Annotated in this window: 110 protein-coding genes, 2 tRNA genes and 1 pseudogene (1 of these 113 running past the window's edge); 53 read left to right on the top strand and 60 right to left on the bottom strand. The window is 63.6% G+C overall.

What is annotated here, in order from left to right; translation table 11 throughout:
- From MF606_RS00560 to dnaN, 5 genes are all read right to left on the bottom strand, one after another.
- Positions 1 to 97 carry the start of an LLM class flavin-dependent oxidoreductase gene (locus tag MF606_RS00560; RefSeq protein ID WP_240231484.1) on the bottom strand. 926 nt of this gene lie to the left of the window's left edge, so only the first 97 of its 1,023 coding nucleotides appear in the window; it begins with the start codon at positions 95 to 97; the stop codon falls past the left edge of the window.
- 191 nt (positions 98 to 288) lie between these two features.
- Positions 289 to 504, bottom strand: coding sequence for an arginase family protein (locus MF606_RS21690; RefSeq protein ID WP_240231483.1), 216 nt, complete (start codon positions 502 to 504; stop codon positions 289 to 291).
- A 208-nt stretch (positions 505 to 712) separates the two neighbouring features.
- On the bottom strand, positions 713 to 3,166 hold the full coding sequence (gene gyrB, locus MF606_RS00550; RefSeq protein ID WP_240231482.1) for a DNA topoisomerase (ATP-hydrolyzing) subunit B: 2,454 nt from the start codon (positions 3,164 to 3,166) through the stop codon (positions 713 to 715).
- A 263-nt stretch (positions 3,167 to 3,429) separates the two neighbouring features.
- On the bottom strand, positions 3,430 to 4,542 hold the full coding sequence (gene recF, locus MF606_RS00545; protein WP_240231481.1) for a DNA replication/repair protein RecF: 1,113 nt from the start codon (positions 4,540 to 4,542) through the stop codon (positions 3,430 to 3,432).
- Between the two features lie 149 nt (positions 4,543 to 4,691).
- The gene (gene dnaN, locus MF606_RS00540) at positions 4,692 to 5,813 is read right to left on the bottom strand and encodes a DNA polymerase III subunit beta (RefSeq protein ID WP_240231480.1); all 1,122 of its coding nucleotides are present in this window, start codon (positions 5,811 to 5,813) and stop codon (positions 4,692 to 4,694) included.
- A 242-nt stretch (positions 5,814 to 6,055) separates the two neighbouring features.
- On the opposite strand from dnaN, the gene MF606_RS00535 reads away from it, so the two are divergent.
- A complete protein-coding gene (locus MF606_RS00535) occupies positions 6,056 to 6,982 on the top strand; it encodes an ABC transporter substrate-binding protein (RefSeq protein WP_240231479.1) in 927 nt (308 codons plus the stop codon).
- A gap of 78 nt (positions 6,983 to 7,060) precedes the next feature.
- Here MF606_RS00535 and dnaA read toward each other — a convergent pair whose 3' ends face one another.
- The 3 genes from dnaA to mutM form a co-directional block, all read right to left on the bottom strand.
- On the bottom strand, positions 7,061 to 8,512 hold the full coding sequence (gene dnaA, locus MF606_RS00530; RefSeq protein WP_240231478.1) for a chromosomal replication initiator protein DnaA: 1,452 nt from the start codon (positions 8,510 to 8,512) through the stop codon (positions 7,061 to 7,063).
- Between the two features lie 906 nt (positions 8,513 to 9,418).
- Positions 9,419 to 9,685, bottom strand: a complete 267-nt coding sequence (gene rpsT, locus MF606_RS00525; protein WP_240231477.1) for a 30S ribosomal protein S20 — start codon at positions 9,683 to 9,685, stop codon at positions 9,419 to 9,421.
- Positions 9,686 to 9,990: 305 nt separating this feature from the next.
- Positions 9,991 to 10,878 carry a bifunctional DNA-formamidopyrimidine glycosylase/DNA-(apurinic or apyrimidinic site) lyase gene (mutM, locus tag MF606_RS00520; RefSeq protein WP_240231476.1) on the bottom strand — a complete coding sequence of 296 codons (888 nt, stop codon included), beginning with the start codon at positions 10,876 to 10,878 and terminating at the stop codon, positions 9,991 to 9,993.
- A gap of 99 nt (positions 10,879 to 10,977) precedes the next feature.
- Here mutM and ubiE point away from each other — a divergent pair, with 99 nt between their 5' ends.
- From ubiE to moeB, 6 genes are all read left to right on the top strand, one after another.
- Positions 10,978 to 11,742 carry a bifunctional demethylmenaquinone methyltransferase/2-methoxy-6-polyprenyl-1,4-benzoquinol methylase UbiE gene (gene ubiE, locus MF606_RS00515; protein ID WP_240231475.1) on the top strand — a complete coding sequence of 255 codons (765 nt, stop codon included), beginning with the start codon at positions 10,978 to 10,980 and terminating at the stop codon, positions 11,740 to 11,742.
- 151 nt (positions 11,743 to 11,893) lie between these two features.
- On the top strand, positions 11,894 to 13,453 hold the full coding sequence (gene ubiB / locus MF606_RS00510; RefSeq protein ID WP_240231474.1) for a 2-polyprenylphenol 6-hydroxylase: 1,560 nt from the start codon (positions 11,894 to 11,896) through the stop codon (positions 13,451 to 13,453).
- Positions 13,454 to 13,513: 60 nt separating this feature from the next.
- Entirely contained in the window at positions 13,514 to 14,122 is a 609-nt protein-coding gene (locus MF606_RS00505; protein WP_240231473.1) for a hypothetical protein, read from the top strand.
- On the top strand, positions 14,122 to 14,589 hold the full coding sequence (gene dut / locus MF606_RS00500; RefSeq protein ID WP_240231472.1) for a dUTP diphosphatase: 468 nt from the start codon (positions 14,122 to 14,124) through the stop codon (positions 14,587 to 14,589). Before MF606_RS00505 ends, dut begins: the two co-directional genes overlap by 1 nt.
- The gene (locus tag MF606_RS00495) at positions 14,555 to 15,298 is read left to right on the top strand and encodes a DUF2259 domain-containing protein (RefSeq protein ID WP_240231470.1); all 744 of its coding nucleotides are present in this window, start codon (positions 14,555 to 14,557) and stop codon (positions 15,296 to 15,298) included. The genes dut and MF606_RS00495 overlap by 35 nt, the downstream gene beginning before the upstream one ends.
- A complete protein-coding gene (gene moeB, locus MF606_RS00490; RefSeq protein ID WP_275693111.1) occupies positions 15,288 to 16,004 on the top strand; it encodes a molybdopterin-synthase adenylyltransferase MoeB in 717 nt (238 codons plus the stop codon). The genes MF606_RS00495 and moeB overlap by 11 nt, the downstream gene beginning before the upstream one ends.
- Positions 16,005 to 16,163: 159 nt before the next feature.
- Here the strand turns inward: moeB and fabB are convergent, their stop codons facing one another.
- Positions 16,164 to 17,387 (bottom strand): beta-ketoacyl-ACP synthase I, encoded by a 1,224-nt coding sequence (fabB, locus tag MF606_RS00485; protein ID WP_240231469.1) that lies wholly within the window; start codon positions 17,385 to 17,387, stop codon positions 16,164 to 16,166.
- Between the two features lie 86 nt (positions 17,388 to 17,473).
- Positions 17,474 to 17,998, bottom strand: coding sequence for a 3-hydroxyacyl-[acyl-carrier-protein] dehydratase FabA (gene fabA / locus MF606_RS00480; RefSeq protein ID WP_240231468.1), 525 nt, complete (start codon positions 17,996 to 17,998; stop codon positions 17,474 to 17,476).
- Positions 17,999 to 18,182: 184 nt separating this feature from the next.
- On the opposite strand from fabA, the gene irrA reads away from it, so the two are divergent.
- Both irrA and MF606_RS00470 read left to right on the top strand, forming a co-directional pair.
- Complete coding sequence (gene irrA / locus MF606_RS00475) at positions 18,183 to 18,629, top strand: iron response transcriptional regulator IrrA (protein ID WP_275693110.1); 447 nt, start codon at positions 18,183 to 18,185, stop codon at positions 18,627 to 18,629.
- 238 nt (positions 18,630 to 18,867) lie between these two features.
- Positions 18,868 to 19,545, top strand: coding sequence for a class I SAM-dependent methyltransferase (locus MF606_RS00470; protein ID WP_240231467.1), 678 nt, complete (start codon positions 18,868 to 18,870; stop codon positions 19,543 to 19,545).
- Between the two features lie 52 nt (positions 19,546 to 19,597).
- On the opposite strand, the gene MF606_RS00465 is transcribed toward MF606_RS00470, so the two are convergent.
- Positions 19,598 to 20,113 (bottom strand): hypothetical protein, encoded by a 516-nt coding sequence (locus MF606_RS00465; RefSeq protein ID WP_240231466.1) that lies wholly within the window; start codon positions 20,111 to 20,113, stop codon positions 19,598 to 19,600.
- A 102-nt stretch (positions 20,114 to 20,215) separates the two neighbouring features.
- On the opposite strand from MF606_RS00465, the gene MF606_RS00460 reads away from it, so the two are divergent.
- From MF606_RS00460 to MF606_RS00445, 4 genes are read left to right on the top strand one after another with little or no spacing between them, the layout of a single operon-like run.
- Positions 20,216 to 21,052, top strand: a complete 837-nt coding sequence (locus tag MF606_RS00460) for an arylamine N-acetyltransferase family protein (protein ID WP_240231465.1) — start codon at positions 20,216 to 20,218, stop codon at positions 21,050 to 21,052.
- Complete coding sequence (locus tag MF606_RS00455; RefSeq protein WP_240231464.1) at positions 21,053 to 21,652, top strand: YdeI/OmpD-associated family protein; 600 nt, start codon at positions 21,053 to 21,055, stop codon at positions 21,650 to 21,652.
- Positions 21,652 to 22,191, top strand: coding sequence for a DUF1697 domain-containing protein (locus tag MF606_RS00450; RefSeq protein WP_240231463.1), 540 nt, complete (start codon positions 21,652 to 21,654; stop codon positions 22,189 to 22,191). The genes MF606_RS00455 and MF606_RS00450 overlap by 1 nt, the downstream gene beginning before the upstream one ends.
- Positions 22,188 to 23,084, top strand: coding sequence for a ribokinase (locus MF606_RS00445; protein WP_240231462.1), 897 nt, complete (start codon positions 22,188 to 22,190; stop codon positions 23,082 to 23,084). The genes MF606_RS00450 and MF606_RS00445 overlap by 4 nt, the downstream gene beginning before the upstream one ends.
- Positions 23,085 to 23,240: 156 nt before the next feature.
- Here the strand turns inward: MF606_RS00445 and MF606_RS00440 are convergent, their stop codons facing one another.
- A complete protein-coding gene (locus tag MF606_RS00440; RefSeq protein WP_240231461.1) occupies positions 23,241 to 24,128 on the bottom strand; it encodes a LysR family transcriptional regulator in 888 nt (295 codons plus the stop codon).
- 51 nt (positions 24,129 to 24,179) lie between these two features.
- Here MF606_RS00440 and MF606_RS00435 point away from each other — a divergent pair, with 51 nt between their 5' ends.
- Complete coding sequence (locus MF606_RS00435; RefSeq protein ID WP_275693109.1) at positions 24,180 to 24,863, top strand: NADPH-dependent F420 reductase; 684 nt, start codon at positions 24,180 to 24,182, stop codon at positions 24,861 to 24,863.
- Between the two features lie 44 nt (positions 24,864 to 24,907).
- Here MF606_RS00435 and MF606_RS00430 read toward each other — a convergent pair whose 3' ends face one another.
- Together MF606_RS00430 and infC are read right to left on the bottom strand one after the other, a co-directional pair.
- Positions 24,908 to 25,657 (bottom strand): SH3 domain-containing protein, encoded by a 750-nt coding sequence (locus MF606_RS00430; RefSeq protein ID WP_240231459.1) that lies wholly within the window; start codon positions 25,655 to 25,657, stop codon positions 24,908 to 24,910.
- 403 nt (positions 25,658 to 26,060) lie between these two features.
- On the bottom strand, positions 26,061 to 26,597 hold the full coding sequence (gene infC / locus MF606_RS00425) for a translation initiation factor IF-3 (RefSeq protein WP_240233914.1): 537 nt from the start codon (positions 26,595 to 26,597) through the stop codon (positions 26,061 to 26,063).
- A gap of 185 nt (positions 26,598 to 26,782) precedes the next feature.
- Here infC and MF606_RS00420 point away from each other — a divergent pair, with 185 nt between their 5' ends.
- A complete protein-coding gene (locus MF606_RS00420; protein WP_240231458.1) occupies positions 26,783 to 27,556 on the top strand; it encodes an alpha/beta hydrolase in 774 nt (257 codons plus the stop codon).
- Positions 27,557 to 27,772: 216 nt separating this feature from the next.
- Here MF606_RS00420 and MF606_RS00415 read toward each other — a convergent pair whose 3' ends face one another.
- The 5 genes from MF606_RS00415 to MF606_RS00395 form a co-directional block, all read right to left on the bottom strand.
- Entirely contained in the window at positions 27,773 to 28,273 is a 501-nt protein-coding gene (locus tag MF606_RS00415; protein ID WP_240231457.1) for a DUF6886 family protein, read from the bottom strand.
- Positions 28,270 to 28,926, bottom strand: a complete 657-nt coding sequence (locus MF606_RS00410; RefSeq protein WP_240231456.1) for a GNAT family N-acetyltransferase — start codon at positions 28,924 to 28,926, stop codon at positions 28,270 to 28,272. The genes MF606_RS00415 and MF606_RS00410 overlap by 4 nt, the downstream gene beginning before the upstream one ends.
- Positions 28,923 to 29,795 carry an NAD-dependent epimerase/dehydratase family protein gene (locus MF606_RS00405; protein ID WP_240231455.1) on the bottom strand — a complete coding sequence of 291 codons (873 nt, stop codon included), beginning with the start codon at positions 29,793 to 29,795 and terminating at the stop codon, positions 28,923 to 28,925. Before MF606_RS00405 ends, MF606_RS00410 begins: the two co-directional genes overlap by 4 nt.
- Positions 29,792 to 30,931, bottom strand: a complete 1,140-nt coding sequence (queG, locus tag MF606_RS00400) for a tRNA epoxyqueuosine(34) reductase QueG (RefSeq protein ID WP_240231454.1) — start codon at positions 30,929 to 30,931, stop codon at positions 29,792 to 29,794. Before queG ends, MF606_RS00405 begins: the two co-directional genes overlap by 4 nt.
- A gap of 135 nt (positions 30,932 to 31,066) precedes the next feature.
- The gene (locus MF606_RS00395; protein ID WP_240231453.1) at positions 31,067 to 31,744 is read right to left on the bottom strand and encodes a glutathione S-transferase family protein; all 678 of its coding nucleotides are present in this window, start codon (positions 31,742 to 31,744) and stop codon (positions 31,067 to 31,069) included.
- Between the two features lie 114 nt (positions 31,745 to 31,858).
- Between MF606_RS00395 and MF606_RS00390 the strand changes: the two genes are divergently transcribed.
- Positions 31,859 to 32,668, top strand: coding sequence for an undecaprenyl-diphosphate phosphatase (locus tag MF606_RS00390; RefSeq protein ID WP_240231452.1), 810 nt, complete (start codon positions 31,859 to 31,861; stop codon positions 32,666 to 32,668).
- Between the two features lie 4 nt (positions 32,669 to 32,672).
- Here MF606_RS00390 and MF606_RS00385 read toward each other — a convergent pair whose 3' ends face one another.
- Positions 32,673 to 33,296, bottom strand: coding sequence for a LolA family protein (locus MF606_RS00385; protein ID WP_240231451.1), 624 nt, complete (start codon positions 33,294 to 33,296; stop codon positions 32,673 to 32,675).
- 122 nt (positions 33,297 to 33,418) lie between these two features.
- Between MF606_RS00385 and MF606_RS00380 the strand changes: the two genes are divergently transcribed.
- Together MF606_RS00380 and MF606_RS00375 are read left to right on the top strand one after the other, a co-directional pair.
- Complete coding sequence (locus MF606_RS00380) at positions 33,419 to 33,724, top strand: hypothetical protein (protein WP_240231450.1); 306 nt, start codon at positions 33,419 to 33,421, stop codon at positions 33,722 to 33,724.
- Between the two features lie 37 nt (positions 33,725 to 33,761).
- Positions 33,762 to 34,142, top strand: a complete 381-nt coding sequence (locus tag MF606_RS00375; RefSeq protein ID WP_240231449.1) for a RidA family protein — start codon at positions 33,762 to 33,764, stop codon at positions 34,140 to 34,142.
- Here the strand turns inward: MF606_RS00375 and MF606_RS00370 are convergent.
- The 5 genes from MF606_RS00370 to MF606_RS00350 form a co-directional block, all read right to left on the bottom strand.
- Complete coding sequence (locus MF606_RS00370) at positions 34,139 to 34,474, bottom strand: ArsR/SmtB family transcription factor (RefSeq protein WP_240231448.1); 336 nt, start codon at positions 34,472 to 34,474, stop codon at positions 34,139 to 34,141. The two genes, MF606_RS00375 and MF606_RS00370, sit on opposite strands and share 4 nt — an antisense overlap.
- Entirely contained in the window at positions 34,474 to 35,118 is a 645-nt protein-coding gene (locus MF606_RS00365; protein ID WP_240231447.1) for an SRPBCC family protein, read from the bottom strand. Before MF606_RS00365 ends, MF606_RS00370 begins: the two co-directional genes overlap by 1 nt.
- A gap of 248 nt (positions 35,119 to 35,366) precedes the next feature.
- Complete coding sequence (locus MF606_RS00360) at positions 35,367 to 38,111, bottom strand: DNA translocase FtsK (RefSeq protein ID WP_240231446.1); 2,745 nt, start codon at positions 38,109 to 38,111, stop codon at positions 35,367 to 35,369.
- A gap of 577 nt (positions 38,112 to 38,688) precedes the next feature.
- Entirely contained in the window at positions 38,689 to 40,059 is a 1,371-nt protein-coding gene (locus MF606_RS00355) for an ammonium transporter (RefSeq protein WP_240231445.1), read from the bottom strand.
- 21 nt (positions 40,060 to 40,080) lie between these two features.
- The gene (locus MF606_RS00350; RefSeq protein WP_046134535.1) at positions 40,081 to 40,419 is read right to left on the bottom strand and encodes a P-II family nitrogen regulator; all 339 of its coding nucleotides are present in this window, start codon (positions 40,417 to 40,419) and stop codon (positions 40,081 to 40,083) included.
- 264 nt (positions 40,420 to 40,683) lie between these two features.
- On the opposite strand from MF606_RS00350, the gene MF606_RS00345 reads away from it, so the two are divergent.
- The 3 genes from MF606_RS00345 to MF606_RS00335 all read left to right on the top strand — a co-directional run bounded on the left by MF606_RS00345 (position 40,684) and on the right by MF606_RS00335 (position 42,808).
- On the top strand, positions 40,684 to 41,904 hold the full coding sequence (locus tag MF606_RS00345) for an FAD-dependent monooxygenase (RefSeq protein WP_240231444.1): 1,221 nt from the start codon (positions 40,684 to 40,686) through the stop codon (positions 41,902 to 41,904).
- Positions 41,905 to 41,906: 2 nt separating this feature from the next.
- Positions 41,907 to 42,125 carry a KTSC domain-containing protein gene (locus tag MF606_RS00340; protein WP_240231443.1) on the top strand — a complete coding sequence of 73 codons (219 nt, stop codon included), beginning with the start codon at positions 41,907 to 41,909 and terminating at the stop codon, positions 42,123 to 42,125.
- 188 nt (positions 42,126 to 42,313) lie between these two features.
- Positions 42,314 to 42,808, top strand: coding sequence for a GNAT family N-acetyltransferase (locus tag MF606_RS00335; protein ID WP_240231442.1), 495 nt, complete (start codon positions 42,314 to 42,316; stop codon positions 42,806 to 42,808).
- A gap of 1 nt (position 42,809) precedes the next feature.
- Here MF606_RS00335 and MF606_RS00330 read toward each other — a convergent pair whose 3' ends face one another.
- Genes MF606_RS00330 through MF606_RS00320 form a run of 3 tightly spaced genes read right to left on the bottom strand, consistent with a single transcriptional unit; the run spans position 42,810 to position 44,680 of the window.
- Positions 42,810 to 43,055: a Trm112 family protein gene (locus tag MF606_RS00330; RefSeq protein WP_240233913.1), complete on the bottom strand. Its 246-nt coding sequence runs from the start codon at positions 43,053 to 43,055 to the stop codon at positions 42,810 to 42,812.
- Positions 43,055 to 43,717, bottom strand: coding sequence for an LON peptidase substrate-binding domain-containing protein (locus MF606_RS00325; protein WP_240231441.1), 663 nt, complete (start codon positions 43,715 to 43,717; stop codon positions 43,055 to 43,057). The genes MF606_RS00330 and MF606_RS00325 overlap by 1 nt, the downstream gene beginning before the upstream one ends.
- A 12-nt stretch (positions 43,718 to 43,729) precedes the next feature.
- On the bottom strand, positions 43,730 to 44,680 hold the full coding sequence (locus MF606_RS00320; RefSeq protein WP_240231440.1) for a thioredoxin family protein: 951 nt from the start codon (positions 44,678 to 44,680) through the stop codon (positions 43,730 to 43,732).
- A gap of 205 nt (positions 44,681 to 44,885) precedes the next feature.
- Between MF606_RS00320 and MF606_RS00315 the strand changes: the two genes are divergently transcribed.
- Positions 44,886 to 44,960: transfer RNA gene (locus MF606_RS00315), tRNA-Gly, on the top strand.
- A 383-nt stretch (positions 44,961 to 45,343) separates the two neighbouring features.
- Here MF606_RS00315 and MF606_RS00310 read toward each other — a convergent pair.
- Positions 45,344 to 46,144: a hypothetical protein gene (locus MF606_RS00310; RefSeq protein WP_240231439.1), complete on the bottom strand. Its 801-nt coding sequence runs from the start codon at positions 46,142 to 46,144 to the stop codon at positions 45,344 to 45,346.
- On the opposite strand from MF606_RS00310, the gene MF606_RS00305 reads away from it, so the two are divergent.
- A complete protein-coding gene (locus MF606_RS00305) occupies positions 46,109 to 49,363 on the top strand; it encodes an autotransporter outer membrane beta-barrel domain-containing protein (protein ID WP_240231438.1) in 3,255 nt (1,084 codons plus the stop codon). The genes MF606_RS00310 and MF606_RS00305 overlap by 36 nt on opposite strands.
- A 220-nt stretch (positions 49,364 to 49,583) precedes the next feature.
- Here MF606_RS00305 and MF606_RS00300 read toward each other — a convergent pair whose 3' ends face one another.
- The 11 genes from MF606_RS00300 to MF606_RS00250 form a co-directional block, all read right to left on the bottom strand.
- Positions 49,584 to 49,739, bottom strand: a complete 156-nt coding sequence (locus MF606_RS00300; protein WP_240231437.1) for a hypothetical protein — start codon at positions 49,737 to 49,739, stop codon at positions 49,584 to 49,586.
- 245 nt (positions 49,740 to 49,984) lie between these two features.
- Positions 49,985 to 52,642 (bottom strand): DUF4344 domain-containing metallopeptidase, encoded by a 2,658-nt coding sequence (locus tag MF606_RS00295; RefSeq protein WP_240231436.1) that lies wholly within the window; start codon positions 52,640 to 52,642, stop codon positions 49,985 to 49,987.
- Positions 52,643 to 52,804: 162 nt separating this feature from the next.
- A complete protein-coding gene (locus MF606_RS00290) occupies positions 52,805 to 53,905 on the bottom strand; it encodes an FAD-dependent oxidoreductase (RefSeq protein WP_240231435.1) in 1,101 nt (366 codons plus the stop codon).
- Between the two features lie 141 nt (positions 53,906 to 54,046).
- Positions 54,047 to 56,302: an ATP-binding cassette domain-containing protein gene (locus MF606_RS00285; protein WP_240231434.1), complete on the bottom strand. Its 2,256-nt coding sequence runs from the start codon at positions 56,300 to 56,302 to the stop codon at positions 54,047 to 54,049.
- Positions 56,303 to 56,534: 232 nt separating this feature from the next.
- Complete coding sequence (locus MF606_RS00280; RefSeq protein ID WP_240231433.1) at positions 56,535 to 56,966, bottom strand: iron chaperone; 432 nt, start codon at positions 56,964 to 56,966, stop codon at positions 56,535 to 56,537.
- 36 nt (positions 56,967 to 57,002) lie between these two features.
- Positions 57,003 to 57,428: an SRPBCC family protein gene (locus MF606_RS00275; RefSeq protein ID WP_420842230.1), complete on the bottom strand. Its 426-nt coding sequence runs from the start codon at positions 57,426 to 57,428 to the stop codon at positions 57,003 to 57,005.
- Positions 57,425 to 57,670, bottom strand: coding sequence for a hypothetical protein (locus MF606_RS00270; RefSeq protein WP_240231431.1), 246 nt, complete (start codon positions 57,668 to 57,670; stop codon positions 57,425 to 57,427). Before MF606_RS00270 ends, MF606_RS00275 begins: the two co-directional genes overlap by 4 nt.
- Positions 57,667 to 57,990, bottom strand: coding sequence for an ArsR/SmtB family transcription factor (locus MF606_RS00265; RefSeq protein ID WP_240231430.1), 324 nt, complete (start codon positions 57,988 to 57,990; stop codon positions 57,667 to 57,669). The genes MF606_RS00270 and MF606_RS00265 overlap by 4 nt, the downstream gene beginning before the upstream one ends.
- An 86-nt stretch (positions 57,991 to 58,076) precedes the next feature.
- Positions 58,077 to 58,415: a VOC family protein gene (locus MF606_RS00260; protein WP_240231429.1), complete on the bottom strand. Its 339-nt coding sequence runs from the start codon at positions 58,413 to 58,415 to the stop codon at positions 58,077 to 58,079.
- A gap of 10 nt (positions 58,416 to 58,425) precedes the next feature.
- Entirely contained in the window at positions 58,426 to 59,181 is a 756-nt protein-coding gene (locus MF606_RS00255) for an ABC transporter permease (RefSeq protein ID WP_240231428.1), read from the bottom strand.
- Between the two features lie 167 nt (positions 59,182 to 59,348).
- Entirely contained in the window at positions 59,349 to 60,305 is a 957-nt protein-coding gene (locus MF606_RS00250; protein WP_240231427.1) for an ATP-binding cassette domain-containing protein, read from the bottom strand.
- 176 nt (positions 60,306 to 60,481) lie between these two features.
- Between MF606_RS00250 and MF606_RS00245 the strand changes: the two genes are divergently transcribed.
- On the top strand, positions 60,482 to 61,249 hold the full coding sequence (locus MF606_RS00245) for a TetR/AcrR family transcriptional regulator (RefSeq protein WP_240231426.1): 768 nt from the start codon (positions 60,482 to 60,484) through the stop codon (positions 61,247 to 61,249).
- On the opposite strand, the gene MF606_RS00240 is transcribed toward MF606_RS00245, so the two are convergent.
- The 7 genes from MF606_RS00240 to MF606_RS00210 form a co-directional block, all read right to left on the bottom strand.
- Complete coding sequence (locus MF606_RS00240; RefSeq protein ID WP_240231425.1) at positions 61,246 to 62,049, bottom strand: alpha/beta fold hydrolase; 804 nt, start codon at positions 62,047 to 62,049, stop codon at positions 61,246 to 61,248. The two genes, MF606_RS00245 and MF606_RS00240, sit on opposite strands and share 4 nt — an antisense overlap.
- Positions 62,050 to 62,124: 75 nt before the next feature.
- Positions 62,125 to 63,177: an ABC transporter ATP-binding protein gene (locus MF606_RS00235; RefSeq protein ID WP_240231424.1), complete on the bottom strand. Its 1,053-nt coding sequence runs from the start codon at positions 63,175 to 63,177 to the stop codon at positions 62,125 to 62,127.
- Between the two features lie 10 nt (positions 63,178 to 63,187).
- On the bottom strand, positions 63,188 to 64,273 hold the full coding sequence (locus MF606_RS00230; RefSeq protein ID WP_240231423.1) for a Gfo/Idh/MocA family protein: 1,086 nt from the start codon (positions 64,271 to 64,273) through the stop codon (positions 63,188 to 63,190).
- Positions 64,270 to 65,289, bottom strand: coding sequence for a Gfo/Idh/MocA family protein (locus tag MF606_RS00225; RefSeq protein WP_240231422.1), 1,020 nt, complete (start codon positions 65,287 to 65,289; stop codon positions 64,270 to 64,272). Before MF606_RS00225 ends, MF606_RS00230 begins: the two co-directional genes overlap by 4 nt.
- A gap of 19 nt (positions 65,290 to 65,308) precedes the next feature.
- A complete protein-coding gene (locus MF606_RS00220) occupies positions 65,309 to 66,193 on the bottom strand; it encodes a carbohydrate ABC transporter permease (RefSeq protein ID WP_420842229.1) in 885 nt (294 codons plus the stop codon).
- Positions 66,186 to 67,133 carry a carbohydrate ABC transporter permease gene (locus MF606_RS00215; RefSeq protein WP_240231421.1) on the bottom strand — a complete coding sequence of 316 codons (948 nt, stop codon included), beginning with the start codon at positions 67,131 to 67,133 and terminating at the stop codon, positions 66,186 to 66,188. The genes MF606_RS00220 and MF606_RS00215 overlap by 8 nt, the downstream gene beginning before the upstream one ends.
- Positions 67,134 to 67,136: 3 nt before the next feature.
- Positions 67,137 to 68,426: an ABC transporter substrate-binding protein gene (locus MF606_RS00210; RefSeq protein WP_240231420.1), complete on the bottom strand. Its 1,290-nt coding sequence runs from the start codon at positions 68,424 to 68,426 to the stop codon at positions 67,137 to 67,139.
- Between the two features lie 407 nt (positions 68,427 to 68,833).
- Between MF606_RS00210 and MF606_RS00205 the strand changes: the two genes are divergently transcribed.
- Positions 68,834 to 69,754, top strand: coding sequence for a LysR family transcriptional regulator (locus tag MF606_RS00205; RefSeq protein ID WP_240231419.1), 921 nt, complete (start codon positions 68,834 to 68,836; stop codon positions 69,752 to 69,754).
- Positions 69,755 to 69,768: 14 nt separating this feature from the next.
- On the opposite strand, the gene MF606_RS00200 is transcribed toward MF606_RS00205, so the two are convergent.
- Positions 69,769 to 70,431 (bottom strand): TetR/AcrR family transcriptional regulator, encoded by a 663-nt coding sequence (locus MF606_RS00200; RefSeq protein ID WP_240231418.1) that lies wholly within the window; start codon positions 70,429 to 70,431, stop codon positions 69,769 to 69,771.
- A gap of 210 nt (positions 70,432 to 70,641) precedes the next feature.
- Between MF606_RS00200 and MF606_RS00195 the strand changes: the two genes are divergently transcribed.
- The 3 genes from MF606_RS00195 to MF606_RS00185 all read left to right on the top strand — a co-directional run bounded on the left by MF606_RS00195 (position 70,642) and on the right by MF606_RS00185 (position 73,946).
- The gene (locus tag MF606_RS00195) at positions 70,642 to 71,793 is read left to right on the top strand and encodes a Gfo/Idh/MocA family protein (RefSeq protein WP_240231417.1); all 1,152 of its coding nucleotides are present in this window, start codon (positions 70,642 to 70,644) and stop codon (positions 71,791 to 71,793) included.
- Between the two features lie 159 nt (positions 71,794 to 71,952).
- Complete coding sequence (locus MF606_RS00190) at positions 71,953 to 73,125, top strand: dihydrodipicolinate synthase family protein (protein ID WP_240231416.1); 1,173 nt, start codon at positions 71,953 to 71,955, stop codon at positions 73,123 to 73,125.
- A complete protein-coding gene (locus MF606_RS00185; protein ID WP_240231415.1) occupies positions 73,122 to 73,946 on the top strand; it encodes a sugar phosphate isomerase/epimerase family protein in 825 nt (274 codons plus the stop codon). Before MF606_RS00190 ends, MF606_RS00185 begins: the two co-directional genes overlap by 4 nt.
- Before the next feature lie 49 nt (positions 73,947 to 73,995).
- Here MF606_RS00185 and MF606_RS00180 read toward each other — a convergent pair whose 3' ends face one another.
- The 3 genes from MF606_RS00180 to MF606_RS00170 form a co-directional block, all read right to left on the bottom strand.
- A complete protein-coding gene (locus MF606_RS00180; protein WP_240231414.1) occupies positions 73,996 to 74,385 on the bottom strand; it encodes a hypothetical protein in 390 nt (129 codons plus the stop codon).
- 110 nt (positions 74,386 to 74,495) lie between these two features.
- The gene (locus tag MF606_RS00175) at positions 74,496 to 75,689 is read right to left on the bottom strand and encodes a class I SAM-dependent RNA methyltransferase (RefSeq protein WP_240231413.1); all 1,194 of its coding nucleotides are present in this window, start codon (positions 75,687 to 75,689) and stop codon (positions 74,496 to 74,498) included.
- Positions 75,690 to 75,877: 188 nt separating this feature from the next.
- Positions 75,878 to 78,802 (bottom strand): FAD-binding and (Fe-S)-binding domain-containing protein, encoded by a 2,925-nt coding sequence (locus tag MF606_RS00170; protein ID WP_240231412.1) that lies wholly within the window; start codon positions 78,800 to 78,802, stop codon positions 75,878 to 75,880.
- A 99-nt stretch (positions 78,803 to 78,901) separates the two neighbouring features.
- Here MF606_RS00170 and MF606_RS00165 point away from each other — a divergent pair, with 99 nt between their 5' ends.
- Positions 78,902 to 79,303 (top strand): DUF1761 domain-containing protein, encoded by a 402-nt coding sequence (locus tag MF606_RS00165; RefSeq protein WP_240231411.1) that lies wholly within the window; start codon positions 78,902 to 78,904, stop codon positions 79,301 to 79,303.
- On the opposite strand, the gene MF606_RS00160 is transcribed toward MF606_RS00165, so the two are convergent.
- Together MF606_RS00160 and MF606_RS00155 are read right to left on the bottom strand one after the other, a co-directional pair.
- Positions 79,300 to 81,267 carry an NAD(P)-binding protein gene (locus MF606_RS00160; protein ID WP_240231410.1) on the bottom strand — a complete coding sequence of 656 codons (1,968 nt, stop codon included), beginning with the start codon at positions 81,265 to 81,267 and terminating at the stop codon, positions 79,300 to 79,302. The two genes, MF606_RS00165 and MF606_RS00160, sit on opposite strands and share 4 nt — an antisense overlap.
- A 229-nt stretch (positions 81,268 to 81,496) precedes the next feature.
- Positions 81,497 to 82,228, bottom strand: a complete 732-nt coding sequence (locus MF606_RS00155) for a PadR family transcriptional regulator (RefSeq protein ID WP_240231409.1) — start codon at positions 82,226 to 82,228, stop codon at positions 81,497 to 81,499.
- Between the two features lie 158 nt (positions 82,229 to 82,386).
- On the opposite strand from MF606_RS00155, the gene MF606_RS21585 reads away from it, so the two are divergent.
- A complete protein-coding gene (locus tag MF606_RS21585) occupies positions 82,387 to 82,518 on the top strand; it encodes a hypothetical protein (protein ID WP_275693108.1) in 132 nt (43 codons plus the stop codon).
- 26 nt (positions 82,519 to 82,544) lie between these two features.
- Here MF606_RS21585 and MF606_RS00150 read toward each other — a convergent pair whose 3' ends face one another.
- Positions 82,545 to 83,531: a complex I NDUFA9 subunit family protein gene (locus tag MF606_RS00150; protein ID WP_240231408.1), complete on the bottom strand. Its 987-nt coding sequence runs from the start codon at positions 83,529 to 83,531 to the stop codon at positions 82,545 to 82,547.
- Between the two features lie 142 nt (positions 83,532 to 83,673).
- On the opposite strand from MF606_RS00150, the gene MF606_RS00145 reads away from it, so the two are divergent.
- The 9 genes and pseudogenes from MF606_RS00145 (at position 83,674) to MF606_RS00105 (ending at position 90,222) form a co-directional block, all read left to right on the top strand.
- Entirely contained in the window at positions 83,674 to 84,036 is a 363-nt protein-coding gene (locus MF606_RS00145) for a GFA family protein (protein ID WP_240231407.1), read from the top strand.
- 75 nt (positions 84,037 to 84,111) lie between these two features.
- Positions 84,112 to 84,196, top strand: a tRNA-Leu gene (locus tag MF606_RS00140).
- Between the two features lie 321 nt (positions 84,197 to 84,517).
- Positions 84,518 to 85,132, top strand: coding sequence for a ribonuclease D (locus MF606_RS00135; RefSeq protein WP_240231406.1), 615 nt, complete (start codon positions 84,518 to 84,520; stop codon positions 85,130 to 85,132).
- A gap of 14 nt (positions 85,133 to 85,146) precedes the next feature.
- A complete protein-coding gene (locus MF606_RS00130; protein WP_240231405.1) occupies positions 85,147 to 85,800 on the top strand; it encodes a hypothetical protein in 654 nt (217 codons plus the stop codon).
- Positions 85,797 to 86,249 (top strand): lipopolysaccharide transport periplasmic protein LptA, encoded by a 453-nt coding sequence (gene lptA, locus MF606_RS00125; RefSeq protein WP_240231404.1) that lies wholly within the window; start codon positions 85,797 to 85,799, stop codon positions 86,247 to 86,249. Before MF606_RS00130 ends, lptA begins: the two co-directional genes overlap by 4 nt.
- Positions 86,250 to 86,284: 35 nt before the next feature.
- Positions 86,285 to 87,004: pseudogene (gene lptB / locus MF606_RS00120) on the top strand (LPS export ABC transporter ATP-binding protein); the annotation flags it as partial.
- Between the two features lie 299 nt (positions 87,005 to 87,303).
- Entirely contained in the window at positions 87,304 to 88,815 is a 1,512-nt protein-coding gene (gene rpoN, locus MF606_RS00115) for an RNA polymerase factor sigma-54 (RefSeq protein WP_240231402.1), read from the top strand.
- Positions 88,816 to 89,103: 288 nt separating this feature from the next.
- A complete protein-coding gene (gene hpf / locus MF606_RS00110; RefSeq protein WP_338084394.1) occupies positions 89,104 to 89,706 on the top strand; it encodes a ribosome hibernation-promoting factor, HPF/YfiA family in 603 nt (200 codons plus the stop codon).
- 48 nt (positions 89,707 to 89,754) lie between these two features.
- Positions 89,755 to 90,222 carry a PTS sugar transporter subunit IIA gene (locus MF606_RS00105; protein ID WP_240231401.1) on the top strand — a complete coding sequence of 156 codons (468 nt, stop codon included), beginning with the start codon at positions 89,755 to 89,757 and terminating at the stop codon, positions 90,220 to 90,222.
- Between the two features lie 74 nt (positions 90,223 to 90,296).
- On the opposite strand, the gene MF606_RS00100 is transcribed toward MF606_RS00105, so the two are convergent.
- Together MF606_RS00100 and MF606_RS00095 are read right to left on the bottom strand one after the other, a co-directional pair.
- Entirely contained in the window at positions 90,297 to 90,584 is a 288-nt protein-coding gene (locus MF606_RS00100) for a DUF1150 family protein (protein ID WP_240231400.1), read from the bottom strand.
- 15 nt (positions 90,585 to 90,599) lie between these two features.
- Positions 90,600 to 91,019 carry an Hsp20 family protein gene (locus MF606_RS00095; protein ID WP_240231399.1) on the bottom strand — a complete coding sequence of 140 codons (420 nt, stop codon included), beginning with the start codon at positions 91,017 to 91,019 and terminating at the stop codon, positions 90,600 to 90,602.
- Between the two features lie 113 nt (positions 91,020 to 91,132).
- Here MF606_RS00095 and MF606_RS00090 point away from each other — a divergent pair, with 113 nt between their 5' ends.
- A complete protein-coding gene (locus tag MF606_RS00090) occupies positions 91,133 to 91,966 on the top strand; it encodes a glycosyltransferase family 2 protein (RefSeq protein ID WP_240231398.1) in 834 nt (277 codons plus the stop codon).
- A gap of 52 nt (positions 91,967 to 92,018) precedes the next feature.
- Here MF606_RS00090 and MF606_RS00085 read toward each other — a convergent pair whose 3' ends face one another.
- The gene (locus MF606_RS00085) at positions 92,019 to 92,333 is read right to left on the bottom strand and encodes a hypothetical protein (RefSeq protein ID WP_240231397.1); all 315 of its coding nucleotides are present in this window, start codon (positions 92,331 to 92,333) and stop codon (positions 92,019 to 92,021) included.
- A 276-nt stretch (positions 92,334 to 92,609) separates the two neighbouring features.
- On the opposite strand from MF606_RS00085, the gene MF606_RS00080 reads away from it, so the two are divergent.
- Complete coding sequence (locus MF606_RS00080) at positions 92,610 to 93,158, top strand: dihydrofolate reductase family protein (RefSeq protein ID WP_240231396.1); 549 nt, start codon at positions 92,610 to 92,612, stop codon at positions 93,156 to 93,158.
- A 12-nt stretch (positions 93,159 to 93,170) separates the two neighbouring features.
- Here MF606_RS00080 and MF606_RS00075 read toward each other — a convergent pair whose 3' ends face one another.
- Positions 93,171 to 93,713, bottom strand: coding sequence for a TetR/AcrR family transcriptional regulator (locus MF606_RS00075; protein ID WP_240231395.1), 543 nt, complete (start codon positions 93,711 to 93,713; stop codon positions 93,171 to 93,173).
- 89 nt (positions 93,714 to 93,802) lie between these two features.
- On the opposite strand from MF606_RS00075, the gene MF606_RS00070 reads away from it, so the two are divergent.
- The 11 genes from MF606_RS00070 (at position 93,803) to trxA (MF606_RS00020) (ending at position 109,470) form a co-directional block, all read left to right on the top strand.
- Positions 93,803 to 95,308, top strand: coding sequence for an MFS transporter (locus MF606_RS00070; protein WP_240231394.1), 1,506 nt, complete (start codon positions 93,803 to 93,805; stop codon positions 95,306 to 95,308).
- Between the two features lie 137 nt (positions 95,309 to 95,445).
- Complete coding sequence (gene rpmI, locus MF606_RS00065; RefSeq protein WP_035099236.1) at positions 95,446 to 95,646, top strand: 50S ribosomal protein L35; 201 nt, start codon at positions 95,446 to 95,448, stop codon at positions 95,644 to 95,646.
- Between the two features lie 20 nt (positions 95,647 to 95,666).
- Positions 95,667 to 96,068, top strand: a complete 402-nt coding sequence (rplT, locus tag MF606_RS00060; protein ID WP_240231393.1) for a 50S ribosomal protein L20 — start codon at positions 95,667 to 95,669, stop codon at positions 96,066 to 96,068.
- Positions 96,069 to 96,298: 230 nt separating this feature from the next.
- Positions 96,299 to 97,426 (top strand): phenylalanine--tRNA ligase subunit alpha, encoded by a 1,128-nt coding sequence (gene pheS / locus MF606_RS00055; RefSeq protein WP_240231392.1) that lies wholly within the window; start codon positions 96,299 to 96,301, stop codon positions 97,424 to 97,426.
- Between the two features lie 195 nt (positions 97,427 to 97,621).
- Positions 97,622 to 98,662, top strand: a complete 1,041-nt coding sequence (locus MF606_RS21660; RefSeq protein WP_338084393.1) for an ASCH domain-containing protein — start codon at positions 97,622 to 97,624, stop codon at positions 98,660 to 98,662.
- A gap of 12 nt (positions 98,663 to 98,674) precedes the next feature.
- Positions 98,675 to 101,125, top strand: coding sequence for a phenylalanine--tRNA ligase subunit beta (pheT, locus tag MF606_RS00045; protein WP_240231391.1), 2,451 nt, complete (start codon positions 98,675 to 98,677; stop codon positions 101,123 to 101,125).
- 185 nt (positions 101,126 to 101,310) lie between these two features.
- Positions 101,311 to 102,000: a nucleotidyltransferase family protein gene (locus tag MF606_RS00040; protein ID WP_240231390.1), complete on the top strand. Its 690-nt coding sequence runs from the start codon at positions 101,311 to 101,313 to the stop codon at positions 101,998 to 102,000.
- Complete coding sequence (gene addB / locus MF606_RS00035; protein WP_240231389.1) at positions 101,997 to 105,023, top strand: double-strand break repair protein AddB; 3,027 nt, start codon at positions 101,997 to 101,999, stop codon at positions 105,021 to 105,023. Before MF606_RS00040 ends, addB begins: the two co-directional genes overlap by 4 nt.
- A complete protein-coding gene (gene addA / locus MF606_RS00030) occupies positions 105,014 to 108,448 on the top strand; it encodes a double-strand break repair helicase AddA (protein WP_240231388.1) in 3,435 nt (1,144 codons plus the stop codon). Before addB ends, addA begins: the two co-directional genes overlap by 10 nt.
- Positions 108,449 to 108,527: 79 nt before the next feature.
- Positions 108,528 to 108,851, top strand: coding sequence for a thioredoxin (gene trxA / locus MF606_RS00025; protein ID WP_240231387.1), 324 nt, complete (start codon positions 108,528 to 108,530; stop codon positions 108,849 to 108,851).
- Between the two features lie 295 nt (positions 108,852 to 109,146).
- Positions 109,147 to 109,470: a thioredoxin gene (gene trxA / locus MF606_RS00020; RefSeq protein ID WP_240231386.1), complete on the top strand. Its 324-nt coding sequence runs from the start codon at positions 109,147 to 109,149 to the stop codon at positions 109,468 to 109,470.
- Between the two features lie 384 nt (positions 109,471 to 109,854).
- Here trxA (MF606_RS00020) and MF606_RS00015 read toward each other — a convergent pair whose 3' ends face one another.
- The gene (locus MF606_RS00015; RefSeq protein WP_240233910.1) at positions 109,855 to 110,760 is read right to left on the bottom strand and encodes an FRG domain-containing protein; all 906 of its coding nucleotides are present in this window, start codon (positions 110,758 to 110,760) and stop codon (positions 109,855 to 109,857) included.
- 266 nt (positions 110,761 to 111,026) lie between these two features.
- On the opposite strand from MF606_RS00015, the gene MF606_RS00010 reads away from it, so the two are divergent.
- Entirely contained in the window at positions 111,027 to 111,305 is a 279-nt protein-coding gene (locus MF606_RS00010; protein ID WP_338084464.1) for a S24 family peptidase, read from the top strand.
- Positions 111,306 to 111,739: 434 nt separating this feature from the next.
- Here MF606_RS00010 and MF606_RS00005 read toward each other — a convergent pair.
- On the bottom strand, positions 111,740 to 111,974 hold a 235-nt coding region (locus MF606_RS00005; protein ID WP_240231384.1), incomplete at its 5' end, for a hypothetical protein.

Genomic DNA, 111,974 nt, shown 5'->3' with positions numbered 1-111,974 from the left:
GATCGATGGACTGCAGCAAGGCGTCGCCTGCTGTCCGCGTCTGGGACTGCGGCGACGGCGTCCAATGGCCGAAGGACAGAAAACCGATCTTTTTCATATTGCTTACCCGATTGGCAGCGGCGGAAACGCGATGCCTTTACCGCTTAGCTATGCCGAGACCGCGCCGCAACCAATCCCGTTCTGGGCAACGCAGTGTTCAGTTGGGTGAACGTTACCCTACGAGCCAGTCCGCGCGGCAACCAGCGTCTCTGCCAGAAGCCCGGCAAGGCGACGACCGGGCAAACGGGTTTAGTCGGCATTGCCATCGAGAAAAAGCAGGCCATAGCGCCCACGCCGGCGCAATGCCAGCGTCGACCCTAGCAGGATCGTGCAGTCACCGCCCAGCAGAATGGGAAATTCGCCCGCGTCCAACACCGCCTCGGCGACGTTGGCCAGTTGCGGACCGTAGGCTGCTATTTCGCTGACGTTGAGAATGCCGGTCTGCGGATCGCGGCCGGAGGGCACGGACGGGAGGACCGCCCCTGCCAGCGGGCGCCGATCCGCTCAGCCAGGCCATGCTCGAGCAGCCGCCCGCTCAATTGCTCGACGCCGGACCCGGACAGGCCCAACGTCGATGGCGCTTCCACGATCGCGTAGTCCCGCACAGCAATACCTCGGCTTGAGCAGCTCGACGAAATGTGCGGGACCGTGAGTGGTTCCGATAGATGAGCCGCTAGACGTCCAGATTGCTGACGCTCAGCGCGTTTTCCTGGATGAAGTCGCGGCGGGGTTCGACCAGGTCACCCATCAGCGAGGTGAAAATCTGGTCGGCCTCGTCGATCTGGTCGATCTCGACCTTGAGCAGGGTGCGGGCATTGGGGTCGAGCGTGGTTTCCCAGAGCTGGGAAGCGTTCATCTCGCCCAGACCCTTGTAGCGCTGCAGCGACACGCCCTTGCGGCCAGCATCGGTGACGGTCTTGAACAGTGAGGCGGGTCCGAAGATCGGCTGGCTCTCGCCCTTGCGCGTCAGCGTCGGTACGCCGCCATAGATCTCGTCCAAACGTTCGGCCAATTGCCGCAGCTTGCGCGCGTCGGCGCTTTGCAGCAGGGCCTTGTCGATCTGATGGGTCTCGGCCACGCCGCGCACGGTGCGCGAGAAGGCGAGCCCTTCCTCGTCGGTAATGGCGCCGGTCCAGCCGCGTTCTAGCTCGTCGGAAATCCGATCGAGCCGGTTGGCAACGCGGCTCATCACCTCGCCGATACGGGCCGGGTCAGCCATGGCTTCGGGATCGAGACCGCCGACAATAGCAGCCTGTTCGACAAGGCTCCTGTTGTAGCGGGTGTTAAGATTTTCGATGGCGTGGACGATGTCGCGGGCCTGCTGCAGGATGGAGAGCAGGTCGGAGCCGGCATGTTCGACACCGTCGCGGGTCTTGAACACGGCTTCATCGAGACCGGAATCGAGCAGATAATCTTCCAGCGCCCGCTCGTCCTTGAGATACTGCTCGGACTTGCCGCGCATGGCTTTGTAGAGTGGCGGCTGGGCGATGTAGATGTGGCCGCGCTCGATCAGCTCCGGCGTCTGCCGGTAGAAGAAGGTCAGCAGCAGGGTGCGGATGTGGGCGCCGTCCACGTCGGCGTCAGTCATGATGATGATCTTGTGGTAGCGCAGCTTATCGGCGTTGAACTCTTCGCGGCCGATGCCGGTGCCGAGCGCGGTGATCAGCGTGCCGACCTGTTCGGACGAGATCATGCGGTCGAAGCGCGCGCGCTCGACGTTGAGGATCTTGCCACGGAGTGGCAGCACGGCCTGATTGGAGCGGTCGCGGCCCTGCTTGGCGGAGCCACCCGCCGAGTCACCCTCGACGATGAAGATTTCCGACTTGGCGGGATCGCGTTCCTGGCAATCGGCGAGCTTGCCGGGGAGCGAGGAGATTTCGAGGGCACCCTTGCGGCGGGTCAGCTCGCGCGCCTTGCGGGCGGCTTCGCGGGCAGCGGCGGCTTCAGCGACCTTGCCGACGATGATCTTGGCCTCGTTGGGATGCTCTTCGAACCACTGGCCGAGCTTGTCGTTGACGATGTTCTCGACCACAGGGCGAACTTCGGACGAAACCAGCTTGTCCTTGGTCTGTGAACTGAACTTGGGGTCTGGCACCTTGACCGAGAGCACGCAGGTCAGGCCCTCACGCGTATCGTCACCGGTCATGGTGACCTTTTCGCGCTTGGCGATACCCGAGCTTTCGGCATAGCCGACAACCTGGCGCGTCAGCGCGCCGCGCAGGCCCGCAAGGTGCGTGCCGCCATCGCGCTGCGGGATGTTGTTGGTGAAGCAGAGGACGTTTTCGTGGTAGCTGTCATTCCACTGCAGCGCCACTTCGACGGTGATGCCGTCCTTCTCGCTGATCATGGTGATGGGCCGGTCGACCACGGCGGACTTGGACTTGTCGAGATATTGCACGAAAGCCTCGAGACCGCCTTCGTAGAACAGCTCGGTGGTCACTGGCTCGGGGTGTCGCAGGTCGTGGAGCAGAATGCGGACGCCTGAATTGAGGAAAGCCAGCTCGCGCAGGCGATGCTCCAGCGTCTTGAAATCGAACTCCACCATCGTGAAGGTTTCGGCCGAGGGGAAGAAGGTGATCTCCGAGCCGCTCCGACCGTCATAGGTGCCGGGCTGCTTGTCCTCGACATAGGTTCCGGTCTGCTTGAGCGGCGCATCGGAATCGCCATGGGTGAAGCTCATCTCGAACACGCCGCCGTCGCGGCGGATCTTGAGCTTGAGCCACTGGCTGAGCGCGTTCACCACCGAAACGCCCACGCCATGCAGGCCACCGGAAACCTTGTAGGAGTTCTGGTCGAACTTACCGCCGGCATGAAGCTGGGTCATGATGACCTCGGCGGCCGAGATACCCTCTTCCTTGTGAATGCCGGTCGGGATGCCGCGACCATTGTCGATGACCGTCACCGAGCCATCGGCATTGAGCGTCACCGTGACCAGATCGGCATGGCCGGCCAACGCTTCGTCGATGGCGTTATCGACGACTTCATAGACCATATGATGCAGGCCCGAGCCGTCATCCGTATCGCCGATATACATGCCGGGGCGCTTGCGCACGGCATCGAGGCCCTTGAGCACCTTGATGCTGTCGGCGCCGTATTCTTCGGGAAGGGGATTTTCACTATCGGTCATGGGGTCCGAATCAGTCGTTTCAGAGTAAGTTTTGTTCTATCGGAACGGGGGTATAAGCCCAAGCAAAATGGCCGTTTGAAGGGTGTTTGCGGGGGATTGCAGGTCCCTCCGTGCCGGGCGGCGCGCGGTCTTCGCCATCACCCCTCCCACCGTGCTTTTCCCGGACTTGATCCGGGGGTCTCTTGCCAATTGCGCCGGGTTGAGCGTGACCCGCGGATCAAGTCCGCGGGAAGCGATTGTGGGTGGGTTGGATCAATGTGCCTTTAGTCCTTGGACATCCGCCCCTCGCGCACCGTAACGGCCTGCGCCCGCTCGCCCAGCGCCTCAAACAGAAGCCTGTCGGTACCAGTGAGGAAGCATTGCGTACCCAGTCCGTCGAGGGCCGAAAACAGCGCCCGGCGGCGGTCCGGATCGAGATGGGCGGCAATTTCGTCGAGCAGGAGGAAGGGCGTGATTGATGTCCGCAGTTTGACCAGCCGCGCATGGGCGAGGATGAGGCCGATGAGGAGGGCCTTCTGTTCGCCGGTCGAACCCAAGGCAGCCGGCATGCCCTTTTGGGCATAGGTCACTTCGAGATCGACGCGGTGTGGTCCTGATATGGTGCGTCCGGCCGCCCGATCAACCCCGCGCGAGCCCCGCCAGGCCTCGATCAGCGCGGTTTCGAGCGCCGCCGAAGAGTGCGGCTCGGCGCCATGCTCGAAGAGCGGTGTCAACGCCAGATGGGCGGCGGGAAAACTCTCATCGTCGAGGCTCTGCTCGATCAGCGCCTGCAAATGGGTGAGGCTATCGGTGCGTGCGAGATGGATCGAGGCGCCCAGTTCGGCCATTTGCGTCTCGATGGCCGAAAGCCAGGCGGCATCGCCATTGTCCTCGAGCAGTCGATTGCGCTGCCGCATGGCCTTTTCATAGTCGCCGACCGAAGCCGAATGGCTGGGAATGAGCGTGGTCACCAACCGGTCGAGAAAGCGACGGCGATCACCGGCCGGGCCGGAGAAGAGGCCATCCATTGCCGGGGTCAGCCACAATACGCGCAGGTAGTCACTCATGGCCTCGATGGAGCGGGCATTGGCGCCATTGATGCGGACGCGGCGGCCGCCATCGGGCGATGAGCCGGTACCGATATCGGCGGGGCCATCATCAGTCTCGATGGTGGCGGCGACGGCCCAGCCGGTATCGCTGCCATGCGCCTGCAATGTCTCAAAGCTCGCCCCGCGCAGACCACGGCCGGGTGAGAGTACGGAAATGGCTTCGAGCAAATTGGTCTTGCCGGCGCCATTGGGGCCGGTGAGAACGACATGGCGCTGGTCTAGATCAAGCGCCGCAGCCGCATAGTTTCGGAAGGCGGTGAGGCGCAGGCGGGAGAGGTGGCGGGTCATGGTTCAGTGTCCCGCCATTTCGCCAGGCCCACCGCTCGTCACCCTCAGGCTCGACCCGAGGGCGTTGCACTTGCTGACATTGGCCAAGTGAAGAGCCCTCGGGTCAAGCCCGAGGGTGACGATCCAGTTTGGGGTGTGCAAGGCTGCCCTTACACGCGCATCGGCATCAAAACATACAGCGCGCGCGTTTCGCCGTCGTCCTTGACCAGCGTCGGCGAGCCGGCGTCGTTGAACATGAACACGGCGCTGTCGGAGCGGATCTGGCCAATGATGTCGAGCAGATAGCGGGCGTTGAAGCCGATCTCGAAGCCATCGGTATCGAACTCGACCGCCAGCTCTTCGCTGGCCGTGCCGTGATCTGGGTTGGTCACCGACAGTTCCAGAAGGCCATCCTTGGCCTGGAGCTTGACGGCCTTGCCGCCGCGCTCGGAGGCAATGGTGGAGACGCGGTCGACGGCGGTGGCGAAGCTCGCCCGGTCGACATTCATCTGCTTGTCGTTGTTCTTGGGGGTCACCCGATCGTAGTCGGGGAAGGTGCCTTCGATGAGCTTGGAAAGCAGCACGACCGAGCCGACGGTGAAGCGGATCTTGGTGTCGCTCACCTCGACATTCACGTCGCCATCGGCGCCATCGAGCAGCTTCTGCACTTCGCCCACGGTCTTCTTGGGCACGATGATACCGGGCATGCCCTTGGCGCCCGCGGGCGCCTCGATCTCGGCGCGGGCCATGCGATGGCCATCGGTCGCTACAGCACGCAATACCGTGCCGACATTGCTGACATCGACAGTGTGGAAATAAATGCCGTTGAGGTAGTAGCGCGTCTCTTCGTTGGAGATGGCGAACTGGGTGCGCTCGATGAGCTCGCGCAGAGCCGCAGCCGGCATGGAGAATTCGTGGCCGAAGCTGCCCGATTTGAGATCGGGGAAGCTGTCGGGGCTGAGGCAGGCGAGGTTAAAGCGCGAGCGGCCGGAGGTGAGAACCATGTTCTCGCCGCCATCGGTCTCGAGGCGCACTTCGGCGCCGTCGGAGAGTTTTCGGACGATTTCGTAGAGCGTGTGCGCGGGAACCGTTGTGGTGCCTGCGGTCGCCACCATGGCCGGCACGCTCTCGGTGACTTCGATATCGAGATCGGTGGCGCGCAGTTCGACCTTGTCGTCGCTGGCCTTGAACAGCACGTTGGCCAGGATCGGGTAGGTATTCCGCCGCTCCACGACCCGGTGCACATGGCTCAGCGACTTGAGCAGATGATTGCGTTCGAGCGTGACTTTCATTCGGCTACTTCCCTGGCACTACGCGGCTGCATGTCTGCAGCAAAACCCCCGGCAGGCCGGGGGTTGGACATTTACAATTTGTGAACGGATTAGCAAGGGCGGGGCAGAGCTTGCCAACGAGAAATCCCACCATTGCGTCACGGTGTAGCGCCGCCCTATAACTGGACATCCATTATCATCTTAAATAGCCTTCGCTGCGATAACTTTCGCCGGATATGGCGCAGCCGGAAGGACACCACGCGATGACCATGCATTTCACCCGCCGCGAATTCGCCCTGAGCGGCACGGCGCTGCTGACCGCTGTAATGACCGGAGGCGCCCGGGCTCAGGAAGGCGTGCACAGCGTCACCACCTCGCTGGGCACCTATGACATTCCGGCCGATCCCAAGCGGGTGATCGCCATCGACTCGCGCTCCAATCTGGAGCCGGCGGTGGCACTCGGGCTCAACCTGATCGGCTATAGCCATAGCCCGGTACGGCCGTGGGTGCCGCTCGACCCAGCCGTGCCGATGCTGGGTGCGCCGCCCAATATCGAGGAAATCCTGGCGCTGGAGCCGGACCTGATCATCTGCCCGACCACCGATCCGGATTCGGAATGGTGGCCGCTCAACAAGCTCAAGGCGGTCGCGCCTATCCTGCCCACCGACTATCTCGCCACCTGGCAGGACAACCTCGCCAATCTGGCGGCATGGCTGGGCAAGCCGGTGATCGGCGCCGAAACCATCGGGCAATACAATGGGCTGGTCGCCGACATCAAGGCCCGCCATGCCGGAGCCATCGCCGGCAGGAAGGTCGCCGCGGTCCAGCTCGATGCCAGCAAGAACGCCATCCATGTGCGTACGCTCGGCACGTCCTATGGGCAGGTCATGCCGGGCCAGGTGTTGGCCGAAATTGGCGGGCTTGCCGTGCCTGCCGATATCCTGGCCGATAGCGGCGAAGTGGGCATTGAAAGCGCCGGTGAGCTGCTCGGTGATGTCGAGGGCTTCCTGATCCTCGATTTCCAGAACGGCTCGGTCGAAGCCTTTGCCGATAATCCATTGTGGAACCGCCTGCCGGCGGTGAAGGCCGGGCATACCCATGTGCTGCCGGGAAATTCCACCTTCGGCTCGCTCTACACCGCGCTCTACCTCGCCGGTGGCTGGGACGCGCTGTACCAGACGCTGGCCTAGGTCGACCCCGAAAGAGCAAAGCCGCCGAACCCCTGGTCCGGCGGCCTCTGCTGCAAGCATGCTTGCGCTTTGCGGTCGTTATTCTTCGAGCATGCGCTTCAACAGCTCGATCTCCTGCGCCAGTTCCACGTCGTCCTTGATCATCTGCTCGACCTTGCGGACCGAGTGGAGGACGGTGGTGTGATCGCGCCCACCGAAGCGGCGGCCGATTTCGGGGAGCGAACGCGAGGTCAGCGCCTTGGCCAGGAACATGGCGATCTGGCGCGGACGAACGACATCACGCGAGCGGCGCGCCGAGAGCAGTTCGTTGCGCGGCACCTTGTAGTGACGGCTGACGATCTTGAGGATGTCCTCGATACGGACGCGGCGGGCTTCGCGCGAACGGATCAGGTCGCCCAGGGTCTTTTCGGCCAGCGGCACGGTGATGAGTTCACCGGTGAGCTGGTTGGCGGCGACGAGCCGGTTGACGGCGCCGTCGAGGTCGCGGCCATGGCTGATGACGGCGCGGGAAATATAGTCGATGACCGGGGCCGGGAAATGCATGCCGAAGCGGGCGGTCGACTGGTCGGCGCGGCGCTGTACAATGGCGCGGCGCAACTCGAGATCGAAACCGGAAATCGGCACGACGAGACCGCCCGAGAGTCGCGAACGGACGCGCTCATCGAGCATTTCGAGATCACGCGGCGGCGCATCGCCGGCCACCACGACCTGCTTGGCGCCGGTCAGCAGGGTGCCCAGCGTATGGCCGAATTCGGTGGCGGACTTGCCCTGCAGGAATTGCATGTCGTCGATCAGCAGCAGGTCGACCCGGCGCAGCCATTCCTTGAAGCCGAGCGCCGACTGGCGCTGCACGGCGGTGATGAAATGGTACATGAAGTGGTCGGCGGTCAGATAGACGATGTTCTTGGTCGCATCGGCCGACTGCACGGCATGGGCGATGGCATTGAGCAGATGGCTTTTGCCGAGGCCGACGGTGGAATGGATATAGACCGGATTGAAGGTCACGGTGTTGTTGGCGGCGGCGGTCGCGATCTGGCGGGCCACGCCAAGCGCCATCTCATTGGCCGAACCGGCAACAAAGGTATCGAAGGTCATGCGCTGATCGATGGCGCTGCCGCTGAGGGCATCGCCCTTGGTAGCGGTATTGTCGCGGATGAGGCGCGGTGCGGATGGCGCCTGGGGCGCCGCGCTGGCGGCCACGGGCGTTGCGGCGAGAGAGACGGGTTCAGCGGCGGGCTGGGCAAGGCGCGGACGGGCCTGCCCGTTGACACGCAACGTTACCTGAATGCGGGTGACGTTTTCATCGTCCTGGCGAAAAGCCTCGAGCAGGCGCTCGGCATAATTGGACTGTACCCAGGAACAGAGAAAGCGCGTGGGGGCCGACAGGTGCACCACATCATCGACGATCTCTTCGAGCTCGAGGCTGGCGAACCATGACGTAAAGACGTCGACGCCGACCGAGGCCTTGATGCGTGCGCGGACCCGGTTCCAGAGCTCACGCTGGGCTTCGTTGGAATCGGGAGCGCTCATGACAGGTTTTTCGCCTTTGCTGGTCGTGTTGATGGAAGAGGATTGAGCACTGCCCCAATCGTCTCTTCCGGCGGTCGCCTGTCGCATCATTGATTTAGCCCCATTAGGTTGCCGACGGCCCGCATAGTCCGCCGGTATTTGTCTGACGCCATGCCCCGGACTGTGTCGTCCTTTGGCCATGGCTTCGCCCCCGCACCCGACATTGCGGGCACACTGTTCCTGTCCGGTGGTTAGCCCACCAGCGTCTTACTCATCCTTGTCGTGAACCCAGCCTGACCCGGCCGAAACGCTACCTAATAATCGCCGGCCCCGATCGGACCGGCAGGCAATTCTGCTGCCAACACAACCTTCACCAACTTTGAAAACACGCCGGCTTTCTGCCGCGCTCAGATAACAATCAACGCCCCGAAATCGACCCTGCCAGCTCTCCCGGACGCTCTCTGGCGGCGCCTCGTTTCAAGCTGACCAGATTACTTTAGAGGGACGATTTTGGGGCCGCAACCGTGGAATCTGTAAAATGGGGGCTTGACTCCGACGTTGTGTTTTTGGACCCCCACGGCCGGCAAAAATCCCTCAAACCAAGGCTCTGTGACTCAACGCAGATTCCTGTCACGCAAGCTTACGAAGCGGTAAAAAATTTATTCTCGCCGACACCGAAATACGTGCGAGACGTCCGCTCCGTGACATTTGCAAGAATGCGGGACTTTCGATTAAGCCCCTGTGGTTTCTCACGAAATCGTCAACGCCGCCCTTGAGGCTGCACTGTCGTGTCACCGTCACGCCGATGACACAGAACCGCAAAATCAGAAAAACCTTGCCCGTTTGCCGGCAATAAAAATGGGCTCCTTCCGGAGCCCAATTTTCGTCATGTCGCCGGCTGCCGCCAAGGGCGCCTCGGCGAAGCGATCAGGCGCTGAGCGCCTTAACGCGGCTGTTGAGGCGGCTGACCTTGCGAGCGGCCAGATTGGCATGAACGATGCCCTTGGTCGCAGCGCGGTTGATCTCGGGAGCGGCAACCGCCAGGGCTTCCATCGCCAGCTTGTGGTCACCGGCAGTGATAGCCTCTTCAACCTTGCGGATGAAGGTGCGGACGCGCGAGCGGCGCGACTTGTTGACCGCGGTGCGGGCAGCGATCTTGCGGGTAGCCTTCTTGGCTGACGGCGTATTGGCCATAACGGTCCTCTTGGCGTCCAACCGGCCGTCTTGCACGCTCTAGGCGCGACAGGCGTCCGGGATGAAATGAAATCGGCGGCAATCGACAGCCGCCAAGTTGGGCGGTCTATAGGGGAAGCGGGGGCAAGCGTCAACTGGATTCAGGGGGCGAGGCGGCTATGCGCGCCCGCCTATGCATCACCACCGATCGTCACCCTCGGGCTTGACCCGAGGGTCCCGCACTTGCCGTGCGCTGGCTAAGTGGAGTGCCCTCGGGTCAAGCCCGAGGGTGACGATCGAGTTTTGGGTAGACCTCAGCGCACGAACTATGGCGCCTTCTGGCAGACTGGGCAGAAAAACGTTGAGCGGCCCGACTGCACGATGCGCTGTATGGTGCCCGTGCAGAGGGGCGTCGGACAGGGCTCGCCTTCCCGGTCATAGACGGCGAAGCGATGCTGGAAATAGCCCGAGCCGCCTTCGGCATTGCGGAAGTCGCGCAGGGTGGAGCCGCCGACCTCGATGGCTTCGAGCAGCACCTGCCTGACGGCATGGGCCAGGTCTTCCAGCGCCGCCTTGGGCTTGCCCTTTGACGTCACCAGCGTGCCGGCCTGCACATCGGGCAGGATGTGGCTGCGATGCAGTGCCTCGGCGACATAGATATTGCCCAGCCCCGCGACCACGCGCTGATCGAGCAGGGCCGCCTTGATCGGCGCCTTCTTGCCCTTGAAGGCGGCGGCCATTTCATCGGCATTGAAGTCATTGCCCAGCGGCTCGGGACCGAGCTCGTTGAGATATTCGCTCTCGGCCGGATCGTCGAACAAATCGATGAAGCCGAAGCGGCGCGGATCGGCATAGATGAGGTGGCTCTTGCCGTGCTGGGGATGGGAAATATCCCAGACCATGTGGTCATGCTTGGGCTCGGTGCCGGGCTCGTAATAGCGCGGCGGCTTGTCGATGCTGTGCTCGGCGAAGCGCCAGGAGCCGGTCATGCCCAGATGGCTCAGCAGGGTCTTGCCGCTATCGAGTTTGATCAGCAGATACTTGGCGCGGCGGCCGATCGAGACGATCCGTGTTCCTTCGAGCGCCGCCTGCAACCCCTCGGGAAAGGGGAAGCGCAGGTCCTTGCGATTGAGCTGGACGCGCTCGATGCGCGCGCCTTCGAGCCAGGGCTCAAGGCCGCGGCGGACGGTTTCGACTTCGGGCAATTCCGGCATGGAGTTTCCTCTTTACCTGCGCGGCTTTGCGCAATGGCAAAGCCGATATCGCTTCTATATGGTGCGCGCGATTAGCGGAACAGCACAACGAGCCCGGCCATGAGCAACGCGCCAGAAACCACGCATTTCGGTGAGCAGACCGTGGCGATGGACGACAAGCAGGGCCTGGTCAACAAGGTGTTCCGCGGCGTCGCCGACCGCTACGACCTGATGAACGATCTGATGAGCGGCGGCGTCCATCGCATCTGGAAGGATGCCATGGTGGCCGACCTGGCGCCGCCCAAGGGCGGCTCGCGGCCCTGGCGCGTGCTCGACATGGCCGGGGGCACCGGCGACATTGCCGAGCGCATCATCAATGCCTCGGTCGGTTATGCCGAGGTCGTGGTCAGCGACATCAATTCGGACATGCTGCGCGTCGGCGCCGAGCGCGCCAAGAGCTGGCGCTATCCTGCTCAGGCCAGCTTCGTCGAAGCCAATGCCGAAGAGCTGCCCTTCGAAGACAAGAGCTTTGACGCCTATACGATTGCTTTTGGTATCCGCAACGTGCCGCGTATCCAGAAGGCGCTGAACGAGGCCCATCGCGTGCTGAAGCGTGGCGGACGCATCCTGGTGCTGGAATTTTCGCAGGTCGACGTGCCCGGCTTCGACAGTATGTACAAGGCGTTTTCGGACCGGCTGATCCCGCCCATGGGCAGGCTGGTTACCGGCGACGCGCAACCTTACCAGTATCTGGTAGAATCGATCCGCAAGTTCCCCAACCCACCCCTGTTCCAGTCGATGCTGTCCGAAGCCGGCTTCAAGCGGGTCAAGCATACGCCGTTCACCGGCAATATCGCGGCGCTGTTCTCCGGGTGGAAGATTTGATGACACTCTTGCTTACCTCGCCCCTCCGGGGAGAGGTCGACCCGCAGGGTCGGGTGAGGGGTCTATCCTCCGCACCGCGCCCAGAAAAGGCCCCCTCACCCGGTCTTCGCTTTGCGAAGCCCGACCTCTCCCCCGAAGGGAGAGGTGAAGAGTGCTGATTTCCGCCTATTTCCGGCTGATCCGGGCCGGCTATGTGCTGGCGCGCGAGGGGGCTTTGTCGATCATTTCGACCAAGGGCCTGCCCCCGGCCCTGGCGCCATTGCGCTTCGGCATCTGGCTGGGCCGGCTGATCGAGCGGCCAAGTGTGCGCAAGACCGGGCATGTCGAGCGGCTCAACAAGGCGCTTAACCTGTTGGGGCCGACCTATGTGAAATTCGGCCAGACCCTGGCGACGCGGCCTGATGTGGTTGGGCCCGATATCGCCAATGACCTGGCAGGCCTGCAAGACAAGATGGATCCGTTCGATCCGGCGTTGGTGCCCGGGATCCTGCAGGCGGCGCTTGAGGATAAGGCAAACGAGCTGACCGAGCTCAGTCCGCCCATCGCCGCGGCGTCGATCGCCCAAGTGCACCGGGCCCGGCTCAAGCCTGCCAGCGGCCTGCCTCGAACCGTCGCGGTCAAGATCCTGCGGCCCGGCGTGGCGCACCGCTTCATGTCCGATATCGAGAGCTTCTACGCTGCGGCGCGGCTGGCCGATAAGCTGGTCAAATCCACCAAACGCCTGCGGCCGATCGAAGTGGTCGAAACCCTCGACCGCTCGGCCCGGCTGGAGCTCGACCTGCGGCTCGAAGCGGCGGCGATCTCCGAGATGGCCGAGAATATCAAGGACGATACCGGCTTCGTCATCCCCACGGTCTCATGGGATCATGTGGCGCAGAATGTGCTGACCACCTCTTGGGTGGAGGGCATCCCTATCCGCGAGCATGCCGCGCTCGATGCGGCCGGTGTCGATCGCAAGGCGCTCGCGAGCAATCTCTTGCAGAGCTTCCTGCGGCACGCCATTCGCGATGGCTTCTTCCATGCCGACATGCATCCGGGGAACCTCTTTGCCGATCCGCGAACCGGCGACGTCATCGCCGTCGATTTTGGCATTATGGGCCGCATCAACCGCAAGGAACGCCGCTTCCTCGCCGATATCCTCTATGGCTTCATCACCCGCAATTACCGGCTGGTGGCGGAACGCCATTTCGATATCGGCTATGTGCCCAAGGATCAGTCGGTCGACGATTTCGCGCTGGCCATCCGCTCGATCGGCGAGCCGCTGCATGGCCGCACCGCATCGGACATTTCCATGGCCCGGGTGCTCGGCCAGCTCTTCGTCATCACCGACCTGTTCAACATGCAGACCCGCCCCGAACTCGTGTTGCTGCAAAAATCCATGGTGCTGGTGGAAGGCGTGGCGCGCTCGCTCGATCCCCATCTCGATATCTGGACCATTGCCGAGCCCGTCGTGGGTGATTGGCTGCGCAAGGAAGCAGGGCCCCTGGGCCGCATCCAGGACCTGCAGGATCACTTCAAGGTCGCGGCCGAGGCGGCCGGACGGTTGCCTGTCATCATCGCCCAGGCTGAGCTGGCGCTGGCCGATTATCACGCCAACAAGCACCGCCGCCATGACGGGCTGATGCGCGGCGCGATACTGGCGCTGATGGGCATTGCCGGGCTGACGCTCCTGGCGGCGCTGTGGCGGCTGCTGTCGATCACCTCCTGGTAGGTTGGCTTGCCCGGCCCCGGACTTGGCCATAGATTGCCGCCAAACCGGGAGACGACACAGATGACGCTCAAAACCCTCGGCAAGCTCGCCGCCACGCTATTGCTGGGCGGCGCCCTTGCCGGCTGTATCGACGCCAAGGTCGATGTCGCCCTGACGAGCGAGACCACCGCCAAGGCCACCCTGACGCAGGACATGGGCGCGGACTTCTATTCCATGGTCAAGATGAGCGCCGAGCAGGCCGGTGCCGACGCGCCCAAGGACGACGAATTCTGCGCCGAGGGTAAGCTCACCGAAAACGCCGATGGCAGCGCTACCTGCACTATCGTCGAGGAAGGCCCGTTTGCCGGCCTGACCATGGGCAATGACGAGCAGACCATCGTATTCACCCCCGCCGGTGCGGGCCTCGTCCGCGTGGCACTGCCGACGGCCAACATGCAGGAAGAGATCGGCGCCGGCGAAACCATGGACGACGAAACCAAGAAGATGGTGGAAGCCTTCTTCACCGGCCATGGCGTGACGCTGGTGTTTTCGGGCGCCGAAATCGTCGAATCCAACATGAAGATCGCCGCCGACAAGAAATCGGCGGAAGAGACCATCCAATTCCTCGACCTGATCAACGGCACGGCCGATTTGCCGGACGAGTATTATGCCGTGGTACGGGTGCCCTGATGAGCGAGGCAGTTTCGATCGGGCTGCGCTGGCTCGACCATGGCGCCGGCCTGCCGCTGCCGCGGCAGCAGACGGCGGGGGCGGCGGGCATGGATCTGGTCGCGGCCCTGGCGGCTGGCGCCGATATCGTGCTGGCGCCGGGCAAGCGGGCGCTGGTGCCCTGCGGCTTTGCCATGGCGCTGCCCCTGGGCTACGAAGCCCAGGTGCGGCCGCGTTCGGGGCTGGCCGTCAAGTTCGGGGTTACCGTGCTCAATGCGCCGGGCACGATCGATGCGGATTACCGCGGCGAGGTGATGGTGCCGCTGATCAATCTGGGCGAGGACGATTTCGTGGTGCGACGCGGCGACCGCATCGCCCAGATGGTGGTGGCGCCGGTGAGCGCCGCGCAATTCAGGCTGACGGAGATGCTCGATGATACGGAACGCGGCGCCAATGGTTTTGGCTCGACTGGCCGGAGCGTGGGTTAGCCTGCTGTTGCTGGCCACGCCGGCTTGGGCAGGTGACCGGGCCGGCATCGGCTTTATCGGCTATTCGTCGACCGGCCCCTATTTCGCCTATGAGGAATTCGGCATTCAGGATGGCTCGGGCTTCGCCTATGCCAATCTCTTCGTGCTCGACCTGGACAAGGACAGCTGGGTCAAGGGCACGCCGATCCGCAAGGTGATCGAGGACGAGGCCAGCAGTATCGCCGCAGTGCGCGCCGAGGTAAGGGCGGAGGCGCAGCCGATGCTGGACGCGCTGGACTTTGGCGAACCGGTGGACATTGTCGCGCTCAATGGCGATGGCGCGCTCGATACCGACATGCAGAGGCTGCGCTTCGGCCGCCCCGGCTATGGCATGGCCGATCCCGAGCAGGATTACGAGCTGGTGCTGTCGACCGTCGAAGAAGGGATCGACCCGCCCGAATGCGCCACCTGGGGCGAGGACTATGTCAGCGGCTTCGCGCTGAGCCTCACCGTCGACGGCAAGACCGCCGAGGTCTATCGCGACACATCGGTGCCCGAGAGCCGGGGGTGCCCGCAGGGCTATCGGCTCTATGCGGTGGTGACGCCGTTTGAAAGCCTCGTCGCCTTCGCCCCCGACCTGACGCCGGACATGGTGGCCATCGTCTCGGTCTATTCCATGGGCTTCGAGGGTCCGGACCGGCGCTTCATCGCGGTGCCAATTGGCCGCTGATCCGCTATCCCCCGAGGAAACCCGCCGCTATGCGCGCCATCTGGTGCTCAAGGGCATGGGTGGCGGCGGTCAGCAGGCGCTGAAAGCCGCGCGCGTGCTGGTGGTGGGCGCAGGTGGCATCGGCAGCCCGGTCATCGCCTATCTGGCGGGCGCGGGCGTCGGACGGTTGGGGATTGTTGACCATGACGCGGTGTCACTCTCCAACCTGCAGCGCCAGGTGATCCATACCAGCATCGGCATGGGCAAGGCCGAGAGCGCGGAGCGTTTTGTCCATGCGCTCAACCCGCATGTCGCCGTGACGGTTCACGCCGAGCAACTGGATGCCAGCAATGCGGCGACGATCCTCGGCGGCTACGACCTGGTCCTCGATGGCACGGACAATCTTGCGACCCGCCGCGCCACGGCCGCTGCGGCGGAGGCCCTGCGCCTGCCGCTGGTTTCAGGGGCTGTCTCGATGTTCGACGGACAGGTGACGGTCTTCGCAGCCGATGGACCGCGCTTCGGCGATCTTTACCCTGAGGAGGCCGACGACACCGACCTGCCGAGCTGCGAGGCGACCGGCATATTGGGGCCACTGACCGGGGTGATCGGCACGCTGATGGCCATGGAAGCCATCAAGCTGATCACCGGCATCGGCGAGCCACTGATTCGGCGCGTGTTGACCTATGACGGCAAGGGCGCACGGTTTAGTGAGTTTTCGTACTGAGGGTGGTTCACCCCAAACCTACCCCACCCGCCGGCCGTCACCCTGGGGCTTGACCCGAGGGAAATGCACGCGCCGACCGCACAGCAAAGTAAAGAGCCCTCGGGTCAAGCCCGAGGGTGACGAATTGTGGTTGTTGAGCGCTATGAGATAGATGCGACCTCAAGCATCCGGATGCTTGAACACCAGCGCGGCATTGGTGCCGCCAAAGCCGAACGAGTTGGATAGCACCACGCCCAGATCGACGTCGTCGCGGCGCTGGCGGATGATCGGCATGTCCGCGAACACCGGATCGAGATTGTCGATATTGGCGCTGGCGGCGATGAAGCGGTGCTTCATCATCAGGATCGAATAGATCGATTCATGCACGCCGGTGGCGCCCTGGCTGTGGCCGGTCAGTGACTTGGTCGCCGAGATGGGCGGACAGTTCGCATTGCCGAAGACGGCGCGGATGGCCTCGATTTCCTTGAGATCGCCCACGGGGGTCGAGGTGGCGTGCGGATTGATGTAGTCGACCTTGCCGCCGACATTGCGCAGGGCCATCTGCATGCAGCGTGCGGCGCCCTCGCCCGAGGGGGCAACCATGTCGAGACCATCGGAGGTGGCGCCATAGCCGACCAGTTCGGCCCAGATCCTGGCGCCACGCGCCTTGGCGTGTTCCAGTTCTTCGAGCACCAGCACACCGGCGCCGCCGGAGATGACGAAGCCGTCGCGGGCAGCATCGTAGCAGCGGGACGCTTTTTCCGGCGTCTCGTTGAAGTTGGAACTCATGGCGCCCATGGCGTCGAACAGGTTGGACAGCGTCCAGTCGAGGTCTTCGTGACCGCCGGCAAAGACGATATCCTGCTTGCCCAGCATGATCTGTTCCATGCCATTGCCGATGCAATGCTTGGATGTCGCGCAGGCGGCGGTGATGGAATAGTTGACGCCCTTGATGCCGAAGGCGGTGGCCAAGGTTGCCGAAGCGGTCGAGCCCATGGCCTTGGGCACGGCCAGCGGGCCGATGCGCTTGGGGCTGGTATTCTTGCGGGTGGTGTCGGCGGCTTCGACGATGGTGCGGGTGGAGCTGCCGCCCGAGCCCATGACGATGCCGGTCATGGGGTTGGAGATATCGCTTTCCTCAAGCCCGGCATCGGCAATAGCCTGTTGCATGGCGAGGTAGTTCCAGGCGGCGCCGCGGCCCATGAAGCGGGTGACGCGGCGATCAAGCATCTCGAACGGATCGAGGCGTGGATCGCCCTTGACCTGGCTGCGGAAACCCAGCTCGGCATAGTCCTGGGCAAAGACGATGCCGGGCCTCGACTGCCGCAGGCTGTCCGTGACCTCGTCCAGCGAATTGCCGATCGAGGAAATGATACCCATGCCGGTGACGACAACTCGTCTCATCTTGGCCTAGCTCCGTAGTCTTGGTCGGGCGCCCTTGCGTAGGCGTCTCTTATTATCGTGCAGGAATTTGGGTCTTTGCACCCCTATCAGGCGCTTTTGTCCTCTGTTGCCAGGGGAATGAGACCAACCCGCAGATTTTCGGCGATGTAGATGACCTCGCCATCGGCCTTGACCGTGCCTGTGGCAATGCCGAACGGCAAGGGCGAACGCATGTGCCGCTTAATGTCGATGCGGTATTCGAGGAGCTTCTTGTCGACCGTGGCCTGGCCGGTGAACTTGATCTCGCCACCCAGGGCGCGGCCACGGCCCGGCGAGCCCGACCAGCCGAGGAAGAAGCCCGTCATCTGCCACAGGGCATCGAGCCCCAGGCAGCCCGGCATCACCGGATCGCCGATGAAATGGCACTTGAAGAACCAGAGGTCGGGATGGAGGTCGAGTTCGGCCACGACATAGCCTTTGCCATAGGCACCGCCCTCGGCCTCGATGCTGGTGATGCGATCGAACATCAGCATGGGGGGCGCGGGCAGGCGGGCGTCCATCTGGCCCGGCAATTCGCCGCGGCCGTGCGCCAGCAATTCTTCGTACCCAAATGCGTTTTGCCGCTCGGCCATGCCTCACACCCCGCTTAACCCTAGGGTTTGTCTCGTATAGGGGTGCGCCAAGAGGGTCAAGCCGCAGCGCCTTGGCCTTTGGGGCGATGCGCTAACCGTGCGACAGTCCTGCCGCTTGTGTGATTTTTGTGTCATAGCTATAACCAAGCCAGCACGTTCTGGCCCTTTTCGTTTCAAGGACCCAATGACTGATCGTACCCAGACCGCCCGGTCGCTGCCGTCGCACAAGCCCTGCCTCACCGCGGTGCTGCGCATGGCCGGTCTTCGCCCGACCCGTCAACGCGTAGCGCTTGCCGAGCTTTTGTTCGGTGGGCCGCATCGCCATGTCAGCGCCGAGCAGTTGCATGGCGAGGCCAGCGAGGCTCACGTCAACGTGTCGCTCGCCACCATCTACAATACGCTGCACCAGTTCCACGAGGCTGGGCTATTGCGCGAAGTGGCGGTGGATGCCTCGCGCTCGTATTTTGATACCGACACCTCGGACCATCATCACTTTTACGTGGAGGATGAGCAGCGGATGATCGACATCCCCGCCTCCTCGGTCGAATTCGCGGCCCTGCCCGAAGCCCCCAAAGGCATGAAGGTCAGCCATGTCGACGTGGTCATCCGCGTGCGCAAGGCACTGGCCTAAGTCTATCCCTCCCTCTCCGTCCGACGTCATCACCCGGCTTGTCCGGGTGATCCATTTTGGCTGTGTGTGAAGGTAGATTGCCCGAACTAGCCGGGCAATGACGGCAGACTTGGATCGCGAGCAACGGACCTCATGGTGAGCTTGTCGAGGTACGGGCCGCACTGCAGGCCAACCTACACTTGTCTTGCCGTCCTAATTTCATGTAACAATGTAAGTTACATTTAATGGATTGTTCCCGATGAAGCCAAACGCCTTTGGCGACCACGCCTCCAGTTCCTATGCCGAGGGCCCGCCGCGCCAGGTTCCGGGCTTTGCGAGCCTGCACCGCATGATGTCGCTCCTGCTCGCGGAACGCGTGCCTGCCGATGGCCGCGTGCTGGTGCTGGGCGCCGGCGGTGGGCTGGAGCTGAAGGCTCTGGCCGAGGCGCATTCGGGTTGGAGCTTCGATGGCGTGGACCCCTCGGCCGCCATGTTGGAGCTGGCGCGGCAAGCGTCAGAACGGCATGCGAGCCGGGTACAACTCCATCACGGCTATATCGACGTCGCGCCGGAGGGTCCGTTCGACGGCGCCACGAGCATCCTGACCTTCCACTTCATCCCGCGCGAGGAGCGGCTGGAGACGCTGCGGCAGCTACGACGCCGGCTCCTGCCCGGCGCACCGTTCATCCTTGCCCATATCAGCTTTTCCCAGACCGAGCCGGAGCGCTCGCAGTGGATTGCCCGGCATGTCGCCTTTTCGGCCGCCGAGGGCACGAGCGAAGCGCAGTTGGACAGCGCGCGGCAGGCCATCGGGACCCGCCTTTCGATCCTGGCGCCCGAGGAGGAAGAGGCGATGCTGGCCGAAGCTGGCTTCACCGATGTCAGCCTGTTCTATGCGGGGCTCAGCTTCAGGGGGTGGGTGGCTTATGCCGAATGATCAACTCCGCCGCCACACACCACCACCACGCTTGCCCTGTGTGGGCCGAGCCTCAAAGCCTCCCGAACGCCACACCCTTCCAGCCCCAGCCGTTCTGCTGAGCCACTTCAGCCAGCGGGTCTTTGATCTCGCTGGTCTTGAAGCGGTATTTGTAGACCTTGCCGAAGCCAGAGAGGTCTTCCCTAAAGGCATAGGCGGTGCCGAAGCTGATTTCGGTCTTCTGGCCGCGAAACGCTTCGGCGCTCAGCGACAGGCTGGGCACGCCGGCGCGCCATTCGACGGTCCACTCCTGATCCACCGAGCGTACTTCGCCCTTTTGCTCGTCGAGCTTCATCAGCACCTTGAATACCTTGGTCAGGCTCGCCTTGGCGAAGATCTCGTACCAGCGCGCATCGACGATTTTCCATTCGGCGACCAGATCGGCGCCCTCGGGAGCGCCATCGCGGATGACGAAGGGGGCGGTGTCGCGATTGAGCGCCAGCAGGGCCTGCCGCAGTGTGCTTGCTGGTTGCCGCGTCACGCCTGACGGCGCTGATTTGGAGCCGGTAATCCAGTCAAACAAGCCCATGTCCAGTCCCTCCCAAGGACGAAATCTGCTGCGGCCACGGTGACAGGCCTGATCGCATCGACCATATTGCGCCCGTGACTGAAACAGCGGCAAGGGTGGCCAATGGCCCATAAGGTCAATCTCAACGCCTATCTCGAGCGAATCGGCTTTGCCGGATCGATCGCCCCGACCTTGGCGACACTCGAACTCATTCATGCGCTGCACCCGGCAGCCATTGCCTTTGAAAATCTCAACTCCGTCATCGGCCTGCCAACGGCGCTGGACATTGCCAGCATCGAGAAGAAACTGCTGCATGAGCGGCGCGGCGGCTATTGCTACGAGCACAACCTGCTGCTCTCGGCCATGCTGCGCGACCTCGACTTCAATGTCCGCAATCTCGCCGCCCGCGTCGTCTGGTCTGATCCGCCGTCGATCGATGCCGACGCGCATCACATGCTGCTGGCCGTCGATATCAGCGGCACTACCTATATTGCCGATGTCGGCAATGGCGGACTGACGCTGACCACGCCGCTCAAACTACGGGCGGATGTCGAACAGACCACGCCGCACGAGACCTTTCGTCTTACCGGCGGGGATCCGCTGTGGCAGCTTGAAGCCAAGGTGGGCGACGAATGGCGCGCGCTCTACGTCTTCGACCTCACCGAAAAGACCGAGGCTGACTACGAGCCATCCAATACCTATCTGTCGACGCATCCCGACGCCCCGTTCCGCAAGGAGCTAAGGGCGGCGCTGTCACCCTCGGGCAAGCGCCTGGTGCTGCGCAATAATCGGCTGAGCACGCGCGTCGAGGGCCAGCCGACCGAAGTGCGCGAGCTCACCAGCGTCTCCGAGATACGCGAGGTTCTTGCTGGCACGTTCGGCATTCAGGTGCCGCCGGCCGACCAGCTCGACCCGCATCTGGAAGTGATCCTCGCCAATGCCGGCGTGAGCGAGGTCTAGATGCCGCCCGTGCATGTCGACCCGGACAAGGTCCGCGAATTTGTCAGCAAGGACGCGTTCTACGACTGGCTCAAGACCAATCACGCCAGCCAGGACGAGGTCTGGATCCGCATCTTCAAGAAGGCCAGCGGCAAGCCGACGATCACCGCTGTGGAAGCCATCGACGTGGTGCTGTGCTGGGGCTGGATCGATGCCATCCGCAAGAGCTGGGACGACATCTCCTTCGTCCAGCGCTATACCCATCGCGGCAAGAAAAGCCTGTGGAGCCAGATCAACAAGGACAATGTTGCCCGGCTGGTCGAGGAAGGCAAAATGACCGCGCATGGCCTGAGGCATGTCGACATCGCCAAGGCTGACGGCCGCTGGGATGCCTCCTATGGTACGACCATGGATGCGCCCGAGGACTTGCTGGCGGCCATCGAGGCCAACCCTGCCGCGAGCGCGTTCTATCGCACCCTGACGGCGCAGAACCGCTTCGCCCTGATCTTCCGCACCATCAATCTCAAGACCCCGGCAGCGCGCGCCCGCAAGATTGCCGGCTTTGTCGAGATGCTGGAAAAGGGCGAAACCATCTATCCGCAGAGCAAGGGCAAAGCTTGATGGGCGTGTGGATCGCCTTTCTCCGCGGCATCAATCTGGGCAAGCGGCAGGTCAAGATGGCCGAGCTGCGCGAATGCCTCGAAGAAGCCGGCTTCACCGAAATCAAGACGGTGGTCGCCAGCGGCAATGTCCGCCTTGTCGCCGAGGGCGGGGCGGCCGACATCAAGTCGCGGCTGGAAAAGGCGATCGAGGCCCGTTTCGGCTTTGCTGTCGGCGTGGTTCTGCGCTCCGAGGCCGAGCTGACGGCCATGCTCAGGGACCATCCGTTCGACAGCCTCGATCCCAAGGCCGATGTGGCGCGGCACGTGCTCATGCTCGATCAGGCCCTGCCGGCCGGGATTGCGCTTGAGGGTGTGCCGGGCCATACCGAAATCCTGCGTATCGACCCGCGCGAAGTTTATATCGCCGGCTACCGGCAGCCCAATGGGCGCTATACCGAGGCGGTCGAAGAGGTGCTAAAGCCGCTCTATGCCAAACTGGGCAAGGGTGCGCTCGATACGATGCGTAACTGGAACACGATAGAGAAGATGCTCGCATGATCACCGTTTTCGGCTCCACCGGACTCGACCAAATCGGCACCGTTCCGCGCCTGCCGGGGCCGGGTGAAACCGTTCTGGGTGGCGTGTTCGCCACCGCACCGGGGGGCAAGGGCTCCAACCAGGCTCTGGCCGCGCGCCGTGCCGGTTCCGACGTCAAGCATGTCGGCGCGGTGGGCGATGACCTCTTTGCCGCCGAAGCCACCGCATTACTGCGCGCCGGCGGTGTCGACCTCAGCGCGCTCAAGACGGCGCCGGGAGCCACCGCCGTGGCCATGATCTTCGTGGACGCGCACGGCGAAAACTGCATCGCCGTACTGCCTGGCGCCAATGCCACCATCACATCGGCAGATGCCGATGCCGCTCTGGGTAAGCTGCCCAAGGGCAGCATCGTCATGTTGCAGCAGGAAATCACCCAGGCCGCCACCGAGCGGGCGCTCGATATCGCCAAGGCCAATGGGCTGGTGTCGATCCTCAATACCGCGCCCTACCTCGAGAGCACGCCCAGCGTGGCGCACAAGGCGTCGATCCTCGTCGCCAACGAAACCGAGTTCGAGCTGGTCTCGGGCCGTGGCATTGCCGAACTCGACAGCGCCATGGTCGACTGGGCCAAACAGCACAACCAGACCATCATCGTGACGCTGGGCGGCGACGGCGCCAAGGCCGCGACGGCCGATGGCACGCTGCTGCATGTGCCGGCCCTGCCGATCAAGCCGATCGACACTGTCGGTGCCGGCGACACCTTCTGCGGTTATCTGGCCGCCGGGCTCGATGCCGGACTGACGCTGGAAGCGGCGATGAAGCGCGCCGCCGTTGCGGCAAGTCTCGCGTGCCTCAAGCCCGGCGCGCAGCCGGCTATTCCGCTGGCGGCGGAGGTCGCGGCAGCGCTGGCATAGGGGCCAGCGCTCAGGCACCATCTCACCCACAATCGCTTCCCTCGGGCTTGACCCGAGGGCCACTCCGAACGCGTCACAAGCGGCGGGAGACCGGCGGATCAAGTCCGCGGGAGAGCCGGTGGGTGTGGGAGTATCGTGATCGGCGACTGGCCAGACCTAGGCCTTAAACCCCTCGGCCACCGCGTCGATGAATGCCATCACCCGTCGCGGCACCAATTGCCGCGACGGGTGGACCGTATGGATCGGCAGGCTGGGCAGGCTCCAACCCTCAAGTATTCGCACCAGCGCGCCACTGGCGAGATCGTCGGCCACCAGGTCGAGCGGGATGTAGGCAATACCGGCGCCACCGATCGCCGCTGCCCGCAGAGCTTCGCCATTGTCGATCTCGACATTACCGCGCACCTCCACGGTAAAGGGCGTGCCATCGGCCTGCTGGAACGGCCAGCGATTGCGCGGGATGAGATTGAGATTGAGCACGCAGCGGGCGTCACGCAACTGCTCGGGATCAGCGGGCGTGCCGTGGCGCGCCAGATAATCGGGCGAAGCGCAGCAGGCGAATTCATAGGTGCCGACCCGCCGCGCGATCATCGACGAAGCGCGTAACTCGCCGATGCGCACAGCCAGATCGAAGCCCTCGGTCACAAGGTCCACCCGCCGGTCGCTGAGGCTCATCTCGACGATGACGTCGGGATGAGCGGCAGTGAAGCGCGCGATGATGGCCGGTAGGCGCTTGATGCCGACAGTGGTAGGGCCGGTCAGTCTTATGCGGCCGGATAGGCGTGCCGGTTCGGGCCGGGTCAGCTCGTCCAGTTCGCGCGCCGCCTCCAGCAGGGCTTCGGCCCGCAGCAGGAATTGTTCGCCGGTCTCAGTCAGCCGCTGGCTGCGCGTGGTTCGTTCGATCAGTCGTGCGCCGTGGCGATGCTCCAGCGCCTGGATACGGCGGCCAACCATGGCCGGCGACAGGTTCAATTGCCGCGCAGCCCGGGCAAAACTGCCGGCACGCGCCGCCGCTATGAAGGTCTCGAGTTCGGCCAGATCTGCCATTCGATACTTCTATGCAATTAAGACTGCACAATCCACGCAATTTTCTTTGCAATGGGGAGAGTGCATCTTGAGGTCATCGAAACCTCACGCCACGGAGATACTCAAATGACCACCATCGCAATTATCGGCTTGGGCAATATGGGCAAGGGTCTTGCCAAGCGTCTCGCCGGCAAGACCGAGCTGGTGCTGGCCTCGCGCGACACCGCCGCCGCAACCGCCTTCGCCGCGACCCTTCCAGGTAGTGTCAGCGCCCTCGACCAGAATGCCGCCATCGCCAAGGCCGATATCGTCGTCCTCGCGCTGCCCTTCGGCACGACGCTGGAGGCCGCGGCCAACCCAGCGCTGTCCGGCAAGATCGTGCTCGATATCTCCAACCCGGTAAAGGCCGACTTCTCGGGCCTCAGCATCGGCCACACGACGTCGGCGGCCGAGCAGGTGCAGGACGCCGCACCCAATGCCCGCGTGGTCAAGGCCTACAACACCATCTTTGCCGGCCTGTTCGACTTGCCGGCGACCCAGACCGCCGACGTCCCCGTATTCGTCGCCGGCAATGACGAGGCCGCCGTCACGGCCGTGGCCGAGATCGTCAAGCTTTCGGGTTTTGCAGTCGAAAAGACCGGCGGCATCGACGCCGCCCGGCTGCTCGAACCGCTGGGCATGCTCAACATCCGCTTCGGCTACGGCCTCGGCCACGGCACGGCCATCGCCCCGAACTGGACCAAGCTGGCGGCCTGAGGCTGGCCGATCAAAACGGGAAGGCGGGCCAACAGCCCGCTTCCTCACTGGCCGACCGGCTTCAGATAGTCGCGGTGGACCCAGCCGACACCGCCATCGCGGGTCCCAACGGCATACCAGTTCCCAGACATCCGTATCGGGGTGATCGTGGTTCCCTGCACTATCCGCGCCAGGACGCGAGAATTGCCTGCCGGCTGTTCCCGGACATTGAGCGCGCTGGCGGTTACCTGGACGCTCGGCAATGGCGGTGCGGCTTGGGTGACGCTGGCGGGCATGCGCTGAGGCGTGCTGCCGACGAAGTGACAGCCGGCCAGCAGCGCCAGCAGGCCCGACGCGGCGATCCACCCCAGACGATACCTTGGTCTAAAGACCCGGCCAGCCGCGGCGGCGAGCGACGGCAATGCGAGGGGTCTCGGCTGGTATCCCTGGACGTCCAGTGGTGTCCTGACGAGCACCGGGTCGTCGACGGGCCACATCACACCGCCCTGGCGCAGCTTGGCGCGCCAGAGCTTCTTTCGCGCATCGACAGGCTCAAGATGCCGATACTTGCCGCCCGAGAATTTTGGCCAGTCCAGTGCCAGGCCAGCCCTCACCAGCTCCGCCGCCAAGTCGCGCCCATCGGGCAGGAAGCACTCGGCGACAACGCGGTCATATGACATTTCCGGCTTGATACGAGCCGTGGCGACTTGGCCCCTGCACAATTTCACCATCGCCCATTTCGACTGCTGTCCGAAGGGATGGTCCAACTCGGGCGCATCGATGCCGGCCAGACGAATATGCAGCTTGTCGATCACGATCGTATCGCCATCCACCACCCAGCATCGGCCTCGCACGACAATTTCCGTCGGCTGTGGCTGGTTCGCTGGCACGACCGGGAATCGCATCTCGCGGGGAATCGGTCGATCCGGCGTGTGCGGCACTGTCCAGCGCCGCGGTCGCGGCGGGAGGATCACCCATCTCAGTCTACGGAACAGCCCCATGCCTGCCCGCCCCCGGGTCACGGCATCTCAGACGCCGCTGGACGAAACTTGAACCAAAACCGCGTTGGATGAAAGCCTGTCAACGACGCAGACGGGTTGGCATATAAAGCGGGCCTTCAGGGGGAGGCTAGGAGGGCGGTATCCTTGCTTCCTTCCGCCAAACAAAAGGGCAGGCCCACCGGACCTGCCCTTTTCAAATATTCCGTCTCGGCCGCCCTTACTTGGGCGCCAGCACCATGACCATCTGGCGGCCTTCGGAGCGGGGCTGGCTTTCGACCTTGGCCAGAGCCTCGAACTGGTCCTTGACCTTGACCAGCAGCATCATGCCCAGTTCCTGGTGGGCCATTTCGCGACCGCGGAAGCGCATGGTGACCTTAACCCGGTCGCCATCGTCGAGGAAACGCTCGACCGCCTTCATCTTGGTGTCGTAGTCGTGCGTGTCGATATTCGGACGCAGCTGGACTTCCTTGACCTCGATCACCTTCTGCTTCTTGCGGGCCTCGGCAGCTTTTTTCTGCGCGGCATACTTGAAGCGCCCGAGGTCGAGCATCTTGGCGACCGGCGGGACAGCGTTGGGAGAGATCAGGACGAGGTCGAGACCCTGTTCCTGTGCTTCTGCGAGCGCCGCACGGGTGTTGACGATCCCGCGGTTCTCGCCTTCAGCATCGATGAGTTGGACATCGGCGCTGGTGATATCTTCGTTCGAGAGCGGCCCATCTTTCTGGGGCGCAACTGGTCTCATTGGACGGCGAATGGCAAACGATCCTTGCGTTGTTAAGCCAAGTGGTGAAATCGGCCATAAAATCGTGTTACCGGGGCCATAAGTCAACTGGCAAAGTGCCCGAAATTCCGGCCCATTGCGCCTTTGAAACGCCGTGATCGACGCCGCCAGCACCCCGGCTGCCCGTTCGCCTTGCTCCCCGGAGGAAAAAACCACCCATGCCAGCGCCTACCCGCCTCACCATCACCGTCGGCAGCGACAGCGCCGCGCGCGACATCGCCGTCGAGCAGAGGGCCGGTGCCGCGCCGGGTATTTTCTGGCTCGGGGGCTTCCGCTCCGACATGGCCGGCAGCAAGGCCATGGCACTGGATGCCCTCGGCGCGGAACAGGGTTATGCGGTCACGCGCTTCGACTATTCGGGCCATGGCGTTTCGGGGGGCGATTTCGATCTCGGCACCATCAGCCGCTGGCTGGAAGAGGCCGAGGCAGTCTTCGCGCTGACCACGGGGCCGCAGATCATCGTGGGCTCGTCGATGGGCGGATGGATTGCGCTGCTGCTGGCGCGGGCGCTGCTCAGGCGCGGCGAGATGCGCCTCCACGGCATGGTGCTGATCGCGCCCGCGGCAGACATGACGCGCGAGCTGATGCTGCCCGAGTTCACGCCCGAGGAGCACGAATCGCTGCAGAACCTGGGGTATGTCGACCAACCCAGCCAATATTCCGATACGCCCTACCGGATCACCCGGGCGCTGATCGAGGATGGCGAGCGGCACCTGCTGTTTGGCGGCGTCATCGAAACGGGGTGCCCGGTCGTCATCCTGCAGGGCGGCAAGGATCCGGACGTGCCGCAAGCGCAGGCCATCAAGCTCACCACCCACATGCTGCACGATCCGGTGACGCTGACCCTGATCCCCGATGGCGACCATCGTCTGAGCCGCGAGGAGGATCTGGTGCGGTTGCGTGATGCGGTGGTGCGGTTGGCGGAGGGTTAGGGCTACCGACGGCGTTTGTGGGGCACTATGAATCCCACTCACCGGCGCTTCCCTCGGGCTCGACCCGAGGGTCACTCACCGCTTGTGCCGTGTTGCGAGAGACCCGCGGATCAAGTCGGCGGGAAGCGCAGTGGTTGGGTGGATATCAAGAGCAACACGCCTCCCGCCGCGCAGCGACGGGTGCGCCCTCGCCAACCACCGAGCAAGAGGAAGGCGCTACCGTAACGCGGCGTTGCGCATGCGGATCATTGAGAACATCAGGCTCGATGATGCCACCGCGTCGTGCAGGGCCCAGAGCGAGGGCAGCACGCGCAGGGTGACGTTTTCCGCGGCGATGGCGGCGGGCAGGTCGGTGATATCCTCGACACCGAGCGGCGTAACCGGAGTTTCAGCGACCCAATAGCCGGCGCTTTCATCGTGCAGGCGAAAGCCGGCTGACGGCATGGCATAGTCGAAAAGCGTCGTGGTCCGGATGCGCTCCCACCAGGCCTGTTCCACCGCGATCACCGCCCGGTCGGTGCCGAGGAACCGCGCCCGGTCATCCGCCGAACTGGTGGCGGCAGCGCGGAAGCAGACGCGGGGGCAATCGCGCGGCAGCATGTAATTGGCCCGCTTGGCCGCGTCGATGGCCCAGACCACTGGCATGCTGGTGTAGTCCGATGGGCGCGGCGCGAAATAGGCAATGGCCGGATTGTCACTGAGGTGAAACAGCCTCATCGGGTGACGAGCTTGGACTTCTGCTGGCCGTCCGCGTCAAAATTGTCCGGGCTCAGCCAGCGCTCATATTCCGCGCGCATTGCCGGCCATTCACCATCAAGAATCGAGAACCACGCGGTGTCGCGGTTGACGCCCTTCATGATCATGTCCTGCCGGAACACGCCCTCGAACTGGAAGCCGAAACGCAGCGCGGCCGCCTTGGACGGCTCGTTGCGGTCGTTGCACTTCCATTCGAAGCGCCGGTAGCCGAGGTCGTCGAAGGCGTGGCGCGCGAACAGGAACAAAGCTTCGGTCGCCAAAGGCGTCCGTGCCATGGGCAGGCCCCAATAGATGCCGCCGATCTCGATCGAGCCGTGCTCGGGGCGGATGCGCATCCAGCCCTGCTGGCCCACCGCCTTGCCACTGGCCTTGTCGATGACCGCCACGTAGGTCGGATCGGTCTCCCTGCCGGCCTGCTCGATCCGCGCCTCCATCTCAGCCAGGTTCCCCGGCGCCTGGCTGAACAGCCAGCGATAGCGCTCGGCGCCGCCGGGCATGGTGGACACCTCGTAGAGGTCGGCGGCATGCTTTTGGGCAATGGGCTCAAGCCGGACATAGCGGCCCTCGAGCACGATGCGTTCGGGGGCGGACTTGGCCGGTTGCGGAGCGGTCATGATCTTTCGTCCTTGAAGATGGCGGCGAGGCCGTCGCGGTAATTGGGATAGAGCAGCTCGATCCCCAGCGCCTTTTTGATCGCGGCATTGGAGACGCGCTTGTTGTCGGCATAGAAGCTGCGCTGCATCGGCGTCATCTCGGCGACGGCGAAGGCGACTTCGGGCGGCGGCTCGACACCCAGCATGGCCGCCGCATGGGTCACCAGATCCTGTGGCGGCGCCGGCTCGTCGTCGGCCAGGTTGAAGGTGCCGTTGAGCCGGGCAGCGGCGGCAAGGGCGGTGACACGGCCAATGTCCTCGACATGAATGCGGTTGAACACCTGCCCGGGCTTGACGACGCGACGGGCGGTGCCGTCGCGCAGCTTGTCGAAGGTGGAGCGGCCGGGGCCATAGATACCGGCCAGCCGCAGGATGGTCAGCGGCACGCCGCGTTGCGCCGCGTAATCGCGCCAGCCCTGTTCGGCCAGCACGCGGCGATCGCTGCGGTCGTTGCGCGGCACCAGGGGCGCCGATTCATCGATCCAGGCGCCGCCGAAATCCCCGTAGACTCCGACGGTGGAATAATAGCAGAGCCATTGCAGGTCCGGCGCGGCATCCAGATCGGCGCGATGGTGAAGCAGCGCCGGATCGCCATCGCTACCCGGCGCAATGGAAAAGATCACATGACTAGCGGCGCGCAAGTCCGGGCCGAGTGTCGCGCCGGGCGCGGTGCCGCCGAAGACATGCGCATGCAGATTCCTCGTCTGTAACACGGCTGCCTTTTCGGCGGTCCGCGTGGTGCCGCCGATGGTCGCGTAATGACCCGAAGCGAGCATCTGCATCGAGGCCTCGGTGGATGAAAATCCGAGGCCGAAGAAAAACGCGTTCATGAGAGTTCCACGGTCCATTCGCTGGCCACAGAGCTATCGCTTTCCCGCGCCAGATAGGCAAGGCTGAGCGCGCTCGCCCGCTCCGGCGCCAATCGCCGCAGGGCCCAGACGGCAGCACCGCGCACGATGTCGCTGTCGTCATCCAGCCGTTGCTCCACCAAGGGCAACAGCGTCGCATCGCCGGAATTGCCGATGGCGATCAACACGTTCCGCAGGAAGCGGCCGAGGCCGATGCGCTTGACCGGTGAGCCGGCAAACAGGGTTCGGAAGCGCTCGTCGTCCAGTTGCACGAGGTCTGCAAGGACAGGTCGTTCGAGATCGGCGCGAGCGCGGAGCTTGGCCTCGCGGCTGACCGAGGCAAACTTGTTCCACGGGCAAACGGCGAGGCAATCATCGCAGCCATAGATGCGGTTGCCCATCGGCGCCCGAAACTCCAACGGAATCTGGGCCTTATGCTCCACCGTCAGGTAGGCGAGGCAGCGTCGCGAATCGAGCTGGAATGGCGCGGGAAAGGCATTGGTGGGGCAGATATCGAGGCAGCGTGTGCATGAGCCGCAGCTTTCTTCATGCTGGGTATTCCCGGGCAATTCCGCCGAGGTCAGAATAGCGCCCAGAAACAGCCAGCAGCCGAAGTCGCGGCTGACCAGCACGGTATGCTTGCCCTGCCAGCCCAGCCCGGCGGCCTCGGCCAGCGGCTTTTCCATCAGCGGGGCGGTATCGACGAAAACCTTGACCTCGGCGCCGGAGCGCCTTGCCAGCAGACCCGCCAGTTCCTTGAGCTTGCCCTTGATGATCTCGTGATAGTCGCGATTGCGGGCGTAGACCGAGATCGAGCCCAGCGACTTCTCGCCCAGAATGGCAAGGGGATCGGTCTCGGGGCCGTAATTGATGCCGAGCAGAATGACCGACTTGGCCTCGGGCCACATGCCGCGGGGACTGGCGCGGCGCTGAGCGGTCTCGGCCATCCACTCCATGTCGCCATGCCAGCCGGCAGCGATGGCGGCGTTCAGCTTTTCAGGAAGGTCGGGGCGCGCATCGGCGGCGGCTATGCCGAAACTGTCAAAGCCCAGCGCATTGGCGCGGATGCGCAGTTCGGCGACGAGCTTTTCGGCATCGCGAATGTCGTAACTTTCCATGGGACGTTTCCCACCACCGCACGTCACCCTCGGGCTCGACCCGAGGGCACTGTACTTAAAGCAAAGTACAGAAAGTGTAGAGCCCTCGGGTCAAGCCCGAGGGTGACGACTGATGGGAAGCGCGGCGGTGGCCGTCTAAAAATCCAGGTCCGCATAGCCCTTTTGCGGCGGCATGGCGACGACACGATCGTTGAGCAGGGTGCGGAAGGCCGGGCGCGACTTGATGCGGGAATACCAGTCGCGGGTTTCGCCCGCCTTGCCCCAGTCGATATCGCCCAGATAGTCGAGCGTCGACAGATGTGCCGCCAGGGCGAAATCGGCGAGCGTCATGGCGTCGCCGGTCAGCCAGGAGCGGGTGGCGAAGAGCCAGTTGAAATAGAGCATGTGCTCGTTGAGGTTAGCCTTGGCGACGCGCAAGACGGCCGGGTCGGGGGTAGCGCCGCGCTGGTCGCGCTTGACGATCTTTTCCTCGAGCACGTAGCGCGTCACTTCGTCGTTGAGCTTGCCGATGACCCATTCGATCATCCGCCACATCTCGGCACGCGCGCCAGGCTCGGCCGGGATCAGGCCGGTGACGACGCTGGGCGTGTAGAGGTCTTCGATCGTGTGGATATTGGCCAGCAGTCCGACAATGGGTTGGTCGCTGTCACCCAAGAGGATCGGCAATGTGGCGGCGGGGTTGATTTCAAGCAACTCTGCCGTGCGCAGCCAGGGCTTGATCTCCTCCATGTCGAGCGGCACACCGTACTCCGCGCACATGAGCCGGATGAGGCGCGACGACGGATCGAGTGGGTGATGAAGCAGGCTCGGCATCTGGACACTCGTCTCTTTTTGAGGGCCGCCGCGGGAACGCGCCTTGGCGCTGCATGCGAACAGCGCTAGGGCTTGCCGGCATTATGGGCCCATTGGACTGAATTAGGGGATCAAATGAACGCCGATCAAGGTCTTTTTGTGCCGCTGATCCTTGGAATCCTGGAAGGGCTTACCGAATTCCTGCCGGTCAGCTCCACCGGCCACCTGCTTTTGGCGGGTCATTTCTTCGGATTGACCCAGCCGGCGACCTTTGTGGTGCTGATCCAGCTCGGGGCCATCCTGGCCATCGTCACCATCTATTTCGCCAAGCTGGCCATGCTAGTGCGCGATGCGCTGACCGGCAAAGCCTATGCCTGGACGTTCGCGCTCTCGGTAATCCTGGCGTGCCTGCCGGCCGTGGCTGCCGGCGTGTTGCTGCGCGATTTCATCCAGGGGGCGCTGTGGGAATCGCCGATGACGATCTGCATTTCGCTGCTGGTGGGCGGCATCGTGCTGTTGTTCGTCGACCGCATGCCCAAGCGCGAGACCTATGACGATATCTACCAATATCCCTGGCACCTGGCGCTGATCGTCGGGCTGTTCCAGATGCTGAGCCTGATCCCCGGCGTATCGCGCTCGGGTGCGACGGTAGTGGGCGCCATGCTGTTTGGCGCGACCAAGCGCAGCGCCGCCGAGTTCACCTTCTTCGTGGCGCTGCCGATCATGGTCGGGGCGTTCGGCTACGACCTCTACAAGAGCCGCGACCTGATCGACAGCTCGATCGCGCTCAATGTGGCGATCGGCTTCGCCGCTGCTTTCGTGGTCGGTGCGATCGTGGTGCGCTACCTGCTCGACTTCGTCAGCAAGCACGGCTTCGCGCCCTTCGCCTGGTGGCGGATCGCGGTCGGCAGCGCCGGGATCATCGCGCTGCTGGTGATGCGATAGGCTTCTACTGCTCCACGGCCTTGAACGTGGCCGGGATCGAGAAGAAGGCGCGGGGAATTTCCACGCCCTTTTCCACGTCATAGAGCGAGAAGGTCAGCTCGGCACCTGATGGCTCGATCAGGCTCCACTGGGCCAGGTCCTTGGTGTCGGTATCAAAGATCAGCGACACCTGCACGGTGCCGGCCACGGTCTCGTCGATCACCGTGATCGACATGTAGCCATCCGAGCTGGTGACGTCGGTCACATTGGCGTCGAGCAGGTTGATCTGGTCGCCGAGGAACTGGCGCAGCGGAATGGTGTCCTGCGGATAGGCGTAATAGGTCTCGTCGCGGCGGTTGAGCACGTAGAAGCCGCGGCCGACCGAGACGATTTCCTCGCGGCTGGGCGGGGCATAGCGGAATGCCACCTTGTCGGGACGCTCGAGGAAGAAGGTGCCCTCGGTACGGCCGCCATTGGTGTCGATCTGCAGGAACCGGCCAACCATGGTGCGGATGGCCGAGTTGTGGGCGCCGATATCGGCGATGAGCTGCTGCTCCTCGGGGGTCAGGGCGCGGTCGAGCGCCAGGGCCGGAACACTGAGGGCAAAGGCGGCGCTGAGACCGAGCAGCAAGGCATCGCGGCGAATCATGGGTTTGGTTCCCTGGCTGATTGTTCTTGTGAAGCTAACCTAGAAAGCAATTGCGGCAACAGGTGGTTCCGCGCCGCGCCAAGCTGTGGCAAGTCATAGGTCGGAACGTCCCGGAGGATGGCATGCGAGCCCTTGCGATCGGAAGTCTCATCAGCCTCACATTCGCGTTGCCGGCCCTGGCCGCTTTGCCGCCGCAATGGCAGCGGCAGAAGGAATTGCTGGCTATCATCGAGGATAGCGCGGTGACCGACGCTTTTGGCTTCGACGGCATCGAAGCAATCGAGTGGGTGGAGCCCGATCACTATCAGGTCAGGGGTGGCGCCTGCACGCTCGACATCACTATCGAAGACCTGCCCGATAGGCAGGGCGAGGGCTGGGCGGGGCCGAGGCAGTTCAGGATCGTTCTGGGCGAGCCACGCTGCCAATAGCGGCCAGCCAAGCCTCTCTTTAGACCAAGGAAAAACCATGCTGCGCAAATTCAACCCGTCGGGCATGCCGACATCCCCTGCCTATAGCCACGGCGTCGAGATCACTTCGCCGTCGCGCATGCTGTTCGTATCCGGGCAGGTGGGCATGCTGGCCGATGGCAGCGTCGCCGAGGGTGTGGGCGACCAGGTGCGCGCCGCCATTGCCAATCTCGACACCGTGCTGGCCGAATCCGGCATGAGCCGGGCCGATGTCGCCAAATACACCATCTTCCTGGCTGAGGGCGTCTCGATCGACGATTATCGCGCCGCCATGGGCCCCCTGCTGCCGGCGCCCCCACCGGCCAGCAGCCTGTTCTTCGTCAAGGCATTGGCCTCGCCCGCCTTCCTGGTCGAGATCGAGGCCATCGCCGTCCGCTAATCATCCGAGCCGCGGGACTTCTTGCCGCGGGCGACTTCCGTCGCCAGGGCCTCCAGCTTGTGCGGCCAGAAGACGCGGAAACGCTCCAGCCAATCGTCGATATCGCGCAAGGGCGCGGTATCGAGCACGTAGACGCGGCGGGTGCCTTCAGGGCGCACCTGGGCAAAACCGGTATCACGCAGCACCTTGAGGTGCTGGCTGACGCCGGCCTGCGATATGCCGAACTCGGCCGATATTACCGTCACAACCTCGCCCGAGGCATGCTCGCGCTCGGACAGCAGTTCGAGAATGCGGCGGCGGACGGGATCGCCGAGAACGTCGAAAGCGTGCATCAACCCTCCATGGGGGCTTCGCCCGAATAGAAGGCCCGGGTTGCCTCGGCGGCCTTGCGGGCCTGTTGCGGCTGTTCGCCGGCGGCGATGGCGGCGCGACCCCAATCGTCGCTGGCAGCGCGGACGAGGCTCTTGGCCTCGGGGGAGGTTTCCCATCCCCCCAACCCCTCGGCCCGGACATCCTCGGCCGGTCGCTCGAAATGGGCCGAGAGGCCAAGGAAGCTCAAATCCCAGCCCACGCCGACAGCGCCCGGACCAAACTGGTCCCAATGAGGGCTGATATGGGCAATGTGCTCCAGCTCCAGTCGCGTGCCGGAGCCTTCCGGCGTCAGCTTGAGGGTGACCCAGCTCGTAAAGCCGCCGAACTCCCAGGTGAGGGCGACGGACTTTTCAGGCTCGCAGGCAGTGACCGTGCCGCTGGCATTGCCTTCGACGTGATAACGGCCACCGAGTTCGAGATCGCCGGTGACAGGCGCGAACCAGCGCTTCAGCCGCTCCGGCTGGGTCAGGGCATCCCAGAGATCGGCCGCGTCGGTGTCGTAGACGCGGGAGGCGATGACGGCCTTGGCCGGCTGGCCGTCCTTTTCGAGATTGCGGACCTCGCGGGTCATGCCACCCAGATGGGCGACGATATCGAAAGCCATGGGTCTCTCCTTATTTCAGTTTTGACTTATATAAGTGAATACTGAAATAGAGTCGAGTCCCCCTGGCGAGTAAGAGTACCCCCTAGTCGCCTCCCCCTGAAAAGGGGGAGGAATCCCGCCGGCGATAGGACGAGATCGGTCCCTCCCCTTCTGCAAGGGGAGGCCAGGAGGGGATGGACGCGCCGGCCGGCGCAACGAAAAAGCCCCGGCGCCAGGCCGGGGCTTCGTCAATGGGATCGTATACCCGGCTAATACCCGTCGGCGTTGTTGCCGACCAGAATCTCGCGCTTGCCGGCATGGTTGGCCTGGCTGATGACGCCTTCCTTTTCCATCCGCTCGATCAGCGTCGCCGCCTTGTTGTAGCCGACGCCGAGACGGCGCTGCACATAGGAGGTGGAGGCCTTCTTGTCGGACAGCACGATATGGACGGCCTTGTCGTAAAGCTCGTCGCCAGAGCCGCCATTGGAGGTCTCGCCAAAGCTCTCCTCGCCGAAGCTGCCGCCGTCCTCGTCTTCCTCGGTTATGGAATCGAGGTAGTCGGGCGCGCCCTGGCTCTTGAGGTGGTTGACCACGGCCTCGACTTCGCTGTCGGCCACGAAGGGGCCGTGCAGGCGCTTGGTGCGGCCGCCGGAAGCCATATAGAGCATGTCACCATTGCCCAGCAGCTGCTCGGCGCCCTGCTCGCCCAAAATGGTGCGCGAATCGATCTTGGACGTGACCATGAACGAGATACGCGTGGGGAAGTTGGCCTTGATCGTGCCGGTGATGACGTCGACGGACGGGCGCTGCGTGGCGGTGATGATGTGGATGCCGGCAGCGCGAGCCATCTGCGCCAGGCGCTGGATGGCGCCTTCGATGTCCTTGCCGGCCACCATCATCAGGTCGGCCATTTCGTCGACGATGACGACGATATAGGGCAATGGCTCGAGATCGAATTCCTCGCTCTCGAAGATCGCCTCGCCGGTTTCGCGGTCGAAGCCGGTCTGCACCGTCCGGGTGATGACGCGTCCCTCGGCCTTGGATTCGTTGACGCGCTGATTGAAGCCATCGATGTTGCGGACGCCGATCTTGCTCATCTTGCGATAGCGATCTTCCATCTCGCGCACGGCCCATTTGAGCGCCACGACCGCCTTGTTGGGATCGGTGACAACCGGGGTCAGCAGATGGGGGATGCCATCATAGATGCTGAGTTCAAGCATCTTGGGATCGATCATGATCATGCGGCACTGCTCAGGCGTCATCTGGTAGAGCAGGCTGAGGATGAAGGTGTTGATACCGACCGACTTGCCCGAGCCGGTGGTGCCGGCGATGAGCAGATGGGGCATGCGGGCCAGATCGGCGATAACGGGCTCGCCGCCAATGGTCTTGCCGAGACAGATGGGCAGCTTGCCCTTCATCTTCTCGAAATCGGAACTGGCCAGCATTTCGCGGAAATAGACGGTCTCGCGGTTCTGGTTGGGCAGCTCGATGCCGATGGCATTGCGGCCGGGCACCACGGCGACGCGGGCGGAAATCGCACTCATCGAACGGGCGATGTCGTCGGCCAGCGAAATAACGCGGCTCGATTTGATGCCGGGGGCCGGCTCCAGTTCGAACAGGGTCACGACCGGGCCGGGGCGGACATTGATGATGTCGCCCTTGACGCCGAAATCGCTCAGCACTTCCTCGAGGCGGCGCGCCATTGCTTCCAGCCGCTCGGGCGCATGCTCGGGCGAAGGGCCCAGATGCTTGGGTTCTGAAAGCAGGCTCAGCGGTGGCAGCTCGAACCCGCCGGGTTCATCGAGGAACGAGGCCTGGGCTTCGCGCAGCACGCGCTGGCCCTGAGCCGGACGCGGCGCCGGGGCGGTAACGCGCGGCTTGGCCGGATCGACCGGATGGAAGCGCGAATCGCCCTGCTGGCGGTGATTGACTACGGCCGGCGTCGACGGCGCGTCGGGCACGAAAGGCAGATCGTCCTCGGCTTCGTCGGGGTAATCGAGCTCGGTATCGTCGTAGCTCGGGCGCGCATTGATGCGCGGCGACATTTCCGGCTCGGGCTGGAAGGCCGGCTCGCGGCCGAAGCCAGCTTCGACCGGCGCATGGATGCGGCGCGGGCTCGGCGCCATTGCGGGCTCGCGGCGATCGACCGTCGGTTCGCGGCCATCAAGGCTCGGCTCGACCTCGTCATCGCGCCAGGTCGCGGCATCTGCGGCCCGGCGCTCGGCATGGCTGGCGCGGGCACGGCGGAAGGCGGTGCGCAGCGAATAGCCCATATGGACCATGGCACCCAAGGCAATGTCGACGATGGGGTTGGTCTCTGGCTCGTCTTCCTCGATCGGAGCCGTGGCGGCACCCTTGCGGCCAGCAGCCGCAGGAGCGGCTTTCTTCGGACCGGTCGGCACGGCACTACCCAGGCCCATGGCGATCCAGAACAGGGTTAGCGCCGGAACGGAAATGATGATGGCAAAGAGCGCTGCCGTTACCGGCTGCGGCTGGCTGCCGGTGACGATGGTGGCAAGCGCAGTGAAGGCGGAGCCGACGAGGCCGCCGAGGCCGGTCGGCAGCGGCCAGCTTGCCGGCATGGCGACAAAGGCGAGAACGCCGGCGCCGAGCAGCGTGCCCCCGACCCAGCCGAGCAGGCGCAGGCCCATATGGGTCGGCATGCGGCGGCGGGCAAAGGCCCAACCCCAAAGCGCCGGCGGCACCAGCAGGACCAGCGCCGCAAGCCCGAAAACCTGGAACAGCGTATCGGCAATTACGGCACCGGGGAAACCCAGCCAATTGGCCGGCGACTTTGATGTGGCGTAGGAAAAACTTGGATCGTCGACCGACCAGGACGCCAGCGCCACCAGGCAAATCGCCACGAAACCGAGCAGGATCAGCCCGGCCAGACGCACCGGGATGCGGATGGCCAGGGCCGGCGGCGGGGCCGGCAGCGGCTTGGTCGAGCTGCGCGTACCGCGTTGCGGTACGGAGCGGATTTCGTCGAGCACGGGCGAAGGAGAGCTGGGCATGGGCGAACTCAATACTGCCCGGCTGAGACCGGGCCCAATTGCCGTCATGCTAGCGAGGTCGGGTTAACCCAAGGCTAACCATGGGCGGTTTGGCACGGTAGCTCCTCACTCACCCGCGTTTCCCTCGGGATTGACCCGAGGGCTACTCTCAGCGCGGCACAAAGCGGCGGAAGACCCTCGGATCAAGTCCGAGGGAAAGCGCCGGTGGGTGGGATGGATCAGTGACGCATACGCGCGACCCAAAGAAAAAGGCCCACCGGTGAGGGTGGGCCAGCTTGCCATGCGCCGGAGAGGAGGCCAACGCCTGGGAAAATTGATCGTGGTGTGCGGCCCGTGCAGTTTTGCGAGTGGGAAGCCTCTGTGGCGGGCCAAGAGGGACACGAGCCGCACGCCACGATCAATCTGTTGGTCCAGACCGATGGCGAGCCCCCGATCTGCCTCCCTCCCCCTTGTGGGGAGGGAATGAGGGTGGGGGTGCCTAACGATCCTCCACACTCGATACTCGTTGAACCCGCGACACCCCCCATCTGATCCCTCCCCACAAGGGGAGGGAGACGACTGGGGCATCGAGGCAGGCTTAGTTGTAGGCGCGTTCGCCGTGGCTCGAGAGATCGAGGCCGTCGCTTTCGCTCGATTCGGTGACGCGGGCGCCGCCGAAGATGGCCTTGACGATGAGCATGGCGACCAGGGCAACCACGGCAGACCAGACCACGGCGATACCGACCGCGGTAAGCTGGATCATGAACTGGCCAGCGATCGAGTACTCTTCGGCAACACCGAGCGGATAGCCGCCAAGGCCGGGAGAGGCGACGATGGCCGTGCCCAGGGCACCGACAATGCCGCCGACACCGTGGATGCCGAAGACGTCGAGGCTGTCGTCATACTTGAGCAGCGGCTTGAGGTTGACGACGGCCCAGAGGCAGACCACGCCGGCAACCGCGCCGAGCACGATGGCGCCGCCGACACCGGCAAAGCCGGCAGCCGGAGTGATGGCCACGAGACCGGCAACGGCGCCCGAGACCGCACCCAGAGCCGAAGCATGGCCACGGGTGATCTTTTCGCCCAGGGCCCAGGCCAGCGCACCAGCGGCAGGCGCCAGGACGGTGTTGATCAGGGCGACGGCGGTCAGCGCGTTGGCTTCGAGATTGGAGCCGGCATTGAAGCCGAACCAGCCAAACCACAGCAGACCGGCACCGACATAGGTCCAGACCAGGTTATGGGGCGCGATGGCTTCCTTCATGTAGCTCAGGCGCGGGCCAAGCACGATGGCTGCGACGAGGGCGGCCACACCGGAATTGATGTGAACCACGGTACCGCCCGCGAAGTCATAGGCGCCCATGCCAAACAGCAGACCCGGACCGGCCCAGACCATATGGGCGATTGGCAGGTAGGAGAAGGTGAACCAGATGGCCAAGAACGCCATCAGCGCGCCGAACTTCATGCGTTCGGCAATACCGCCGACGATGAGGGTCGAGGTGATGCAGGCGAAGGTCAGCTGGAACACCACAAAGACCATTTCGGGCAGCTGGAAGCCGGCCGAGAAGGTGGAGGCAGTCGATTCGAGCGTGACACCGGAGAGGAAGAACTTGGAGAAATCGCCGATGAACGCCGAGAGACCACCTTCGGTCGGGCCGGCAAAGGCCAGCGAGTAGCCATAGGCGACCCACAGGATGGCGATCATCGAGAAGCCGAGAAACACCTGTGTCAGCACGGAAAGGATGTTCTTGGCGCGAACCAGACCGCCGTAGAACAGGGCGAGGCCCGGCACGGTCATGACGATGACGACCATGGTGCAAACCATCATCCAGGCGACGTCACCTTTGTCGACCACAGGCACGACTTCGGCTACGGCTTCCGCAACCGGAGCGGCGGCTTCCTGGGCAAAGGCCGGCAGGGCCATCAACAGGGAGGCGAGTGCGGCGCTCCCCAGAACTTTTGATGTCTTCATTTTTGTTTCTCCCGATGACGCTTAGAGAGCCGCCGCGCCGGTTTCGCCGGTGCGGATGCGGGTGACGGCGAGCAAATCGAGCACGAAGATCTTGCCATCGCCGATGCGGCCCGTCTGGGCGCTGTCGCGGATGGCCGTGCTCACGGCATCGGCGAGCGCGTCATCGACGGCGATCTCGACCTTGAGCTTGGGCAGGAAGTGCACGGCATATTCTGTGCCGCGATAAATCTCGGAATGCCCCTTCTGGCGGCCATAGCCCTTCACCTCGGTCACGGTCATACCGTGAACGTCGAGCGAGTTGAGCGCTTGGCGAACCTCTTCGAGGCGTGATGGCTTGATAATTGCGATCACCAGTTTCATGTGAGCCCCTTTGCGACTTGTCGCTGGTCTGGAATGCCCAACTAGACTCAAGCGCCGTGCCAACTTGGGCGCGTCACAAAAATGTCTACAAATTCAAAGCTTTATTGAATTCTCGTCCGGCGGACCAAGTGGAAGCGAGGCAGTCTGCCCAATTCGTGAGCAAATCCGAAAGGCGCTGCACACAAATGCAGCACGTATCCGCGACGTTCGGCGCGCTTGCACCAAACCGCGCCAGGCGCACAATGGCGGTGAAGGAGACCCGCGATGACCAAGGCCGAACATCATGACGTGCTGATCGTGGGTGGCGGGCCGGTGGGCCTGACGCTGGCGCTGGCGCTGATCCAGTCGGCGCGCGGCATCAAGGTGGGCCTTGTCGATCGCCGGCCGCTGACTGTGCCGCGCGATAATCGCGCCTCGGCCATCGCCGCTGGGGTGCGCCGGGTGTTCGAGGCCCTGGGCGTGTGGCCGCAGATGCAGGCCGAGGCCCAGGCGATCACCGCCATGCGCATCACCGATTCGGGGAAGGGCGACATTTCCCGGCCGACCTTCCTGACCTTCGATGGCGACGTGGCCCCCGGCGAGGCCTTTGCCCATATGGTGCCCAACCGGGTCAGCGGGCAGGTGCTGCTCGATGCGGTTAAGGACGCCATTTCGGTCATTGCACCGACCGAAATCACCGGCTTTATCGCCGATGGCGATGCCGGCCGGCTGGTGCTGGCCGATGGCCGCATCCTGAGCGCGCCGCTGGTGGTCGCTGCCGATGGGGGGCAATCGGCCCTGCGCGGCATGGCGGGCATTGGCATCATCGCCCATGACTATGGCCAGACCGGGCTGGTGACGACCATCGCGCATGAACTGCCGCATGACGGGGTCGCCTACGAGCATTTCCGGCCCGCCGGGCCCTTTGCCAGCCTACCGCTGCCCGGCAACCGCTCGTCGCTGGTCTGGACCGAGCGCAGCGAAGACGCGCCACGTTTTCTGGCCCTCGACAACACCGCGCTGGCCGCCGAAATCGAAGCGGTGATGGGCTCGACCCTGGGCTCGGTGACGGTTGAAGACAAGCTGATGGGCTTTCCGCTCAAGCTACAGATCGCGCGTGATTTCGTTGCGCCGCGCCTGGCACTGGTCGGCGACGCCGCTCACGTGGTGCATCCCATTGCCGGCCAGGGTCTCAATCTGGGTCTCAAGGATGTGGCGGCGCTAGCCGAAGCGGTGGTCGACGCCACCAGGTTGGGGCTGGATCATGGCAGCGACGACGTACTGGCGCGCTATCAAAGCTGGCGGCGGCTCGATACGTCGAGTATGGCCGCGATGACCGACGGGCTCAATCGCCTGTTTTCCAACGACGTGGCACCGGTGCGGGCGCTGCGCGATTTCGGACTGGGCCTGGTGGACCGCGCCGGCCCGATCAAGGCTGCGCTGATCCGCACCGCCTCCGGCGTTTCAGGCAGCGGTCCAAAGCTGCTGAGCGGATTGCCGCTCTGACCATGGTCTATTTCGACTCAAAGGCGATCCGGCGAGCCGAATACGACGCGGATGCACGCGTGCTCTATCTGTGGTTTCGCGAATCCAGCGGACCTTATGGCTATCGTGACGTGCCCGAGGATGTGTTCGACAGCCTGTGCGCGGCCGAATCGCAGGGCCGATTCTATCGCGAGCAAATTCTCGACCGCTACGAATACAGCCCGCCGGCGGACCGGTCTTAGCCAGCAAGATCACCCTAAACTGCTGACTATTATACGTATTTTTCGAAAATCCGCTGGCTAGCCGCTTGACGCGGTCCGCCTTGCTGCACGATGTGAGCGGCGCAGTATGCGCTGCATTCGTTGGCGGACGAACCTGGAACCGCGATCGGCTGGAGCGCCGATCTCATCCCAAGATCAATGGGACCGCGATGAGCGATCACACTGTTTCACCCGACGCGGAGGTCAGCCTCAGGCGCGTTACCGCATGGACCGTGAACGCCATTTGCGCGCTGAGCGACACTCTGAGTGAGGCGCAGCGTAACAAGGTTGCCGACAATGGCACATCGATTGCCGAAGCGCATTTCTCGGAGAATGCCTGGTTCCGGGCCATTTACGCCGATGATGTGCCTGTCGGCTTCGTCATGCTGCATATCGGATCGGACTACGACACCATCGATTGCCCCGGCGCGTTCCTGTGGCGGCTGATGATTGCCGGTCCACATCAGGGCCGCGGCTATGGCAAGGCCGCTATTGGCCTGGTGGTCCGTGAGCTGCGGGCCAGGGGATTTGGCGAGCTGTTCACCAGCTGCGGCCAGGGCGAAGCCAGCCCGGAGCGGTTCTATGCCGGGTTGGGCTTTGTTCTCACCGGCGAGGTCTATGACGACGAAGTCGAGGCCGTCCTGCGCTTTCCCGCCGCGGCCTGAGCTAATGATGGGGCGGCTGCTCGGCCCGGGCCAGCAGCCGCAACTCATCGGGATCGACGCTGCGCGCTTCATCAAGGCTCAGCAAGGGCACGCCCTTGACGATGGGGAAAGCCAGCCGGGCTGCCATCGAGATCAGTTCGCCGTGGTCGGCCGAGAGGGTCAGCCGGGTCTTGGTCAGCGGGCAGACCAGCATTTCGAGCGTCTTCACGTCGAAGACGTGGCGCGGGTCGAGCGCGGGCGTCGGCATCAATTGAGCGGCGCCGCGCCGCCGCCGCGCGCCATTTCATACTCGGTCATGGCGATCAGCGTTTCGGCGCGCTGTTCAAGGGTCTGCGCTTCGAGCAGCACCTGCTTTTCGGCGGGGCCATAAGGGCCGACCATGCAGCAGAAATTGACCAGGTCGGCGGTGCCGGTGCGCTCGATCTCTTCCCAGTTCAGCTCGATGCTGGCGAATTCGGCATAGTCGCGCATCATCTTGACGAAGCGGGCGCGATCGACCGCCTCCTCGCCGAAATCGCGGGTGAAATCATGGGAGAATTCGTCGGCGGTGATGACGCCCTGACGATAGGAGGTCATCACCGTCAGCTCGTGCACAAGGCGGAAGCGGGTGACGCCTTCGAGAATGATGAAGTAGCGCCCTTCCCCACTTTCCTCAAAATGGGTAAGGCGCCCCAGGCAGCCGATGGCCTGTAGGGGAGACCGGCCGCGCGGGCTTTCCTCGGACGTATCCTCGGGCTGGATCAGTCCGATCAGCCGGTCACCGCGCAGGGCTGCATCGACCATCTCGATATAGCGCGGCTCAAAGATATTGAGCGGACGGTGCGAGAAGGGCAGCAGCAGCGCGCCCGACAATGGGAAGATCGGAACCGATTTCGGCAGCTCGGCGGGGGCCGTGGGGCGCTTGACCATGAGACCTGCCGATCAGGAGAACAGGGCCGCCGACAGCATGCGCCGGCCCTTGTTGGTCGCCGGGTCGCGCGGACCCCAGGCGTCGAAGAATTCGAGCAGCTTCTTGCGCGCGCCGTCCTCATTCCAGGTGCGGTCGCGCTTGAAGATGGCGACCAGCGCCTCGGCGGCTTCCACCTTCTTGCCTTCGGCATTGAAGGCCAAAGCCAGGTCATAGCGGGCCTGATGATCATCGGGATTGGCGGCAATAGCGGCTTCTAGCGCCGCAGTCTCGCTGAGACCAGCAGCCTCGGCGAGCAGGCGTATGGAATTGGCGAGGGCGGTATAGGCTTCGCCCTTGCGTTCGGCCTCGGGCACCAGTTCAAGCGTATTGGCGGCCTGCTCGGTTTCGCCGGCGGCCAGATAGGCCTTGGTGAGACCCAGCAGCGATACGACGTGATCGGGCTGATGCTGCAGCACCATGCCGAAGATCTGGGCGGCACGGCTGAGATCGCCGACCGCAAGCGCTTCCTCGGCGCCGGCAACGGCCTCGGCGATCTGGGCTTCGATCGAGCCTTCGGCGGGCTGGGGGACCGGGGCGCCGGCAATCACCTTGTCGGCAAAGCGGCGCACTTCCCCTTCGGGCATGGCGCCCATGAAGCCATCGACCGGACGACCGCCGGAAAAGGCGAAGACGGCCGGAATGGACTGGATGCCGAGCTGACCGGCAATCTGCGGATTTTCGTCGATGTTGATCTTGATGAGGCGAATCGCACCGGCCTTCTCATTGACGACCTTTTCGAGCGCCGGGGTCAGCTGGCGGCACGGGCCGCACCAGGGGGCCCAGAAGTCGACCAGCACGGGTTGCTCGAGTGAGGCGTCGATCACATCGGCCTTGAACGCCTGATCGGTCGAGTCCTTTATCAGGGCACCGGCAGCAATACCGGCCTGGGGAGTGGAGGCAACGCCATTGAACGAGGTAGACATGGGATGAAAGGCCCTTGCAGCTAGGCAATATCGGATAGTTCGAGGCTCTTCTTGCGCCCGCGAACGGTGATGTGACAAGCCCCTCAATCCACAGAGCGACGCTAAGATGACACTACAGCCAAATTGTGGGTTGCAATCGGACAAGTGATTGGGCATATAGGCCCGCGTCGCCGGACTGCCAAGGCAGCACGGCAACAAACGGAGCGCGGGTGTAGCTCAGGGGTAGAGCATAACCTTGCCAAGGTTAGGGTCGTGGGTTCGAATCCCATCGCCCGCTCCAAAAATCCTCTTGTTCGATCAAGGGGTTACGATCAAAAGGCCGGGCCATGTGCTCGGCCTTTCGTTTTTCCGGCAGCACCGAGGCAACACGGGTTTAAGCCATGGACGACGACCTAAGAGCTTGAGGCCGAACCCGATTTGAGAACTTGCGGCCGGAACTGGTTGAGCCGCTTGGTCATCCGATCCTATCTCTCAACCCTTTCAGTCGCCGTCCCTTACACGGGCAGAGACCCCGACTTTCGCAGCAATCACCTGCTCTCGCAGGATCAACGCACGTGATGAAGTGGTGCACCGTCAATTGCTTCCGCGGACAGCTCGCGGCTTTTGTGGTGCTGAACCACATCGAGAAGAGCTACGGCCTGCCAGCAGGCTATTAGAACCAAGCTACCAAACCGAGGTCTCGCGGGCCAGATCGGCATAGTGCGCCATCTCCGCGGCGCACCACCGCTCAAACTCGTCAACAAGCTCTTCTGCGACGACAGCGTCGTCGGGTCCGCGCGGTGGCATCAACGCGCCAGCCTGTCGCATGTGGCCAAGCACGTTGCCAATATGCGACTCCGAAACCTGGAAGCGTTCCGCCAAAGCGCTGTGTGTCAGCGAAAACATCTCTTTGCCTGATCGGCGTCGGTACTGCGCCAGGATCAGGGCTGCCAGCGTCGGATACCCACAGTCGTATCCGGACAGCGCCAGGACCCTCGGATACAGGGCGATCACTGACCCAGACCCGCGCACGCGGGTCGCCGAGAGGTGGATCATCTCACCCAATAGGCCAGCATCTCGCTCAATCGGCGGCGCCAAATCGCTTCCCGCGATGGCATCATAGGCCTTCAAAAATGCGGCGCATGACCGGCCCACCTCACGGATCAGGCTATCGGCGGGCCGGAGAATTTTCTGTCGCTTGTCGATCGCCAGAGTGTCGCTGAAGACAAGATTGCGCGCCTCCAGCGTTGCACAAAAGCTGGCGGTCTGTCGGGGGCTTTGCCCGGATATGGCCTGAAGCCGGGACAGGTTCGGCACCGGGGCGCCATGGTTTCGCCACCCATAATACTGCCCAATCAGCATATAGGCCGAGTAATACCGCTCTAGTTGATTGAGCAGCTTGCGCAATGGCCAACCTGCGGGTGCAGGCTCGATCATCGTCTCGCAGTATTGGACCACGACCTGCCGAAAGCGACCATCGGTCATAAGCGCCATAGCGTCCATGCCATCCGAGGTGCCGCTTACAGGCATAAGCTCATCGATAAAACAGGCAAAGTTTGGGGTGGCTGCACTTTAGCCTTCCGGCCAGAACAATCAACCAGGGAGACACAGGCCCTCATCGCCGTTACCAGATCAGGCAAGCGATTGACGACCTCAACAAACTCAAGGGCAAAAGCCGAGGCATCGGGCCACCAGAAATCGGGCGAGCGGGCAGTGCCTTCTGGATTTTGGCGGTTGGCCGGCGGCAATATTGCCCTCGCGCGAGGCGTCCTTGTCCGTCTTGCCAACCTATTCTTTGCCGCATTGCTCCTGGTCTCCCCCGCCTGGGCACAGATCACGCTTGCGCCCTCCAGCCTCCCCGATGCCACCGTTGGCGCCCCCTATTCTCAGTCATTTTTCATCCTGGGCGGAACCGCGCCCTACCAGATCTCTCTTGCCGGCCCCCTCCCGGCGGGAATGACCTTTGCCAACGACATGCTCGCCGGGACGCCAACCGAGAGCGGAATCTTCAGTTTCAGCATATTTGCCGACGACTCTGTGGGCGCCTCGGACACGCGGGGCTACACGCTGAGCGTTAGGCCACCGACCATTTCCGCTTCCCCTGGCAGCCTCACGGGTGGCACCGTGGGCTCGGCCTATTCGCAGAGCCTTTCGGCCTTTGGCGGCACCGCACCCTACAGCTTTTCAGTCTCCGGCACCTTACCGCCTGGCATCATCATGGGGCCGACCGGATTGCTGTCGGGAACACCTTCGTCCCCAGGCTCCTATGCGTTCTCGGCAATCATCACGGATTCGACGACCGGTGATGGTCCTTACTCGGCATCAATTCCTTATACGCTGGTGATTGCCCCACCCAGCCTGACCCTCTCGCCATCCTTGGCCAATCCAACGGTCGGGCAAGCCTATGCAGAAACGATCTCGGCGACCGGCGGTTCTGCCCCCTATACATTCAGCCTTGCCTCGGGCGCCCTACCCGCCGGGCTCTCGCTCGGGGCAGATGGATCGATCTCCGGGACGGCCCAGGAGGACGGCACTTTCAACTTCACCGTTTCTGCTCAGGATTCCAGCCCGGGCACTCCCATCGCCGGCTCCCAAGCTTATAGCCTAATCGTCGCCCCGCCCGCGATCACGCTCTCGCCGATAAGCCTCCCGAATGGGCGGGCCGGAGGACCCTATTCCGCAACGATTGTCGCCAGCGGCGGAACCGCTCCCTATACCTATGCCGTCACAGGCTCGCTCCCGGCCGGCATGACGCTTTCCTCCTCCGGCCTCCTCTCTGGCACGCCAACTGAGACCGGCTCATTTTCCTTCAGCGTCACGGCCACGGATGCGAGCGGCGGAACGGGGCCCCATATGGGCACGCAGACCCATAGCCTCGACATCTACATCCCCAATTTTACCCTGCAGCCGGCCAGTCTGCCCCCAGCCACAGCAGGCCAGCCTTATTCACAAACAGTGGTCGCCGGTGGCGGCACTGCGCCCTATACCTATTCCGTCATTGCGGGGGCTCTGCCGCCGGGTCTGACCTTTTCCGCCGGAGCGATTTCCGGCACCCCGACGGCGACCGGGTCGTTCTTCGTCACCATCCTTGCCCGAGATTCGACGACCGGATCCGGGTCGCCGTTCGCAGTAGCAGCGTATTTTCCCCTGACGGTGGTCGAGCCCACCATCGTCATCGAACCCGCGAGCCTGCCGACGGCCAATTCGGGCTCATTTTACTCCCAGACCTTGACGGCCAGCGGCGGTGCAGCGCCCTATGCTTTCGCCGTCTCCGCGGGTAGTCTTCCTCCCGGATTGAGCCTGTCCTCGTCCGGAACACTCTCCGGGATGCCGAGCGCTTCCGGGATCTTCAATTTTTCGGTCACGGCTACTGATAGCTCGGGGGGCGTCGGTCCGTTTTCCGCAACCCAGACCTACAGCGTGACCGTGGGTGCCACCGGCAGGTTCATCGCCGCAGTGCGCTCCAATGGGGATGGCACGTTCGGTTTCACGTCGTCGGAGCCTCTGTTGAATGCGCTTACGGTCGGAACAACTGGCGGCATCGGCCGCAGCCCCTCGATCGAGTTGCCCGCCGGCACCTTCCGGATTACCGCCGACGACCTCAGCGGCACCGGTACAGCGCTCACGGGCATCGATTGCGACGACAATGACAGCGGTGGGGATATCGCCACGCGCGCTGCGGACATCGTGATCGACCCCAGCGAAAGCTTGACCTGCGTCTTCACCTTCGTCAGCTCTCGCGACGAAACCACGGCGCTCATTAAAGACTTCCTCGAAACGCGGGCGTCGATGATCCTAGCCAACCAGCCGCGCACGCAGCGCCGCATCGACCGGCTGAATGGCATTGTGCCAGGGGGAAACGTCGGTTCGACCCTCATGAATTACCTGCCAGCGATTGCCGGCGGAAATGCACTTCGGTCCTCCATAAGCCTCAACGCAATTGAGGGTGCGACCGGCAATCAGAGCCCCAATCCGCTCGACATATGGATGGAAGGAACATTCGCGCGCATAGATGCCGCCAGGGATGGCCAGCTCTTGCTGGGCAGCATCGGAGTGGATTACCTCGTCACCCCCGACCTGCTCATCGGCGGCTTTGTCCAACTGGATCACATGACGCAAGGCGAAGCCGGACTGCCTGGCGCTGCCGCCGGGTCGGGCTGGATCGCAGGCCCCTATGCGACCATGCGGTTGCACGAACACCTCTATCTCGACCTGCTGGCCGGCTTCGGGCACTCCACCAACCGCATCAATCCGCTCGGGAGCTATGAAGACAGCTTCGGAGCGACACGCTGGCTGTTGAGTGCCGCCCTCGAGGGGCAATGGACCTCGGGGCCCTGGACGTTTTCGCCGCGGGCCAGCCTGGGGTATTTCAGCGAGACAAGCGACGCCTATCGTGACGCGTTGGGCATTGCCATTCCCTCGATTGCGACGGGCGTCGGTCAAATCGCGATCGGCCCGGCCGTCTCCTATCGCTTCGTGGCGCCGGGCGAAATTGTCGTCGACCTGGGACTTAGGCTCGAAGGGATCGCCGAATTCGGCTCGAACCTCCGGTTTGAAACTGCTGAGGCTCGCCTCAAAGCCAGCATGGATGCCAGCATGCCGGGCGGCGCTGACATTGGGCTCACCATTGGCCTTGGCGGCATCGGCCACGCCGACAGAGACGACATCAGCGTCTCCGGGAGACTCGCCGTGCCAATGAACTAGCGTCCTGGCCGATGGTCACAAACGGCGGGTAACCATGCTTTCGGAGCACCGACACTGATGGGCGTCACAATCTTTTCCGAACCGCGGCAATCCGCATAGTCGAGACAAGTCTCCAGTGGGGAAACATGCCAGCACGGTGCAGTGGTAGTCCTCAGTGCGCCAATGCGGCGAGGTAGCCCTGGGTGCTGTTGAGCATGAGGTATCGTCGTACGGATCGATGCTACGGAGTCTTGCCGGGCGGGACGCCGGTTGCCGACTTGAGGTCGCGTTCGGCCAGATCAAGGATATGATTGACGGCCTTGCGGGCCGCCTCCGGATCGCGCACGCGCAAGGCTTCCACCACGTCCCAGTAGGCTCCGAGCGCTTCGGCGCGCATACGCGAGGCCGGCGCCGCTCGATATCCTGACCGCCCAATCCAGCATCGATGCCGGGCAGGTCAACGAGAAGACGTTCAAACTTGCCATGTCGGTCGGCAACAACAACCACTACTGCATCAGCGAGGTTACGCCTCGCCATTTCCAGCAGACTGCGGATCGGTACAAGTACGACGCCGCGGAGCGCCGGCTGATCACGACGATCCTCGATGACCAGAGGCTGTTCGGCTGGGCCGCTGGCGTCCCGCTATTCAGCGGGCGCCAACGGCAGGCCGTTCGCTTGCCAGGCCTCGATCCCGCCGCGGTACCAATAGGCCGTCCAGCCAAGTGCGCCGGCGCGTAAGGCGCCGTTATAGGCCGAACGATCCTGCAGGCCGGTGCCGAAGAATACGACGGGCATCTTGGTATCCCCCTTCGTCTCCTGTTGCAGGAAGCTGTCGACTGCCGATTGGAAGCGGTCGGTAAGGCTGCCATCCTTGCCGGCGTCGCTGACGCCGATCGCACCGGGAATGGTATCAGCCCGGCCGCTGGTATCGATCATCAGCATGCTGATGCCGTCATTGATGGCGCTGGCCAGGCCTTCGGTGGTCAGGAGCTCAGCCTTGGTGTGGCCGCTCGGCGTGGGGCCTTTGTAAGGCGCCGGGAACAGCACATTGGTCGGGGGCACACCAAGGTCGGCCAGCTCGTCAATGCCGGACGAGCCACTGGTCGTCAGGCTGACATTGGTGCTTGCTGCGCCTCCGGACCCGGGAACCGAGCTGGTGGGCGCGGCGCCGCCGGCATCGGCGCCCTGCACCGTCCCCATTTCGATATCGGAGATCATGATCGCCAGATATTCGATGAGGTCGTAGCACATGGTGATGCTGCCCTCGGAGGGGTCATACCAGGCGTTGAGTTCGCCGCAATCCTTGTAGGTCACGGTTACCGTGCGCGGCAGCGCGTAGGTCTTGCTTAGGTCGGCGGCGAAGCCCTTGAGGCCGTCGCCCATGGTTTCGACCAGAAACTGGCCGATGGCGCTCTGGGATTGCTCGAACACCACCTCAACGGCGGCGCCGGGAGCGTCGACGGGCAACTGGCCCTCCGGATTCCAGGCATCTACGCGGGTATGGGGCGCCAGGATGGTGCGCCAGGCACGGCTTTGCTTGTTGAACTCCTCGTCGCAGCGCGCCAGCGTATTCTCGTCGAACCCGATCTGTTCGGCCAGGTTTGAGAACATGGCGGGATTGCCGCCATACATCACGCAGAACACGTTGCGGAAGCGCTTGAGGTCGGGCGTATGCTCGTCCTGCCATGGCGTTTCGGAGCCCTGCTCTTCGGCGAGCTTGCCGCTATAGTACCATTGCAGCGCCGAATACATCGCGACTTCGCGACCGATCGCATTGGTCTGCTCGTCATCGGAGGGATACATGGTCGGGTCGACCACCTTGAGCGCCGAATAGATGTCGACGGCGTCCTCTTCCGGTCCGGTGGACGGAATCTGCAATTCGCCGATCAGGGCATGACCGAACTCGTGGAAGAAGATGCTGTTGGTGAGGCCAAGATAGACGCCGATAAGGCGGGCCTGGTCGCCCCCGAACATCGGCACGGCGCCGCCGACCGTTGGCGGTTTGCCAAACGGGCTCGAACCACCGGCCGAGGTGGCGCTGCCTTCGGTGATGGAAAAGCCGCCGACGTAGAATTCGCCGCGTTCATAGGCGAGCACGCCGATATCGCCACCCAGCGCCGGATCATTGCTGATCTGGCCGATGGTTTCGCCATTGAGGCGGAACTCGCCATAGCCGGGTTCCTCGATGAATTGCAGCACGTCCTGCCCGCCGCCCTTGGCCGCGCCGGCGAGGCGACCGATTTCGGTCGATTTGCCATCCGGGCCAAAGCACAGAACCAGGCCATCGCCGGCGCCGGTGATCTCGCCGATGCAGGAGTTCGACTTGTCGCTGCTCTCGATCAGAATGCCCGCCGCCGAAAGCGGGAAGTCGCTGGCCTTCTCGCCCTGAGGCGGCAGGACGCCAACCTCGAGCGTCGTCACGCGCTGACCGGAATTGAGCGGGCCCACCGGCATGGTGAAGACCCGCTCACTCGAAGCGGTGGCAGAGTTGACGATAACCAGCCAATTGTCCTCGAAGAACAGCTCCCAGCCGTCCTTGGCGTCGGCGTTCGAAATGGCATCGGCGAGCGGGCCCATAATGCCGGCCATGCGATCATCGCCACCGCCGCCGCTGCCGCCGCTGGTATCGGAGCCGGCCGTCTGTCCGCCCGAGCCGCCCTTGGGCGGAAGGCCGGAGCCGCCGCCCGACTGCGTATTGCCGCTGGGTGCGGTCAAATCGCTGATGCGGAAATCGGCGATGCCGAACGTACCGCGCTCATAGGCCATGATGCCGATTTCGCCGCCGAGGGCGGAGGCATAGGTGACGTCGCCGATCTGGGTGTCGTTGACGAAGAAGCGGGCAGCACCGGGCACATCGACCATGGTGATGATGTCGCTGCCATCCATGCGCGCCACGCCGTCGACCGAGGCGATGGACTGATAGTCTCCGCCGATGACGCAGAACAGGTTGGCCTTGGCCTCGGCCGTGATCTCCATCAGGCAGACGTCGTCATTGGTGGCGCTGCGCGCCAGCACGCCGATGGCGGCGGTGGCGATCTGCGAATTGAGCGACACGGTGACCATGGTCTCGCGCCCATCGGCCGGCGGCGGGCCGGCATTGATGGTCAGCGTCTGTTCGGAGCCCTCGAGCGAATCGTTGCTCAGCGCAAACCAGCCATCCTGAGTGCTGGCTTCCCAGCCAGTGATGAGCTGCTGGTCCACCACATTGGCCAGGGGGCCAAGAAGGTCCTGGGCTGAAACCGGGGCGGCAAAGCCGAGCGCCACCAGGCCGAACGACAGTATCAGGGATTTTCGATGCATTTTAGGTTCCGAAATGGGCGCTTTCCGGTTGCAAAAAGCCGTGTGTCTCAAGGGTTTTGACCATCACGTTCTGCAAGGAGCTGTCAAGCCGAAGCGGCAACCCCCTACATCGCGGCTATCGCAAATTTCTCCAGCTGAGGCATCCACGCCGCAATCGCGGCATCACTCAGCGGTCGAGGGCGCCGAGGCGAGGTACGTCGTCAATTCGCGCGCGGCGGCCGCGCCGGCGCGGTTGGCGCCGATGGTGGATGCCGAGGGGCCATAGCCGACCAGATGGATGCGCGGATCGCGCGCCACCTGCGTGGCCAGGCGCCCGGTCATGGTGATGCCGCCCGATTCCTCGCGCAATTGCAGCGGCGCCAGGTGATCGAGGGCGCTGCGGAAACCGGTGCACCACAGGATGACGTCGACATCGAGCGTCTTTCCGTCAGCCCAGCGCACACCCGATGGAGTGATCTCGGTGAACATATCCTGCCGCTCGAGCACGCCGCGCTCGCGCATGGCAAGGATGGCCGGGCTCAGCGGCAGGCCGGTGACCGATACGACCGAGCTGGGCGGCAGGCCGCGGCGCACCCGATCCTCCACCAAAGCCACGGCGGCTCGGCCGGCCTCCTGGTCGAAAGGACCCTCGCGAAAGCGCGGCGGGGTGCGGGTGACCCAGGTGGTGCGAGTAACGCGGGATATCTCATCGAGAAGCTGGATCGCCGAAATGCCGCCGCCGACCACCAGCACATGCTGGCCGGCAAAGGCATAGGCGGTGGTGTAATCGCGAGTGTGAAGCTGGCGGCCGCCAAAGCTGGCTGCGCCGGGATAGTCCGGAATGTAGGGCCGCTCCCAGGTACCGGTGGCGTTGATCAGGCCTCGTGCCGAGAACAGGCCGCGATCGCTTTCGATACGCAGGCGCTCGCCCCGGTCGCAGACAACGCTGACCGTGGTGGGGCGCAGCACGTCGAGCTCGAAATGGCTTTCATAGGCAGCGAAATAATGCGGCACCGCCACCGAGGCACGCACGCTGTCGTCGCCGCCGGCGCTATCGGCAAAGCTCATGCCCGGCAGGTCGTGCACACGATTGACGGTGGAGAGCGTCAGCGACGGCCAGCGGTACTGCCAGGCCCCACCAGGCTGCGGCGCGCGGTCGAGCACCAGGAAATCGCGCCCGGGCGCGAGTCCAAGTTGCTTGAGATGATAGGCTGACGAAAGCCCGGCCTGTCCGGCGCCGATGACGATGATGTCGAGCTTGAGGGCGATGTTGGGGGTAGTCATCGCCGAAATGTAGGATCAGGACGCAACAGCAGCAACACCCACAGGACGTCACCCTCGGGCTTGACCCGAGGGCTCCATACTTCAACCGGCACTCCGCAAGTGAAGGGCCCTCGGGTCAAGCCCGAGGGTGACGATCGAGTTTTACCGCGCTGCGAGGTGCTGGCCCGTCACCGAGTTCTTTGCCTTGGCCAGATCCGCCGGCACGCCCTCGAACTGGATGGAACCGCCGTCCTGCCCGGCGCCCGGGCCGAGGTCGATCACCCAGTCCGCGCGCGAGATCACATCCAGATTGTGCTCGATGACGATCACACTCGAGCCGGCATCAACCAGCCGGTCGAACAGGCCGATCAGCGTATCGACGTCGTTCATATGGAGGCCGGTGGTGGGCTCGTCGAGCACATAGATATTGCCCTTCTTGCCCAGTTCGGCGGCGAGCTTCAGCCGCTGGCGTTCGCCGCCCGAGAGGGTCGAAAGCGGCTGGCCGAGGGTGAGGTAGCCCAGGCCGACATCGTCGAGGCCCTTCAGTATCTTGGCAATAGCCGGTTCGGTGAAGAAGCCGACGGCGTCGGAAATGCTCATCTCGTAGACATCGCTGATCGACTTGCGACGCAGGTGATGGTCCAGCACCTCCGGCAGGAAGCGCTTGCCCTCGCAGGTCTCGCAGGTGGTGATCATCGGATCGAGGTGGGCCAGATCGGTATAGATCACGCCCAGCCCGTTGCAGTCAGGGCAGGCGCCCTTGGAATTAGCCGAGAACAGCGAGGCTTCCACGTCATTGGCCTTGGCGAACGCCTTGCGGACGTTGTCGAGGATGCCGGTATAGGTGGCGGTATTGGAGCGGCGCGAGCCCCGCGCGAGGTTCTGGTCGATGATGATGGTGTCGGGATAGGCCAGCGGCAGGCAGCCCTGGATGAGGCTCGACTTGCCCGAGCCGGCCACGCCACAGACCGCCGTTAGCACGCCACGCGGAATGGCGACCGAGACATCCCTCAGATTGTTGATGCGGGCATGGTCGATCTTTAGTGGATCGCCATTGGCCTTACGCACCTTGTCCTTGATCGGCTGGTGCTTCTTCATGTGGTTGCCGGTGAGCGTGCCCGAGGTGAGCAGACCGGTATAATCGCCCTCATAGACCACCTCACCGCCCTTGGAGCCGGCGCGCGGCCCCATGTCGACGACATGGTCGGCAATGGCGATCATGTCGGGCTTGTGCTCGACGATGAGCACGGTGTTGCCCTTGTCGCGGAGCTGGGTCATCAGCCCGGCGAGACGGCCGACATCATGGGGGTGGAGGCCCACGGAGGGTTCGTCGAACACGTAGGTGATATCGGTTAGGGACGAGCCGAGATGGCGCACCATCTTGACGCGCTGGCTTTCGCCACCCGATAGGGTCGAGCTTTCGCGATCGAGGCTGAGATAGCCCAGGCCAATGGTGACGAGGTTTTCGAGCCGCAGCGCCAGCGCTTCGAGCATGGGGCCGACCTGCGGCGCTTCGATCTTGCGCACAAGAGTGGCCAGATCGCTGACCTGCATGGCCGAGAGCTCGGCAATGTTGTGACCCTCGATCTTGCTGCCCAGCGCCTGCTGGTTGAGGCGGGCGCCATGACAGGCCGGGCAGGTCTTGCGGGTGAAGATTTTCTCGTATTCGAGCCGCATATGCGGCTGCAGACTTTCGGGGTCCTTGCTGCCCAGGCCAGACTTGAGCTTGGAGACGACGCCCTCATAGGTGAGGCCGATCTTGCCGACCTTGATCTTGCGGCCGTCATTGAGGTGGAAGAGGTTTTGGCGCTCCTCTTCGGTATACTTGCTGATCGGCTTGTCCATGTCGAACAGGCCGGAATTCTTGAAGATTTCCCACCACCATGTTTCGACGGCAAAATCCTTGGGCAGCAGCGCACCCTGGTTGAGCGACTTGGACTCGTCGACGACGGCGTCCATGTCCATGGCCGCGACCTGGCCAATGCCTTCGCAATCGGGGCACATGCCGCGCGGGTCGTTGTAGGAATAGAGCGAGGGCGGCCCCAGCTTGGGCTCGGCCAGCCGCGAAAACAGCACGCGCAGCATCTGGGCGGCATCGGTCACCGTCGCCACGGTCGAGCGCGAATTGCCGCCCAGCCGCTGCTGGTCGACGATGATGGCGGCCGAGATATTCTCGAGCTGGTCGGCGTCGGGCTGGCCGTAGCGCGGCATGAATTGCTGGACGAAAGCCGGGTAGGTCTCGTTGATCAGCCGCTGGCTTTCGGCGGCAATAGTGCCGAAGACCAGCGACGACTTGCCCGAGCCGGAGACGCCGGTGAAGACCGTGATCTTGCGCTTGGGGATGTCGAGGGAAACATTCTTGAGATTGTTCTCGCGGGCGCCGCGAATGGTGATCGAACCATAGAGGGATTGGGTCATCAAATCGTCCTGTGAGGCAAGAGAGACGTCGGGGCGGGCGGTGGAACAGGGGGAGGCGTCTGACGCAGACCCAGGGGCCGAACGCCGACACCTCCACCCTAACCCTCCTCGCAAGAGGGAGGGAATGGCTCCTCGCATGCATGGGTTGGAGCCTTTGAAACCATCATAACCATGCTGCTGACACGACGCGTCAGCAGCATGGTTTTCGACAGCAGCAGTGAATTTTTCGGCGCTAGCCGACGGCTTTCCTGAGCAGTGCCGCGATCTTCTTCTCGTCGGCTTCGGTCAGCCTGGTGACCGCGAAGGCCGTCGGCCACATGGTGCCGTCGTCGAGCAGCGCGGCCTCGTTGAAGCCGAAGCTGGCATAGCGGGTATCGAACTTGCCCGCAGCGGTGAAGAAGCAGACGACCTTGCCGGCGCCATTGCTCCAGGCCGGCATGCCATACCAGGTCTTGGGCGCCAGATCGGGAGCATTCTCCTTGACCAGGGCGTGCAGGCGTTCGGCGATGGCGCGATCGCTATCGTTCATCTCGGCGACCTTGGCCAAAAGGTCGGCTTCGCCATCGCCCTTCTTGCTCTTCTTGCGCTCGACCTTAGCGTCCTGCATCGCCTCCATTTCGGCGTCCGAAAAGACCTTCTTGCCCGATTTGCTCGTGCCGGCCATGGCTGTTCTCCTTGAATATTGGTTGGTGGGCAGGCGTCAGTCGATCGTCGCGATGAACCTGTCGAGCGCGGCGAGATATTGCGTCCAGGCTGCCCGCGACCCCTTGAAGGCAAGGTCCTGATCGGGGCCGAAACCGGTTTGCTCCATGCGGATGATGGTTCCCGTCGGGGTCGGCTCCAGCGTGAAGGTGACGGTACTGTCGAGCCCGAAGGCACGCCAGGAATAGGACAGCGTCCGGTGCGGCTCGATAGCGAGGACTTCCGCTTCGATCACCACGCTGACATCGGGCCGGGGCTGGTTGCGCAGCGTGAACTTCTGCCCCTTGACCAGCTGGAAATCGGTCTGCATCAGCCATTCCTCGATCAGGTGCGGCTGCGTCAGCGCCCGCCAGATCTTTTCGGGCGGATGGGGCACCTGGCGCTCGACGATGACGGTGCGGATTGCCGGTTTCACCGTGCTCACCGGACGCGCGCCCCGCTGCGCCAGCGGCTGAGATAGGGCAAAGCGAACATGTAGACGCCGGTCAGGAACAGCAAAGCCAGCGGCAGCAGCGGCAGGTAGGAGACCCAGACCAGCGGCTCGGGCTGGGCCAGGGCAACGAAAGTCGCGGCCACGCTGAGGGTGAAGGCCACGGCGATCCAGCGATGCGACTGCCGGACCCAGCGGCTCAAGGGCGACGGGTTCGGGTGGGTGATGTCACTCATTGATCCATTCTCCTCAACAGGTCTTCCAAAGCATCGAGCCGGCCCTCCCAGTAGGAGGCCATTTCGCTCGTCCAATCGACCAAGGGGGCCAAGGCGCCGGGCAACGCCGCATAATGGGTCTGCCGGCCTTCGTGACGATCGCGCACCAGGCCAGCCTCTTTCAGCACACCCAGGTGACGGGAGACGACCGGCTGGGACACGCCCGAGCCTGATGTCAGTGCGCCCACGGTCTTTTCGCCTTCCCGGCAGAGCCGCTCGAACAGAGCGCGGCGGGTCGGATCGGCAAGGGTGCGAAAGATTTGGTCGGGAGCGATCGACATTCCGGCAATCCATGCCTCGTTGGCTATAGGTTATTCATAGCTGCAGAGGTATGAATGCGTCAAGAGCCTCGCAAAACTACCCTCGCTCAGGCGAGGATTTCGACCGTCACGTCGCCGGGCGCCGTTACATAGAACGTATAGGCATGCTGCTCGCTCGGCGCCTCCACCTCGAAGCCGTCAGCGACGAGACGGGCATGGATGGCATCGACAGCCGCCGCATCCGCCTGGATGAAGCCGATGTGGAAATTGACAGGATAGCTGGCGTCCTTGCCCTTCATCAGGGCAAGGACAATGCCGTTCTCGTCGGTGAGGAACACCATATTGCGGCCGCGCCGCCCCATCTCGGTCATGCCCAGATAGGTGGTGAGGAAGCTGGCGGCGGCCTCCGCGTCGGCCACGGTCAGGTTGACGTGGTTGAGCGCCACAGCCGCCTCCTCACAACGACGCCTTGCGAATCTGGCTGACGCCCACGGCGAGGCCGATACCCGCTACGAGCACCGCGACCAGCACGCCATAGAGCACCGGCATAGTGGCGATCTCACCCACGAACAGGGCCCGTTCGGCTTCGACCAGATAGGTCAGCGGGTTGAAGCGGCTCAGCACATAGAGCCAGGTCGGGGCATTGGTCATTGGCAGCAGCACGCCGCCCAGCAGCATCATGGGCAGGGCGATCGAGTGGCTGACCATGTAGAACAGCGAACCATCATGCTTACTGGCAATCGCCAGCGCGTAGGAGAGCGAGGCGACGCCCACACCGAACAGCATCAGCAGCGCCAGCCCGAGCAGCATGTGCAGCGGATGCAGCACCAGCCCGAACGGCGTGGCGACGACGATGAGGATCAGCGCCTGCACCAGCAGCGGCGCCAATTCCTTGAGCGCCCGCCCGACCATGATGGCGGGGCGGCTCATCGGGGTGGCGAGGAAGCGCTCGAAGCTGCCGCTCATCAGCTCCTCGGTCAGCGCCCAGCCGCAGGAAACGGTGGTGAACAGCACCAGCATGGTGACCATGCCGGGCACGAACCATTGTAGCGGGCTGGCGCCATCGGGTCCGGGCACGGCGCCGAGCAGCGGCACGAACAGCGCCAGATAGAGCAGCGGCTGCACCAGCCCGAAGACAATGTAATACCAGCTGCGCAGCGTCGGGCCGATCTCGCGGCGGAAGGAGATGGTGGTGTCTGAGATGAAGGACATTCTTGATCCTCAATATGCGCTGAAGCGCAATTCGCCCGCAAAAACCTCAATCGCCTCCCGCGGACTTGATCCGCGGGTCCCTCCTCGCACGGCACAAGCGGCGAAGGACCCCCGGATCAAGTCCGGGGGAAGCGTTGGTGGGTGGGAGAGTTGGGGGAAGGGCATGACTAAGCCGCCGCCTCACGCAGGCTCCGCCCGGTCAGCCCCAAGAACACGTCATCCAGCGTCGGCCGCACCACGCGTGCGCTGATCGCTTCAATGCCGGACTGATGCAGGCGGCGGACAAATTCGGGCAGCACCGCCTCGCCATCCCGCAGCGTCACGGCCACATCGCGCCCCGTCACCCGCGTCTCGCGTGCGTCAGGCAGGTTTTGTGCGATCTCGGCAGCGCTGGTGGACTGGTCTTCGCTGAGCACGCTGACATGGATGGTGTCGCCCGCCAGGTCGGCCTTGAGGCGAGCCGGCGTGTCGTCGGCAATGAGGGCGCCATTATCCATCACCATCACTCGCTCGGCCATGGTGTCGGCCTCGTCGAGATAGTGCGTGGTGAGGAAGATAGTCATGCCGTTGGCGTTGCGGATGCGGGTGATATGTTCCCACAGATTGGCACGCGAATGCGGATCGAGGCCGGTGGACGGCTCATCGAGAAACAGGATAGGCGGCGTATGCATCAGCCCCAAAGCCACATCGAGCCGCCGCTTCTGGCCACCGGAGAGCGAGGCGCAATCACGATCGGCAAGGCCCTCCAACTCGAGCAGGCCCAGAAGTTCGTCGGCGCGCTTCTTTGCAGCCGAGGTGCTCATGCGCTGCGCCTTGCCCTGCGTCACCAGCTCGTCGCGCACGCGGTGATACGGCCCCGAGCCGGTGCCCTGCCCGACATAGCCGATCTTGCGGCGCACATTGGCGGCATCCGACGCGACGTCGTGCCCACCGACATTGGCGCTGCCCGAGGTCAGCGGCAGCAGCGTGGTCAGCATGCGCACCGACGTCGACTTGCCGGCGCCATTGGGGCCTAGAAAGGCCACAAGCTCACCCTCGGCAACATCGAGGCTCAGCCCGCGCACCGCTTCCACTGGCCCGGCCTTGGTCTTGAAGGTGCGCGTGAGGTCTCTGGCATGGATCATCTGAAGTCCCCTTTGATCTGCGGGCACACTGATCCTGCCCTGCTGACAAGACGCGTCAGCAAGCCGGTTTGTGACAGTGGGCTCGACTTTTTCGCACGCAGCTTCTATAACTCCGTGCGCTGTACGGTGTTTAACACAATCTTGTACGGTGTAAAGAGTTATTTTCGGAGGGCCCCGTGGCCGAAGACATTGCCGGTCGCGGAGACCCGATCAAAACCCTGCAACTGATGTGGGGGAAGGCCGAGGCGCCCAAGCGCGGACCCAAGGCCAAGGTCAGTGTAGCCGATCTCGTGGCTGCGGCCGTGAGCATAGCCGATGCCGAAGGCATCGAGGCCGTGTCGACCAGGCGGGTTGCCGAGGCGGTCGGCATTTCGGCGATGAGTTTTTACACCCATATCCCCGACAAATCGGTGTTGCTCGACCTGATGCTGGATGCTGTTTCGGGCGGCGGCGACTACGCCATGCCGGTCTTCGATCCGGCGCAGTGGCGGGCCAATGTGACCTTCGTCGCCAAGAGCTTCCGGCAATACTATATCGACCATCCCTGGGTGCTGCAGGTATCCACGCACCGGCCGGTGCTGGGGCCAAACACGCTCAAATCCTACGAAATCTTCCTCAGCGCGCTCGACGGATTGGGGCTGGACGAGATCGAGATGGATATGAACGTGACGATGATCGCCAACTACGTTTTCGGCGCGGCGCGCGACGTGGCGCGGTCCCGCATGGTCAAGGAGCTGACCGGGATGAGCGACGACGAATGGTGGTACGCCATCGCCCCGTTCCTCCAAACGCTCGACTTTTCAGCCTATCCGGTGGCCAACCGCGTTGGCCCCATCGTCGGCGAACTCTATGGCCTGGGCGATCCGAACCGGGCCTTCGACTTTGGCCTCGAACGCATCCTCGATGGACTGGCCGTCATGATCGACCGCAAGGCCGCCGGCTAGGTCAGGCCGCCGAAGAATTCCGCCAACACCGGCCCAACGACCTTGTAGTCGTATTCGTGGCTCTGCCCGGCCAGCGTCCGCCGCGTCGCGTTCGGCAGACCTGCGGCGACCCAGTCGGCGCCGTGCCGCATGAAGGGATAGCTCTCGGACCCGTCGAGGATCAGCACCGGAATTGTTGCATCGCGCCAGCGCGCCGGGTGACGATCGCCATCGGTGGCTTCGGCCATGACGCGATAGTCGTGCTCGATGGTGAGGCCGATAGCGGCATAGGCGGGCCAGGCCGGGCTTTGCCGGAAGCCCTCCACCGCTTCGGGCGGCATGCCGACGCCGCTCATGAACGCCACCATCATGCCGTCGCCGTCGCCCTGCTCAGCCAGCGCGACCATTTCAGCATGCTCCCGCCACGCCGTGGCTGACGACTGTTCCGGGTCAATCGGTGGCTCGTACATGACGACGCCGCTGACCTTGCCAGCCAAGGCCACGCCGGCTTCGAGAGCCAGCACAGCGCCGGAGGACATGCCAAACAGTCCCGCCCTGCCCCCGGCAAGGTCGATGAGCGACGCGATGTCCTCGATTTCGCGCGCCACCGCATAGGGCGCCGTATCGCCCGATTCCCCGCGCCCGCGCCGGTCATAATTGATGACGGTGAAGCGCGCGCTCAGCAGCTCCGCCAGCGCCGGTGTGACCGTGGTGTCGACGTCGCGATATTGCGTGGCGCCGGCGACCAGAATGATGGCGGGGCCCGCTCCCTTGCGATCGTAGCCGATAATGGTGCCGTCCCTGGATGTGACCGTGGGCATGGCTTCCTTCTCGCTTTCTCTCCTGCATGAAGACGATTGCGGCGAGGGGAAACCGACACCTCAGGAGGCGTGACGCTAGATCGCGCTTCCTTCGGCATTGAACAGGTGGACCCGCGCCGGATCGATATGGGCGGCGACGGTCGAGCCCAGCGCCACGGGACGCTGGCCTTCGAGCACGATATTGAGCGGCTGGTTGTCCGGCGTCGTGGCATAGACCACGGTCTGGCCGCCGAGATTTTCGACCAGATCCACCCGCACGTCGGCCAGCTTGACACCCGAACCGTCGGCGATGGTGATATGTTCGGGGCGCACGCCGAGCGTCTTCACGCCCTCGGCCGGGCGCTTGAGGTCAACCAGGTTGCCGGCGGTCCGCACGGCACCAGCTTCGGCGGCAGCGGCGAGGAAGTTCATCTTCGGGCTGCCGATAAAGCCGGCGACAAACAGGTTTTTGGGATTGTTATAGAGCTCGAGCGGCGCGCCGGCCTGCTCGATGACGCCTGATCGCAGCACCACGATCTTGTCGGCCATGGTCATGGCCTCCACCTGATCGTGGGTCACATAGATCATGGTGTTACCCAGATCGTTGTGCAGCTTGGCGATCTCAACGCGCATTTGCACGCGCAGTTCGGCGTCAAGGTTGGAGAGCGGTTCGTCGAAGAGGAAAATCTTGGGCTCGCGCACGATGGCGCGGCCGATGGCAACGCGCTGGCGTTGGCCGCCCGAGAGCTGCTTTGGCTTGCGACGCAGCAGCGGCTCGATCTTGAGAATTTCGGCCGCCTTTGCTACCCGCACCGCGATCTCGGCCTTGGGCATCTTGGCAGTTTCGAGCCCGAAGGCCAGGTTCTGGTAGACGTCCATATGCGGATAGAGCGCGTAGCTCTGGAACACCATGGCGATGCCGCGGCGGGCGGCCGGCACATCGTTCATGCGCTGCCCGTCGATCAAGAGGTCTCCCCCGCTGATCGGCTCAAGCCCGGCAATCATCCGCAACAGGGTGGACTTGCCGCAGCCCGAGGGGCCGACAAACACCGTGAACTCGCCCGGATCGATATTGAGATCGATGCCGTGGATGACTTCGATATCGCCATAGGCTTTGACGATCTGGCGCAGCTCGATGTTGGTCGACATGGCAGTCTCCTCAGGCAGCGCGGAACTGGGCGGGAACCCAGCTCTGGTAGCAGGGATGTTGAGTCGCGATCGGCAGCACCACATCCTCGTGGGTCGTCGAGGAATGATAGAAGGCGGTGACGATTTCGAGTGCCCGGCGCGAGTCGGCTGACGTTACCGGCATTGGCCTTGTGCCCATCAACGCGTCATGGAAGCGGGCCATCTGCGTTTCAAACCGCGATGGCACATGCTGCCAGTTCCTGAGCAGGGCGTCGATCTTTTCGGCGGTCTCGGCATTGCGCGGCTGGATGGTCCAGGGCTTGCCGCCGGGATTATAGGCGGCATGGTCGCTTTCGAAGGTCACGTTCTCGAAGGCCAGCCGGATGCGGGTCATGTCATCGGACGAGCCCAGCGTGGCGGTGAAGCTGCCCAGCGCGCCATTGGCCAGTTCGAGGCTGGCGGTGACGCAGTCTTCCACCTCGATCGGATTGACGCGGGTGGCGACGCGACCGAAGAGGCGCCGTACGTCGCCCATCAGATAGGTGAAGAGGTCGTGCTGGTGGATGGCGTGGGTCATCAGCACGCCGCCGAGTTCGGTGGCCCACTTGCCGCGCCAGGGCACGGCGTAATAGTCCGGTCCACGCCGCCACATGGTTTCCACCGTGCCGACGAAGGGCTTGCCGGCAATGCCGGCATCGATGATGGCCTTGGCCTGCTCGATGCCGTCGCCGAAGCGATACTGGAACACCGGCATAAGCTTGCCCTTACTGACCTTTTCCTGCGCCATCACCTCGTCGACCTGGCTGAGCGAGCCGACCAGCGGCTTCTCGCAGATCACATGCTTTCCCGCCTTGAGCGCGGCCATCACCATGGGGTGGTGCAGCATGGGCGGGGTACAGATATCGATGATGTCGATATCGTCCATGGCCAAGACGTCATCGAAATCGGTGACGCGGCGCTCGACGCCGAATTCATCGGCAATGGGCGTCATGCGCTCGACATTGAGGTCGCAGAGGGCGAGCACCTTGAACTTGTCGGCATTGGGCACATAGCCCTCGACGATATGGCTGCGGCCGATGCCGACACCGATGACCGCGACGTTGAAGATCTTACTCATTGCGCCCACTCCGTGCCCCGTTCGGCCAATTGCTGCGCCGTCAGCGCCAGTTTCATTGCATTGAAGCACCGCTCCTGCGGCATCGCCGTCTGGGTGCGGTTGCGAACATCGTCCAGGAATTGGCGGCCGAAGGGCAGATCGACACCGGAACAGTCGATATGGCGCGGACCTTCCTTGTTGACGATGAAGAGGTGATTTTCGCCGGGCCGGCCGGCAATGTCGATATATTTGCGCAGCTCGATATAGCCCTCGGTGCCCAGGATGGTCAGCCGCCCGTCGCCCCAGGTGGGCAGGCCGTCGGGGGTGAACCAGTCGACGCGGATATAGCCCGAGGTATTGGCCGACTTGAGATGCACGTCGCCGACATCCTGCAGGCCCGGCTTGTCGGGATGAGCCCTGTTGGCGACGCTGGCGGAGACTACTTCGGCATCCATGGCGTCGGAGAAGAACAGGAATTGTTCGAACTGATGGCTGGCAATGTCGCAGAGAATGCCGCCATAGCGCTGGCGGTTGTAAAACCACTCGGGCCGCTGGTTGAGGCGGATAGCATGCGGGCCGAGGCCCACGGTGTTGATCACCTTGCCGATGGCGCCTTGCGCGATCAGATTGCCGGCTTCGACTGTAGCGCGCACCTCGAAATGCTCGGAATAGAGCACGCCATAGATGCGGCCAGTCTCCTTTTGCACCCGCTTGATCTCGTCGAGCTGGGCAAAGGTGGTCATGCCAGGCTTGTCGGAGAGAACGTCCTTGCCATGCTGCATCGCCGCGATCGAGATCGCCGCCCGATCAGCCGGAATGGCGGCCGTGGTGATGATGGCGATGGAGGCGTCCTCAAGGATTTCCTTGGGGTCGGCAACGCGCCTGGCCTCCGGGAACTTCTCGCCGAAGGTCTTGGCAAGGTCGTCTTCCACGGCGTGGAAGGCGACGAAGCGGGCGCCGGCGCGCTTGAGGCACTCTACCTGGCCGTAGATATGGGCGTGGTTGATGCCGATGGCAGCAAAGTTGATGTCAGTCATTGCATTGCGTTTCTTGGGTCTAGCGTTTCATGCCGGTGGTCGCGATGCCCTCGATGAGCAGCCGCTGGAAGAAGAGGAAGAACAGGAAGATCGGCACGAGGCTGAGCACACTCATGGCAAAGAGCCCGCCATAGTCACTTTCGCCCGTGCTGTCGGTGAAGGTGCGCAGGCCCAGCATCACGGTGTATGACTTCATTTCGCTGAGGTAGATCAGCGGTCCGAAGAAGTCGTCCCAGGTCCAGATGAAGGTGAAGATGGCGGCGGTCGCCAGCACCGGCATGGAGAGCGGGATGATGATGCGCCAATAGATGCGCCAGGGCGAGCAGCCGTCCATCTGGGCCGCCTCGTCCAGCTCCTTGGGCAGGCCGCGGAAGAACTGCACCATGAGGAAGATGAAGAAGCCATCGGCGGCGAGGAATTTCGGCACAACCAGGGGCAGGAAGGTGTTGACCCAGCCGAGCTGGCGGAACAGCACATATTGCGGGATCAGCGTCACCTGATAGGGCAGCATGAGCGTCAGCAGCATCATGGCGAACCAGAAGTTCTTGAACTTGAAGTTCAGCCGGGCAAAGGCATAGGCCGCCATCGAGCAGGCCAGCACATTGCCGACCACCGACAGACCCGAAATGATGAAGCTGTTGAGATAGAAGGTGCCGAAGCTGGTGCGCAGCCCATTCCAGCCGCGGATATAGGCATCGAGGCTCCAGGCGCTCGGCCAGATGCTGGCCGAGGTGAAGATCTCGTTTTCCGGGCGGAACGACGCCGCCAGCAGCCACAGCAGCGGATACAGCATCAGCACCGAGGCGGCGAGCAGGGCCACGTGGATCAGGATGGAGGTCAGCCGCTTGCGGCCGGGCCGTTCGGCGCCGGTGACCACGGTGAGCTTGGCGGGAACATCACTCATCGTAGTGCACCCAGTATTTGCTGGTCAGGAACGAGAAGGCGGTGAAGATGCCGACCAGGGCCAGCAGCACCCAGGCCAGCGCCGAGGCGTAACCCATGCGGAAGAAGCCGAAGGCCTCCTGGTAGAGGTAGAGCGTGTAGAACAGCGTCGAATTGATCGGATTGCCGGTGCCGCCCGAGATGATGAAGGCGGGCGTGAAGCTCTTGAATGCTTCGATGGTCTGGATGATGGCGTTGAAGAACACGACCGGGGTCAGCAGCGGCAGCGTGATCTTGACGAATTGCCGCCACTTGCTGGCGCCGTCGAGACTGGCCGCCTCATACATGTCCTGCGGAATCTGGCGCAGGCCGGCGAGGAAAATGATCATCGGCGAACCGAACTGCCAGATGCTGAGGATAATTAGCGTCCACAGCGAGGTCTTGGGGTTGGAAATCCAGCTTGGTCCGGCAATGCCGAACACCGACAGGAACTGGTTGACCAGGCCGTCGCCGGCGAAAATCTGGCGCCATAGGATAGCAATGGCCACCGATGCGCCGAGCAGGCTCGGTAGATAGAACAGAGCCCGGTACATAGGCAGGCCCCTGATGCCGCGATTGAGCAGCATGGCCACGGCCAGCGCAAAGGCGAGCTTGAGGGGGACCGAGAAGATGACGAAGAACATGGTCACGCGCATCGATGCCCAGAACTTGGGATCGTTGGTGAACATGCGGATGTAATTGTTGGCGCCGACCCAGTCGGGCGTGGTCAACAGATCGAAATCAGTGAAGCTCAGATAGAGCGAGGTCACCATCGGCCCGATGGTCAGGCCGAGAAAGCCGACCAGCCAGGGCAAGAGGAACAGGTAGCCGGGAGCATCGTTCTGCCAGATCCTCGACCAGAGCGACGGAGAGGCCGCGCGCTCCCTTGCGGGAGCGCCCGATTCAAGGGAGCGCGCGGTCATAGCTTATGCCCGGCTGAGGATGTCGTTGGCGCCGCTGATCAGCTCGGGACCAGCCTGCTCGGGCGTCTTGGCGCCGAAGCCGACTTCCTGGCCCAAAGTACGGATCAGCGAAGCGTCGATTTCACCGGCAGAGGCCGGCGGAGGCGGCGGCAGCTCGCCGAGCAGATCGCCCAGATTGGCCACGAAGTTCAGAGCGATCTGGCTCTGCTCGTCGAGAGTCGGGGCGACGATGTCGCGGGTGGCCGGAATGCAGGGAATGCCGCGTTCCACGCCAAGCGCCTTGGCCGCTTCCGCATCGGAGATGAAGAAGTTGAGGAAGTCTGCGGCGGCCTCCTTATTGGCGGACGAGCCGGCAATCGAGAAGAACATCGAAGGCTTGCGGTAGTGACCGCCACCGACGCCGGCAGCGATACGCGGATAGCCGATCATGCCGAGCTTGTCGGGCACGAGGGCCTGGAAGCCGACGAGTTGGTTGGAGTTGGACGGCATTATGGCCGCCTTGCCCAGCACCAGCATGGTGGTTTCCACCGCGCCGGTATCGATCGCCTGGTCTTCGGCGGAAACGCAGACGCCGGCGTCGCGCAGCTTGTTCCACATCGTGTACCATTCGATGGCATCGGTTTCATCGAACCCGAGCTTGCCATCGGCGGTGTAGAGGGCCTTGCCGCGCTGGCGCAGCCAGTTATCCAGCATGGGCTCCGAATAGGAGCCGTCGGCAATCGCCTTCATGCCGCCACGGACATTGGCGGTGTTGAACGCCTCGCCGATGGTCATCAGGTCATCATAGGTCCAGGCATTGGTCGGCATGTCGATTCCGACTTCCTCGAAGGCCACCGAATTGACCAGCGCAGCCACCGAATTGGCGCCCAGCGAGATGCCGTAGAGTTTGTCACCGACCTTGCCGCCCGCGAGCTGATCTTCGTCGAAGGTCGACAGATCGAGCACGCCGCCGACGAATCCATCCAGCGGCGCAATGGCGTTGCGGTTGGCGTATTCGACGATGTAGCGGTAATCCATCTGGATAATGTCGGGGGCGTTGCCGCCGGCGGTCTGGGTCGCCAGCTTGGGCCAGTAATCGTTCCAGGCGAGGAATTCGCCTTCGACGTCGGTGCCTTTGGCGGCCTTGTAAAGATCGGTCACCGCATAGGTGCGGTCGGCACGGGCCTGACCACCCCAGAAGGTGAGGCGCAGGTTCGAGGCCTGGGCCCAGGCTGGCATGACGCCGGCGGCGCCGGCCGCGACGAGGGCAGAGCTACCCATCAGGAATTTGCGTCTATCGAAACGAACAGTCATTCGGTTTCCTCCCAAAATTGTCGTGTCCGCTGGCGCGGTACAAAGGCGACACGGCAGCCTCCCCGCTACCAAATCACCAACCAGTTACATGCCTGCGCGGCCAGAATGCGATATCAGGCGCGCTTTTTTCGGATTTCTCCCAGCGCAAGCTGCGCAAATAACTAGTCAGTTACGGCATAGCATACCAGTTTGGGACGAGGCAACCGACTTGTATGGAAGATGGGAAACGATCACATCGCCGCTTCCCGCGCCTGGATACGCTAGGCCTTCCGCTGGTGTTTCAGTTTGTTTCCTCGGCCGCCGCTGCTCGGCGTTTGCCTTGTTGAGGGAGAGACTGACGCAGTCTGTACCAAAAGAAAAATACGAAATATCGTATCCAATATAGATAAACTCTATGGGACGGTGCGATGGACAAGCTGCTCAATCAATTTCTCGCCGTGGCTGATGCTGGCACGATCAGCGGCGCCGCCACCGCGCTTTTCGTCACCCAGCCGACGCTGACCTTCAACATGCGCAAGCTCGAAGAGACCATGGGCGTGCCCCTGCTGCTACGCTCCTCGCGCGGCGTCGAGCTGACCGAATATGGCGAAACCCTCTACCAGAATGCCCGCTTGATGCGCCGGCTTTACGACAACACGCTCAGTGCCATTGCCCATCAGCGCGGCCGCACCGAGCAGGGCCTGCGCATCGGCTCGGGCTATTCGTGGTGGACCCTGTTCATCCGCGACATGGCGATCGATTACTCCGCCCGTTACCCCAATGCCCGCATCCATGTGAGCCTGGGCAATCAATTGCGCTGCATGGATCAATTGCTGAGCGGCGACATTTCGCTCTTCGTCGCCCATGAGATCGAGGGGCTCAACCGCAGCACGGGCGCGAAGTTCATTCCACTCTCCCGTGTCGGCCAGGGTTATTTCTGCCGGGTCGGCCACCCGCTGCTTGGCCGCCCGCGCGGCATGGCCGAGATCGAGGCCTATCCCGCGGTGAGCGGTTCGCTACCCGAAACCCGGCACCAGCGCTTCTTCGAGACCTGGAACCGCACCACGACCGGCAGCGCTCCGTTCGACCAGGGCAAGTACATCTTTGCCTCCAATTCGCTGACGGCCTGCCTGGATTATGTCGAGCGCAGCGATGCCGTGCTGGGGCATACCGACGTGATGGCTGACGAGTTCATCCGGCGCGGGCTGGTGCGCATTGAGCTCAATGAGCCGACGCCGCTCAGCAGGATCGGCATTTATGTGCTGACCGAACGCGCCGAGGAAGCCCGGGTGGCCGAACTGCTGGACGCTCTCCGCACCGCAGCCAGGGCGGTGCTGCCGCCATTGTGACAGCGCCAAAGGCCTCAGGCCGGCTTGGTCCGTAGGTAGTCGAGCACCATCTGCACCGCCTGCGACTCGCGCTCCTGCACCATGTCGATGCCGCTGAGATCGCGGGCAAAGATGACCGACAGCGTCGCCATGTTGGAGACGTAGAAAAAGCCCAAGGCGGCGATGGAAATATAGAGCTGCACCGGATCGACATCGCGGCGGAAAATGCCGGCATCGGCGCCGCGATTGACGATGGTGGTGATCTGCCCGACCAGTGGCGAGTGGATGGCCTGGATATCAGGCAGGGTTTTTAGAAACCGGGCATTCTCGATGTTCTCCGTACCCAGGAGGCGCGGAAACCAGGGATTGGCGAGGAAGTGCCGGAAGGTGAAGCGCACCAGCCGGTCCATGGCGTCCACCGGGCCGAACTGATCGAGGCTCAGCGCCCGCTCGCCGCGCCTGATCTCCTGGTAGGCGTCGAGCAATACAGCGCGATAAAGGTCTTCCTTATTGCCGAAATAGTGGTAGAGCAGCCGCTTGTTGGCGCCGGCCAGCGCGGCGATGGCATCCACCCGCGCGCCCTCGAAGCCACGCTCGGCAAACTCGGCCCGTCCGGCGACCAGAATCGCCGCCTTGGTCTTGGCCGAATTGCGCGCCCGCTTTTGCGGCGCCTCTTTTTCCGCGACTCGCTGGTCCATATTTCCCCACATGCGAACGGGCCGGTTACCCCGCGCGTCCTCACCATCAGATACCAGCGCCGGCCAGCGGGGTAAATAGCGACCCGGTTTTTGGGCCTCTCCGCCTACAGTGATCATACAAGCTTGCATGCCGCTTGACGACATGGCCCGTCGCCGTGTAGCTAAGTAACTAAACAGTTACACCGCTGGATGCGGTATGGAGGATGGCGAATGGCAGAGAAGCGGCTCGGATTGATCATGCACGGCGTCACCGGACGCATGGGCTATAACCAGCACCTGGTGCGCTCCATCCTCGCCATCCGCGATCAGGGCGGTGTTGTGCTGTCCAATGGCGACCGGCTGGTGGTGGACCCGATCATTGTCGGCCGCGACGCCGACAAGATCGAGCGGCTGGCCAAGAAGCACGACATCAAGCGCTGGAGCAGCGATCTCGATGCCGTCCTCGCCAACCCGGATGACACTGTCTTCTTCGACGCCGGCACGACGCTGATGCGCGCCAGCCTGATCGAAAAGGCCCTGGCATCAGGCAAGCATGTCTATTGCGAAAAGCCGACCTCCGATTCCCTCGACATCGCCGTCAACCTTGCCAAGACCGCCCGCGCCTCGGGCCTCAAGCATGGCGTGGTGCAGGACAAGCTGTTTCTGCCCGGCCTGATGAAGCTCAAGATGCTGCGCGACAGCGGTTTCTTCGGCGACATTCTCTCGGTGCGCGGCGAGTTCGGTTATTGGGTGTTCGAGGGCGACTGGCAGCCGGCGCAGCGTCCGAGCTGGAACTATCGCAAGGCCGATGGCGGCGGCATCATCCTCGATATGCTGTGCCACTGGCGCTATGTGCTCGATAACCTGTTCGGCGAAGTGCAGGCCGTATCGTGCCTCGGCGCTACCCATATTCCTGAGCGCGTCGACGAGAAGGGCAATCGCTACAAGGCCGATACCGATGACGCGGCCTACGCCACCTTCGAGCTTGAAGGCGGCGTAATCGCCCAGATCAATTCGAGCTGGACCACCCGCGTCCGTCGCGACGACCTCGTGACGTTCCATGTCGATGGCACCAAAGGCTCAGCCGTGGCGGGCCTGCACAAATGCTGGACGCAGCATCGCGTCAACACGCCCAAGCCAGTGTGGAACCCCGACCAGCCGCAGACCATGAACTTCTTCAACGACTGGGAAGAAGTCCCGGATAACTGGCCGGCCCAGAACGGCTTCAAGGCACAGTGGGAAATGTTCCTCAAGCACGTCGCCGAAGACGCACACTGGGAATACGGCCTTGAAGCCGGCGCCAAGGGCGTGCAGCTCGCCGAACTCGGCCTCAAGAGCTGGGCCGAACGCCGCTGGCTCGACGTGCCGAAGCTGGAGTTTTGATCCGCGGGGCGAAGGCCCCCTCACCCGGCCCGTTGGGCCGACCTCTCCCCCAGAGGGAGAGGTGTCGCAAGACCAGCCACAGTGCCCTCTTCACCCTCTCCCTTTGGGGGAGAGGTCGGCGCGCAGCGCCGGGTGAGGGGGCCTTCCGGAGCCCCGCATATGACCACAATCAACCTGCCCAACCCAGACCGCTCCATCGCGCCCTATACGCTGACCGGCGAGCCCATTCCCTTCGTCCGCCACAAGGCCACGGATTTCTCCCGCATCGCCTACGCTGCCGCTCACGTCGTCGCCGACCCCTTGGCCAATAACGACCCCTGGCTCACCCCTGCCATCGACTGGGACACCACCCTCAAATTCCGCCACCGCCTGTGGGACCTCGGCCTCGGCGTTGCCGAAGCCATGGATACCGCGCAGCGCGGCATGGGTCTTACCTGGACGGAAGCGCAGGAGCTGATCCGCCGCGCCCAGGCCGAGGCCCGCACCCGTGACGATGCGCTCATCGCCTATGGCGCCGGTACCGACCATCTGGCCCCCGGCCCCGATGTTACGATCGACCAGATCATCGCCGCCTATGAAGAGCAGGTCGGCTTTGTCGAAGCCCAGGGTGGCCGCGTCATCCTGATGGCCTCGCGCGCCCTCGCCGCCGCCGCCAGGTCACCCGACGACTACGCCCGCGTCTATGGCCGCATCCTCAGCCAGGTGAAGCAGCCGGTGGTGATGCACTGGCTGGGCGAGATGTTCGATCCCGCCCTCCAGGGCTATTGGGGCAATATTGACCACGACAAGGCCATGGATGTCTGCCTCGACGTCATCGCGGCCAATGCGAACAATGTCGATGGCATCAAGATTTCGCTGCTCTCGGCCGAGAAGGAAATTGCCATGCGCCGGCGCCTCCCGGCCTCGGTCAAGATGTATACCGGCGACGACTTCAACTATGCCGAACTCATCGCCGGTGACGATCAAGGCTATTCGCATGCCCTGCTGGGCATTTTCGACGCCATCGCCCCTGCCGCCTCGGCCGGTCTGGCGGCCCTCGGCAAGGGCAACAATAACGAGTTCTTCGACCTGCTCGAACCCACCGTACCGCTCAGCCGCCACATCTTCGCGGCGCCAACGCGGTTCTACAAAACCGGCGTGGTGTTCCTGGCCTATCTCAATGGCCTCCAGGACCATTTCCAGATGATCGGCGGACAGCAATCGACCCGCTCGGTGCAGCACCTCAGCGAGCTGTTCCGGCTGGCCGACAAGGCGCGGGTGCTGGCCGATCCGGAATTGGCGGTAAAACGCATGCAGGCGGTGCTCAACGTTAACAGTGTGCTAACGCAATGACCCAACGCGCTATCTCGCTGAACCTGGCCACCACCCGCCAGGTCTGGGGCTTTGCCGAGGCGGTCGATGGCTGCCTCAAGGCGGGAATCACCGCCATTTCCCCCTGGCGTGACCAGATCGCCGCCATTGGTCTGGCCGAAGCCGCCCGCATCGTCCGCGACAACAAACTGCAAGTCAGCGGCGTCTGCCGCGGCGGCATGTTCCCAGCCGAAACCGCCGCCGGCCGCCAGACACAGATCGACGATAACCTCCGCGCCATCGACGAAGCGGCAGCACTCAATGCCGACTGCCTGGTGCTGGTGGTCGGCGGATTACCGGGCAGTTCCAAGGATTTGCCGGGCGCCCGTCAGATGGTCATCGACGGCATCGCCGCCATGCTGCCGCATGCCAAGGCCAGCGGCGTCAAGATCGCCATCGAGCCCCTGCATCCCATGTACGCCGCCGACCGGGCCTGTGTGAACACCATCGATCAGGCGCTCGATATCTGCGAGACGCTGGGCGAAACCGTCGGCGTCGCCATCGACGTCTACCATGTCTGGTGGGACCCTTATCTCGCCCAAGCCATCGCCCGGGCTGGTCGGATGAAGCGCATCTTCGCCCATCACATCTGCGATTGGCTGGTGCCGACCAAGGATATGCTGCTTGATCGCGGCATGATGGGCGATGGTGTCATCGACCTCAAAGCCATCCGCAAGATGATCGAGGACGCGGGATTTTTCGGCCCGCAGGAAGTGGAAATATTCAGCCAGGACAATTGGTGGAAGCGCCCCGGCGATGAGGTGCTCGCGGTGATCAAGGAGCGCGTCGCAACCGTCTGCTGACAAAGAAAAACCCCGGTCCTGCCGGGGTTTTTGCATTCCGTGCTATCGATTACGAGACGCGCTTGTAGGTCAGCGTCTGGCAGAGGATTGCCGCGCGGCAGCCCTGGATGTCGATTGTGTCAGGGCTGGTCATGGTCACAGTTGCCTCAGCGCTGATGCCACCGGCAGTCAGCGCACCCTTCCACTGATTGGGGGCAACCTGCTCGGCCTGCATCACCTGCTTACCGACAAAGGCCAGGTTCTCCTCAGTGGCCGACTGGCCTTCGAGATTGGTCAGCACGCCGCACAGCGCCGTTCCGTCACCGCAGAGCGAAAACTGGAAGGATGTGCCGTAGCTATCGACAAACGTGCCGTCGGGCGTGCCCGTGGCTGCAAATACTGGAAACGCGGTGGCTGCACAGAGCACACCGATAGCCAAAGTCGTCTTGAGAATGCGCATGGGATCTCTCCACGCGACCACACCCGCCCCAGGTCGTCGCTAGTTTATGTTGATTGACGTAGGCCAACGCGACCATCCCAGTATGGTTGCGTTGAAATGCCAATCGTGAACTAGCGCGTAAATGTGGCAGCAATTTCGACATGGATCGAATAGACGAACTGGTCGACCGCCACGAGGTTGCTCATGGCATAGCCGCCGGCCACCAGGATTGCCGCGTCGCGGGCAAAGGTGCGGGCGTCGCAGGCGATCATCACCACGGTCCGGACCTTCGACTTGGCCAGTTCGCGCACCTGCGCCTCGGCGCCGGCCCGCGGTGGATCGAGTACCACGGCCTCATAATTGAGCTCGAACTGCGTCAGCGGATCGCGGAACAGGTCGCGCGCCTTGGCGGTTATTTCGCGCAGGCCCTTGGTGAAGCGCCGGGCCTTGTCGAGGGCGGCGATGCCTGGCTTGTCGCTGTCGAAAGCCGCCACCGGGCGGGTTTCCGCCAACCTTAGTGCGAAGGGGCCTACGCCGCAGAACAAGTCGGCGACGGTCTTGGCCTTCCCCACGGCGTTAATCACGTAGTCTGACAGCACCTGCTCGGCCGCCGCCGTCGCCTGCAGAAAGCTGCTGATGGGCGGCTCGACGCGGGCCTTTCCCATTTCCACCACCGGTGGCTGCGCCTGCAGCACCATTTCACCATTGAGCGCCAGCCGCGCCAGCTTGAACCGGGCGACCAGCGGGGCGACGCGATCGGCTCGCGCCTGCTTCTTCTCGGTGCGGATGGCGACATCGAGTCCGGACAGCGTCGCGGTGAAACTCACATCGGCCTCGCCCACCGACTGCATCACGGCGCGGGCAATATCGGGGGCCTTGGCCAGGCCCGGCACCAGGATGGGGCAGGCATCGAGGTCATGCACCTGATGGCTGCGAAGCCGCATATAGCCAGCGCCTTCCCGGCGCGCATGCAGCGTCGCCCGGCGGCGACCATCGTCCGCCGCATCGACAAAACGGGTGACCTGCTGGTCGATGCCGGCAAAGCGCAGCGGCGTTTCGACCAGCGATATCTTCAACGCCTCGTAGCTGGGCCGGTCCATGTGCTGGAGCTGGCAACCACCGCAGGCGCCGAAATGCGGGCAGAACGGCTCGACGCGATTGGCGGCTGGCGTGACGACACCCAGCAGCGTCCCCCGATCGCCATCCACCTCGATCTCGACCGTTTCCCCGGGCAGGGCCAGTGGCACGAAGACCTTCCTGTCCTCAATCTCGGCAACGCCTTCGCCCTTATGGCCGAGGCTGGTTATGGTCGTGGTTGTGGTCATGGACGTCCGGGGGCTTGCTGGGCGTTCAGTAACGGGTTTGCGCCGAAAGGTCACCCCATCACCGTTTCGCCACCGCCGGCCGTCACCCTCGGGCTTGACCCGAGGGCTCTGCACTTGCGGAGTCGCTGCTCAAGAATAGTACCCTCGGATCAAGCCCGAGGGTGACGCGCGGTGGAATTTGAGGGGCCTTACGCCTGCGGCCTACTCGCCCATTCCAACAGGCTGGCCAGCCCCACAAACGGCACCCCGGCATGTTCGCTTAGTCCCGACGCGCAGGTGCTGACCGTCGACACGCCCAGCGTGCAACCATCCGGAATGTCCTGCCTCACGAACCGCGTGGCATGGGCGTTCAGTTCGGGGAAGAACAGGCCCTTGTCGCCGGCATAGCCGCAGCAGGTCACCGAGCTCAGCACCGCAACCCTGTCCGCACAGGCCGCCGCGATGGCCTCGGTCATCGGCTGTTCGGCCAGGCGCTGCGCTGAGCAATTGTGATGCACCGCCACGACTGGCAGCTTGCGCGTCATGGTCAGTTTGGGCAGCACGTGACTGAGCAGGAACTGGCTGGAATCGAGCACCGGCGCGTCGCCCGGAAATTCGCGCAGATGCTTGGCGCAGGTCGAAGCATCGGTCACCACACTCAGCCGCCCGGCATCCGACAGAGCCGACAGCTCGCGCTTGAGTTCGCCGCCGACGCTGGCCGCCTGCTCGGGAAAGCCCTTGGACTGGAACGGCTGGCCGCAGCATTGGCCGTTGAGATGCTCGGGCACGATCACGTCAAAGCCCGCCCGCTCCAGCAAAGCCAGCATGGCAGCGGGGACATCAAGCAGGTCGTGCTCGGATTTGGGCGCGCCGAACATGCGTGTGGCGCAGCTCGGAAAATAAACGATGGACTGCCGCCCGCTCTGGGCGATCGGCACCGGAAAACCGGTCCGCTTCGGGTCCTGCCGCGTTTCAACCGGCTTGGGCGTGCCAGGGCCGTGGCGCAGCGCCCGCGACACACGGGGAACGCGGTCGCCCGTCAGTCGCCGCGCCGTGTCGGTAATGGCCTCGACCGCCGCCGCAGGAACCACCACCCGCGCCGCGTCGGCCAGGGCCACGCCACCGCGCATCATGGTCTCAACGGCCCCGCGATGGTCGGCGGCAAAGCCGGCGACCGATCGTGCCGTGGTGCCACGCCGCTGTTCGCGTTGCCCTATTACCATCGTGCCGGTCTCGATGCCGACAGGGCAGCGGAGGGAGCAGAGGTTGCAGGCGGCACAGGTATCGAGGCCGGGATACTGGAAATCCTCGTCGAGGCGCTTCAGCAGCGCCGGATCCTCGCCACTGGCGCGCAGCCGCTCGCGTTCGCGCGTCACCGCAATGCGCTGGCGCGGCGATAGCGTCATCTGATGGCTGGGACAGGCCGGTTCGCAGAAGCCGCATTCGATGCAGAGATCGACCAGCTCATCGGCCGGCGGCATTACCTTGAGATGCTTGATATGCACGTGTTCGTCGGCGCTGAGCAGCACGCCGGGATTGAGCAGCATTTCAGGGTCGAACAGCGCCTTGATGCGGTGCATCAGCCCATAGGCCTTGCTGCCCCATTCGGCTTCGACGAAGGGCGCAATGGCGCGGCCGGTGCCGTGCTCCGCCTTGAGCGAGCCGCCATACTGGATCGAGACCAGATCGCTCAGCGCCTTGGAAAAGACGTCGAACTTTTCGGCCGATCCCGGTTTGGAGAAATCGTCGCCCATCTGGAAATGCAGGTTCCCCGCCAGGGCATGACCGAAGATCACCGCATCTTCATAGCCGTGGTCGTCGAGCATCTGGCGCAGGTCGGTGACGAAGTCGGCCAGCCGCTCGATCGGCGCCGCTACGTCCTCGGTCAGCATGATGCTGCCCTTGGGCCGCATCGCGCCGGCCGAGGCAAAGAAGCCCTTGCGGATGTCCCAGAGGGCATGGCTTCTGACATCGTCGGTGGAAAAATCCACATGCGTGGCGCCATGGCGCCTGAGCAGAGCGACGGTCTTTTCGACTTCGGCATCGAGCGTCGCCGCGTCGGGCGCGGTGACGTCGATGAGGACGGCGGGGGAGTTGTTGGTCAGCCAGGGCAGCAGCGGCGCCATCGGGGCCAGATGCTCCACCGTCGCAAGCGCCCGCCGCTCAATATATTCGGCCGCCGTGACCCCAGTCGTCACCTGCACGCCGCCATTGGCCATTTCGATAATGGCGCGTCCGGCCGATTGCGGATCGGGGAAAGGCACCAGCGCCGTCGACTTGAACGGATGCTCGGGTACGGTGTTGTAGGTGACTTCTGAGACGAAGCCGAGCGTGCCCTCGGAGCCCACCATCAGGTGGATCAGGATGTCGAGCGGGTCGTGATAATCGACCAGGGCGTTGAGCGAATAGCCCACCGTGTTCTTGATACGGTATTTGTGGCGGATCAGCGCGACGAGGTCAGCATCGGCCATGACTTCTCGATGCAGGGCCAAGATTGCTTGCAGCATGCTGGCATGCGTCTGGCGGAATGCCGCACAACTTGCCTCGTCGCCGCTATCGAGCATGGTGCCATCGGTCAAAACGATGCGCAGCCGCGCCATGGTGTGGTAGGTATTCTGCGCCACGCCGCAGCACATGCCGGATGAATTGTTGTTGACCACGCCACCGATCTTGCAGGTGGCCTGGCTGGCCGGATCGGGGCCGATCTTCTTGTTGAAGGGCTTCAGCGCCCGGTTTGCATTGGCGACAATGATCGCCGGCCCCAGCGTGATCTGTTCGGCGCCGGGATGGATATCGAGCTTGCGCCAGCCATCGCCCAAAACCGCCAAAACGCCATCGGTCACCGCCTGGCCGGACAGCGAAGTGCCCGCCGCGCGGAAGGTGATCGGCAATTTTTCGGCCCGCGCCGCCGCCATCACCGCGCGCACCTCATCCTCGGAATTGATGAACACCACCACAGCCGGGATCAGCCGGTAGGAACTGGCATCGCCGCTCCAGGCATAGGTCATCAGCGGGTCGGTATAGATACGGCCGCGAACCTGCCCTTTGAGGCGGGCGGCGACGCGTTCACCGGCCGCCTGCCGGTCGGGCGCGGGCTGGTTGAGGGGCGGGCTAGAAAGAGTGGCTTGCTGCATGACTGAGAACTAACATGTTAGCATGGACCTGCGAAGGCCCTTGTCAGCCAACCATTGCAGGGATTTGCTGGCTGCGGATCGGCATTGGGGAGGAACGACATGCCCATGGTCAACTGGCTGGCGGTAATCGCCGCGGCCCTTTCGATGTTCGTCATTGGCGGCCTCTGGTATTCGCCGCTGCTGTTCGACAAGGCGTGGCAGCGCGCCGCCAATCTCAGCGATGCCGACCGCGCCAAGGGCAATGTGCCCATGATTTTCGGCGCGGCGTTTGTGCTGACGCTGATCATGGCCGCCAATCTCGCCTTCTTTCTCGCCGGGCCCGAGGTAACACTCGGTTTCGCTATCGGCGCCGCCATTGCCGCCGGTTTCGGCTGGGCGGCGCTGAGCGTCGGCGTGCTCACCCTGTTCGAGCGCCGGCCGCTCAGCTACTTCCTGATCAATGGCGGCTACCTCACCATTGGCTTTGCGGTGATGGGCCTGATCCTGGGGCTCTGGCGTTAGAGCCCTAGCATGTCGCGCGGCGGACCGGGGAATTTGCTATAGTCGGTCAGTGTCGCCTTGTCGCCGAGCAGGTCGTGTACGGCCCGGGCTGCCTGATCGATCGCCGAATGCACATAGGCATAGGCGCCCGAGTCGGAATTGGCGATGGCGATGCGGCCCCAGGGTTTTCTTGCCGTCTCGATCGGCAGCGGACCATCGGGCCAGAACTGGTCCCAGGGCCGCATATATTCGAGCGCGTAGCCGTGGCTCCAGCGATTGCAGGTTATGGCCTCGATATCGCGGGCCGCGTCGAAGCCGAAACTGCCCAGCGCCCGCTGCAGCATGTCGCGGATTTCGCGCTCCATATCCTCGAAGCTGATCTGGGTCAGTTCGAACCGGCCGGCCGCCGCCTGTTCGCGGGCACTCATGGTGGCGTCGCCGGTCAGCGGGATTTTCGACAGATGCAGCACGACCGGATCGGCCGGCACGTCGGCGAATTTGTAATCGCCCATCGACACCGGGAAGTCGATCTCGACACCCTTCCAGAAGCCGCCGGGATCGGAGAAGCCGGCGATCTTGGCCTTATCCAGCGCTTCCCAATTGCGCAGCAGCACATTGGTATAGATCAGCGGCACCTTGTGCTGATCGTTGAGCGCTTCGATCTGCGCCGTATCGAGTTCGTCGGTGAGGTACGGGATGACCCGGTGCCAGCAAGCGAGCACGACCTGGCCCGCCGTGACCGATTTGAGGCTGTCGCCTTCGACATAGGTCAGCGTGACGCTGTCGGCTGAGCCCGGCTCGCCGTCATGCTTGACGCGGACCACCGAGGCGTTGAGGCGCAGCCTGACGTCGTTGCCATCGACATCGAGCAGCGCATAGTCGACCGGCGTCGTCACCAGGTCTTCCATGGTCGATCCGGGCAGAGCCGCCGGAATCATGGTGCGCACCAGCGAACGGGCCACGCCGGCATTGCCGTCGGGGAAGTGGTAGATATAGGGGTCGGGATCGGTGAGGGCGAGGCGGCCGGAGGGGCTCATGGTCTTGTAGGGCATGTCGCCCAGATCGAGCCCGCCAAAGCCGGGGCTCCAATTGCCCCAGGCGTCGAGCGCCGTGGTGCCTTCGGCGCCCATGCCGAAATAGGCCTCGGTCGAATGCTGCAGGAATTTGACCACCTGCGCATCGTAGCCGCAGATCTCGGTCAGGAAATCGGCATAGGTGGTTTTTGACAGAAGCTCGAACTTCTCCTCGCGGCTCTTGCCGGCAAGATAGTCGGGCGGGTTGTCCATCAGCTCGATGAGATTGGCCTTGGCCGTGTCGTTGAGCGGGGTGTTTGGAACCCAGTCAGCGGCCAGCTCGCCTGTCATGACCAGTACGTCGTCACCGCCCCAGTCCGCGCCTCTGAACAGGATCGCGTCGCCCAGGCCACGCGCCTCGTGCCATTCGTCGTCGTAATAGTCCTCGAACTTTTCGTACTGCACGCCGATATCGGCGAGCACGTCCTTGACCAGCGGCGAGAAGTAGGAGGGTGTTTGCAGCGACTGGCTACCGCCATAGCCGATAATGGTCTTGCCGTTGCTGGCGATGAATTCGTTGCGCCGCGCATGGCCGCCGAAGTCGTCATTGTTCTCGAGGATGAGGATTTTGGCTGACGGCATCTGCCGCTGGTAGAGCCGCGCTGCCGTGAGCCCTGAAATGCCGCCGCCGACCACGACCAGATCGTAGCTTTCGCCGGTATCGGTGACAGCGGGTGCGCTATTCCAGAAGGTGCCGTCGCGCACCGCGTGCATGATGTTCATCGCGGTTTCGCTGTGGCCGCGCAGGCCGGCCTTATGCGGCGGATAGGCGGCGCGGGCGGCATGCGCCGTGCCCGGCAGCAAAGCCGTGGCGGCTATGCCGGCCGCGGCGAGAGCAACGCCATTGAGAAAGTCACGACGGGTGATCGGGCGATCCATGCCCAACAGGCGATCGCGCTCGGACAGCGACATTTGGTTTCTCCCTCAACGAGTTACCGTGTTTTGCGGGAGAACATGCCGGGAATTTTGAGGGAAGACAATCTTTGGAAGAGGTACGAACGATCCGCAATCACCGGACGGCACCTCCCCCTTGACGGGGGAGGCTGGGAGGGGGTGATGGGAGCCCCGATATCCGGGCACACCCACCCCCACCCTTGATCCCTCCCCACAAGGGGGAGGGTGTCGACTGAGGGCGCGGGGCTCAGATGTCGACGTCGTCTTCGCCCAGCGCCTCGATCTCGGCAGCGGCGCGCTTGAGGATTTCGGCGGCATGGCGCTGCTGGTCCTCCGATGCCCCGCGCGCCTTCTTCAACGCGGCCTTGAGGTCACGACGGGCATCGTTGAGTTCGGGCACCACGTCCTTGAGATCGCGGTCGGTATCAGGCCCACGGCCGGGACCCCAGCCGGGACCGCGATGGGGCGGGCGATCGCCGAAATCGGGGCCTTCGCCGCGGCTGAACGGCCAGTCGGCCTTGGCGAATTCGCGGAAGCGGGCCATCTGCTCGCCGGCCTTGGCCAGGAAGGCCAGGGTCGATTCGATGGCTTCACGATTGTCGGCCAGGTGCGCCCGGCCTTCCTCGGTGATGGTATAGAGCTTCTTGTTGCCATCGGCTTCCGAGGTCACGTAGCCGGCTTCCTCGAGAAAGGTCAGCGCCGGATAGACGATGCCGGGGCTGGGCGTATAGAAGCCCGCCGACTTTTCCTCGATGGCCTTGATCAGGTCATAGCCGTGACGGGGCTGCTGTTCGATGAGGAACAGGGCCACGAGCCGCAGGTCGCCCGAGGCGAGCATACGGCCGATGCGGAAATTGCCGCCCATATTGCCCCAGCCTTCACCGCTTTCGATGCCTTGGGCAAAACGCCCCCAGCCACGACGGGCCATGGCTTCCATGCGGCGCCAGTTGGGCTCGCCGTCTCTCCAATAATTTCCCATGATGGGTCTCCGATATATCTTGGTTTGCATTGACACAGAAGGTCGTGCGGCATTTCGGCGATTTCAAGATATATCTTACGATTGTTTTTTGAGTGCTGGGGAACGCAATGGTGCGTCGCGCGTTTTAGCTGCGGGATAGTCTAATCTGGGAGGAAAGCATGCGCATCCCGTCATCGGATAACTCGCCACAAGGCAAAAAGCCCGGGCCGCCCAAAGGGCTGCGCGGGCTGTTGCTTTACGGCGCTCTGACGATACTGGGCGGCCTGGCGCTGATCGTGGTCACCGAATAGACCACCACGGCACCACCGATCCTTGGCTAGGCCGCGGTGCCGTGGGCGGCAGGCTTGTCGAACTGGCCGTGCTTGCGGAAGCGCCACATATAGGTCGGCAGGATCGTATCCATCGAAGTCGGCGTAATGCCGAACGCGGCGAAGGTCCGCTTGTCCTTGATGGCGGCATCGGACACCACATTGTCGAAGCCGAGCAGGTCGACCTGATCCGATGTCAGCAGCGGCGGATAGGGCAGGATGGCGAAGGGCAGCGCCAGGAGTTTGGCGATACCCGGCGACAGGGGCAGCAGCGGCCTTGTGCGCAGGGCCTCGCGCTGCACGCGTTCCAGCAGCGCCCTGTGGGTCTCGACCTGCGGCCCGCCCAGCTCATAGATGCGGCCTGGCTTGACCCTGCCTTCGGCAGCCAGCGCGAAAGCCTCGGCCACGTCGCCGACAAAAGCCGGCTGGAAGCGCGACTCGCCGCCAATGAGCGGCATGACCGGGAACAGGCGCGTCAGCATGCCCATCAGATTGAAGAAACCATCATCCTGCCCGAAGATGATCGAGGGACGAATGATCACCGCCTCTGGGAATGCCGCATGCACGGCGGCCTCGCCGTCCAGCTTGCTGGCGGCGTAAGCGCTGACCTTGGACGCAGCATCAATGCCCAGCGCCGACATATGCACCAGGGTGCTGGCGCCGGCGGCCTTGGCGGCCCGGGCGACGGCCGCGGCGCCATCGACATGCACGGTATCGAAGGTCTGCTTGCCCTTGCGGTAGCCAATGCCCACTAGATTGATGACGATATCGGCACCGGCCACGGCGCGCTGGATCGACGGCACATTGCGGATATTGGCCTGGATCGGCTGAATCTGCCCAACGCCACCGAACATGCGCGTGGGACCGGCCAGATCGGGCCGGCGCACGGCGACGCGGATGCGGTGACCCCGACGCGCCAGCTGCTGCACCAACTGGGTGCCGACAAAGCCCGAGCCGCCGAAAATGGTGACGAGTTTGGGTTCTAGGCTATCCATGCGGGGCTCCGGCAAACGAGGCGTAATCGTTCCCGCTTCTAACGCATGGGCGCTGCCGCTGTCGAGGGCCGCGGGCTCGAATCCGCTTGACTCCGCCGCCTGTTTGTTCTTGTTTTGTTCGTATGAAGCGAGGGAGGCAGCATTGCCCGACATCAAGACATACCATGGCCAATGCCATTGCGGCGCGGTGCGCTACACCGCCACGACCGAACTCAGTTCGATGGGCGACTGCAACTGCTCGCGCTGCCGGCGCCTGGGCTGGGTGATGCAATCCCTGCCCGCAGCCAATTTCACGCTGGAAAGCGGGGAGGACTCGCTGACGCTCTTCCACTTCAATACCGATACGATCGATCACCTGTTCTGCAAGACCTGCGGCATCGAATCGTTCGCGCGCGGCTCCGACGGCAAGGGCAACGAGCTTGTCATGATCAACGTCAATTGCCTGGATGACGCGCCGCCGGTCGATCGCAGCACCATCAAGCACTGGGACGGCGCCAATTGGTAGGCACGAGGAAAGCGCCAAGAAAGCGATCAGAGCGCATTGACATCGGGCGGCGGTGCCCCTAGTTACACCGCGCCTGCCCAGATGGCGGAATTGGTAGACGCGCACGGTTCAGGTCCGTGTACCGCAAGGTGTGGAAGTTCGAGTCTTCTTCTGGGCACCAAGATTTGACCCCGGTCACGACTGATGTCGTGGCCGGGGTTTTGGTTTTTGGCGGCGCGCCATGAGCGGCGTTTGGCATGGTGACCGTTGGAAGAAGCCTTGGCTCACCCCATCCCGATGTCATCCCGGCGCAGGCCGGGATCCATGTCCGTGGTGACACGCATCATCCTGCTTATGGATGGCCCACCGCATGGATTCCGGCCTGCGCCGGAATGACACCGCGCTAAACGCAGGATACGCGCCACGCCCACTGCCTCCGCCCGCCTTTCCAATGCCCCTTTGCTGTGTCATCAGGGTGCGAACGCAAACGTCCGAGATTTTCATGGCCATAAGACTGCACCGGGGCGACCTGCCCAACCTGTCCAATTACGGCCGCGAAGTCGCTATCGACACCGAGACCATGGGCCTCATGCCGCATCGGGATCGCTTGTGCGTCGTCCAGCTCTCGCCAGGCGATGGCAGCGCCGATGTGGTGCAGATTCCGCAGGACGCGGCCGAGGCGCCGAACCTGGTGAAGCTGCTCAGCGACCCCGGCGTCACCAAGATTTTCCACTATGCGCGCTTCGATGTCGCCGTGCTCAAGAACCGCTTCGGCGTCGTTGCCGGTCCGGTCTATTGCACCAAGATCGCCAGCAAGCTGGTGCGCACCTATACTGATCGGCACGGTCTCAAGGATCTGGTGCGCGAACTGCTCAATATCGACCTGTCCAAGCAGCAGCAGAGCTCGGATTGGGGTGGCGAGAAGCTCAGCGACGCCCAGCTCGATTATGCCGCGTCTGACGTGCTCTATCTGCATGATCTCAAGCGCCATCTCGACCGCATGCTGCGGCGCGAAGGTCGCACCGAGCTGGCGCAGCAATGCTTCGACTTCCTCAAGACGCGCTGCGAACTCGATCTGCTCGGTTGGGAAGAAACCGACATTTTCGCCCATAGCTGAAGGGCTATCGACCGATGAATGTGCAGGCCGCGGATGCTCACCGCCTCGCCATCTACCGGCGCCTCGAACGGCGGAACCGGCTGGTGGCGATCCTGCGGATCGGCGTGCCGGCACTGGGGGCGCTGACCCTGGTGGCGCTCTTGGGACAGATCTACGTCTCGAGCCTGGGCAGCCGCTTCGGCATCAGCCAGATTTCGGTGACGCGGGAAAGCGTCAGCGTCGACACGCCTGAATATGCCGGACTGCTCGAAGACGGCTCGGCCTACAAGGTCTGGGCGCAAAGCGCGGCGGCGGCGATCGACGCCACCGACATTATCGAATTGACCGATACGGCGCTGACCATTGACCGGCCCACCGGCATCAACATGCGGGCCGATGCCGCGGCCGCCCGGCTCGACACCACCAATCAATTGGTGTTCATCGATGGCAGCGCCCGGGTCGAGGATTCCACCGGCACGACCGGTGTGTTCCGCAAATCGGTATTCGACTGGGCCGCGCAGACACTGACCGCCGACGGCCCGGTCGATATCGATTATGCCGATGGCACGACGCTGAAAGCCGAGGGCATGGTCTATGATGCCAAGGCCCTGGTCTGGACATTCACCCGGGCGACAGTCACCCTGCCCGATACGCCGAGCGCAGATGCGGAGGATACCGAAAGCCCATGACTTTGCGCCCGTTGCTCGTTCTGGGCCTGGTTCTTTTGACCGGCCCCGCCTTTGCCCAGCAGAAGGTCAACATCACCGCCGATCTCTTCACCCTTGAAGAGGCCAAGCAGACGGCCGTCTTCACCGGCAATGTGGTGGTGACCCACCCCACCGTGACCGTCTGGGCCCCCAAGGTCGTCGCCACCTATGGCGAGGGCGGCACCGCCGATATCGAGAGTTTCGAGGCCACCGGCTCGGTGAAGCTGCAGACCTCCGACCAGACCGCGACCGGCGAGCGCGCCGTGTTCACGCCCGGTGATCAGCTGCTGCGCCTCACCGGCAATGTGCAGGTCACCAATGCCGGCGGTACGGTCAATGCCAGCGAGCTGGTGGTGAACCTTGCCACCAATGTCTCGACCTTTTCCAGCGGCAGCAGCGGACGGGTGACCGGGGTGTTTACCTCGCAATGACCGACAGCACCGTCAAACCCCGCATAGACCAGACCGGATGGCTGGTCGCCCACAGCCTCGCCAAGAGCTTTGGCCGGCGCGTGGTGGTGCGCGACGTCTCGATCGCGGTGCGGCGCGGCGAGGCGGTGGGCCTTCTCGGCCCCAACGGCGCGGGCAAGACTACCGTCTTCACCATGATCATGGGGCTGGTCAAACCCGATTCGGGTAATATCCAGCTCGACGGGCGCACCATTACCCACCTGCCGCTGTTCCAGCGTGGCCAGCTCGGCATCGGCTATCTGCCGCAGGAGCCCTCCATTTTCCGCGGCCTCACCGTCAGCGGCAACATCATGGCCGTGCTTGAAAACACGGTGAAGGGGCGCGGTGAGCGCAAGGCGCGGCTCGAGTCGCTGCTCGAGGAATTTTCCATCCAGCACCTGGCCAAATCCAGCGCCCTGGCCCTGTCGGGCGGTGAGCGCCGGCGCGTCGAACTGGCCCGGGCGCTCGCGGCCGATCCGGAATTCATGCTGCTCGACGAACCCTTTGCCGGCGTCGACCCGATTGCGGTGGCCGAAGTCAAGGGGCTGGTGCGCCAGCTCACGAGGCGGGGCATCGGCGTGCTGATCACCGACCACGCAGTGCGCGAAACGCTGGGGCTGGTCGACCGTGCCTATGTCATCCACGGCGGCAAGGTGATGATCCAAGGGCGCCCCGAGACCATCAGCGCCGACCCGGACGCGCGTCGAGTCTATCTCGGCGAGAATTTCGAGATCTAGGCGATAGCCGCCTCCATTCGGTTGGCTGCGGTGAGCCCCCGATCCGTCCGCTCCGTCACCACCCGGCTCGTCCGGGTGGTCCATGCGGTGTGGCAAGCGGGCTGGATTGCCCGGACAAGCCGGGCAATGACGGCCATGGATGGAAATCGCATCAACCCTAGCAACTCCAGCGCACGGATACGTGATCGCACTTGGCACGGAACTTGCCCTCACGCTTGCCCCCTGCCGAAAAATGAGTCATGGTCCGGCTCGGAAGCTGCCGGGAACGGCAGGAATTTTGCGCTAAAGGTTTCAACTTAATGGCACTTTCGCCGCGTCTGGAATTTCGGCAGGCGCAAAGCCTGACGCTGACGCCGCAACTGATGCAGTCGATCCGCCTGCTTCAGCTCAGCCACCTTGAGCTCAACGATTTCGTCGATGCCGAGCTGTTGCGCAATCCGCTGCTGGAGCGCGAGGACGGCGCCGAGCCGGGCGAGCCCGACACGGCCGAACCGCCTGAACGCTCGACCGAGATCAGTGCCTACGAGGATGCCGTGGATCGCGGCGAGCGCATCCAGGACGCCAATTCAATTGCCGACGGCTACGACACGGCTGTCGAAAACGTCTTCCCCGACCAGGCGGCGCAGGACCAGCTCAATCCATCGAGCCGGCTTGACCGCAACGGGTCGAGCGAAGGCGGGGAAGCGCCTGACATCGACCAGTTCGTGGCTTCCAAGCCCCTGCTCAGCGAGCATCTCGAAGCGCAGGCCAATATGCTGCTGCGCACCGCCGCCGATCGCCTGATTGCCCGCCACCTGATCGACGGGCTCAATGAGGCAGGCTACCTGACCCTCGATCTCGACGCCCTGGCCGAACAGCTCGGCGCCGAGCTGGGCGATATCGAGGCGGTGCTTGAGGCATTGCAGGGCTGCGACCCCATTGGCGTCTTCGCCCGTTCGGTGCCCGAATGCCTCGCCATCCAGTTGCGCGACCGCGACCGGCTCGACCCGATGATGCTGGCCTTGCTCGACAATATCGGCATGCTGGCCGAGCACAATATGGCCGGCCTGATGCGCGCCGTCGGCTGCGACCGCGAGGACCTCGCCGACATGCTGGCCGAAATCCGCCAGCTCGACCCCAAGCCGGGTCTCGCCTTCGACAGCGGCCCGGTGGAGGCCGTGGTGCCCGATGTGTTCGTGCGGCGCGGGCCAGACGGGGCCTGGCAGATCGAGCTTAACAGCGAAACCCTGCCGCGCGTGCTGGTCAACCGGGTCTACTATGCCACCGTGACCAAGAAGACCCGCGATCCGGCCGAGAAATCCTTCCTGTCCGATTGCCTCGCCACCGCCAATTGGCTGACCAAGAGCCTCGACCAGCGGGCCCAGACGATTATCAAGGTCGCCGCCGAGATCGTGCGCCAGCAGGACGGGTTCTTGACCCACGGCATCGCCCATCTGCGGCCGATGACCCTGCGCATGGTGGCCGAAACCATCGATATGCACGAATCGACCGTCAGCCGCGTCACCTCCAACAAATATATGGCGACGCCGCGCGGGCTCTACGAGATGAAGTACTTTTTCACCACCGCGATCGCCTCGAGCGATGGCGGTGGCGACCATTCGGCCGAGGCGGTGCGCCACCGCATCCGCCAGCTCATCGATGCCGAGGCCCTGAGCGACATTCTCAGCGACGACACCATTGCCGAGGTGCTGAAGAAGGAGCAGGGCATCGATGTGGCCCGCCGCACCGTGGCCAAATACCGCGAGGGCATGAACATCCCGAGCTCGGTGATCAGGCGGCGGCAGAAGAAGAACTTGGAAAAGGTCGGTTAGCGTCCCGCCGACGTTCCCGAGGGAGCGCGGTGTGTGGCTGGCGTCGGGCTTACCGGCGGCACCCTTTGCTGCCCGCCACCAGCGCAAATCACCGCGCCGGGCTTAACCGCTCGCGAAGGCTAAGGCCATTGTGTGGCGATGTCCAAAGGATAAACGAACCCCGAGGGGGTCTTGCGCATTGCGCCCGTGACATGCGCGGGTCTAGCATCCCAGACACGGCCTACCCACATGCAAGCGGTAGACGGCAGACGTGATCCCGAAAACCGGGAACCGGGCTTTGGGATCCTCGTGTCTGATAACGACAAGAAGGAAGAGGAAGCCATGACCTTACGCGTTTCGGGAAAGAACATGGACGTTGGGGACGCCTTGCGCGGCAAGGCGGAGGATCACTTCGACGCCGTTGTGGGCAAGTATTTCGATGGCGGCTATGACGGCCATCTGACCCTGACGCCCGATGGTATCGGTTTCCGCGCGGACTGCGTCGTTCACCTCGATTCCGGCGCGACGCTGCAGGCGAGCGCCCAGGGCGGCGACGCCACCTCTGCCTATGAAGTGATGGCGCTCAATATCGAAAAGCGCCTGCGCCGCTATAAGCGTAAACTCAAGCAACATCCCCGCGGCGCCAATGGCGACGGCGTGACCGCGCAATACACGGTTTTCGCGGCGGGCGACGAGGATGACGAGCTCGACGCGGACTATGCGCCGCCGGTGATTGCCGAGACCACCAAGAACCTCCGCCAGCTGAGCGTGGAGGAAGCGGTGATGGAGCTGGACCTCACCGGTGGCCAGGTTGTGATGTTCCGCCATGCTGGACATGGCGGGCTGAATGTGGTCTACCGCCGCTCCGACGGCAATATTGGCTGGATTGATCCGGCCCTGGGAGCAAATTGAGAGGCTCCGGCGCCACAATCCCGTGTAGTTGATCTCAAGGCGAACTGAATGGAATTGGCCGATATCCTGGCTGAGCGCGCGGTGCTTTGTTGCACTGGCGTGAAGACAAAACGCCAGTTGTTTGAAGACCTTGCTGCCCGCGCGGCAGAATTGACCGGACATCCTGCGGTGGACATTCTCAATGCCATCACCAACCGGGAAGAGCTTGGCTCGACCGGCCTGGGTAATGGCATCGCGATTCCGCACGGCAAGATTGCCGGCCTCAAGGGCGTAACGGCGCTGTTTGCCCGGCTCGACGAGCCGATCGAGTTCGATTCGGTCGACGACCAGCCGGTCGATATCGTGGTTATGCTGCTGGCGCCCACCGGCGCCGGCGCCGATCACCTCAAGGCCCTGTCGCGCGTCGCGCGGCTACTGCGCACCGAAGCCGTGGTGGACGAGCTGCGCCGGATCGACGATCCGGCCCGGCTCTACGCCACGCTCACCAGCCCGGTGACAACGCACTACGCGGCCTGACCGGCAAGCCTCCGCATAAACGAAAAAGCCCTCCGGCTCGCGCCGGAGGGCTTTTTGTTTGGGCGGCGCGCCGGCTAATGCAGCGTCGCGAGCCCCAGATTCTTGTCGCCAAGCCAGTCGACCACCGCATCCTGGGTGTCGGTCACCAGCAGGGGGGTACCGTCGGCCGACATCAGGAGCTGGTATTCCAGCTCGGCTTCGAATTCGGCATCGTGGATCATGGTCGACAGGACCGCGCCGCTGACTGGGCGCAGATAGGCGACCGCATCGCCGCCAAGCGCCGCGAACTGGGCGCGGGTGAGGGACTTGAGGGGATGGATCAGCGCTTCCGCTGCGGCCTCATCATTGCGTTTTTCATACATTTGTCGGCCCTTTCCTCAGCTAACGCGAATTTCGATACGGCGGGCGATCTTGGGCGTCTTGGGGCGCTCTATAGCAACAACGAGCATACCATGTCCTAAAGTTGCATCCTTCACGATCATGCCATCGGCAAGCAGGAAGGCTCGCTGGAACTGTCGGGCGGCAATGCCGCGATGCAGGAATTCACGCCCCGCCTCGTCCTTTTGCTTGCCGCGGACCACGATCTGGTTGTCCTCAACAAGCACGTCGAGCTCGTCGGCACCAAAGCCGGCAACGGCAATGGACACCAGAAACCGTTCGGTGCCATCCGGCCCGACGGTTCGCTCGATATTGTAGGGCGGGTAACCGTCAGCGGACTTGGCCAGCCGATCGACACGCTCCTCGAAGCTGTCAAAGCCGAGGAGGAAGGGAGCGGAGAACACAGAGATACGCGACATCAAAACCGTCCTTGATCATCAAGCAACGTAGCGGCACGCGACCCGATTGAAGTGGCATCACGCGCTGCAGCCAGATATGGGACGGAAGCATTGCCTGTTCAAGATGGACCGCCATGAGCCAGACCGTCGCTGTGATCACGCCCGCCTGGAAAGCCGAGGCGACGATCGTCCCCACCGTCCGCAGCGTCCTGACCCAGACCTATCCCGACTGGGAGCTGTGGCTGATCGCCGATGACGGCGCCGACTACGAGGCCTTCCTCGCCGCGGCCGGCATCCGCGACGAACGTATCCGCTTTCTCTCCAGCGGCGGTATCGGCCGGGGCGCATCCAATACGCGCAATGTGGCGCTCGAGGCGATCACCGCGCCCTACGCCGCCCTGCTCGATGCCGATGACCGGCTCAAGCCGCAAAAGCTGGAACTGGCGGTCGCGGGGCTGGCCGACTATGGCATTGTCTCGACGGCGCTCGACGTCATGACCGACGACTTTCGCCACCTGCGCTATGTCGGCGACGGCGCGGATCGCGTGCTGACGCCGGGCGCGCATAAGTTCGTGAGCCTTTCCATGGACGCCATGGTGGTCTGGGACCGGCGCAAGGCCGACGGGCGGTTCGACGCTACCATGAGCAACATGACCGACCTCGAATTCCTGCTGCAGCTCTACCGCACTGTACCGGCATCGATGCATCTGGGCACGCCGCTGCACGACTACATCAAGCGATCGAGTTCGATGAGCAACGGCGCCAACGTGGCCGAGGGCATGATCCGCTCCAAGACGGAAATCCTGCGCCGGCTGGAGAGCGGCCATTACGGCCTGCCCGCCCGGGAAGCCGAGGGCGTCGCTGCTTTCCTGCGCATTTCGCTCGAGGCGGAGCGGCTCTACGAGACGGCGTTGGCGACGCGACCGGGCCTGCTGTTCGAGGATCATATCGAGCCGATGCTGAAATGAAAGCGGGCGGCCCCCTGAGGAGCCGCCCGTTCTTGGCAGACCTGTCCGGTGCTTAGAGCGCGTAGATGGTCAGGTCGGTGTCGTTACCGGTCACGCCGACGATCTGATCGATGGTGAAACCCTGCTCGGAAACGGTGCGGGCCAGATAGGGATTGTTGCGAATGCGCTGCTGCACCGAGGCCACGTCATTGTCGAAACGCAGGAAACTGGCTTCGCCGTCATTGGCCTGAAGTACGGTCGCGTGGCTGGCGCTGTCGATGGCATCAAGCGCGTCGAGGCCGCCCATGGCATTGAACGGGCTGGCATAGGACGCGGAAACGCCGGCGACCAGCGTGGCGGCGACAGCAATGATCTTGAGCATTTTCATGAATGAAATCCTTTGGTTGACGCAAATGCGAGTTCTATTCGAGCTCGGTATTAGATACGCGCCGGCCACTCCAATGGTTTCAGTCGATGTTCAATATCGTCGAACACTGAAGTGTGACCGGCTCGCAAGCAGACCCGCTCATGCCTTGTTGCGGTGGTCCGACTGTTAGCCCGGCAGAACGGCGGCGAGATCCAAAACCAATGTAGCGCGCCGCCCACTGACTGCTTGCATCATGCAACTGGTTGTGAAACTCTGCCTGAGACGGGAGGGGAGACCATGTTCAAGAAGGACGGTGTCATCTGGCACACGGCAATCAGCCTCGATGGCTTTGCCGCCGACGTGAATGACAGTCTCAAATTCATGATGGCGTACGAAACCACCGAGCCAAATCCGCTAGTGGATGAAGTCGTCGCCAATATTGGCTGCACCCTTGGCGGTCGCCGCGGCTATGACATCTCCCGCAACTGGGACGAGGAACCCGAGGCCTATGGCGAAGAGGTGACGGTCCCCGAAGTCGTGGTCACCCGCCGCCCATTTCCGGATGATCCCAAATACGTGTTCGCCAATGGCAACGACCTGCCCGGCGCTGTGGCCAAGGCGAAGGCGATGGCGAACGGCAAGATGGTGGTCATTCTCGGACCCACACTGGGCTCGGCCCTGCTCCGCGCCGGCCTCGTCGACCAGATTTTTCTGCAGGTCGCGCCGGTGATGATCGGCGCCGGCGTCAAGATCTTCGCCGATACCGGTGAGCCGCCGGTCCAGCTCAAGCGCATTCATCTCAGCCAGACCGGGCAGACCACCAATATGGTGTTCGAGCCGCGCTGACCGGCTCGGCCCTCAATCGAGCAGGATGGCGACGATGTCTTGGTGGATGGCGTGCCATTCTTCCTCGCTGAAGGCATAGAGCCCGAAGCCGCGCATGATGAAGGCGCCTTCGGTGGCCAATAAAGCCAACCGGGCCCGCCGGCCGGCCTCGCTCGCCGGATCGGCCGATGCCATCAGCTCGCGATAATATTGCTGGGTTTCCTTCTGGTAATCCGGCGCCCGGATGAAGCTCGCCATCAGTGCCAGGGCGCGGGCGCTGCTGGGCGCATCCTCATCGCGGCTGGCGGCGACATGGGCGCGCGGCCGAGCCAGCGGCGCATCGCCCAGCGCCGCCAACTGGGCTTCCATGGCCGTATCGTAAGACGCGGTAACCCGGTTGAGCATGGCCGAAATCAGCGCATCCTTGGTGGTAAAGGCGTAGAGCACGCCGCCCTTGCTGACCCCGGCTTCCTTGGCCACCGCGTCGATGGTGAGGCTGGCCGCGCCGCTGCGCAGCACCACGCGTTCGGCCGCGTCGAGGATGGCCCCGCGATCAATTGTCTGCTTTCTACCCAACTCACCCTCTTTTCAATCCGTCTGGACGGATATATATGCAGCGCATCGCTTCCGCAATTGCGGACGCTTGTTTTTCGACTGAGGTTTTCATGCAATCCCCCCGCAATCGTTGGCTGATCCTGGCCGCCGTGATGCTGGCTTTCATCCCCATCGTGGTCGACATGACCATTCTGCACATCGCTGTGCCATCCCTGACTCTAGCATTGGGTGCCACTGGCACCGAGATTCTGTGGATCATCGACATCTACCCCCTGATCATGGCGGGTCTGCTGGTGCCGATGGGGACGCTGGCCGATCGTGTTGGACACCGGCGGATGATGCTGATCGGCCTCAGCATCTTCACGGTTGCCTCGATCTCAGCCGCCTTTTCCCCGACCGCAATGGCGCTGATCGCCTCGCGCGTCTTGCTGGCCTTTGGCGCTTCGATGGTGATGCCGTCGATTCTGGCCATTATCCGGCAGACCTTTGAGGATAGCAGCGAACGCGCCATCGCGCTGGGGCTGTGGGGTACGGTCGGCTCGGCCGGTGCCGCCATCGGCCCCCTGGCGGGTGGCGCGCTGCTGGAGCATTTCTGGTGGGGTTCGGTCTTCCTCGTCAATGTGCCGATCATGCTGCTGGTGCTCCCAACGGCCTTCCTGCTGCTGCCCCGCAATGCAGGGACAGCCAAGGGCGAATGGCGGTTCGGCCAGGCACTGGTGCTCATCGCCGGGCTGATTGCCACGGTCTATGCCATCAAAGCCGGCTTTAAAGCCGATGCCTCACTGCTGAAGACGGGCGCCATCCTGGTGGCCGGGCTGGGCCTGCTCGCCTGGTTCGGGCGTCAGCAATTGACCGCCGCCAATCCGATGCTCGACCTGTCGCTGTTTGCCAAGCCGGCGATCAGTGTCGGCCTTGCCATGGCGCTGGTCGTGTCCGGGGCGCTGGCCGGCGTGGAACTGACAATTGCCCAGGAACTGCAATATGTCGCGGGCAAATCACCGCTTGAAGCCGGCCTGTTCCTGATGCCGCTGATCATCGCCTCGGCCATTGCCGGGCCGGTGGCGGGCAAGCTGGCCGGCAGTGTTGGCCTCCGCCCGGTGGCGACCACGGCACTCGCTTTGGCGGCGGTCGCCCTGGCCGGCGTGGGCTATGCCGACCTGGCTCATGGCGGCATCGAGGTGACCTTGTTCATGGTACTCTTGGGCTTTGCCCTAGGTGTCGGCATGACCACCTCGTCCATCGCCATCATGAGCAGTGCCTCGGCTGAAAAGGCGGGCGCTGCCGGCTCGCTCGAAAGCACGGGCTACGAACTGGGCGCCGGGTTGGGCATTACCTTCTTCGGCGTGCTGCTGGCGACCAGCTACCAGTCGAGCATTGCCCTGCCGGCCGGCGCTCCCGCCAGTGCGGCCAGTTCCATTGGCGAAGCCATGGTGGCGGCCCAGGCCGCAGGCGGCGCAACCGGCGATGCCATAGCCGCCGCAGCCCAGGCGGCCTTTGCCGGCGCGCATGGCGTGGTACTGCTCGCGGCAGCGGGTCTGTTGGCCCTGCTGGCGCTCGCCGTAGCTGTGGCATTGCGCCATTATCGCGAAGTGGGGGCCGCCGCCGCTCATCCGTGAGCGGCGGGGCTTGCCTTCCCCCGGCTTTGCCCCTATAGAGCCCACTTCTCCGGACCGCCCGGCCAAAAGGCATGCCGTGGCGGTCTTTGAAAGCGATAGGCCCTCAAGTCTATCTACGAACACCAAGGACCCGCAAAATGCCCAAGATGAAGACGAAGTCTGGCGCCAAAAAGCGCTTCAGCTTCACAGCGACCGGTCGTGTCAAGGCAGGCGTCGCCGGCAAGCGCCACCGCCTGATCAACCACAACGCCAAGTACATCCGCACCAACCGCGGCACCAAGATCCTGTCCAAGGGCGACGAGGGTCTGGTCAAGTGGTACATGCCGTACAACCGCTAACGCTGAAGGGAAGCTGACACATGTCACGCGTTAAAAGAGGCGTTACCAACCACGCCCGCCACAAAAAAGTTTTGAAGGCTGCGGAGGGCTATTATGGCCGCCGCAAGTCGACGATCCGTATCGCCAAGCAGGCCGTCGAAAAGGCCGGCCAGTACGCGTACCGCGATCGTCGCGTCAAGAAGCGCACGTTCCGCGCGCTCTGGATCCAGCGTATCAACGCCGCGGTGCGTGATTACGGTCTGACCTATGGCCGATTTATCGACGGCCTCAGCAAGGCTGAGGTTGCCGTTGACCGCAAGGTGCTGAGCGATCTCGCGATCACCCAGCCTGAAGCGTTCGGCGTGCTGGTCGCAAAGGCCAAGGCTGCTCTCGCGTATCTCGAAAGCGTCGACAAGACGACCCACGAGCGCGTCACCGCCTAACACTCCCCAGCTCTGCTGAGGTCAAAAATAGCGCCTTGCGCCGCCTGTGAAGGCTGGCGCGGGGCGTTTTTGTTTGCTCTAACGCCCACTGAATTTCCCATAAGACCTCATGGTGAGCTTGTCGAAGCCACGAGGTCAGTCACACCGATCCTGCCGCGCCCTCGTTCTTCGACGGGCTCAGGATGAGGTCTACTGAAATAATGGCTCACGCCAGCGCAATGGAAACAGTCATGTCTCTCGATCAGATCGAAGCTCTCGGCGCCAACCTCTCCGCGCGAATTGCCGCAGCCAATTCACTGGAAGAGCTGGACGCAGTGCGTGTTGAGGCGCTTGGCAAGAAGGGCTCCATCTCTGCCATGCTGGCCACGCTGGGCTCAATGAGCCCGGAGGACCGCAAGGATGCCGGGCCCAAAATCAACGGCCTCAAGAATGGCATTCAAGCGCAGATCGATGGCCGAGCCGACCAACTCAAAGCCGCCGCGCTCGACGCCCGCCTCAAGGCGGAAACCGTCGACATCACCCTGCCCCTGCAGCCTGCGCCCACCGCGCGCGGCCGCATTCACCCGATCAGCCAGACGATCGACGAAATCACCGCCATCTTCTCGGATATGGGTTTCTCGATCGCCGAAGGGCCCGATATCGAGACCGACTATTTCAACTTCACCGCGCTCAACTTCCCTGAAGGCCATCCGGCCCGGGAGATGCACGATACCTTCTTCATGAAGCCCAGCCCCGATGGGATCAAGAAGGTGCTGCGCACCCATACCTCGCCGGTGCAGATGCGCGTCATGCAGCGCGGCAACGAGCCACCAGCCGCCAGCTATATTACGCCGCGCCTCGATCCGCCGATCCGCGTGGTCATGCCCGGCCGTACCTATCGCAATGACTCAGACCAGACCCACACCCCGATGTTCCATCAGGTGGAAGGTCTCGTCATCGACAAGTCATCGCATATCGGTCAGCTGCGCTGGGTGCTGGAGGAATTCCTCAAGGCCTATTTCGAGATTCCCAACGTCACCCTGCGCTTCCGCCCCAGCTTCTTCCCGTTCACCGAGCCCAGCATGGAAGTCGACGTGCAATGCGATCGCTCGGGCAATGAGGTCAAGATCGGCGAAGGCAGCGACTGGCTCGAAATCCTGGGCTGCGGCATGGTCCATCCCAATGTGATCCGCAATGCCGGTCTCGACCCCGATATCTACCAGGGCTTTGCCTGGGGCATGGGCATCGACCGCATCGCCATGCTCAAATACGGCATGCCGGATCTGCGGGCGTTCTTCGACGCGGACCAGCGCTGGCTCGATCATTATGGGTTCAGACCGCTGGATCTGCCGACGCTGTTTGGTGGGCTGAGCAGCTAAGATGCTGTCTGCAAACCAAAATCCATCAGCTCCTGCGTCTCCCTCCCCCTTGTGGGGAGGGACGGCGCGCAGCGCCAAGGGTGGGGGTATCTCTCCCCGCGCTCGGCACGCGTGGCCCACCCCCACCCTCAATCCCTCCCCACAAGGGGGAGGGAGGCGATGCGGCGCGTCCCTTGCACAATTTGAGGCGCGGCAATGACCCTTCCGCCCCACTATGCCAATGCCATCACATTCAGCTTCGGCGACTCGCCGGAGCTGAACGATGAACTGCTTGCTTTGGTCCTATCAGGCAAGAAGACGGCCACCTGTGGCGCCCTGCGCGACTATGGCGAAGGCAAGGAAGCCATGCCCGTTGTCGGACGGCGCGACGTCGTGCTCAACGGCGCCGGCGAGCCTGCGGCGGTGATCGAGACGCTATCGACGGAGATCAAGCGCTTCGACGAGGTCACGCCGGAATTCAGCGATCGCGAGGGCGAAGGTCCATACGCCAAGTGGCGGGCCGAGCACGAAGCCTATTTCGAGCGTAATGGCGGCTTTTCGCCCGAGATGGAACTGGTCTGCGAGCGCTTCAAGCTGGTGGAAGTGCTGCCAGCCGGCCGTGCGCTCTACAATCAGGTCGCCTCGCCGATCTTCATCGTCACCGATATTGAGAGCGACGGCCCGACGCCGCTGCACAATTCCATGCTGAGCTTTGCCTCGGTCGCCATCGAGGCCGATGGCACTGTTCATGGCGAGTTCGAGGCGCAATTGCTGGCGCGGCCCGATCGCACCACCAATGAGCAGACCATGGAATGGTGGGCGACACAGCCCGAGGCCTGGGCCGCGACCACGGCCAATGCCGAAGACCCCGCCGTGGTCATGCCGCGCTATGCCGATTGGGTTGAAAACCTGCCCGGCCCCAAAGTCTTCGTCGCCGCGCCGATGATCTTTGATGGCCTGTGGATGGACCATTATCTCGACGAGTTCGCCGGCACGCGCGTGTTGAGCGGGCCGTTCAAGAGCCGCCAGATTTTCCGCGGTGGCGGGGTCTGCCTTTACACCATGGCCGGAACGCTGCGTGGCGCACCCTATCTCGATTGGGGCATGAGCAAGCTGCCGGCAGAATTTTATGGGCATATCGCCCATACGCATAAAGCCATCGACGACGCCCGCGGCTTCGCCAATGTGCTGGTCGAACTGATGAAAATCTCCCGTGCTCTGCCTGCCATATCCGGCAGCAAGTCCGACTTCCGATAAGGTGCCACATCCATGAAATTCACCCTCGACTGGCTCAAGGAGCACCTCGATACATCAGCGTCGGCCGACGAGATCGGCAAGACGCTGACGACCATCGGCCTCGAACTCGAAGGCATGGAAGACCAGGGCAAGGCGCTTTCGGCCTTTGTCACGGCCCATGTCGTGTCGGCCGAACAGCATCCAAACGCCGACAAGCTGCGCGTCTGCAAGGTCGACGCGGGCACCGGCGAATTGATCGACGTCGTCTGCGGCGCACCCAATGCCCGCACCGGCCTCAAGAGCGTCTTCGCCTTCCCGGGCACCTATATCCCGGGCAAGGACATGACCATCGGCAAGGGCAATATCCGCGGCCAGGTGTCGAACGGCATGCTGTGCTCCAATGCCGAATTGGAACTCAGCAACGATCATGACGGCATTATCGAGCTGCCCGAAGACGCGCCTGTCGGCGTCAAATATGTCGACTATGCCGGCATCAATGGCGTGGTGTTCGATATTTCCATTACGCCCAATCGCGGCGACGCCACCGGCGTCTATGGCATTGCCCGCGATCTCGCCGCCTTCGGCCTCGGCACGCTCAAAGCGACCGACATGTCGCCGGTTCCGTCAAAGGGCAAGAGCCCGATCGCGCCGCTGCCACAGCTGTTTTCGGGCGACGAGCCCAAGACCATCCGCAAGTTCGGCGGCCGCTATATCAAGGGCGTCAAGAACGGCCCATCCCCGGCCTGGCTGCAGCAGCGCCTGCGCGCCGTGGGCCTGCGCCCCGTCAACGCCATTGTCGACATCACCAATTGGGTGTCGCTGGGCTGGGGCCGGCCGCTACATGCCTATGACGCCGACAAGATCGTCGGCCAGCCGGTGCTGCGCAATGCCCGCCCGGGCGAAACCATCGATGCGCTCGACAACAAGATCTACACGCTCGACGAGACCATGACCGTCATCGCCGACGACCTTGGCCCGCTTTGCCTCGGCGGCATTATGGGCGGCATCCGCTCCGGCTCGACCGACGAGACCGTCAACGTCTTCATGGAATGCGCCAGCTGGGACCCCGAGCTGGTGGCTCGCACCGGCCGCAAGACCGGTATCGTCTCTGACGCCCGCTACCGCCTCGAACGCTCGGTCGACCCCGCGCTGACCGAGCCGGGGCTCGAGCTGGCCACACGCCTCGTGCTCCAGCTCTGCGGCGGCGAGCCGATGGAGCCGGCGATTTCGGGCGAGGATGTGTTCCCCAACACCGTGGTCGAATTCCCGCTGACCGAAGTACGACGCCTGACCGGCCTCAACGTGACCTCGAACACGATCGTCCACACGCTCAGCGATCTCGGCTTCGGCTTCACGCGCAATCCGGAGAGCGACGATAGCGGCGAGGACCTGGACCGCTCCATCGGCGTCGTCGTGCCAAGCTGGCGTCCCGACGTGACGCAGAAGGCCGACCTCGTCGAGGAGGTCATGCGCATGGTCGGTGTCGATAACGTGCCGGTCGAGCCATTGCCCCGCCTCAACCACGTGGCGCCGCGCATGCTGACCTCGATCCAGAACCGCCGCCGCATCGCTCGCCGGGCACTTGCCGCGCGTGGACTCGACGAAGCGGTCACCTGGAGCTTCATCAGCCACGAGGAAGCGACGCGTTTCGGCGGCGGGCAGGAGGGCCTGCAGCTCGCCAATGCCATCGCCTCCGACATGACCGACATGCGCCCGTCCCTGCTGCCGGGACTGCTCGCGGCCATCAGGCGCAACGCTAATCGTGGCACGACCGATCTGGCCCTGTTCGAGGTCGGTCAGGTCTTCCTCAGCGACGCGCCAGAGGGCCAGCATACCTATGCCACCGGTATCCGCACCGGCACGGCCAAGCTCGATGGCTCGGGACGCCACTGGTCCGGCAAGGCCGAAGCCGTTGGCGTGTTCGACGCCAAAGCTGATCTCGCCGCCGTGCTTGATGCTCTTGGCTATGACATCGACAAGGTCCAGCTCTTTGCCGAGCCCGCGCCGTGGAGTCATCCCGGTCGTGGTGGTCGCGTGGCGCAGGGTCCCAAGACCCTCGGCTGGTTTGGCGAATTGCACCCGGCATGGGCAGCGGAGCTCGATATCGATGGGCCGGTCTCGGCCTTCGAACTCGATCTCGACGCCCTGCCTGAGCCGCGCAAGAAAGCGACCAAGACGAAGCCAGCTCTTACTCTATCGACCCTGATGCCGCTCAGCCGCGACTTCGCCTTTGTCGTCGACAAGGCTGTCACAGCGGGCGCTATCCTGCGTGCCGCCCGCGGTGCCGACAAGGCGCTGATCCGCGACGTCAATGTGTTCGACGTGTTCGAAGGCGTTCACGTCGGCGAGGGCAAGAAGTCCGTCGCCATCGAGGTGACGTTGCAGCCCACCGATAAGACGCTCACGGATGAAGAGATCGAAAAGGTCTCCGCTGCCGTGGTGGCTGCCGTCACCAAGACCAGCGGCGGCGTGTTGCGGACGTAGTATCACGCCCTCGCCGACCCACCGAACGGCACCTCCCCCTTGATGGGGGAGGCTGGGAGGGGTGATGAGAGCCCCGATATCCGGGTTAGCCACCCCCACCCTTGATCTCTGCCCACAAGGGGGGAGGGTGTTGACTGAGGTCTCACGGGCTGGACATAGCGGAAGCCAAACGGTCTTATCCGCCGATGACCGAGACCACCCGATTCCCTGACGTCATGCTGCTCGCCGCCGGCCTCGGCACGCGCATGCGGCCGATCACCGAGAGCACGCCCAAGCCGCTGATCCCGGTGGCCGGCGTGCCGCTAATCGAGCGCGTCATGGGCAATGCCAAGGCTGAGGGTGCCAGGCGTTTCATTGCCAATGCGCATCACCACGCTGACCAGGTCCTGGCTCATTTCGGCGGCCTGCTGAAGGTCAGCCGCGAGGATGAATTGCTGGGTACCGGGGGCGGGGTGAAGCGGGCGCTGCCCATGCTGCATTCGGACCCGTTCTTGGTGATGAATACCGACGCGTTCTGGCCGGCAGGTACCGATGCGCCACTGGCGCGGATGATCGCCCGCTACCGCGACGAGGCCGAGATTGTCCTGCTCTGCGTGCATCCGCGCGACGCCACCGGCTTTGCCCGCAGTCACGATTTCTGCCTGTCGCCGCAGGGGCTGGTCACCCGCGACTATGGCGCGCCGGTCATCTATGGCGGCGTTGCCCTCTTGGGCAAATCCCTCTTCGACAATATGCCGGACGGTGCCTTCTCGCTCTACGACCTCTTCGAGCAATGTCTTGATCGCGAAACGCTGTTCGGCATGGCGCTCAATGCGCCGTGGTTTCATGTCGGCGACCCCCAGGCGCTTGCCGAAGCGGAAAAGCTGTTGTCATGACGCTTTATTCGATAGCGCCGCACGCCAAGTTCGTCCGCACCTTGGCCGAAAAAGTCATCGATGGGACCCTGCTCAACGGCGCCGATCGCAGCGGCCCGTTCTGGCTGAGCGACATCACCATTATCCTGCCCACGCGCCGCGCCAAGTTGGCACTGGCCGACGAGTTTTCGACACGGGGCTTTGGCCTTCTGCCGGATATCCGAACCTTTGGCGGCGAGGCGGAGGACGAAGAACCTTTCCTGCCGCCTTTCGACGTCGCGCCAGCGCTGCCCGCAGCCACGGCGCTCGAGCGGCAACTGGTGCTCTCCAACCTGGTCAATGGCTGGGCCAGTAGTCCTGCGGGCAAGCAGGCCTTTTCGACGCCACCGGCGCCGGCCGAAATTCTGGCCATGGCGCAATCGCTGGGTGTTTTGATCGACGACCTGACCACTGAAGAGCGCAGCGCCGCCGATATCCGCACCATTGTTCCCGAACTGTCGGGCGATCTGGGCGCCTATTGGCAGCAGACGCTGACCTTCCTGCAGATCGCGCTCGATTTCTGGCCCGCCCACCTGGCGGGACGCGGCGCGGCCGACAGCGCCATGCTGCGCCGCCAACGTCTCGATCGGCAGGCGGCGGCCTTGCCCTGGCTCTATGGCGATCGGCCGGTGATTGCCGCAGGCTCAACCGGTTCCATTCCCGCCACCGCGCGTCTGCTCAAGGCCATCAACGCCCTGCCGCGTGGCGTGGTCGTTCTGCCCGGGCTCGATACGACGATGAGCGCCGCCGACCAGGCGGACCTCCTCGATAACGAGCATAATCCGCACGGACATCCACAATATCAGCTGGCGCGGCTGCTGGCCGAACTCGGAAGCCCTGCGAGCGCCGTTACCGAACTGGCAGACTCTTCCGATGCGCGCACCACGCTGGTTAGCCGCGCGATGGCTCTGGCCAAGGACACGACCCGTTGGCCGAGCCAGAAGGCCCATGCCATGCCCATGGAGGATGGCATGGCCACAACAGGCGTTTCGATCATCGCTGCGCGCAACGAAGATGAAGAGGCGCGAGCCGTGGCGCTGGCTGCCCGGGAGGCGCTGGAAAAGCGCGAGACGGTAGGCATCGTCACGCCAGACCGCAACCTGGCGCGCCGCATCGCGGCCGAACTCAAGCGCTTCGATATCGAAGTTGACGATGCGGCCGGCACGCCGCTGTTCCAGTCGGCAGCCGGACGGCTGCTGCGGCAAATCCTGGCGCTGGCCGAAAGCGGTTGCGGCGCCGTCGACCTGATCGCGCTGCTGCGCAACCGGGCCGCCCTGTTCGGTCAGGACCGCCACGCGATCGCCCGGCTAGCCGACAATATCGAGCTGGGCCTGTTGCGCGGGCAGCGCTCTGGCCCGGGCCTGGCAGGACTGCGCGTGCTGCTCGAAGCCAATATTGCCAAGACCACCAAATATCCAGCCAAACGGCTGGGCGAGCGGCATCGCGAGCCGATCGAGGCGCTGTTCAACCGGATCGAGGTAGCGCTGGCGCCCTTGCTGGCGCTCATGGCCAGGCCGGTCATTACCGCTGACGCGCTTGCCGAGGCCGTGTTGGAGAGTTTCGCGCTAACGGCTGCGGATGCCGAAATTCCGGGCCGGACGGAGCTTATCGCCTGGGCGGCGCAGATGGCCGAACAGGCCGGTGCGGGCCATCCGTTTGCGCCGCGCGGGCTCGATCGTGTCCTCCAGGCGCTGATGGTGGGTTTTCAGGTGCGAACCCAGGAAACGCGCCGCCAGGATATCGCCATCTGGGGCCAGCTCGAAGCGCGCCTGCAAAATCCTGATCTCCTGATCATGGCGGCGCTCAACGAGGACAAATGGCCCGAAACCGCCGACCCCGGCCCCTGGCTCAGTCGTGGCATGCGGCTGGCCGCCGGGCTCGAGCCGCCGGAACGGCGGCAGGGGCAGGCGGCGCATGATTTTGTGCAGGGCATGGGCAATGAGCGCGTCATCATCGCCTATTCCGATCGCGTCGGCACCAGCCCATCGCTGCCCTCGCGACTGCTGCAACGGCTGGAGGCCTTTGCCGGCGCGCAACTGGCCGGCGACTGGCGGCAGCGCGGCAGCCATTGGCTGGGGCTGGCCCGGCGGCTCGATGCGGTTGATGCGGTGGCAAGCGCGCCGAGACCGGCGCCCAATCCGCCTGCCGAGACCCGCCCGCGCGAGCTTTCGGTCACCGAGATCGAGACGCTGATGCGCTCGCCCTACGATGTCTATGCCAAACATGTGCTGAGCCTGCGCCCGCTCGATGCATTGGGTCAGGCCGCCGACGCCCGCGACCGGGGCAATGCCGTGCATGACATCTTCTCCGATTTCGTGCTTGGCGGCCACGATGTCACCGACCCCGCGGCCCTCGATATCCTCAAGGCAATCGCACAGGAGAAGTTCGCCGGCTTCGACGCCATTGCCGAGCGGCGCGACATCTGGGTGCGGCGTTTCATCGGGGCAGCGCGACAATTCCTGGAGTTTGAACGCGAGCGCAACGACCGGGTCAAAACACGTCATGCTGAGATCGACGGCCGCTGGGAGCTGCCCATCGGCTTTACGCTGACCGGCCGCGCCGACCGGGTGGATGAGCTGACCGATGGCACGCTCGAAATCATCGACTTCAAGACCGGCTCGGTGCCGCAGCCCGGCGTCATGAAGGCGTTCGAAGCGCCGCAGATGTTGCTGGAAGTGGCCATGGCCAGGAACAACGCCATGGCGCCGGTGCCGCCACTGGAGACCTCGGCCCTGCACTACATCAAGATTGGGCTGGGTCCAGACGCCTTCATAGACAAAGGCTTTGGCCTCGCTGCCGAGCACAGCATCATGACCGCCGCCGACGAAATCGTCCGGCGCATGCAGCGCCATGTCGAGCTGTTCCTGTTCCGGCAGACGCCGATGCCGCCGCGCCTGCTGCCGGTCAAGCAGCAGCGCTTCCCCGGCGCCTATGACCATCTGATGCGCATGGCCGAATGGACCGCCGTCGATGAAGACGAAGAGGACATCATCCAATGGTGGTGAACCCTCGCGGCAGGATGCAGGTCTCGCCCGAGACCCGAAAGAGCCAGGCACTGGCCTCCCACCCTGGTTGGTCAATCTGGGTGGAGGCCAATGCCGGCTCGGGCAAGACTTTCGTTCTGACCCGCCGGGTGCTCCGGCTGCTGCTATCAGGCGTCAAGCCGCAGGCCGTCCTCTGCCTTACCTATACCAAGGCGGCGGCTGCCGAGATGCGGGGCCGCGTGGCCGATCGGCTCGCCGAATGGGCGACCATGGACGAGCGGTCGCTGATCAAGGACTTGCAGGATATCGAGGGCAAGGACTTCCAGCCCGGCATGGTCGAGCGCGCTCGCACCCTGTTTGCCCGGGCGCTGGAAACGCCCGGCGGCCTCAAGATCCTCACCATCCACGCCTTTTGCGAGAGCGTACTGCACCGCTTTCCGCTCGAGGCCGGCGTGCCGTTCGACTTTTCCGTCATCGAGGACGAAGAGCGCAAGCAGATGGTGCTGGCGGCGCGCGAGGCGGTGCTGGCCGATGGCCTGCGCGGCGCTGGACCCGCCGACGCCGTCGAAACCCTCTTCGCGCTCTTGAGTGACTTCCAGATTTCGCAAGCCATCGAACTGGCACTGATGGATGGCCGCAAACTGCGCGCCGTGCTGGCCGATCCGGCGGCGGCCAAGACCAATCTGCGTCAACTGGCCGGTGTGCCCTTCCCGCGCTCCGGCACGGCGATCGAGGCCGATATCGTCGGCAAGCGGCTGCTCGACGGCAATGGCTTCCGCCAACTGCTGTCTATCGCCAATGACGCCCTGCTCAAGAAGATGCGCGGCGTCGATCCCGACCATCCCCATGCGGCGGACTGGAAGAGCGTCTTCCTCACCGCCGATGACGAGATACCGAAAAACTTCCCGGCCAAGGCCGTGTGGACTGCCGATCCGGGTCTCGCACAGACAGTGATCGACGAGGCCGAGCGTCTGGTCACGCTGGTGGACGAATTGCGCAGCGCCAGACTGATCGAGCGCAGCGAGGCGCTGCTCGATATCGTGGCGGCCATTGCCGAGCGCTACGAGGCGCGCAAACGAGCCCGCTCGCTGCTCGACTTCGACGACCTGGTCGAACGGCTGGGGAGCCTGTTTGCCGATAGCCAGCTTGGCCCCTGGGTGCAGTACAAGCTCGATACCGCCATCGATCACGTGCTGGTCGATGAAAGCCAGGATACCAATCCGGAACAGTGGCGAGTGGTGCGGGCCATTGCCGACGAGTTCTTTGCCGGTTCCGCCGGGGCCACCCGGCGCCGCTCGCTGTTTGCGGTGGGCGACCAGAAGCAGTCGATCTATTCGTTCCAGGGCGCCGAGCCCACCCTGTTCGCCGAGACCGGCGATGATTTCAGCCTGCGCGCCCGCCAGCACGCTTTGCCCTTCGAACGGCTGCCCCTTCACACCAGCTTCCGCACGCTCCCGGAAATCCTGAAGGCAGTCGACCTGGTCAGCGACCAGCCCGATATTCAGGCGGCGCTGCTGGCGAGCGAGAAGGTCCATCACGATACGGCGCGGCAGGCGAGCGGTGGCGTGGTGACCTTGTGGCCCCCCATCCAGCAGATTGCCACGATTGCCGACGGCACGGATTGGCCGCTGGAGCCGCAGGGTGGCGAGCGAACCGCCCCCCGGCAGGTGGCCGAACGCATTGCCGGCGAGATTGCCGGCTGGATCGCGCGCAAGCGGCCGCTGGCCAATCGTGGCGTGGCGGTCAAGCCAGGCGATGTGCTGATCCTGGTGCAGTCGCGCGGCGCGCTGTTCCAGGAAATCATCCGCGCCCTGCGCAAGCACAACCTGCCCACGCCCGGCGCCGACCGGCTTGAGGTCAGCAGCCATATCGCCGTGCTAGACCTCTTGGCGCTGTGTGATGTGCTGCTCAACCCGGCCGACGACCTGCAACTGGCGGCTCTGCTGCGCTCACCACTCTTCGATGTCAGCGAGGACGATCTATTCGCCCTCGCACAGCCGCGCGACGAGAACACCACGCTGTGGCGCGCGCTGCAAACCTGCACCGCACCCGCTTGCCAGGACGCCCGCGACCGGCTCGTGCGCTGGAGGGGCGAGCTCGATTTCGAGCGGCCTTTCGAGTTCCTCACCGAAGTCCTTTATGCCGGTGGTGGCCTGCGTCGCTTCCATGCGCGCCTCGGCGACGAGGTGGACGAGGTGTTTGCCGAACTGCTGGAGCTGGCCCTCAAGCACGAGCAGGGTCCGCAACCCTCGCTACAGGGCTTCGTCGCCGAATTGCGGCAGACCGAAATTTCCATCAAACGCAATCTCGACGAGACCAGCGGCGGCGTACGCGTCATGACCGTGCATGGCGCCAAGGGATTGGAAGCGCCGATCGTCATTCTCGCCGATGCCGCCAGCAAACCACAGGGGACGCAGAAGACCCGCGCCGTCTATGTGCTCGACAAGGCGCCGGGACCGCTGCTGATGCATGCCTCGGGCAGCGCGCAGCACTCTGTTGATAGCAAGGCATCCCGTGACGCGATCGACGCCGTCCTGGCCAAGGAGTATTGGCGCAAGCTCTATGTCGCCATGACGCGCGCCGAGGACGAGCTCTACGTTACCGGTGCGCTGACGCCGGGCCGCAAGGTGGACGAGCAGCTTCGGGACACCTGGTACCAAGCCATCGAGACCGCCCTGCGTCCGCATGCCGAGAGCGTGGTTGACGACGCGCAGCGCGAGATCGCGCTGATCTACCCGCTTGAGCGAGTGAAACCACAGCCGGTCACCAGCCTGTCCGAGGCGGCCGGCCCCGCTGGCGGGCCGGTCAGCCTCAAGCCGGTACCGGCACCTGTGCCCGTGCCGCTGGTGTCGCCTTCCCGCGCCGGCAGCCATGTGGCCCCGATCATGGCGCTCGATAGCCTGGCCGAACAGGTGCGTGATGCCGATCTGGCGCGCCGCGAAGGCATTGCCCTGCATGCCCTGCTGCAGCATCTGGGCAAGGTGGAGCGCAGCCTGTGGCCGGACGTAGCACCCAAGGCGCTCGCCGTACTAATGCCGGAGGAGCATGCCCGCCATTCGGCCATCGTCGCCAAGGCCACATCTATCCTGACCCGGCCGGAGCTGGCGCCAATCTTTGGCGCCAATAGCCGCGCCGAAGTGCCGTTCCTCATGACAGCAAAACGTGATGGCGCCGACATCCGTTTGGCGGGGCGTATCGACCGCCTGGTGGTTGACGAAGCGGGCGTAACGGTGGTGGACTACAAGTCCGACGCATCGGTGCCCGGGGGGCCGGGCGATGTGCCGGGGAACTATGTTACCCAGCTCGGATTATATGCGTTGGTTGCAGGTCAGCTTTTCCCCGGACGGGCCGTGCGAGCGGCAATCCTGTGGACACAACTGGAATCATTGATGAATTTGCCGCCGGATCTCCTGGCGGCAGGTGCAAGGGGCTTCACCATGCGGTGACCTCGCTTGTCGCCAGGCTGGACTCTCACCAGCTTTAGGCGCACAGAGACCGCCGCTTTCAACCCAAAGGCAATAAACCATGACGACTCACGTTTCCGACGCCAACTTCGGCGAGGAAGTCCTCAACTCCAAAGAACCCGTACTCGTGGATTTCTGGGCTGAGTGGTGCGGGCCGTGCCGCGCGATCGCACCCGTGCTCGACGAGCTTTCGACCGAACTGGCCGGCAAGGTCAAGATCGTCAAGCTCAATGTCGATGACAACCCGGGCACCGCCAGCAAGTATGGCGTCCGCTCCATCCCGACCATGATTCTGTTCAAGGGCGGCGAAGCCGCCGACATGAAGATCGGTGCAGGCACCCCCAAGGCCGGCCTCACCAAGTGGCTCGAGAGCCACGCCGCCTAAGTCCAGGCGACGCGAATTTGATAAGACACCGCTGGGGCGACCCGGCGGTGTTTTTGTTTGTGGGGCCGCTATTCTGCGGTCACCACAGATCGTCACCCTCGGGCTCGGCCCGAGGGCCCTTTACTTGCGGGTCGAGCCCGAGGGTGACGGCTGGTGGCTGTCATCGCCTTCGTGCCTTGCGAGGAGCAAATCGAGGCAAGACGTTCCAATTCGGCCTCACCACAATATCTTGTATGCCTTCCCATCACGCCCGACTCTCTATAGCATCCATCGTCCCTTACCGATGGAGACTTTGATGGCCCGCCATGTGACCGATGCCGATTTCGCCAACCAGGTTCTGGCTTCCGACAAGCTGGTGCTCGTCGACTTCTGGGCGGAATGGTGCGGCCCCTGCAAGGCCATGGACCCGATCCTCGAACAGGTCTCGACCGATCTCGCCGACACGGTCAGCATCGTCAAGCTCGACGTCGACAGCAATCCATCGACCGTCACCCAGTACAATGTCCGCGCCATGCCGACGCTGATGGTGTTCAAGAACGGCGAACCGGTGGATATCAAGGTCGGCGCCGGCCAGTCGCGCGCGCAATTGATCAAATGGCTCGAAAGCCACGCCGCCTGAGATCAGATGTCTGGGGTGGGGCAATCCCACCTCCAACCCCGATGTCATCCCGGCGAAGGCCGGGATCCGTATCCGTGACTTGCCAAATCACAAGTTCGGCAAATAACCATCGCACGTCACCCTCGGGCTTGACCCGAGGGCTCTGTACTTGCTGAGCGCCGAGTCCGTGTAACGCCTCGGGTCAAGCCCGAGGTGACGACTGAGTTTGGGAGACATTCGGGGGTTCGACTTATCCACCTACTCCCGGCCCCAAAGACCTCTGTCATACTCTCCCCATCCCTCCGCATGAGCGGCCTGCAGGCGAACAGTGGCGGAGGGCGCCGTGCTGTAGCGCGCAAAATCAAATGGCATCGTGCGCAACTTCAGATGGCAGCACTTTTATCGCTATTTTTGTAGGTGGACGGACGCCATGCCACGCTTGTTGCCGGCTGCGCTGCATCTGCAAGTTTGTCCTACTATGGACCCCGCTTTCCATCGAGCCAGCAGTGTCTCAGCCACGCTGTCCCAAGACGGCATTAAGTGAGCTGCGCTTCTCCGCTCCGCGAGCAGGAGCCCCCTAAGTCCATCGCGTTCGCTTGAGGGCAGCGTGATCTTAGTAGGGCGATCAGCGAACACGTCGTGCGCTTCAAATGGCAACCATTCACTGCCGCTGAAGATGTGGGACGGCTTAGTCATGTGGCCGTAGTACCTGACGAATACGCCATTCTGTGCCCGGATGTTGGTGTTGCCTGCCGTTGGGGGCTTCTCAACTAGAATTCTAAGCTCGCCGTCAATGTAGTATTCCGACAAGCCAGCTTGGAGGGCCCAGACACAAAGGTCCGTGTCCTCCCCTGCTCCAAGCGCGAAGTACGCGGCAGTCAGGGGGTCCTCGGACCAATCGAGCAACTCGGTTGGTATCCGATGATGCTGCGCAAGAGCCAAAATAGGTTGCTCAGGCGTACTAGGCCAATATGGCAGTTCGGCGCGCCCGAGGTTCGTCGGATGAACATGTCTCGGCGTCTCAAGACCCGTTTGCCTTCCTAGGTCGGCAAACTGATTGACTGCCTCTTGCAGTGCATATCTCCAGCAAAGGAAGGGCGATAACCAATCGTGGTGCGAACTTGGCGTATCCCGGCTGAGCAAATCGGGAACCCCATATTTTGCAAATTGAAGCTCAAACGCTTGGTAGAGGGGTGTCAGTGGATTGTGATCGCCCAGGGGGCGCAAGCCCTTGGGAAGAAGGGGCCACGCCGCATTGGCATGCCCCCTAAAATAATGGGTATACTTTGCCGAGTTAGGGTCCCACCACATGACGTTAGACGGTCGGAGGTAGTCAACAAATTGCTCGGCGGTGGCGAGCGAGATGACATTCACTTCAATCGGTCCCCTGCTGACTGCCTGCCTGACAAGATTAATTCCTGGGCGCGTTTGGCATTCCTTCCACCTGCGACTGTGTAGGTCAATTCCAGTGCCTGCCGATCATGATGAACCAGCCCTGGCGACCGCTCGAAGGTGGGTCTAGGGTGACCTTCGTGTGCATTGATGAACGAGTCTCGTCGTGACCCTCTCGAACCAATATCCGCGCCTGGCCTGGCAGCATAATCCGGAGCCCGATAATTAAGGACGGGGCGTTAATGCTGGTGGACACCCGACCCAATCAGCATGTTCGATCTGGTTGCTTCTACATTATCGTCCTCGACGGCGATGTGCTTGTGAAGCTCATCAACCGTCGCATAGATGGAACCATCGAGTTGATTTCCCACAACCCCGCGTACCCTAAGGAAATCATCGACAGCCAACAGCTTGACCGCCTGACAATCCCTGGCCAGGTGGTCTGGTATGGCCAGAAACTTTGAGGAGACCCAGCTTTGGGCGTTTTAGAGAGGCTCGCAGCAGTCGTTCTGATCTCCCTAATGATAACGGGACAGGTGGCACTCGGCAGTGAGGTAGTCCTGCGCACCGGGTCTTTTGAGGAGTACCAAGCCAGCGTGATGGCAATGAATGAGGCAAATGGGGCCGACGTAGCGGAGAAGGCAGTGTTCTCCCTGATCATCCTGGCCTGGCAGGCCACAGCGCCGGAGACGCCACTAGCGGAATGGGGAGGGGCGATGGGGCGGACGACGCAGCGTACCTTGCAGCCATTTCCCCCTTTGAAGGGCTATCCGCTGAACAGTTGATTGAGAGGCGGGCCGCAATTGGCGAGCTCGAACTTTGGCCCTAACGCCGAAGGTCTCTATGCCATTTGAACTTGCGCGGCGCTCTCCGGCGCCGTTGTCGTAGTTCTGGCTTATCAATCCCGCTTGGGCCCGGTTTTGTTGCCCTTTTCCGCCGTGATCCCGGTGAATCCAGCTTGATCCCGGATGTCCTCACTTTGTGCCGTTTGAAATGTCGCGTTACACGTGCCGGCTTCGCTGCCGCGCAGGTTCAGATACTGGCCGGCTGGGGCGAGCGTCCCCACACCGCGATCCCCGAGTATCGTTCCAAAACCGGCGCCCCGAGGCGGTTTCCGTCTCACTAAACAAAAC

Source organism: Devosia lacusdianchii, from assembly GCF_022429625.1.
GTDB classification, from domain to species: domain Bacteria; phylum Pseudomonadota; class Alphaproteobacteria; order Rhizobiales; family Devosiaceae; genus Devosia; species Devosia lacusdianchii.
This window is presented reverse-complemented; position numbering and strand designations above follow the sequence as displayed.

Excerpts from the sequence above, each read along its gene's own strand:
- gyrB (WP_240231482.1), bottom strand. The coding sequence starts at position 3,166 with ATGACCGATAGTGAAAATCCCCTTCCCGAAGAATACGGCGCCGACAGC.
- recF (WP_240231481.1), bottom strand. The coding sequence starts at position 4,542 with ATGACCCGCCACCTCTCCCGCCTGCGCCTCACCGCCTTCCGAAACTAT.
- dnaN (WP_240231480.1), bottom strand. The coding sequence starts at position 5,813 with ATGAAAGTCACGCTCGAACGCAATCATCTGCTCAAGTCGCTGAGCCAT.
- MF606_RS00535 (WP_240231479.1), top strand. The coding sequence starts at position 6,056 with ATGACCATGCATTTCACCCGCCGCGAATTCGCCCTGAGCGGCACGGCG.
- dnaA (WP_240231478.1), bottom strand. The coding sequence starts at position 8,512 with ATGAGCGCTCCCGATTCCAACGAAGCCCAGCGTGAGCTCTGGAACCGG.
- rpsT (WP_240231477.1), bottom strand. The coding sequence starts at position 9,685 with ATGGCCAATACGCCGTCAGCCAAGAAGGCTACCCGCAAGATCGCTGCC.
- mutM (WP_240231476.1), bottom strand. The coding sequence starts at position 10,878 with ATGCCGGAATTGCCCGAAGTCGAAACCGTCCGCCGCGGCCTTGAGCCC.
- ubiE (WP_240231475.1), top strand. The coding sequence starts at position 10,978 with ATGAGCAACGCGCCAGAAACCACGCATTTCGGTGAGCAGACCGTGGCG.
- MF606_RS00505 (WP_240231473.1), top strand. The coding sequence starts at position 13,514 with ATGACGCTCAAAACCCTCGGCAAGCTCGCCGCCACGCTATTGCTGGGC.
- dut (WP_240231472.1), top strand. The coding sequence starts at position 14,122 with ATGAGCGAGGCAGTTTCGATCGGGCTGCGCTGGCTCGACCATGGCGCC.
- MF606_RS00495 (WP_240231470.1), top strand. The coding sequence starts at position 14,555 with ATGGTTTTGGCTCGACTGGCCGGAGCGTGGGTTAGCCTGCTGTTGCTG.
- fabB (WP_240231469.1), bottom strand. The coding sequence starts at position 17,387 with ATGAGACGAGTTGTCGTCACCGGCATGGGTATCATTTCCTCGATCGGC.
- fabA (WP_240231468.1), bottom strand. The coding sequence starts at position 17,998 with ATGGCCGAGCGGCAAAACGCATTTGGGTACGAAGAATTGCTGGCGCAC.
- irrA (WP_275693110.1), top strand. The coding sequence starts at position 18,183 with ATGACTGATCGTACCCAGACCGCCCGGTCGCTGCCGTCGCACAAGCCC.
- MF606_RS00470 (WP_240231467.1), top strand. The coding sequence starts at position 18,868 with ATGAAGCCAAACGCCTTTGGCGACCACGCCTCCAGTTCCTATGCCGAG.
- MF606_RS00465 (WP_240231466.1), bottom strand. The coding sequence starts at position 20,113 with ATGGGCTTGTTTGACTGGATTACCGGCTCCAAATCAGCGCCGTCAGGC.
- MF606_RS00460 (WP_240231465.1), top strand. The coding sequence starts at position 20,216 with ATGGCCCATAAGGTCAATCTCAACGCCTATCTCGAGCGAATCGGCTTT.
- MF606_RS00455 (WP_240231464.1), top strand. The coding sequence starts at position 21,053 with ATGCCGCCCGTGCATGTCGACCCGGACAAGGTCCGCGAATTTGTCAGC.
- MF606_RS00450 (WP_240231463.1), top strand. The coding sequence starts at position 21,652 with ATGGGCGTGTGGATCGCCTTTCTCCGCGGCATCAATCTGGGCAAGCGG.
- MF606_RS00445 (WP_240231462.1), top strand. The coding sequence starts at position 22,188 with ATGATCACCGTTTTCGGCTCCACCGGACTCGACCAAATCGGCACCGTT.
- MF606_RS00440 (WP_240231461.1), bottom strand. The coding sequence starts at position 24,128 with ATGGCAGATCTGGCCGAACTCGAGACCTTCATAGCGGCGGCGCGTGCC.
- MF606_RS00435 (WP_275693109.1), top strand. The coding sequence starts at position 24,180 with ATGGGGAGAGTGCATCTTGAGGTCATCGAAACCTCACGCCACGGAGAT.
- MF606_RS00420 (WP_240231458.1), top strand. The coding sequence starts at position 26,783 with ATGCCAGCGCCTACCCGCCTCACCATCACCGTCGGCAGCGACAGCGCC.
- MF606_RS00415 (WP_240231457.1), bottom strand. The coding sequence starts at position 28,273 with ATGAGGCTGTTTCACCTCAGTGACAATCCGGCCATTGCCTATTTCGCG.
- MF606_RS00410 (WP_240231456.1), bottom strand. The coding sequence starts at position 28,926 with ATGACCGCTCCGCAACCGGCCAAGTCCGCCCCCGAACGCATCGTGCTC.
- MF606_RS00405 (WP_240231455.1), bottom strand. The coding sequence starts at position 29,795 with ATGAACGCGTTTTTCTTCGGCCTCGGATTTTCATCCACCGAGGCCTCG.
- queG (WP_240231454.1), bottom strand. The coding sequence starts at position 30,931 with ATGGAAAGTTACGACATTCGCGATGCCGAAAAGCTCGTCGCCGAACTG.
- MF606_RS00395 (WP_240231453.1), bottom strand. The coding sequence starts at position 31,744 with ATGCCGAGCCTGCTTCATCACCCACTCGATCCGTCGTCGCGCCTCATC.
- MF606_RS00390 (WP_240231452.1), top strand. The coding sequence starts at position 31,859 with ATGAACGCCGATCAAGGTCTTTTTGTGCCGCTGATCCTTGGAATCCTG.
- MF606_RS00385 (WP_240231451.1), bottom strand. The coding sequence starts at position 33,296 with ATGATTCGCCGCGATGCCTTGCTGCTCGGTCTCAGCGCCGCCTTTGCC.
- MF606_RS00380 (WP_240231450.1), top strand. The coding sequence starts at position 33,419 with ATGCGAGCCCTTGCGATCGGAAGTCTCATCAGCCTCACATTCGCGTTG.
- MF606_RS00375 (WP_240231449.1), top strand. The coding sequence starts at position 33,762 with ATGCTGCGCAAATTCAACCCGTCGGGCATGCCGACATCCCCTGCCTAT.
- MF606_RS00370 (WP_240231448.1), bottom strand. The coding sequence starts at position 34,474 with ATGCACGCTTTCGACGTTCTCGGCGATCCCGTCCGCCGCCGCATTCTC.
- MF606_RS00365 (WP_240231447.1), bottom strand. The coding sequence starts at position 35,118 with ATGGCTTTCGATATCGTCGCCCATCTGGGTGGCATGACCCGCGAGGTC.
- MF606_RS00360 (WP_240231446.1), bottom strand. The coding sequence starts at position 38,111 with ATGCCCAGCTCTCCTTCGCCCGTGCTCGACGAAATCCGCTCCGTACCG.
- MF606_RS00355 (WP_240231445.1), bottom strand. The coding sequence starts at position 40,059 with ATGAAGACATCAAAAGTTCTGGGGAGCGCCGCACTCGCCTCCCTGTTG.
- MF606_RS00350 (WP_046134535.1), bottom strand. The coding sequence starts at position 40,419 with ATGAAACTGGTGATCGCAATTATCAAGCCATCACGCCTCGAAGAGGTT.
- MF606_RS00345 (WP_240231444.1), top strand. The coding sequence starts at position 40,684 with ATGACCAAGGCCGAACATCATGACGTGCTGATCGTGGGTGGCGGGCCG.
- MF606_RS00340 (WP_240231443.1), top strand. The coding sequence starts at position 41,907 with ATGGTCTATTTCGACTCAAAGGCGATCCGGCGAGCCGAATACGACGCG.
- MF606_RS00335 (WP_240231442.1), top strand. The coding sequence starts at position 42,314 with ATGAGCGATCACACTGTTTCACCCGACGCGGAGGTCAGCCTCAGGCGC.
- MF606_RS00330 (WP_240233913.1), bottom strand. The coding sequence starts at position 43,055 with ATGCCGACGCCCGCGCTCGACCCGCGCCACGTCTTCGACGTGAAGACG.
- MF606_RS00325 (WP_240231441.1), bottom strand. The coding sequence starts at position 43,717 with ATGGTCAAGCGCCCCACGGCCCCCGCCGAGCTGCCGAAATCGGTTCCG.
- MF606_RS00320 (WP_240231440.1), bottom strand. The coding sequence starts at position 44,680 with ATGTCTACCTCGTTCAATGGCGTTGCCTCCACTCCCCAGGCCGGTATT.
- MF606_RS00310 (WP_240231439.1), bottom strand. The coding sequence starts at position 46,144 with ATGACCGATGGTCGCTTTCGGCAGGTCGTGGTCCAATACTGCGAGACG.
- MF606_RS00300 (WP_240231437.1), bottom strand. The coding sequence starts at position 49,739 with ATGCGCGCCGAAGCGCTCGGAGCCTACTGGGACGTGGTGGAAGCCTTG.
- MF606_RS00295 (WP_240231436.1), bottom strand. The coding sequence starts at position 52,642 with ATGCATCGAAAATCCCTGATACTGTCGTTCGGCCTGGTGGCGCTCGGC.
- MF606_RS00290 (WP_240231435.1), bottom strand. The coding sequence starts at position 53,905 with ATGACTACCCCCAACATCGCCCTCAAGCTCGACATCATCGTCATCGGC.
- MF606_RS00285 (WP_240231434.1), bottom strand. The coding sequence starts at position 56,302 with ATGACCCAATCCCTCTATGGTTCGATCACCATTCGCGGCGCCCGCGAG.
- MF606_RS00280 (WP_240231433.1), bottom strand. The coding sequence starts at position 56,966 with ATGGCCGGCACGAGCAAATCGGGCAAGAAGGTCTTTTCGGACGCCGAA.
- MF606_RS00270 (WP_240231431.1), bottom strand. The coding sequence starts at position 57,670 with ATGAGTGACATCACCCACCCGAACCCGTCGCCCTTGAGCCGCTGGGTC.
- MF606_RS00265 (WP_240231430.1), bottom strand. The coding sequence starts at position 57,990 with ATGTCGATCGCTCCCGACCAAATCTTTCGCACCCTTGCCGATCCGACC.
- MF606_RS00255 (WP_240231428.1), bottom strand. The coding sequence starts at position 59,181 with ATGTCCTTCATCTCAGACACCACCATCTCCTTCCGCCGCGAGATCGGC.
- MF606_RS00250 (WP_240231427.1), bottom strand. The coding sequence starts at position 60,305 with ATGATCCATGCCAGAGACCTCACGCGCACCTTCAAGACCAAGGCCGGG.
- MF606_RS00240 (WP_240231425.1), bottom strand. The coding sequence starts at position 62,049 with ATGCCCACGGTCACATCCAGGGACGGCACCATTATCGGCTACGATCGC.
- MF606_RS00235 (WP_240231424.1), bottom strand. The coding sequence starts at position 63,177 with ATGTCGACCAACATCGAGCTGCGCCAGATCGTCAAAGCCTATGGCGAT.
- MF606_RS00230 (WP_240231423.1), bottom strand. The coding sequence starts at position 64,273 with ATGAGTAAGATCTTCAACGTCGCGGTCATCGGTGTCGGCATCGGCCGC.
- MF606_RS00225 (WP_240231422.1), bottom strand. The coding sequence starts at position 65,289 with ATGACTGACATCAACTTTGCTGCCATCGGCATCAACCACGCCCATATC.
- MF606_RS00220 (WP_420842229.1), bottom strand. The coding sequence starts at position 66,193 with ATGAGTGATGTTCCCGCCAAGCTCACCGTGGTCACCGGCGCCGAACGG.
- MF606_RS00215 (WP_240231421.1), bottom strand. The coding sequence starts at position 67,133 with ATGACCGCGCGCTCCCTTGAATCGGGCGCTCCCGCAAGGGAGCGCGCG.
- MF606_RS00210 (WP_240231420.1), bottom strand. The coding sequence starts at position 68,426 with ATGACTGTTCGTTTCGATAGACGCAAATTCCTGATGGGTAGCTCTGCC.
- MF606_RS00205 (WP_240231419.1), top strand. The coding sequence starts at position 68,834 with ATGGACAAGCTGCTCAATCAATTTCTCGCCGTGGCTGATGCTGGCACG.
- MF606_RS00200 (WP_240231418.1), bottom strand. The coding sequence starts at position 70,431 with ATGGACCAGCGAGTCGCGGAAAAAGAGGCGCCGCAAAAGCGGGCGCGC.
- MF606_RS00195 (WP_240231417.1), top strand. The coding sequence starts at position 70,642 with ATGGCAGAGAAGCGGCTCGGATTGATCATGCACGGCGTCACCGGACGC.
- MF606_RS00190 (WP_240231416.1), top strand. The coding sequence starts at position 71,953 with ATGACCACAATCAACCTGCCCAACCCAGACCGCTCCATCGCGCCCTAT.
- MF606_RS00185 (WP_240231415.1), top strand. The coding sequence starts at position 73,122 with ATGACCCAACGCGCTATCTCGCTGAACCTGGCCACCACCCGCCAGGTC.
- MF606_RS00180 (WP_240231414.1), bottom strand. The coding sequence starts at position 74,385 with ATGCGCATTCTCAAGACGACTTTGGCTATCGGTGTGCTCTGTGCAGCC.
- MF606_RS00175 (WP_240231413.1), bottom strand. The coding sequence starts at position 75,689 with ATGACCACAACCACGACCATAACCAGCCTCGGCCATAAGGGCGAAGGC.
- MF606_RS00170 (WP_240231412.1), bottom strand. The coding sequence starts at position 78,802 with ATGCAGCAAGCCACTCTTTCTAGCCCGCCCCTCAACCAGCCCGCGCCC.
- MF606_RS00165 (WP_240231411.1), top strand. The coding sequence starts at position 78,902 with ATGCCCATGGTCAACTGGCTGGCGGTAATCGCCGCGGCCCTTTCGATG.
- MF606_RS00160 (WP_240231410.1), bottom strand. The coding sequence starts at position 81,267 with ATGTCGCTGTCCGAGCGCGATCGCCTGTTGGGCATGGATCGCCCGATC.
- MF606_RS00155 (WP_240231409.1), bottom strand. The coding sequence starts at position 82,228 with ATGGGAAATTATTGGAGAGACGGCGAGCCCAACTGGCGCCGCATGGAA.
- MF606_RS21585 (WP_275693108.1), top strand. The coding sequence starts at position 82,387 with ATGCGCATCCCGTCATCGGATAACTCGCCACAAGGCAAAAAGCCCGGG.
- MF606_RS00150 (WP_240231408.1), bottom strand. The coding sequence starts at position 83,531 with ATGGATAGCCTAGAACCCAAACTCGTCACCATTTTCGGCGGCTCGGGC.
- MF606_RS00135 (WP_240231406.1), top strand. The coding sequence starts at position 84,518 with ATGGCCATAAGACTGCACCGGGGCGACCTGCCCAACCTGTCCAATTAC.
- MF606_RS00130 (WP_240231405.1), top strand. The coding sequence starts at position 85,147 with ATGAATGTGCAGGCCGCGGATGCTCACCGCCTCGCCATCTACCGGCGC.
- lptA (WP_240231404.1), top strand. The coding sequence starts at position 85,797 with ATGACTTTGCGCCCGTTGCTCGTTCTGGGCCTGGTTCTTTTGACCGGC.
- rpoN (WP_240231402.1), top strand. The coding sequence starts at position 87,304 with ATGGCACTTTCGCCGCGTCTGGAATTTCGGCAGGCGCAAAGCCTGACG.
- MF606_RS00105 (WP_240231401.1), top strand. The coding sequence starts at position 89,755 with ATGGAATTGGCCGATATCCTGGCTGAGCGCGCGGTGCTTTGTTGCACT.
- MF606_RS00100 (WP_240231400.1), bottom strand. The coding sequence starts at position 90,584 with ATGTATGAAAAACGCAATGATGAGGCCGCAGCGGAAGCGCTGATCCAT.
- MF606_RS00095 (WP_240231399.1), bottom strand. The coding sequence starts at position 91,019 with ATGTCGCGTATCTCTGTGTTCTCCGCTCCCTTCCTCCTCGGCTTTGAC.
- MF606_RS00090 (WP_240231398.1), top strand. The coding sequence starts at position 91,133 with ATGAGCCAGACCGTCGCTGTGATCACGCCCGCCTGGAAAGCCGAGGCG.
- MF606_RS00085 (WP_240231397.1), bottom strand. The coding sequence starts at position 92,333 with ATGAAAATGCTCAAGATCATTGCTGTCGCCGCCACGCTGGTCGCCGGC.
- MF606_RS00080 (WP_240231396.1), top strand. The coding sequence starts at position 92,610 with ATGTTCAAGAAGGACGGTGTCATCTGGCACACGGCAATCAGCCTCGAT.
- MF606_RS00070 (WP_240231394.1), top strand. The coding sequence starts at position 93,803 with ATGCAATCCCCCCGCAATCGTTGGCTGATCCTGGCCGCCGTGATGCTG.
- rpmI (WP_035099236.1), top strand. The coding sequence starts at position 95,446 with ATGCCCAAGATGAAGACGAAGTCTGGCGCCAAAAAGCGCTTCAGCTTC.
- rplT (WP_240231393.1), top strand. The coding sequence starts at position 95,667 with ATGTCACGCGTTAAAAGAGGCGTTACCAACCACGCCCGCCACAAAAAA.
- pheS (WP_240231392.1), top strand. The coding sequence starts at position 96,299 with ATGTCTCTCGATCAGATCGAAGCTCTCGGCGCCAACCTCTCCGCGCGA.
- MF606_RS21660 (WP_338084393.1), top strand. The coding sequence starts at position 97,622 with ATGACCCTTCCGCCCCACTATGCCAATGCCATCACATTCAGCTTCGGC.
- pheT (WP_240231391.1), top strand. The coding sequence starts at position 98,675 with ATGAAATTCACCCTCGACTGGCTCAAGGAGCACCTCGATACATCAGCG.
- MF606_RS00040 (WP_240231390.1), top strand. The coding sequence starts at position 101,311 with ATGACCGAGACCACCCGATTCCCTGACGTCATGCTGCTCGCCGCCGGC.
- addB (WP_240231389.1), top strand. The coding sequence starts at position 101,997 with ATGACGCTTTATTCGATAGCGCCGCACGCCAAGTTCGTCCGCACCTTG.
- addA (WP_240231388.1), top strand. The coding sequence starts at position 105,014 with ATGGTGGTGAACCCTCGCGGCAGGATGCAGGTCTCGCCCGAGACCCGA.
- trxA (WP_240231387.1), top strand. The coding sequence starts at position 108,528 with ATGACGACTCACGTTTCCGACGCCAACTTCGGCGAGGAAGTCCTCAAC.
- trxA (WP_240231386.1), top strand. The coding sequence starts at position 109,147 with ATGGCCCGCCATGTGACCGATGCCGATTTCGCCAACCAGGTTCTGGCT.
- MF606_RS00015 (WP_240233910.1), bottom strand. The coding sequence starts at position 110,760 with ATGTGGTGGGACCCTAACTCGGCAAAGTATACCCATTATTTTAGGGGG.